The following is a 115,343-nucleotide window of genomic DNA, read 5'->3' as shown; positions in this document are numbered from 1 at the left end:
GCCCGTCGATCACGGGCGCTTCCCCGCGCTTCAGTGACAACCGATACGCGAGCAGCGCGATCGACAGACCGCCGAGGTCGCCGATGTTCTCGCCGACGGTGAACGCGCCGTTCACATGCGGAACGGGGCAGTGGCCGTTTCCTAATTGCCTTGGTACGTAGTCGTCGTACTGTTCGATGAGTTTCGTGGTGCGCGCACCGAACTCGGTGCGGTCCTCGTCGGTCCACCAGTCCACCAGGTTGCCGTCACCGTCGTACTTGGCGCCCTGATCGTCGAACCCGTGCCCGATCTCGTGTCCGATCACCGCCCCGATGCCGCCGTAGTTCGCCGCGTCATCGGCGTCGGCATCGAAGAACGGCGGCTGCAGAATCGCCGCGGGAAAGACGATCTCGTTCATCCCGGGGTTGTAGTAGGCGTTGACGGTCTGCGGCGTCATGAACCACTCGTCGCGGTCGACGGGGCCGCCCAGCTTGGCCAACTCGCGGTCGTATTCCACGCCATAGCCGCGCTGATAGTTTCCGTACAGATCCTCACGGGTGATCACCAGCGCCGAATAATCGCGCCACTTCTTCGGGTAGCCGATCTTCGGGGTGAACTTGTCGAGTTTGGCCAGCGCCTTCTCGCGGGTCTTCGGGGTCATCCAGTCCAGCGAGTTGATGCTGACCCGGTAGGCCTCGCGGATGTTGGCCACCAGCTCGTCCATTCGCTCCTTGGCGCGCGGCGGGAAATGCCGCTGCACGTAGAGCCTTCCGACCGCGTCGCCCATCAGGCTCTCGACCACCGACACCGCACGCTTCCACCGGTCGCGGATCTGCTCGGTGCCCGAGAGCAGCCGGCCGTAGAACGCGAAGTCCTCGGCGACCAGATCGTCGGTCAGCAGGAACGCGCGGGCGTGGATGATCCGCCACCGCAGCCAGTCCTTCCAGTCCTCGAGATCGCCTGCGGACCACTGCGCGGCGAATGCGGTGAGGTAATCGGGTTGGCGCACAACGACTTCAGCGGCCATCTTGGGGCTTGCACCCAGCGCCCCGACCCAGCCGGCCCAGTCGAATCCTTGCGCCTCGGCGGGCAGGTCGTCGAGCCGGCGCAGGTTGTAGGCCAGGTCGGCGTCGCGCCGCTTGACGACGTCCCAGTGCGCGGCGGCCAGTTTGGTCTCCAGCGCCACGATCCGCGCGGCGGTGTCGTCGTGGTCGCCGTCTCCGTAGACCAGCGCGAACATCGCGGCGATGTGCTCGGGGTAGGCGGCGAGAATCTCGGCGTGCTGTTCGTCGCGGTAATAGGACTCGTCGGGCAGGCCGAGCCCGGACTGGTTCAGATACACCAGGTAGCGGGTGGAGTCCTTGGCGTCGGTGTTGACGTAGGCGCCGACCCCGCCGCCCACGCCGGTGCGCTGCAGCGCGCCGAGCACCGCGGCCAGCGCCTCGGGGCTGTCGGCGGCATCGACCGCGCCCAGTTCCTCGAGCAGCGGCTGCACACCCCGCGCGGCGATCGTCGCCTCGTCCATGAAGCTCGCGTAGAGGTCGCCGATGCGCTGTTCGTCGGTGCCCTGGGCGGCCCGGGACGCGGCGGCTTCGGTGATCAGGTCACGCACGTGCTCCTCGGCCCGGTCGTACAGCGACCGAAAGGCGCCGTCGGTGGCGCGGTCGGCCGGCATCTCGTACTCGGCCAGCCAGCGGCCGTTCACATGGCCGAACAGGTCGTCTTGCGGGCGCGCGTCGGCGTCGACGTGGCTCAGGTCGATTCCGGAACGAATGGCTTCAACAGTCACCCCACCAGGGTGCCAGAACGCGCGCCCGGCACCGCCAGCCCTTCGAGGATCTCGGCGATGCGGTCGAGCGCGTCGACGCCGCGGATCTCGCGACGCAGCCTGCGCGCCGCGGTGCGATAGCAGCCGATGGTGAGCACCGCGTCGACCGCAGCCGCGAGGGCAGAGCGACCCGGGCGCGACGTGGCCAGGTTGATGCCGACCCCGGCGTGCGCGACGCGGGCTGCCACCTCCGGTTTGTCGGCGGTGCCGCCCGCGACCACCAACGGCACGCCGTGCGCCAGCGCCTGATGTACCCCGCCGTATCCGCCGTTGGTGACCATCACGTCGACGTGCGGCAGCAGCTCCGCGTACGGCAGGAAGTCGGTGACGTAGGCGTTGGCGGGCACGGGTCCCGGCAGCGCCGAACGGTCGGAGCGGCCAGTGGTGGCGACCACGAGCACGTCCTCGCGGTCGGCCAGCGCGTCGATGGTCGGGCGCAGCAGCGCGTCGAGGTCGTCGTTGTCCCAGGTGCCCTGGGTGACGTGCACGACGGAGCGCGGGTCGCCTGCCAGATCCCACGGCAGCCCGCGTGGCTGCGGCGCGGCCGGTGGCAGCACCGGCCCGGTGAACGCGACGGTGGACGGCAGATCGCTACGGGCGTACTCCAGCGACGGCACCGTGAACTGCAGCACCCGGTCGGCCAGCAGCGGCCAGTCGGTGAGGAACACCGGCGACGGCGGCGCTCCGACCGATGCCAGTGCGTCGTTGAGACCGGTGCGCACGTCGGCGAACAGCAGCCGGTGCGTCACCCACGTCATCGCCTCGTAGTTCACGTCAACGCGCGGGGTGAACGCCGCCCCGAACGGCGGGGTGTCGGCGCTGGACACCGTCAACGGGCCGACACCGCCCACCGCGATCCACGGGCGCGGGCCGTGACCGGTCAGCAGCGGCAGCGCGCCGGTGAACGCCACGTCGCACAGCACCGCGTCGAACATGTTGGCGCGCAGTGCTTTCCGCAGCGCCCGGTACTGCGCGGGCAGCGGGTCGATGAACACCGACCGCATCTCGGAGCGGCCGCGGTACCAGCGGTCGAGCAGCGGCGGAAGCGCGCGCAGCCCGCCGCCGTCGCGCCGCGGATGCGCCCGCGACGGCAGCCTCAGATACGCCAGCCCGCGCGACGTCACGTCGGCGCGGTGTTCGGCGCCGGTGAGCACGGTGACGCGGTGCCCGCGCGCACGCAGGTCGGCGCCGACGTGCAGCAGCGGTAACACATGGCCGGGGATCGGGCTGGCCGCAATCAGATAGTCGCCCACAGCCCCCAGGGATACCCACCCGGGCGGCGAACCCCGTGTGAGATTGACCGCTCCACGCCCCGGTCGCCCAGCCCGGTAGCCTCACGCCCATGCCCGACGACGCCGCCCCGCCGGACCCCGATGACCAGGACGGTCCCGTCTTCAGCAGCTACGGCATCGCCTCGACGGTTCTCGGCGTCATCGCGGTGGTCGCCGTCGCGCTGGCCGCGCTGATCTGGACACAGCACCGCGAGGACGTCGGGGAGCTGCAGTACCGCACCCGCGTGCTGGCCGCCGCCGCCGACTGGACCACCACGCTGATCAACATGAACAAGGACACCGTGGAAGCCAGCATGGTCAAGCTGCACGAAGGCACCGTGGGCCAGCTCAACGCCGACTTCGATGCGGCCGTCAAGCCCTACCGCGAGCTGGTGCAGACGCTGCAGTCCAACACCCGCGGCCAGGTCGACTCGGTGGCGGTCGAGTCGATCCACCGGCCCGGGGCCGGGGCCACCAACGCGCCGCCGCCGCGGCCGCAACCCGAGCTCAGCGAGTTCGCGGAGCGCACCGACACCGTGATGGTGGTGGCGACGTCGGTCAGCGAGAACGCCGGTGACGACAAGCCGCGCACCGTGCGCTGGACGCTGCGCCTGGACGTCGCCGACGTCGACGGCGACCTGCTGATCTCGCGGCTGGAACCAATCCGATGAGAAACGCTTGGCGCGTCGCGGCGTTCGACATCGCCGCACCCGTCGCGGCGATCGCGGCGCTGGTCTACATCGGGGTCGCGCTGGCCTGGCCGCTGTGGTGGGTGGCGGTCTGCTCGGTGCTGTGCGTGCTGATCGTCGAGGGCGTCGCCGTCAACGTGGTGCTGGCGCGCCGCGACGGGGTGACCGTGGGCACCGACGACGACGGGCCCGCGCTGCGGTTGGCGGTGGCCACCGTCGCCGCCGCGGCCGTGGTGGCGACGGTGGCCGTCGGCTACGTCCAGTGGACGGTGCCCGACCGCACCCTGCACGACGACACCAACGAAGTGGTGGGCATCGCCACCAGCATCGCCGAGGCCTCCGCGACGTTCACCCCGCAGAACCCGAGCGCGTCGATCGACCGCGCCGCGGCGATGATGTCCGCCCAGAGCGCCGAAGCGCTCAAGAACCAGTTCGCCACCGTGGCAAAGCAACTGACCAGCAAGAACATCTCCGCGCAGGCCAGCACCATCTCCGCGGGCGTCGAGGCGATCGGCCCGAGCGCGGCGAGCGTGGCGGTGATCCTGCGCGGCACCCAGAACGCGCCGGGCAAGCCGCCGGAGAACGCGATCCTGGCGTTGCGGGTTCAACTGACCAAACACGACGGCCGTTGGCTGGTCGACGACCTGAGCCCGATCCACTCCCGCTGACCCCAGGCGATTTGTGTGCGTTCTGTTGCGGTCAGCGCGCTATAACGCACACAAGTCGCTAGCCCAGCAGCCGGGCGTGGTCGACCTTCAGGCAGCGGTCCATCACCACCTGCAGGCCGGCCGCCGCACCGTCGCGGGCCACCTGCTCATCGCGCAGACCCAGCTGCAGCCACAGCACCTTGGCGCCGACCGCGATGGTCTCCTCGAGCACCGCAGGCAGATGCTCGCGGCGGCGGAACACGTCGACGAGATCGGGCACCACGGGCAGCTCGGCCAGCGACGGATAAACCGGCGTGCCGTCGACTTCACTGACCGTCGGGTTGACCAGATACAGCTCGTAGTCGCTGACCGACTTCAGGTACGTCCACACTTCGTGGCTGGCCCTTGCGGGGTTGGCCGAGGCGCCGACGATCGCCACCGTGCGGGTGTCCCGCAGGATCTGCTCAAGATCCATCGGGCCGCGCCGACCGCATCTTGGCGAACCGCTCTGCGAGCTTGCTCATCCGCACCATCAGCGACGCCGCCGGGCTGGCTTCCCCGGTCAGATAGGTGTTGAAATCGGCGTTGCGGACACCGATGCGCGACGCGAACTCCTGCTGCCCCAGACCGGACTTCTCCAGCAGTGCGCGGATGTGGCGGGCCACCTCGGCGCGCTCGTTGGCCTCCATGTGCTCGCGGGTGCGGCTGAGCACCTCGGCGAGCGCCTTGGACACCCCGTAGGGCCGAGCGGTTTCCAGCACCTCCTCGACCTGGCGCGCGGTGCGGCCGAAGGGATCACGTTTGATCGCGGCGACGATGCGCTGCCAGACCGCGAGGTCATCGGTCTCCAGGGCAGCGCGGATCGCGGCGGTGGGCCAGAACTCCACCGGCCGGTCGTCGAACACCGGGCGCTGCGGACCGTCGGAGACGGACTCGCGGCTGTCATCCCGGATCTCGGAAGTCACTGTCACCTCGCCTCCTCCAGCATCGCCACGGCCACCGACAGGCAGCGCTGCCGGACCCTGGCCCAATCCGTCTCCGCCTCAGGACCCGACATCCGGGTGTCGTGCTCATCCGACGGCTGCGGGTCGGCCAGTCGGCGCACCAACTGGGTGGCCACCCATTGTTGCCTTGCCTGCTCTCCAGCGTAGTACCGGTCCATCCCGCCCAGCACCAGCGCGGCCGTCCGAGTCTCAAGGCCGTCGACCAACTCGGCGAACTCCGCGAAGTCCCGTGCGCTGTTGCGGCACATGATCAGGTAGCCCTTCAACCGCAATGTCTCAGCGCAGGTGGGGATCTGGAGACGGTCACCGGTGGGCAGTTGGACGTTGGTGGTCTCCACCGGGCTGCACCGCTTGAGCACCGCGCTCTCGTAGTCCGACGCCGCCTCGAGCGCGTCGAGCGCCACCGCGAGCCGGCCGCGCCACAGCGTCACCGGATGCACCGGCAACGCCGTACCGGTCATGGTCTTGGTGCCCGCGCCGTTTCGATGGCCGCCGTTGAGCACATCGGCGGTGCGCAACGTGGTGGTGACGGGTTCGCAGCCGCTGAGCGCCAGCGGATCGGACACGGTAACCGCGTGGGGAGCAAGGGTTTTCAGCCGGGCCGCGGACTTGACCACGGTGCGCAGGTCCGAGCCGGAGGGGCCGAGCGAGGAGATGTCGTCGGGGATGATCACCAGATCGGGCGTATCCACCTTGGGTAGCGGCTTCTCGAAGTCCACCGACGGCAGGATGCGGTCCAGCCAACGCGGCAGCCACCAGTTCCACTCGTCGAACATCGCCATCAGCGCGGGCACCAGCACCAGCCGCACCACCGTCGCGTCGACGGCGATGGCCACCGCGCACGCCACGCCGAGCTGGGCCACCAGCGGCATACCGGCGAACGCGAACCCGATGAACACCGCGATCATGATCAGCGCGGCGCTGGTGATGGTGCGGGCGCTGGTGCTCACCCCGTACGCGACGGCGTCGCGGGTGTTGTGGGTCTGCAGATACCGCTCGCGGATACGGGTCAGCAGGAAGATCTCGTAGTCCATGGAGAGGCCGAACGCGATCGCCAGCACCAGCGGCGGAATCGTGCTGTCCAGCGACGAGATCGGCGCGAAGCCGAGCACCTCCAGCCAGCCCCACTGGAACACCGCGACCAGGCTGCCGTAGGCCGCCGCCACCGACAGCACCGTCATCAGCACGCCCTTGGCGGCCAGCACCGGGGAGCGGATCGCCACCAGCAGCATCACGAACGCGATCAGCGCCACGAACACGAACACCAGCGGTTGGGTCGCCGCCACCCGGTCGTCGAAGTCCTTGATCAGCGCGGTCGGCCCGCCGACGTCGATGCGGGCGCCGTCGAGTCCCGGGGTGTTCGGTAGCTCCGCGCGCATCCAGTTGACCGCGTCGCGGGCGGCCATGTCCTCGGGATCCACCGACAACACCGCCGAAAGCAAGGCGTGCCGGTAGTCCTCCCCGAACACCGGCGGTGTCACCGATATGACGTTGGGGCCCTGGGCCATTCGCTGCCGGATCGATTCCAGCACCGGTTCCTTCGACGGCGCCGATGCCGCATTGCCGTCGGGGAAGCTCACCAGCACCCGAACCGGGCCGAGCGCGCCGGGGCCCAACGCCTCAGCCGCCGCGTTGACGCCGCCGCGGATCTCGTGCGTCGGCTCGAACTGGCGTTGCATGCTGTTGCCCAGCACCATTGAAAATGCCGGGAACGCCAAAATCAGCAGCAGCGCCGACGCCGTCAGCGCCGACAGCCACGGGCGGCGCATCACCTGACCGGTCCAGCGGGTCCAGAACCGTGACTGGGTGGTCTCCGGCCTGCGGGACCAGTGCAGGTACGACGACCGTTTGGCCGCCCGCCGCCCGAACGTGGCCAGCACGGCAGGCGTCAGCGTCGTCGATGTCAGCACGGCCACCGCGACCGCGAGGATCGCGCCGGTGGCCATCGACTCCAGCACCGGGGTCGCGATCAGATAGATGCCGGTCACCGACGCGATCACCGTCACGCCGGAGAGCACCACGGCCAGCCCGGAGGTGGCCATCGCGGCGTCGGCGGCCTGGTCGGCGTCGCGGCCGGCGCGCAGTTCTTCGCGGAACCGCATGAGGATGAACAGCGAGTAGTCGATGGCCACGGCGATGCCGAACATGGACACCGTCGACGTGACGAACACCGACATCGTGGTGACCATCGACAGCAGGTAGACCAGGCCCATCGTCACCACTACCGTGCAGATGCCCAGCAGCAGCGGCATCGCCGCGGCCGCCAGCGAGCCGAACACCGCGAGCAATATGATCAGGACGATCGGAAGGTTCCACCGCTCGGCCTGAGCGATGTCGTGTTTGGTGGCCTGCGACGCGGCCGCGCCCAGTGCGCCCTGGCCGATGACATACAGCTTGACCTTGCCGTTGGCGATCTCGCCGGGGTCCTCGCCGTCGACGCCGACCTTCTCGCGCAGCTGTTTGGCGACATCGACGGCGCCGGTGTTGTCGAAGTCCAGCTCAAGCGTGACGACGTAGGGCCGGTCCGGTTGCGGCGGCGGCTGGCGCGGGGTGGGCACCGCCTTGACGCTGGGCACCTCGGCGGCCACCCGTTCCAGGTGCGCGACGGCGACGTTCATGTCCTCATACGACGCGTCGGCGCGCGGGGCGGCGACCAGCGCCAACGGGGACGCACCCTGGTCGGGGAAGTGCTCTTCGAGCTCGCGCTGCACGCGCAGCGACTGGGAGCCTTCCACCTCGAACCCGCCGCCGGTCAGCTGGCCGCCGTGGCCCAGCCCGAGATAGATCGACGGCACCAGAAGTAGCAGCCAAACCGCGAACACCGCCCAGCGATATCTGCGCAGGGTGCTGCTCAAGCGCATCATGAACTGCTGGATGGTGAACTCCCCATTTCTGCACGGCGTTTCGTAGCGTGAGCGTACAACAGGCTGTGGTATTGCGCGGTCGGGCGAACAACCTGCCAGCAACGCTTTAAGCACTTCTAATCCTGCCCTGTGGATAGCGTCGGCGCCGGTGTGGGCTGGCTGCGGGTTTCCTGTCCGACGCCGGTGGATGGGCCTGCGGAATTCGCGGGTCCGGCGCAGCAGATGGCAATATGTGCGCTGGCAGGTTCGCCGCGCTTTTCGTCGGCCTTGTCGTCGGGGACACCGCTGCCGCCGATCGCATGTTTTGCGAGGCAGCGCAAACGTCCGCCAGCCGTTAGGAGTGCCCATGCAACCGACCACCCGTGCCCTGCGACGCGGCCTCACCGCCGTGTTCGCCGCTACCGCCGCCGCAGGCGCAGTGGTGGCCGGGCTGACCATGCCGACGGGCCCCTTGACCCCGTCGGCGACGGCCGCCGCCGACCCGTGCGCGGCCAGCGAGGTCGCCAAGACGATCGGTTCGGTCGCCACGTCGATCGGCGACTATCTCGACGAGCATCCGCAGACCAACCAGGCGTTGACGACGATCTCGCAGCAGCAGGCCGGGCCGCAGTCGCTGGGTGCGCTCAAGGCCTACTTCGACGCGAACCCGAAGGCGGCCAAGGAGCTGCAACAGCTGCAGCAGCCGCTGGCTTCGCTGTCCAGCCGGTGCAAGCTGCCGCTCACCCTGCCCCAGCTGATGGGTCTGATGCAGCAGGCGCAGCAGTCCGTGCAGCAGCCGCCCGCGAGTTTGCCAGGGACGCTGCCGTCGGCGCAGAACGTGGGATTGCCCGATACGTCGGCCGCGGTGCAGTCGCCCGCGCGGTCGACGGTTTCGCCCGGCCCGGGCCGGTTGCCGGGGCCGGCCATCACAGGCTTGCCGTAGCCGCAGGCGACGCGAGCACCCGTGCAGGTGGGGGCCTGAACTGCGGTTTCGGACTTTCTTGCGGCCGGTTCATCGCAAGACAGGAAAGTCGGCGGACATTCTGCTTAGCTTTTCAGGGTTGGTCCCAGTTGGTTTATGTCGGTAACCGCCCACGGTTACGGCCACTCCACTTTCGACGAAGGAGCTTGTCCATGTTGCTCTCGGCCCGTTCTGCGCGACGTGCAGTAGCTGGCGCGGTCGGCACCGGCGCGATTGCCGGTGCGATGTTGTTTGGTGCTGCGACCGTGGCGCCGTCGGCCCTGGCCGACGCGCCACCGAACTGCACCGCGGCCGATCTGGCCGGTGTGGCATCCGGCGTCTCGGCTGCGACGTCGGCGTACCTGTTCACGCACCCCGATGTGAACTGGTTCTTCACCAGCCTCGAGGGTCTCGAGCGTGAGGACGTCCAGCCCAAGGTCAAGGAGTACCTGAACAACAATCCTCAGGTGCGTGCCGAGCTGACGAACATCCGTCAGCCGCTGGTCGACCTGAAGAACCGCTGCGGCGACACCAACGGTGACGGTCTCGCCGATCCCATCTGATAATCCGCGTGCCGGCTGGGCCGCCCGCGCAGCAGGACAGCGCGGGCCGCACCGTGCTGATGGTCGACGACGACCCGGATGTCCGGACGTCGGTGGCGCGCGGACTGCGCCATTCCGGGTTCGACGTCCGGGTCGCGGCCAGCGGTAAAGAGGCGCTGCGGCTGCTGTCCACGGAAACGCACGACGCGCTGGTGCTCGACGTGCAGATGCCGGAGCTCGACGGCGTCGCGGTGGTGACCGCGCTGCGCGCGTTGGGAAACGACATCCCGATCTGCGTGCTGTCGGCGCGTGACACCGTCAACGACCGCATCGCCGGGCTGGAAGCCGGCGCCGACGACTACCTGACCAAACCGTTCGACCTGGGGGAGTTGGTGGCCCGGCTGAACGCGCTGCTGCGCCGGTCGAGCCACTCCGACCAGTCGTCACACCCGATGACCGTGGGCCCGTTGACGATCGACACCGCACGCCGGTTGGTGTTCGTCGAAGGGGAGCGCGTCGATCTGACCAAGCGCGAGTTCGACCTGCTGGCCGTGCTGGCCGAGAACGCGGGCGTGGTGCTGAGCCGCCAACGGCTGCTGGAACTGGTCTGGGGCTACGACTTCGACGTCGACACCAACGTCGCCGACGTGTTCATCTCCTATCTGCGGCGCAAGCTCGAACGCGATGGGCTGCCGCGGGTCATCCACACGGTTCGCGGGATCGGGTACGTGCTGCGAGACGAGTCGTGAGCCACCACCGGCCCGACGAGGCCTGACGGGTGCGCGCACCGCGGTTCCTGCGCTCGGCGTCGCTGCGCACCCGGGTGGCGGTGGCCGCAGCGGTGGCCGCGGCCGCCGTCGTCGCCGCATTCACCGTGTTGACCTCGGTGGTGTTGGCGAACAACGATGACGAGCAACTGGATCGGCGCCTCGACGCGATCATCGCCGCGAGCATGCGGCCCAGCCAACTCGACGACCCACGCCAGGGCGTGCTGACAACAGGCCGGTCGGTGTCCGACGGCCAGGTGGTGTTCCAGCGCGGCTTCCAGCTGCCGCGGCTCGCACCGGGCACCGACACCGTGGAGGTCAACGGCGTGGAGTACCGGGTCCGCACCATCACCGTCGAGCAGCAGGGCGGGCTGCTGATGTCGGTCGGCATCCGCGCCGACAGCATCCTGTTGAGCCCGTCGCGGATCCCGGCCTACACCGCGGTCGGGGTGGTGACGGTGTTGATCGCCGGCGGGCTGGGATGGCTGCTCGCCGGCCCGGCGATCCGCCCGCTGCGCAACCTGACCGAGCACACCAAGCGGCTCGGCAAGGACACCGAGAAGCTGCCTGCGGTGCACGGGGTGCGTGAAGCCGAGGAGCTGTCCGAGGCGATGACCGAGATGCTGCGCCGGCTGGCCGCCGCCCAGCAGTCCACCACCAACTCGTTGCAGGCCGCTCAGGATTTCGCCGCCACCGCCGCCCACGAACTGCGCACCCCGTTGACCGCGATGCGCGCCGATCTGGACACGCTGCGGATCCACGACCTACCCGCCGATGAACGTTCGGAGGTGGTGGCCGACCTGGCCCGCGCGCAGCGCCGGGTGGAGGCGATCATCACCGCGCTCGGTCAGCTGGCGTCGGGTCAGCTCGCGCAGCCCAAGGACCGCGAGCTCATCGACGTCACCGACCTGCTCGACCGCGTCGCACGGGAGAACAGCCGGCCGGGCAGCCCTGCGCAGATCGTGGTGGACGCCGACGACCGCCTCGGCTCCATCTGGGGCTGGCCCAGCGGGCTGCGGCTGGCGGTGGACAACCTGGTGCGCAACGCGATTCACCACGGTCAGGCGACGCGGATCGTGCTCACCGCGCAGCGCCACGACACTGTGGTGACGATCGTCGTCGACGACAACGGCCGCGGCCTTCCGGTCGCCGAGCACCGATCGGTGCTGGGCCGGTTCGCCCGCGGCAGCACCGCCGCACCGGGCGGTTCCGGGCTCGGGCTGGCGCTGGTCGCCCAGCAGGCCACCCTGCACGGTGGCGACATCGAGTTGTCCGACGGTCCGCTCGGCGGGTTACGCGCCACGCTGACCGTGTCGTCCTCAGCGGCGGCTCACCATGACCGCGACGACGACGCGCCAGCCCAGTAGCAGCACCGCGGTCGAAATCGACGCCACCACAACGAAACTCGGCGCCACACCGGCTGAGGTCAGCTTGCGCAGCAGCATCCCCACCACGATCGTGCACACCCACACCAGCACGCCGGTCGGCACCACCGCGACCGGCCGGCGCCAACCGCGCGACACCAGCCAGCCGAGCGCGGCCCCGGACAGAAACGGCCACGCCGTCTCGGCGATGCCAGCCAGGTCGAGGCCTTCGGCGTGGCTGCGCCTGCCGACGGTACAGAACACGACGACGCAGACGAGGTCGGTGGCCAGCGCGGTCAGCGCAGGGCGGGTCTGCTCGTCGACGAGGGGCGGCATGCGGGCTCCAATCACGCCTGGGTGGCGTCGGCAATTGCGTCGGGGTCTATCTCCGACTCGGTACGGAACATGAAGAAGAACACCACCCAGCCGATGGCCGCGATGAACACCCAGCTGATCAGCCGGTAGATGAGCATCGCCGAGATCGCCGAAGCCAGCGTCATCCCGCTCGACACCAGACCGGGCACCAGCACCGCCTCCACCATCAGCAGCCCGCCGGGCATCAGCGGTATCGAGCCGACCGCGCGGGCGGCCACGTAGGCCACCACCACCCCGAGCAGCGAGGGCCGCTCCCCGGCCGCGTAGCAGGAGAACAGCAGCGTGGCCACGCCGGTAACCAGCGTGAACATCGACCACACGAACGCGACGCCCAGCTGCGGGCGTGACAGCTTCACCGACTCGAGCTGCGCGAGCGTCTCGCGCCACTTCGTCACACCGTTGTCCGCCGGTTTGGTGCGCAGATAGTTCACCCACGACAGCACCCGCACCCCGATGCCGTCGAGCAGTTCGGGCCGCGACGCGACCGCCTGGGCCAGCACGATCAGCAGAAGGAACCCGGCGAGCGTGAAGACCAGCGAGAAGGGGTTCTGCCGCGCGCCCAGAAAGAACGCGCTGCCGAGCCCGAGCAGGGTCAGGCTGATGACCTGCAGCGCGCCCGACATCACCAACTGCCACGACGCCACGACCGGTGTCGCACCCCAGATGCGTTGCTGCCGGTAGATGAACGTCGCCGACAGCACTGGGCCGCCGGGCAGCGTGGTGCTCAGCGAGTTGCCTGCGTAGAACGCCGCCTGAGATCGCCACTGCCGCACCGGAACCCCGGCGGACCGCAGCAGCTTGCGCTGGATGTCGCCGAAGAAGTGCATCGAGGCCAGCGCGGTGCCCACCGCGGCCAGCGCCCAGGCCCAGTTGGCGGTGTAGAGGCTGTGCCAGGCCTTGGCGAGCTGATCCCACACCAACCCGAGTTCGACGGCGAGGACGACGACCACGACGGCGATGACCACCCATCGCAGCCACCAGTACTTACCGCGGGCGGGGCGCCCTTGGCTGCGGGCCTCGCTCGCCGGCGCGTCGTGAGACACGACCTACAGGGTAGAGCGTGGCGGGCCCGATTCTGGGACCCATACGCAGTTCGGCCGATGCAGGCCTGCGGCCGTTACGCTAGCGGGATGCCCGCGGGTCTATCTGTGGATGACGAGGCGGTCAGCCCGCTCGTCCGGAAAGCCGCGGCGTGGTCGTGGCGACTGTTGGTGATCATGGCTGCCGTCGTGACCCTGCTCTGGGTGGTCAAACAGCTCGAGATCATCGTCGTCCCGGTTGCGCTGGCGACGATCCTGGCCGCGCTTCTGATGCCCGCCGTCGACTTCCTGCACCGTCGCGGTGCGCCGCGCGGCGGTGCGGTGGCGCTGATGCTGCTCGGCGGGTTCGCGGTCGTCGGCGGAATCATGACGTTCGTCGTCAGCCAGTTCATCGAGGGCGCACCGGCGCTCGTCGAACAGGTGACCCACAGCATCGACGGCGTCGGGAACTGGCTGACCGACGGCCCGCTGCGGGTCAGCGACCAGCAGATCGACCAACTGCAGAAGGCGGCGGTCGATGCGCTGCGCAACAACCAGGAGCGGTTGACCAGCGGCGCACTCTCCACGGCGACGACGGTGACCGAGATCGTCACCGGCGCGCTGCTGGTGCTGTTCACGTTGATTTTCCTGTTGCACGGCGGGCGCAACATATTCGCGTTCGTCACCCAGGTGTTTCCCGACCACGTGCGCGACCGGGTGCGCGACGCCGGCAAGGCCGGGTTCCGCTCGCTGATCGGCTATGTCCGTGCGACGTTCCTGGTCGCGCTGGTCGACGCGGTGGGTATCGGCACCGGTCTGGCCATCATGGGGGTGCCGCTGGCGCTGCCGTTGGCGTCGCTGGTGTTTCTCGGCGCGTTCATCCCGCTGGTCGGCGCCGTGATCACCGGGTTCCTTGCGGTGATCGTCGCGCTGATCGCCAAGGGCTGGATCTACGCGCTGATCACGCTGGGCTTGATCATCGCCGTGCAGCAGTTGGAGGGCCATGTCCTGCAACCGCTGGTGATGGGACGCGCGGTGTCCATCCATCCGCTGGCCATCGTGCTGGCGATCGCGGCGGGCGGGGTGATGGCCGGCATCATCGGGGCGTTGCTGGCGGTGCCGGTGATGGCGTTCCTCAACAGCGCGGTGCGGGTGTTGATGGCGCGGGACCCGGTGGCTGAGGAAGCCGCGCTGGCGGCCCAGGACGGCGGGCGGGTCGAGGCCGAACCCGACGAGGTGCCGTCGCCCTCAGCGGACTAACCCGACGCCGAGAGCCCGATCCGCACGCCGAGATTGACGAAATGGCGCAATCTTCCGGCACTTTCGCGCCGGTATGTCCCTTTGGGCGTTAGAGACGGCCTTCGCGCCGCAGCAGGTCCTGCGCGCTCACCCCGCCGCCGCGCCGCTTGGGCTCCTCGCCCTCACGGGTGTCGATCTTCTCCGTGGCCTCGGGATCGCCGCTGCTTTGCGGCGCGTTCCCCTTTTGCCGTACCGCGCGGAACGCCGTCGTGGCGTCGTCGTCCTGCGCGGCGTTGGTTGCCCTGCCCTCGGGCGGGTTGCCCAGCGTCGGAAGCGCTGTCGTCGGCTCGTTGCCGGGCTCGGGGCGCGGTGAGCGCGGCATCGCGCGGGTGGCCTCGGCCGACGGCCGTGCGGTTGGCGGTCCTTGTTTGACGGGCGGCGGCGGCCCGGGCGGTGTTGCGGTGCCGCGCAATTCGCCCAGCCACGACTCGATTTCACGGTCCTCGCGCGGCGCCTGCGGGGCAGGCGGAGCCGGCGGTTTGGCGGCCTGACGGGTCGCGGCGGCCGCACTGTTCACCGCATTGCGTACGGCGTTGCGGGCCATCGCGATCCGCGTGGTCGGCGGCTCCTCGGCCTTGGCTGCGCCCGGCATCCGCGTGGTGCCCGCGCCCGACGGCGCAGCGCCCGGCGTGGCGATCCGCGTCGTCGCACCGGAACGCGGCGGAGCCTCGGGCACCGGATGGGTCGGATCGTGCGGTGGCCGCGGCCGGCCCACCGGGCGCGGCGGGACCGGTGCGCCGGCACCCACCAACGCCTCCGGGCTTTCCGCGGTCTCCCGCACCGTCGGGCGCTTGCGTTCGTCGGGCAGTTCGGTTTCGCCCAGCCCCAGGCGCTCCTGGAGCCGCTTCATCCAGCGCGGCGCCCACCAGCAGTCGTCGCCGAGCAGCTTCATCACCGCGGGCACCAGGAACATCCTGACCACGGTGGCGTCCAGCAGCAGCGCGATCAGCAGGCCGAACGCCAGGTACTTCATCATCACCAGGTCGGAGAACACGAACGCGCCCGCGACGACGGCCAGCACCAGCGCGGCGCCGGTGATCAACCGGCCGGTGGTCGCGGTGCCGATCCGAATCGCCTCGGCGGTGGACATCCCGCGTTCGCGGGCCTCCACCATGCGGGACACCAGGAACACCTCGTAGTCGGTGGACAGCCCCCAGATCACCGCGATGATCAGGCCGATCATCGGCGCCATCAACGGTTGCGGGGTGTAGTTCATCACCCCGGAGCCGTGCCCGGTGACGAACATCCAGGTGAGCACGCCCATCGTCGAGCCAAGGGTCAGCGCGCTCATCACCGCGGCCTTGATCGGCAACACCACCGACCCGAACGCCAGGAACATCAGGATCGTCGTGGTGACGATCAGAAGCGTCACCATCAGCGGCAGCTTGTCGAACAGGCTGTGAATGCTGTCCTGCTCCAAAGCCGGTGTGCCACCGACGGATACCGTGATGCCCCGCGGCGGTGACAGGGCACGCAGCTCGTTGATCTTCTTGGCGGCGTCGTTGCGGTTCTCCAAACCGTTCTGGATCACCCGCACCGACGGATCCTTCGAGCCGCCCTCCTGAACGGCGCGCTCCTGCCACATCTTCGACGGGTCGTCCTCGGGTTCGATGAAGCCCGGCACCGTCATCGCCTTGTTGCGGATCTCGGCGACCTGCTGGTCGGTCACCGGCTCGCCGTCCTGGCGTTCCATCACGATCGTCAACGGTTCAGTGCGGAAGCCGGGGAAGTTCTTGTCGAACTCTTCCTGCGCCAGGCGCACCGAGTTGTCGGGCGGCAGATACTTTTCGCTGATGCCGCCCAGCGACAGCTGACCCAGCGGAATGATCAGCAGGATCATCACGATCACGATCGGCGCGGCGAACGCGATGGGACGCTTCATCACCCGATTGACCAGCTTGCCCCAGAAACCCTGCTCGACCTCGGCGCGGGTCTTGGTCTTCTGCGTCTTCTCCGCCAGCCACTCCAGGTAGACGCGCATCGGCTTCCAGTTACGGAAGAACGGCACCCGCAGCAGCGTGCGCACCCCGAGCGCGTCGACGTTGGGCCCGAGGATGGCCAGCGCGGCGGCCAGGACGGTGACCGACAGGATCGCCGCCAGCATCACCGAGGCGATGATCGCGTAGGTGATCGACTTGAGGAAGCCCTGCGGGAACAGCAGCAGCGGCACCGACGACGCCACCAGGATGACCGCCGAGAACATGACGGTACGACCCGACGTCATCACCGTGCGGCGCACCGCCGCCTCGGTGTCGTAGCCCTCGGCGATCTCCTCTCGGAACCGGCTGACCATGAACAGCCCGTAGTCGACCGCGATGCCCAGACCCATCAGCGTCACCACCGGCTGGGCGAAGAAGTGCACGGGCATGAACTCGGCGAGCAGGCGCATGATGCCCAGCGCGCCGGCGATCGTCAGACCGCCGATGAGCCCGGGCAGCGCGGCCGCCACCACCCCGCCGAACACGAAGAACAGCACCACACACACCAGCGGGATGGCCGCGATCTCCGCACGCCGCTGGTCCTCGCCGATGCTGCCGGTCAACTCGCTGGCCAGCGGGTTGAGCCCGGCCAGCTTGATGCGGCCGTCGTTGACCTGCTGCAGGTCGGGTTCGACGGCCTGATAGTTCTTCAGGATCTCGTCGTCGGTGTCGCCCTTGAGCGGGATGCTGATGAAGGTCTTGGACAGGTCGTCGGTCTTCATCTGCTGGACGGTCTCGCTGGCGGCGTCGGGCGCCTTCAGCCAGCCGACCCAGCCCACCACCTGATCCGGGTGATCCGCGACGAAACCGTCGAGCTCGCCGACGACGTCGCGCTGCCAGTCCGGGTTGTCGACCTTCTCCCCGTCGGGCGGGGTGAGGATGGCCACCACATGGCTGGTGCGGTCGCGGCCGTAGACCTCGTCACCGACCACCGACGCGTGCACGGACTCGCTGCCCTCGTCGTAGAAGCCGCTTTGGGTGACGTGGTCGCCCAGGCTGATGCCGAACACACCGCCACCAAGGCACAGTGCGACCATGATGCCGATGACGATGTATCGAAACCGGTACACCGTTCGACCCCACCAGGCGAACACGTAAGCTCCTTACGTTGACAAAGTCTTGTTGACGACGCTGCGCATTTCAGTTGTTGACGCGCGAGGTCAGTAGCGAGGACAGCGGCCGGAATGGCTGCAGCCATGCCCCCTGCTCGGGCAGCGAATCAAGGCCGATTCGCGGTAGCGGCTCCCGGAACACACCAGGTATGTCCTCCAGGTCGACGAACTCCAAGGTATCCGACGCTAGCGCCCAGCTGGCATGTTCGCGAAATCCGAGCACCGCCACCGGTATGCCGTCTCGGGCGATCTCCTCCAACGGTTGTTTGAACGCCTGCCCGTCGGCGGACGCCACCAGAACACCGGCCAGTCCCTCGCTGCGGCGCAACGCGATGTGGCTCAGCATGTCGGTGTCGACGTCACTGTCCTCGTCGATCTTCGGTTTGGCGAAGACCGCGAAACCAACGTTACGCAACGCTTCCACCCACGGTCGCACGACGTCGGCGCTGCCTGGGGCGATGTTGGTGAACACGGTGGCTTCCGGTTCCAGCGAGACAGCTCGGGCGGTGCCCTCGAGCTGGGCGGCCAGCTCGGCCGTGCGGGCCAGCAGCCAGCGCCCGAGCGCGTCGAAGCGGGGCCGGTGCGCGGCCGTCGGCCTCCCACCGAGGATCGACCCGAGACCCATGTCCAGGTTGGGGGCGTCCCAGACCAGCAGCACCCGCAACGTGGCCTCCGCCGGCGGCGATGCGTCGGGCGGCGGGTCCGCCCCGATCTGCCGTAGGTCTTCGGTGAGGCTCATGACCGCTTCTCCCAGAGCAGTTCGGCGACGGCGCTGCCGGCACGTTGCGCCTTGTTCTCGTACTTGGTGACCGGGCGTTCGACGGAGATCGGCAGGTCGTCGGTGTCGGTGACCCGGCGCAGCCGGGGTTCGGCGTCGCCCACCTCGGCGATGTGTTCGGCGTAACCGGCGTGGTCGGTGGCGACGTGCAGCACACCGCCGGGCCGTAGCCGGTCGGCGATCAGCGCGACGGTCGACGGCTGCAGCAGCCGACGCTTGTGGTGGCGCGCCTTGGGCCAGGGGTCGGGAAAGTAGACACGCACACCGGTCAGCGAATCCGGGCCGAACATATGGGCCAGCACGTCGACGCCGTCACCGCGCACCAGTCGGATGTTGGACACCCCGTCGCGGTCGATTCCCGACAGCAACTGTGCCAACCCGCGCCGGTAGACCTCCACGGCCACAATGTCCAGGTCGGGCTCGGCCTTGGCCATCGCCAACGTCGAAATCCCCGCACCGCAGCCGATCTCCACGACCACCGGCGCCCTGCGTTTGAACCACGCCTCGGTGTCCAGCCGCGGGGCGGGTCCGTCCGCGTCGCGCGCATGGGTGCCGATCTCCGGCCAGAGCCGGTCCCAGGTCGCCTGTTGAGCTGCCGAGAGCGTCGTGCGCCGGGTCCGGAAGCTGGTGACCCGGGGATAGCGATGCTGCCCGTCGGCGACGTCGGGCGCGGGAGCCGACCCGTCGGCGACGTCGGGCGCGGGAGCCGACCCGTCGGCGACGTCGGGCGCGGGAGCCGACCCGTCGGCGACGTCGGGCGCGGGAGCCGACCCGTCGGCGACGTCGGGCGCGGGAGCCGACCCGTCGGCGACATCGGGCAGATGCATCCGTCCATGGTCGCTCATGTGCGCTCCGGTACCCGCATCGTGGTACAGATTGATACCCAACAGTTGCCTTTTACTGGTATGTGGCGGGCTATCCCCAGCAACGACAACTGCCGCTCACCTCATGAGGGTGGCAGTGTCACCATCGTCAGTGGGGAAGGGGCGCTCGATGCGGCGCCTGCCGACCAGGATAGGGAAGGCCGCCAGATTTTCGTCGACGCGCTGACACAGCTGGCCACCGACAGCCGCAATCCGCGGCTGAGGTCGATCATCAGGCGGTTGACCGCGCCGCTGCGCGTCGCCGTGCGCGGTCGCCGCGGTGCCGGCTGCACGACGGTGCGCGCCGCGCTGACGGCCGCAGGCGTCCCCGTCACACCTGACGTGGCCGTCGCCGACGTCGACGTCGTGGTGATCGCCGAGGTGCTCAAGCCCGAGGACGCCACGCTGATCGGCGCGTCTGAGCGCCCGACCGTGGTGGTGCTCAACAAAGCCGACCTGGCCGGGTTCGGCGCGGGCGGACCGTTGGCGCCCGCGCATCGCCGCGCCGCGCGTTACCGCGCGCTGACCGGTGCGCCGACCGTGCCGATGGTCGGGCTGCTCGGCGCGGTCGTACTCGACGACGCGATGCTCACCGCACTGACGGCGCTGGTGGGTCAGCCCGCCGACCTGACGTCGACCGACGCGTTCGTGCAGTGCGCGCACCCGGTGCCGGTGCCGGTGCGACGACGCCTGCTCGACGCGCTGGACCGGTTCGGCATCGCGCATGCGGTGCTCGCGCTCGGCGACGGCACCGAACCCGCCGCGCTGCCCGCGCTGCTGCGCAGGCACAGCCTGCTCGACCGGGTCGTCGCGCACGTCGACGCCGCCGGCGCCCCGCTTCGGTACCAGCGCATCCGGTCGGCGATCACCGAATTGCGGGGGCTGGCCGCACAATCCGGCGACGATCGGTTGACCCGGTTCCTGGCGGGCGACGACGCGGTCGTCGGGGTGATGGCCGCCGCCGTCGACGTGGTGCAGGCCGCGGGTGTGCACGTCGACGCGGGCGACGATCCTGCCGCGCACCTGCGCCGCGCCGTGCAGTGGCGCCGGTACGGCAACGGCCCGGTCGGCGCACTGCACCGCGAGTGCGCCGCCGACATCACCAGGGGCTCGCTGCGGCTGCTCGGGCGGTCACGATGAGCGACCCGATCGCCTCCGCCGACGCCGTGGTTGTCTCGGCCGAACCCGACTTGAGCCCGCCCGCGGTGCGCCGCCGCGACGCGGTGCTGGTGACCGGGCCGTGGCTGGCGGGCGTCACCAGCGTGGTCGCGGCGCTGCAGGCGCGGATGCCCGAGCACACGTTCGTCGAGGCCGACGAGTTACGGCAGGCCGACGCGCCGACCGCCGTGGTGGTCGTGGTGTCGGCGGTGGCGCCGTTGACCGAATCCGACGGCGCGCTGATCGATCGGGCGAGCCGCCATACCGACCTGGTGGTGGGCGCGGTGGCCAAGATCGATGCGCACCGCAACTGGCGCGACGTGCTGGCCGCCGACCGCGCCGCGCTTGCCGACCGGGCACCGCGATACACCGACATGGCCTGGGTCGGGGTGGCCGCGGCGCCCGACCTGGGTGACCCCCGTCTCGACGCGTTGGTGGACGTACTGCGCGACCGGCTCGCCGATCCCGATCTGGAGCGACGAAACCGGTTGCGCGCGTGGGAGACCCGGCTGCAGGCCGAGATCGACCGCTACCGCGCCGACGGCGACGGCCTGGACCGCCAGGCCCGCGTGGAGGCGCTGCGCACCGGGCGTGAGGAAGTCGTGCGCGGTCGGCGGCTGGCGAAGTCCGAGCACACGATCGCGCTGCGCAGCCAACTGCAGCAGGCCCGTCTGCAGCTCACCTACTTCGCGCGCAACCGCTGCACGTCGGTGCGTGCCGAACTGGCCGAGGACGCGTCGCAGACGGGCCGGCGCCGGTTCGGCGACTTCGAGTCCTACGTGCGCAGGCGGGCCGGCGACGTCGTCGCCGAGGTCGACGAAGGGGTCACCGCCCACCTTCGCGACATGGCCTCCGGGCTGGGCCTGCCCGCGCCGCCGCTGCCCGCGCCGCCGTCGGTCCCCGACATCCCGGCGCCGGCGCTGAAGTCGCGACGGCTGGAGACGCAGCTGATGACGATCCTCGGCGCCGGTTTCGGGCTCGGCGTGGCGCTGATGGTGACCCGACTGTTCGCCGGGCTGGCGCCGGGGTTGACGGTCGCCGGCCTGTTGGTGGGCGGATTGGTGGGGCTGATGGTGACGGTGTGGGTGGTGGGGATCCGCGGGCTGTTGCAGGACCGCGCGGTGCTGGACCGCTGGGTCACCGACGTCACCGGCACGCTGCGCTCGGCGGTCGAGGAACGGGTCGGCAGCCGCGTGCTGGCCGCCGAAACCGCGCTCACGTCCGAGCTGAGCGCCCGCGAGCAAAGTGACAGCGCCTGCGCCGAGGACCGCATCGCCCAGATCAACGCCGAACTGCGCGAGCACGCGATGCAGACCGCGCGTGCGGCCGCACTGCGCGACCAGCGGTTGCCGTCGCTGCAGAGCGCGCTGGAGGCCGTGCGGGCCGAATTGAGGGAAAAGCGCGCCGACTGAATCGATAAACCGCCGAAAAGCCTTTTCTGAATCGTTCCTGTGAGTGAACGGACATAGTCCCGCATTACCACGGCTACGTCACGGACGATAACCTCGTATATAGGGACGACCGATTTCCCGGCCTTTCCTGTCGGGCCGGCGCACTCGGTGCCTGGGTCCTGGCAGAAACCGTACACAGGAGATTTTGATGACCGCAGCGACTATTCCGGGTCTGGATACCGCACCGACGAAGCACAAAGGGCTGCTCGCCTGGGTCCAGGAGGTCGCGGAGTTAACACAGCCCGATCGGGTGGTCTTCACCGACGGCTCCGACGAGGAGAACGCGCGGCTGTGCCAGCAACTCGAAGCGGCTGGCACCTTCACTCGCCTCAACGACGAAAAGAAGCCCAACTCCTACCTCGCGCTGTCTGATCCCTCGGATGTGGCGCGCGTGGAATCGCGCACCTTTATCTGTACCGAGCGGGAAATCGACGCCGGACCCACCAACAACTGGAAAGACCCCGCCGAGATGCGCGGGATCATGACCGAGCTGTACCGCGGCTGCATGCGGGGCCGCACCATGTATGTGGTGCCGTTCTGCATGGGCCCGCTGGGCGCCGATGATCCCAAGCTGGGTGTGGAGATCACCGACTCCGAATACGTCGTGGTGTCGATGCGCACGATGACCCGGATGGGCAAGGCCGCGCTGGACAAGATGGGCACCGACGGCTTCTTCGTCAAGGCGCTGCACTCGATCGGCGCGCCGCTGGTTGCGGCCGACGGCTCGCAAAAAGATGACGTGCCGTGGCCGTGCAACGACACCAAGTACATCAGCCACTTCCCGGAGACCCGTGAGATCTGGAGCTACGGCTCGGGTTACGGCGGCAACGCGCTGCTTGGCAAGAAGTGCTATGCGCTGCGCATCGCGTCGGCGATCGCCCACGACGAGGGCTGGCTCGCCGAGCACATGCTGATCCTCAAGCTGATCTCCCCGGAGAACAAGTCCTACTTCGTCGCCGCGGCGTTCCCGTCGGCGTGCGGCAAGACCAACCTCGCGATGCTGCAGCCCACCCTGCCGGGCTGGCGGGCCGAGACCGTCGGTGACGACATCGCCTGGATGCGGTTCGGCAAGGACGGCCGGCTCTACGCCGTCAACCCCGAGTTCGGCTTCTTCGGCGTCGCGCCCGGCACCAACTGGTCGTCGAACCCGAACGCGATGAAGACCATCGAGGCCGGCAACACCGTGTTCACCAACGTCGCGCTGACCGACGACAAGGACGTGTGGTGGGAAGGCCTCGAGGGCGACCCGCAGCACCTCATCGACTGGAAGGGCCGGGACTGGACGCCGGGCTCCGACGAGAAGGCCGCGCATCCGAACTCGCGCTACACCACCCCGATCTCGCAGTGCCCGACGCTGGCGCCCGAGTGGGACGACCCGCAGGGTGTGCCGATCTCGGCGATCCTGTTCGGCGGCCGGCGCAAGACCACGGTTCCGCTGGTCACCCAGGCCCGCGACTGGCAGCACGGGGTGTTCATCGGCGCCACGCTGGGTTCCGAGCAGACCGCGGCCGCCGAGGGCAAGGTCGGCACCGTGCGCCGCGACCCGATGGCGATGCTGCCGTTCCTCGGCTACAACGTCGGCGACTACTTCGCGCACTGGATCAACATCGGCAAGCAGTCCGACGAGTCCAAGATGCCGAAGATCTTCTTCGTCAACTGGTTCCGCCGCGGCGACGACGGCCGGTTCCTGTGGCCCGGGTTCGGTGAGAACAGCCGTGTGATGAAGTGGATCGTCGACCGCATCGAGCAGCGCGCCGGCGGCCGCACCACCCCGATCGGCATCGTGCCGACCGCCGAGGACCTGGACCTGTCCGGCCTCGACGTCGACCCCGCCGACGTCGACGCCGCGCTTGCGGTCAACGTCGAGGAGTGGCGCGATGAGCTTCCGCTGATCGAGGAGTGGTTCGAGTTCGTCGGCGAGAAGCTGCCGACAGGCATCAAGGACGAGTTCGACGCCCTCAAGCACCGCCTGACCGAAGGCGAGTAACCAACCCTCGCCGGCCCGGACCCTGGGGTCAGCCGCCGTCGAGGATGAACTCGGCGGCGCGCCCGGCCCAGGCCATCGTCGGGCCCATCAGGTTGCCCGAGATCATCGTGGGCTGGCTGGCGCAGTCCACGATGCGCAGCCCGTCGATCCCGCGCACCCGGCAGCGGTCGTCGACGACGTCGTCGTCGTCGGGTCCCATCGCACAGGTGGCGACCGCATGGCTGCCGGTGGCGCCGGTCGCGGTGATGCCTGCCAGGATCTCGTCGTCGGACTGCACGTCGGGCCCCGGGCGGCTCTCGGTCGCGACCTTCTCGGCGATGGGTGACTGCTCGAACCACTGCCGCATCCGGCGCAGCAACGCGATGCTGGTCTTGCGGTCGTAGTCGGTCGCGAGGTAGTTCGCGTCGACGGTCAACGGTGCGTCCGGGTCGGCCGAGGTGATCCACACGCTGCCCTCTGACGTCGAGCGCAGCACCTCACCCATGCACGACACCCCGCCGACGTCCTCGACGCCCGCGGGCGCGTCGGGACGTACCGAACCCACCGACATCATCCGCACCAGCACCTGCGCGTCCACCCGCGCCACCTCGGGTGTGGTCTTGAAGATCGCCATCACATCGCCGGTGGGCGTGGCCAGCGGCCCCTTGCGGTTGGCGAGGTACTTCAGCGCCGTCAGGCCCTTGGCCCTGGTGTTGCGCAGCAACCGGTTGTAGCCGATGTCCTCGGCCAGTCGATAGGTGTTGATGACGCAGAAGTGCTCGAGCATCCGGCGCCCGACGTTGGTCCGCTCGAGGTACACCGGAACGCCGGCGGCGTCGAGCACGTCGCGCGGCCCGATTCCGGAGAGCTGCAACAGCTTCGGTGATTCCAGCGCACCCAGCGCCATGATCAGCTCGCGGCGCGGCCGCAGCTGGCTGGTGTTGCCTTGGGTGCGGACCTCGACACCGGCCGCGCGGCCGTTTTCGAACACCAGCCGGAGCGCCTTGGTGTTGAGCGCCAGATGCAGGTTGGGCCGCTTGAGTGCGGGCCGCAGAAACGCCTTGGCGGCGGTGATGCGTCGTCCGCGCTGAATCGTGGCCATCGCCGGGCCGACGCGCTCGCCGTCGAACTCGTTGTAGTCGGCCACGCTGCGCAGCCCGAGCTTCACCCCGGCGTCGATCAGGTCGAACACCAACTGGTCGGGATCGCGCGGGGTGGTGACCGCGAGCTCGCCACCCGCGCCGCGCGTCGGCGACGCCCCGAACTGGTTGTCCTCGAAGGCCTTGTAGACGGGCAGGATGTCCTGCCAGCCCCAGCCGGAGTTGCCGCGGCGCACCAACTCGTCGTAGTCCTCGCGGTCGCCGCGGTTGTAGACCAGGCCGTTGATCGCGGTCGACCCGCCGAGGACTTTGCCGCGCGGCCAGATCTCGGTGCGGTTCTCGGGCCCGAACGGCTGCAGCCGGTAGCTCCACGAGTACGCGTCGTTGCCGAAAAGGGCGGCGCTGATCATCGGCACGTGGATGTAGGGGTTGCGGTCGCGGCCACCCGCTTCGACCAGCAACACCTCGTTGTTGGGGTCCGCGGACAGCCGATTCGCCAGCACGCAGCCCGCCGCGCCCGCTCCGAGGATGACGTAGTCGTACTCGGCCATGGGGGTGGCTGTCCTTTCGTCGTTTGCTGCGCGCGCCGGTCGACCGCCGTGTTCGCCAGCAAACAGGTTACGGGAGCTTGGCCGCCGCCGACCTCCGAGACCCTCTTGACACCCGTCAAGTTCGTTCGTCGTAAAGTCTCTACATGCAGATTCGCGAACATGCCGAGGCCACGCCCGACAAGCCCGCCGTCATCATGCATCCGAGCGGCACGGTGGTGACGTTCGGCGAGTTGGAGGCACGCGCCAACCGACTGGCCCACCATTTCCGCCAGGCCGGGTTGGTCGAAGGCGACACGGTCGCGGTGCTGATGGAGAACAACGAGCACCTGCACGCGGTGATGTGGGCGGCCCGGCGCAGCGGTCTGTACTACGCGGTGATCAACACACATCTCACCGCCGCCGAGGCGGCCTACATCGTCGACAACAGCGGCGCCAAGGCGATCGTCGGCTCACAGGCGTTGCGCACCCTCTGCGAGGAGTTGGCAGATCACCTGCCCGCCGGTCTGCCGGATCTGCTGATGATCGCCGACGACGATCTCGACGGCTGGCAGCGTTACCCCGAATGTGTGGCCCACCAACCCAGCACGCCGATCGATGACGAGATCGAAGGCGACCTTCTTCAGTACTCGTCGGGAACCACCGGTCGGCCCAAGGGAATCCGGCGTGAACTACCCCACGTGCACCCCTCCGAATCGGCCAACCTGCTGTCGGCGCTGCTGATGGCGATCCAAATGGACAGCGAATCGGTGTATTTGAGCCCGGCGCCGCTGTACCACACCGCGCCGTGTCTGTGGACGATGGCCGCCCAGGCGATGGGTGTGACCACGGTCGTGATGTCCAAGTTCGAGCCCGAGTCCGCACTGCAGGCCATCGAGAAATACCGGGTCACCAGCGGGCAGTTCGTGCCGGCGATGTTCGTTCGGATGCTCAAACTCCCTGAGTCGGTTCGCAATTCCTACGACGTGTCCAGCATCAAGCGGGTGGTGCACGCGGCCGCGCCGTGTCCGGTGGACATCAAGATGCAGATGATCGACTGGTGGGGCCCGGTCATCGACGAGTACTACTCGTCGTCTGAAGGTGCCGGCATCACGTTCATCACCGCCGAGGAGTGGCTCAAGCGGCCGGGTTCGGTCGGCAAACCGTTGCTGGGCGAGGCGCACGTGCTCGACGAGAACGGCGACGAGGTGCCGCGTGGGCAGGAAGGCCAGATCTACTTCGCCATGGCCGGCATGGAATTCGTCTACCACAAGGATCCGGAGAAGACGGCCGAGTCCCGGGACCGGCGCGGCTGGGTGACCGTCGGCGACGTCGGCTATCTCGACGAGGACGGCTACATGTTCCTCACCGACCGCCGCCACCACATGATCATCTCGGGCGGGGTGAACATCTATCCGCAGGAGGCCGAGAACCTCCTGGTCACCCATCCCAAGGTGATGGACGCCGCGGTGTTCGGCGTTCCCGACGACGAGATGGGACAACGGGTCCACGGCGTGGTGCAGACCGTCGACCCGGCCGACGCCACCCCGGAATTCGCCGAGGAGTTGCTCGAGTGGCTGCGCGAACGGTTGGCGCACTACAAGTGCCCGCGGGCCATCTCGTTTGAAACGCAGCTGCCGCGCACGGAGACCGGCAAGATGGTCAAGCGAGAGCTGGCCGAAAAGTACTCGTGACCGCCAAGAGCGCAGTCGAGCTCGCCGGGGGCATCCTCGTAGCCGTCGAAACACCCAGTGACGGAGCCACATTCACGTTGTCCGAGCACGACACCGAGGACCGTCGGGTCGTCACCGTGTCGTCGGTGCCCGACGCGCTCGGCGAGTTACGCGAGCGTTGCGCGCGGTGGCCGCAGGCCGCGGCCGTGTGTGACGACGTGCTTCGTGCCGTCGACCCCGCCGCACCGGCGTTCGGCGGCGTCATCACCGAGTCGCTGGCCTACTCGACGCTGCAGGCCGGCGGTGAGTTCGCGCGCTGGCTGGCCGAACGTGGACCCGCCGCGCCGGTGGACATCCCCGAGCCGGTGCAGGCCGACCGCGTCGAGGACACCCTGTACGTCCGGTTCAACCGACCGCAGCGGCACAACGCCTTTTCCACCGACGCCCGCGCCGCGCTGCTCGAGGCGCTCGAGGTCGCCCGGCTCGACCCGTCGGTGCGCGAGGTGGTGCTCTCCGGCAACGGCCGATCATTCTGCAGCGGAGGCGATCTCGCCGAGTTCGGCACCTTCGCCGACCCGGCCAGCGCGCATCTGGCCCGTACCCGCCACAGCCCTGCGCTGGCGCTGGCCGAGCTGACCGGGCGCCTCGGGCGTCGCTGCCGTGCGGAGGTGCACGGTCAGGTGCTGGGCAGCGGGCTGGAGATGGCGGCGTTCTGCGGCTGGGTGCAGGCCCGCGGCGACGCCGTCTTCGGGCTGCCCGAGCTGCGGCTCGGGCTGATCCCCGGGGCCGGCGGCACGGTGAGCATCACCGGACGCATCGGCCGGTGGCGCACCGCGTATCTGGTGCTCTCGGGTCAGACGATCGACCCGCCGACGGCGCTGCGGTGGGGTCTGATCGACGCCATCGAGTGATTTCGGTGTAGTTCGTCAACCCAGGCGTGACAAAGCGAAATCGCAGGGCTAGCCCGAGCGGCGCAGCGTGACGCGGTAGGTGTACTGCTCGGGCAGGAAGTGGCTCACCGACAACTCCACGGGTCTGCCGCGGGCATCGGAGTACAGCCGGTCCACCCGCAGCATCGGATGCCCGACCGCGCATCCCACCGCGTCGGCCACCGCGTCATCGGCGGCTGCCACCGTGATCCATTGCGCCGCTTCGGTGATGGGCTCGGCCAGATGCGGCTCGAGCAGCCCGATGACGGTCTGGGTGCCCACCGCTCCGTAGGCCAACTCGGGCGCCGACGACACCGCGGCCGCGACCGACGGCACCAGGTGCACGGTCGTCGACACGAACGGCACACCGGGATCGGCCCCCGGCTCGGCAGCATGCAACCGGCGAAACACCACCGAGAACACCACGTCGTCGTCGAGGCGCAACCGGCTGGCCGCGTCCACATCCACCCGCCTGCGCAGCCCGGACAGCACTTCCATGGTGGTGTCGTCGGACAGGCTCATCAGGTCCTCGACCGACCCGAGCTGGCGCAGGTAGCGGCGGTCCGGATCGCTGGCGTAGGTGCCGCGACCGGGCACCCGGTACACCACGCCTTCGGCCACCAGGTCCTGAAACGCCCGTCGCACTGTCTGCCTCGACAAGCCGTGCGCGACAACCAGTTCCGACTCGGTAGGCAGGCGGGTTCCGTCCCGGTAGCGGCCCGCGGCGATCTCGTCGCGCAGCTGTTCGCGCAGCGTCTGGTACGCGGGAAGCGCCTTCACCTATATCCCGCCCCTGGCGACGAGCTGCGCGGCGATCACGTTGCGCTGGATCTCGTTGGTGCCCTCGCCGACGATCATCAGCGGTGCATCGCGGAAGTACCGCTCGACGTCGAACTCGGTGGAATAGCCGTAACCGCCGTGGATCCGGACCGCGTTCAGCGCGATCTCCATGGCGACCTCGGAGGCGAACAGCTTGGCCATACCCGCCTCCATATCGCAGCGTTCCCCGCTGTCGTAGCGCTGCGCGGCGTACAGGGTGAGCTGGCGCGCGGCGGTCAGCTTGGTCGCCATGTCGGCCAGGTAGTTACCGACGGACTGGTGCTTCCAGATCGGCTGGCCGAAGCTCTCGCGCTCCTGTGCGTAGCGCAGCGCATCCTCCAGCGCCGCGGTCGCCACCCCGAGCGCGCGCGACGCCACCTGAATCCGGCCTGTCTCAAGGCCTTTCATCATCTGGGCGAAACCCTTACCCGGCTCTGCACCGAGAATCGCCGACGCGGGCACCCGGCAGTCCTCGAACGTCAGCTCGCACGACTCCACGCCCTTGTAGCCGAGCTTGGGCAGATCGCGCGAGACGATCAGGCCCGTCGTACCCGATTCGACCAGCACGACCGAGATGCCCTTGTGTTTCGGCGTGGCCGCGGGATCGGTCTTGCACAGCAGGGCGATCAAGCCCGACCGGCGCGCGTTGCTGATCCACGTCTTGGAGCCGTTGATCGTCAAACCCTCGCCGGGGGAGGGCAGCGCCGTGGTCTTCATGTTCTGCAGATCGCTGCCACCGCCGGGTTCGGTCAACGCCATCGTCGCCCGCAGCTCACCGGTGGCCATCGGCGGCAGATACCGCTGCTTTTGCTCCTCGGTGCCGAACAGGTCGAGCAGCTTGGCCACCACGGTGTGCCCACCCATGGCGCCGGCCAGGCTCATCCACCCGCGCGAGAGTTCCTGCGTCACCTCGACATAGCACGGCATCGACACCGGTGAACCGCCGTAGGACTCGGGGATCGCCAGCCCGTAGATGCCGATGCGTTTCATCTGCTCGATCCACGCCTCGGGATAGGCGTTGGCGTGCTCGACCTCGCGGACCTGGGGTTTGACGTCACGGTCGATGAATGTCCGCACAGTCTCGACCAGCATCGTTTCTTCGGCGTTCATGTACGGCCATATTGACACTTTGTGCGGCCTAATGCCAGCATGGGCAGGTGTGAGCGGCCCCTATTTTGACGACCTCCACGTCGGACAGGTATTCGACACCGCACCGTCGATGACGTTGACCCCCGGCGCGGCCGCTGTTCACCAGGCGATCATCGGCGACCGCCTGCGCCTGGCCCTGGACAGCGAGCTGACGCGCGCGGTCACCGGTGCGTCGCGTCCACTGGCGCATCCCGCCCTGGTGTGCGACGTGGCGATCGGCCAGACGACCCTGGTCACCCAGCGCGTGAAGGCCAACCTGTTCTACCGCGGCCTGACGTTTCACCGGTTTCCGGTTATCGGCGACACGCTGTTCACCCGCACCGAGGTGGTCGGGCTCAAACAGAACTCCGCCAAACCCGGCCGCGCCCGCACGGGGCTGGCGGCCCTGCGGATGACGACGGTGGACGACGTCGGGCGCCTCATCCTCGACTTCTACCGCTGCCCGATGCTGCCGCTGCGCGACGGGGCGCCCGACACCGGCCACGCCGACGACCTGTCGACCATCGGCACGCCCGAACCCGACCTGCCCGACCCGACGGCGGACTGGGACGCCGACGCATACCGGGCCAAAGTGCCCGGCGCCCACTTCGACGCCGGCCTCGCGGGCACCGTGCTGCACAGTTCGGCCGACCTGGTCAGCAGCGCACCCGAACTGGCCCGGCTGACGCTGAACATCGCTGCCACCCATCACGATTCCCGCGTGGCCGGCCAACGGCTGGTGTACGGCGGGCACACCATCGGCCTGGCACTCGCGCAGGCCAGCAGGCTGCTGCCCAACCTGGTGACGGTGCTCGGCTGGCAGTCGTGTGACCACACCGGACCGGTGCGCGAGGGCGACACCCTCTACAGCGAACTGCACGTCGACGGCGCCGAACCACTGCCCGACGGCCGGGGCGGGGTGCTGAAACTGCGGTCGCTGGTGTACGCGGTCGGTGAACCCGACCGGCAGGTGCTCGACTGGCGGTTCACCGCGCTGCAGTTCTGACGCTGACGGGACCCCTTGCCGAAGGCGCATCAGCCGCAACCACAATGGGGGCATGGCCTCCTTGGTCGTCCCGCACGCCGTGCTGGTTTCGGCACGGCGGGTCGCCGGGGCGTTCGGCCAGCTCACCGGCGTCGAGGTGGACGCCGACGAACTCCTCGCCGGCCGGGCCACGATGCTCGGGCTGTCGCCGAAGGGCCGCGTCTCCGCGGGCGGCGCCACCCACCTGATGCTCAGCCGCGACGGATGGTGCGCACTGACCCTGTCGCGTGCTGAGGACGTCGAGGCAGTTCCGGCGTTGCTGTCATGCGACACCGTCGGCGACGATCCGTGGCCGGCGGTGCACCGATGGGCGGCCGAGAACGACTCCGCCGACGTCACCGAACGCGCACGCCTGCTGGGTCTGCCCGCCGCGGCCCTCGGGGAGACGCCTGCCGGGCCGCCGCGGCGTTATCCGTTCGGCGCGGCCACCATCCCGCGTGACCCGGCCGGTCTGCTGGTGGCCGATCTGTCGTCGATGTGGGCCGGGCCGCTGTGCGGACAGTTGTTGGCCCGTGCCGGGGCCACCGTGGTCAAGGTCGAAAGCGCCGCCCGGCCCGACGGTGCGCGCTCGGGCCCGGCCGCGTTCTTCAACTGGATGAACGCCGGAAAGCTGTCCTACGCCGCCGATTTCGATGAACCCGCCGGGCTGAAGGCATTGTTGTCGGCCGCCGACATCGTGATCGAGTCGTCGCGTCCGGCCGCACTGGCCCGTCGCGGGCTCGGCCCCACCGACGTGGCGCCGCGCGACGGCCGGATCTGGCTGCGGATCACCGGACACGGCACCGACGGCGAGCGCGCGAACTGGGTCGCGTTCGGCGACGACGCCGCGGCGTCGGGGTGTCTGATCGGCGGATCCGTCGAAAGCCCGACGTTCTGCGGGGACGCCATCGCCGACCCGCTGACCGGGCTGCAGGCCGCGCTGACGGTGGCCGAATCGCTGCGCGACGGCGGCGGTGAGCTGATCGAGATGTCCATGTCCGCCGTCGCCGCCACCTACGCCGAACTGCCGTACCTCGGCGAAACCGATTGCGCGGCAATGCCACAGCTCGACGCGCCCGCGGCCGCCCTTGGCGCGGACAACGCGGCCGTCGAGCAGCTGCTGGGCCTGGCGTCGTGCTGATCGCGCGCGCCGCGCTGCTCGATGGAACAGCCGCCGACATCCGCGTCGCCGACCACATCGTGGCCATCGCCGATCGGCTGCCCCCCGAACCGGGCGAACCGGTGTACGACGCCGCGGGCGCGACCGTCATCCCGGGACTGCACGACCATCACGTTCATCTGCGGTCTGCGGCCGCGGCGCTGACGTCCGTCCGCGTCGGACCCGGTGAGGCGCCCAGCCGCGCGGATCTGGCCCGGGTGCTGGCCACGGCCGAGGTCGGTGAGGACGGGTGGATCAGGGCGGTCGGCTACCACGAGGCGGTCGCCGGGCCACTGGACCGTGCCGTGCTCGACGAGCTGTGCCCACCGGTGCCGGTCCGCATCCAACACCGCAGCGGGGTGCTGTGGACGTTGAACTCGGCGGGGTTGGCCCGCGTCGGGCTGCCTGACCACCCCGACGGCAGGTTACCCAGCTCGGATTCGTCGTGGTCGGAACGGCTGCAGCGCAACGAATCCGGGCTGGCGCAGGTCAGCCGTCGGCTGTGCGCCTACGGCGTCACGGGCGTCACCGACGCCACGCCCGATCTCGGCGTCGACGACGTGGTGAAGCTGATGGTCGCGCACCGCCGCGGCGAGGTACGCCAGCGGGTGCACTGTCTGGCGCCGGGCAAGCGAATCCTGCACGACACCGATCTCGACCTCGAGGAGCTCACCGCCTGGATCACCGCACGGCACGCCGCCGGAGTGGCGGTCGCCGTGCACTGCGTGACCGCGGCCCAGCTGGTCATCACACTGTCGGCGCTGCAGACGGCGGGCACGCATCCGCAAGACCGCATCGAGCACGCGGCGGTGGTGCCCGAGGACACCCTGGCGCAGCTCGCCGAATGCGGTGTCACGGTGGTCACCCAGCCGAACTTCGTCTTCGAGCGCGGCGAGCAGTACCTCACCGACGTGCCGGCCGCCGAACATCACGAGCTGTGGCGGCTCGCCAAGCTGCGGGATGCCGGCGTGCCGGTGGCGCTTTCCACCGACCTGCCGTACGGTGACGCCGACCCGTGGCTGGCGATACGCGCCGCGGTGCACCGCACGACGGTCAGCGGCACGGTGCTGGGCGCCGACGAACGCGTCACGGCGGGCGCGGCGTTGAGCATGTTCTTCGGCACGCCCGAGCGTCCCGAGGTCCGAAGGACCGTCGACGTCGGCCAACCGGCCGACCTGGTGGTGCTGTCGGCGCCGCCGGCCGACGTGTTGGGCGAACTCGACGCGGCCATGGTGGCCGCCACGCTGATCGCCGGCGAGGTGGTCTATGAACGCGGCTGAGGTCAGGCCGCCGCGGGGGCCAGCGCCTGTCGCAGCATCGCGCACTGGCTGTTGAAGAACGCTTGGGACACAGCGGCTTTGGGTGCGATCCCGTCGAAGCCGTGAAACGCGCCGTCGACGACCTCGACCTCGCACGGCACGCCTGCGGCCGTCAGCCGTTCGGCATAGGCCAGGTCCTCATCGTGAAAGAGGTCCAGTGTCCCGACGCCGATCCAGGCAGGCGGCAGCCCGCTGAGATCCTCGCGGCGCGCGGGCACCGCGACGTCGGGGTCGGCGTCACCGAGGTAGGCCGACCAACCGAACCTGTTGCTCGACTGGGTCCACAGCCGATGACCCGGATTGTCCAGCTCGCGGCGTTCGGAGCTGCGGTCGTCGAGCATCGGATACACGAGCAACTGCGCCGCCACCGGCACCTCGCCGCGGTCGCGGGCCAATAACGCCAACGCCGCAGCCAACCCGCCGCCCGCGCTGGCCCCACCGATCGCCACCCGCGCGGGATCCACCGACGGCAGAGCCGCCAGCCAGGTCAACGCCGAATAGCAGTCCTCCAGCGAGGCGGGATACGGATGCTCGGGCGCCAACCGGTAGTCGACCGACACGACCGTGACCCCGAGTTCGCGGGCGAAACGGCGGCACAACACATCGTCCTGGGCCGGATGGCCGATGACGTATCCGCCGCCGTGGATCCACAACAGCGCAGGCTCCGTACCCGACCCGCCGCCCGGCCGGAACAACCGCACCCCGACCCCCGACGGCAGGGTCAGCGCCTCGACGTCGCGCGGTACCCGCCGCCACAGCGCTCGCGTCGCCATCCGGACCATGGGCAACGTGACCGGCGTGATGACCTGCTTGGGCATGAACCGCGCGGCGCGGCGCAGGTCGGGATGGAAGTTCGGGTGGGCACGGCGGGACGCTCGGTTACGTGGCACCCGACCAGTAAAGCCGCGACGTCAGTGGGTCGGCCGGAGATCATCGAAATCGATGGGTGCCAGGACGCGTGAAACATCTGTTGGCGTACCGGCGCGTGGCTCGTTCGGGCAGCCTCAACGTTTGCTCAGTGACAGAATTGCCGGATGCCGATTGACGTGGTCGGCCGTTCGGCCGAGCTCGCGACGATAGCCGCGTTCTGCTCGGCGGTGGACAGTTGGCCTGCCGGGCTACTTCTGGACGGCGAGGCCGGGATCGGCAAGACCACGTTGTGGTTGACCGCGCTGCAAGAGGCGCGCACCAACGGTTATCACGTGCTCTCCGCGCGGGCCTGGCAGGCGGAGTCCGTCCTGGCGTACGGCGCGGTGGCGGATCTGCTTTCGGGCATCGACCCCGCGCTGCTGTCGGCGTTGCCGGACGTCCAGCGCGTCGCGGTCGACCGCGTGCTGTTCCGCGGCAGCGGCGTCGGGCCGGATACCGATCAGCACGTCGCGGCGGCGGCGCTGCTGTCGGCAATCGCCGCGCTCGCCGCCCAGGCACCCGTCATCATCGGCATCGACGACCTGCAGTGGCTCGACTCGTCGAGTCGGGCGGTCATCGCCTTTGTGGCACGGCGGCTGCGCGGCCGGGTCGCCCTGATCGCAACCGAACGCACGACCTCCGAGTCCGCCGGCACGGTTCCGTGGCTGCACCTTCCGCGACCCGAGGCCCTCACCGTGGTCCGGATGCGCCCGTTGAGCCTGGGTGGTCTGCATCAGTTGGTGAGCAGCCGCCTGGGCCGGTCGCTGCCCCGCCCGACCATGGTGCGGCTCGCCGATGTCTCCGGAGGAAACCCCTTCTACGCCTTGGAAATGGCCCGCGGCCTCGATACCGGAACAGACCTGCCCGGAACGCTCGCCGATGTCGTGCGGTTGCGGCTCGCCGACCTCGACGAGGAAACCCGCGACGCGCTGCTGGCCGCGGCGAGCACCGCTGATCCGACCGTGGACCTGCTCGCACGGGCCACCGGCACGACGGCCGATCAGATGTTGGTGCAGTTGGAGGAAGCCGAAAGCCGCGGGATCGTCGACATCGTCGGTAACCGGGTGCGTTACACCCATCCGCTGCTGGCTCGCGGCGTGTACGCCGACGCGAAACCGGCCCGGCGCAGGCGGATCCACCGCGCGCTTGCCGACGTGGTCGAGCACCTCGAACTGAAGGCGCGGCATCTGGCCCTGGCATCCTCCCGCCACGATCCGGAGATCCTGCAGGCGCTCGACGCGGCTGCGGACGCGGCACGGGCCAGGGGCGCCCCAGCGACGGCGGCCGAATTATTGGACATGGCCATAAAACTCGGCGGTGATGCCCCGATTCGGCGGCTTCGGTCGGCTGAGCACCACCTCCGGGCGGGCGATGCCGACCAGGCGCTCGCAGTGCTCGAACCGGCGATCGACAAGCTGCGTCCGGGGATGGTGCGGGCGCTCGCACTGAACCTTCTCGCCGGGATCTGGGTCTACCGACGCGGTTTCACCGCGGCCGCCGAGGTGCTGGTCAAAGCCGTGCACGACGCCGAAGACACCCCGCCGGTGCTGGCGCAGACGCTGCTCCTGCTGTCGTTCGCGCAGGCCAACTCGGGCAACTACGGCGAGGCGCTGCGCAACGCCGAGAAGTCGGTCGAATATGCCGAGGAACTCGGCATCGGCGTTTTGACCAGCCAGGCGCTGGCCGACCAACAGCTGCTGAGCGCGCTGACCGGAAACGGGTTCGACGAATCGGTTCTGCGCCGCGCGCTCGAGCTGGCAGATCCCGATGTCGACGTGCCGATTCCGTTCCGAGCGAGTTCCGCTGCAGCCCAGCTGCTCTCGTGGGCGGGCCGGCCCGACGAGGCGTACGAACACATCGAGGCGTTGTGGCGCCGCTGCACCGATACCGGGGCGGACAGCGACATGTTGTTCATCTCCGTTTGGGGCACGCTGATCAACGTGTGGCGGGGAGACTTCGTCAAGGGAGCCGAAACAGCCGACATCGCGATGGTGTGCGCGGAACAGATGGGCGGCGACCACGGTCTGGTCATCGCGCTGACCGTGCGGGGTCTGTTGTCGGCGTACACGGGTCGGGTCGAACAGGCGCGAGCCGACGCGCATGCGGCCATCGAGGCCGCCGAGCGTTTCGAGGCGCCGCTGCTCGCCGACTGGCCGATGACGACGCTGGGCTTCCTGGCGGTGTCGCTGGGCGATCCTGAGCAGGCGCTGAAGGACCTGCAGCCGTTGATCTCCGGATTCGACCAACTCCTCTGTACCGAGATCATCAAGGCGGCGTTCGTGCCGGATGTCGTCGAGGCGATGGTCGCGTTGGGTCGGCAGCGGGACGCCGAGCACATAGTCGAGGCGTTGGAACGCGACGGTGCCCGCCTGGACCGGCCCTGGATGCTGGCGATCGGGGGTAGGTGCCGGGCGATGGTGCTCGGCGCGGACGGCGACGTCGAGGCCGCCGAACGGGTGGCGTTGTCGGCGATGAAGCAGCACGACCGCCTCGCGATGCCGTTCGAACGGGCGCGCACCCAGCTGCTGCTGGGCCAACTCCAGCGCCGTCGACGGCAGAAGCGCACAGCTGCAACGACTCTCGGGGATGCGCTGGCAGCGTTCGAGGCGCTCGGTGCCCCGTTGTGGGTCGAACGGGCCCGTGTTGAGTTGGCGCGCACCAACGTCGGCGCCAACCGCACCGTCGACCTGACGCCCGCCGAACAACGTGTGGCCGAGTTGGCGGCGTCGGGCATGTCCAACCGTGACATCGCCGCCAAGCTGTTCATCAGCGTCAAGACGGTCGAGGCGAACCTGACCCAGATCTACCGCAAGCTCGGCGTCCGGTCGCGCGCCGCGCTCGGCCGGTCGCTGGCTCCCCCGCCGTGATCGGCGGCTATTTCAGCAGGGGATCACGCGGCAGACCCAGGATGCGTTCGGCAATCGTGTTGCGGGTGATCTCGGAGGTGCCGCCCGCGATCGTCATCGCCCGGTTGCCCAGGTAGGCCAGCGTCAGTACCGGCGCCTGCCCGACGACCGGCGCGGGGCCCGCCAGTTCCATCGCCAACTCGGTCATCCGCTGGCCGGACTCGGCGACCAGCAGTTTGGTGACGTTGCCCTCGGGCCCGGGTTCGGAGCCTGCGATCGCGCGGGTGACCCGACGCAGGTTCAGCAGCCGCAGCGTGTGGATCTCGGCGATGACCTCTCCGGCATTGCGCACGTAGTGCGCCGCGGTCTCGGCAGGCGCGTCGTCGAGCAGCTTGACGAGATCCTCGACGGTGAAACCGGTTGTGCCGCCGGAGCCTCCGCCGATCGAGATGCGTTCGTTGCCCAGGGTTGCGCGCGCTACCAGCCAGCCCTTGTTGATGTCGCCCACCACGTCGGCGTCCGGTACGAAGACGTCGTCGAAGAAGACCTCGTTGAAGTGCGAGTGACCGGTGAGACCCTTCAGCGGATTGACCGTCACGCCCGGCGCGTTCATGTCGATCGCCATCATCGTCACCCCGGCGTGCTTGGGTGCGTCGGGATCGGTGCGCACGGTGGCCAGCCCCCACTGGCACAGATGCGCCAGGCTGGTCCAAACCTTCTGCCCGGTGACGCGCCAACCGCCGTCGACCTTCTTGGCCGACGTCCGCACCGCGGCGGCGTCGGAGCCCGCATTCGGTTCGGAGAACAGCTGACACCACATCACCTGGCCACGCAGCACCGGCTCCACCCAGCGTTCACGCTGGTCGTCGGTGCCGGCCTGGGCGATGGTCAACGTCACCCAGCCGGTGATTCCCATGTCGGGGCGTTCGATGCCGCCGAACTCCTCTTCGATCACCAACTGCTCGAGCACATCGGCACCGCGACCCCACGGCGTGGGCCAGTGCGGCACAAGGTATCCCGAGTCGACGAGGTAGTCGCGCTGCTGCTCGGCGGGTAACGACTGCAACGTCTTGACCGCCTCGCGGGCCTGTTCGCGGTACTTCTCCGCCTCGGCGGGCAGGGTGAACGAGGCACCCTGCGCCTGGCCACTGCGCTGGGCGTCCACGATCTCCAGCAGCGGATCGCCAGCCTCGGCCATCAGCGCGGCGAGGGTGCGGGCCCGACGCAGGTACAGATGCGCGTCGTGCTCCCACGTGAAGCCGATGCCGCCGTGCAGCTGAATATTGTTCTGCGCGTTGAATATCTGGGTGCGGATGGCGTGTGAGGCGGCTACCGCAGCGGCGAACCAGGCGCCGTCGAGGTTCTCGGCGCGGGCCGCATCCCAGGTGGCTGCGGTGGTGACCTCGGCGTTCACCAGCATGTTGGCGGCGTGGTGTTTGACGGCCTGAAAGGTGCCGATGGTGCGACCGAACTGTTCGCGGACCTTGGCGTATTCGACGGCCATTTCCAGGCTTGCCCAACTGACGCCGACCGCTTCGGCCGACGCCAGGGTGCGAAACACGGTGCGCGCCTTGCGGGCCGCGCCGCGCAGTACCCGGTCCTCGGGTACGGTGACACCGCGCAGGGCGACGACGCCGACACTGCGGGTGGTGTCCAGGGACTCCAGCGCCGTGACGCTCACCCCGTCTGCGCTCGCGTCGACCACGACGACGTCCTCACCTGCGACGATGACGAGCACGTCGGCGTCGGGAGCACCCAGCACCGCGCGGCACTCACCGGTGAGCGCCAGGTCCGCGCCGACCGCCACGTTCCCCGATGCCGCCAGCGCACCGACAGCCGATCCGTCGGCGAGACCCGGAAGCAGTTGAGCACGAACGGAATCCGGTGCGCAGCGGTCGATCACCACCGCTGCAGCCACGCTCGGCAGAAACGGGCCCGGGCACAGTTCGTGGCCCTGGGCCTCCAGCACCACGGCCAACTCGGCCAGACCGAACCCGGAGCCGCCGTGTTCCTCGGCGATCGCCAACCCGGTCCAACCGTTGCCGGTCACCGCCGACCAGACGTCCGGCGGGTGCGACGCGCCGTCCTCCAGCGTGGCGCGCGCGGCGGATCGGCTGTTCAGCCTGCTGAGCTGGCCAAACGCCGAGTCGGCCAGGGCGGTGTGTTCCTCGGTGATGGCAAGGGCTGACTTACTCACGGTAGAAGTCCTCGATGGTTTCGGCTTAACAGTTGACGCTCGGTGAGTAACGCTAACCCCTTTGCACAGCTCAACGTGTGCGTGATGCGGATCACACCCGATCGTGACCGAGCCGGGCGCCGCACATCTTCGCGATGTGACCGTTTACGAAACGGGCTGCGGGGTACAGTTCCGCAATGGCGGTACGGCCGGAGACCCGGTATCCCGGAGCGACGATGTGGACACGTGCCAGGTGGTTTCTGAACGCCGGACCGTCGGATTATCTGTTGGCGATGAGCGTGGCGTCGGCGTCGCTGCCCGTGATCGGGAAACACCTTGAGCCGCTTGGCGCTGCCACCGCGATGGGGGTGTGGGGCTCACGTCATCTCCCGGATTTTTTCGGCGCGACGGCCAAGTCCTTGCTCGGCTCCGGGAATGCCGAGCTGAAACGGTCGGAACGGGAAAGCACGAACGCCGTCTCCGCCGCCGCGCTGCGTGACGTCGTCAACCCCAACGACCTCGACATCGACTGGCCGGCGCCGCAGCGTATGCCGCCGCTGTGGAACCTGCTCGAGCATCGCCGCAGCGTCTACCGCACCTCGGTGCGGTACGGCCCGCGGCCGTCGCAGTTGCTCGATGTGTGGCGGCCCAAGGAGTTGCCGACTCAACCGGCGCCGGTGTTGATCTTCGTGCCGGGCGGAGCCTGGGTGCACGGCAGCCGGATACTGCAGGGCTATGCGCTGATGTCACATCTGGCCGAGAAGGGCTGGGTGTGCCTGTCCATCGACTACCGGGTGGCGCCGCACCATCGCTGGCCGGCGCACATCACCGACGTCAAGACCGCGATTGCGTGGGCGCGCGCCAACGTCGACAAGTTCGGTGGCGACCGCAACTTCGTGACGATCGCGGGCACCTCGGCCGGCGGGCACCTGGCCGCGCTGGCCGGTCTGACCGAGAACGACGCCGAGATGCAGGACGAACTGCCCGAAGGTTCGGACACGTCGGTGGATGCCGTGATCGGCATCTACGGTCGCTACGACTGGGAGGACAAGTCGACCGCCGAGCGGGCGCGGTTCGTCGACTTCCTGGAGCGCGTGGTCGTCAAACGCAAGATCGCCAAGCATCCGGAGATCTTCCGGAAGGCATCCCCGATCGCGCGGGTACATCCCGACGCGCCGCCGTTCATGGTGATCCACGGAACCGGTGACACGGTGATACCGGTGGCGCAGGCACAGGAGTTCGTCGAACAGCTGCGCACGGTGTCGCGCTCCCCGGTGAGTTATCTGGAGCTGCCGGGGGCAGGGCACGGGTTCGACATGACCGACGGCGCGCGAACACGTTCGACGGCCACGGCAATCTCGCTGTTCCTCAACCATATTCACCGAAATCGATCGCTGATCGGTGCCAAAGAAGTCATCTAGGATGATGCTGCTCCGGAGAGGGGGTGGCTTATGAAGAGGCTGAGTGGCTGGGACGCGGTACTGCTGTACAGCGAAACACCGGCGGTGCACATGCACACCCTCAAGCTGGCGGTGATCGACCTTTCGGAGCTCAAGGGCCGCACGTTCGGTATCGAGGACTTCCGCAAGGTCATCCACGGCCGGCTCTACAAGCTCGACCCCTTCCGCTACGAGCTCATCGACATCCCGTTCAAGTTCCACCACCCGATGTGGCGGGAGAACTGCGAGGTCGACCTGGAATACCACGTGCGGCCCTACCGGGTGAACAGCCCCGGCGGCCGACGCGAACTCGACGAGGCCATCGGCAGGATCGCCAGCACACCGCTGGATCGCAGCAGACCCCTGTGGGAGATGTACTTCATCGAGGGGCTGGCCAACGGCCGGATCGCCGTGCTGGGCAAGATCCACCACGCCCTGGCCGACGGTGTGGCATCGGCCAACCTGCTCGCGCGGGGGATGGACCTGCAGACAGGACCACCGCAGGACCGCGACTCGTATGCGACCGACCCCGCACCCACCCGGGCCGAACTGGTGCGCACCGCGTTCGGCGACCACATGCGCCAGATCGGCCGGCTGCCTGCGGTGCTGCGCTACACCGCGCAGGGAATGCGCCGGGTCCGTAAGAGCACCTACAAGCTGTCGCCGGAGCTGACGCGCCCGTTCACGCCGCCGCCGTCGTTCATGAACCACCGGGTCGACGCGCAGCGCCGGTTCGCCACCGCCACGCTGTCGCTGGCCGACGTCAAGCAGACCGGCAAGCAACTGGGCGTCACGATCAACGACATGGTCCTGGCGATCGCGTCCGGCGCCCTGCGCAACCTGGCGCTCAAGTACGACGGGCACGCCGATCACCCGCTGTTAGCCTCCGTCCCAGTCAGTTTCGACTTCTCCAGGGAACGCATCTCCGGCAACTACTTCACCGGCGTCATGATGACCGTGCCGATCCAACTGTCCGATCCGCTCGAACGGGTGCAGGCCGTGCACGACGCCGCGGTGAGCGCCAAAGAAACCCATCACCTGCTGGGCCCCGAACTGGTCAGCAGGTGGTCGGCCTACCTGCCGCCGGCACCCGCCGAGCGGTTGTTCCACTGGCTGGCCGAAAAGGACGGGCAGAACAAGGTGCTCAACATCCCGATCTCAAACGTGCCGGGCCCGCGTGAGCACGGCCGGGTCGGCGGCGCGCTGGTGACCGAGATCTACTCCGTCGGGCCGTTGACCACCGGCAGCGGTCTGAACATCACGGTGTGGAGCTACGTCGACCAACTCAACATCTCGGTGCTCTCCGACGGCGCGACGCTGTCCGACCCGCATGAACTCACCGACGCGATGGTCGAAGCCTTTATCGAGATCCGCCGCGCTGCAGGGCTTTCCGAGGAGCTGACCGTCATCGACTCCGTGCTGGCGTGACTGCCGAGTCGGCCTTGCCGTGTTTGACGTGCACCCAGGACAGGAACTTCTCGACCGCCTGCGCGGTGTAGTGCCCCCGCGGTGAACCGTAGTAGAAATCGAACGCGTGCTGAGCGTGCGGGATCTCGGCGTAGGTGACCGTGGATGTCGACACCTTACGCAGAGCGTCGGCGAACTCACGCCCCTCCTGCACCGGAATGATCGAATCGTCCTGGCCGTGCAGGATGAAAAACGGTGGCGCGTCGGGCCGTACCCGCATGATCGACGAGGCGTCGACGTACGTCTGCTTGTGCTCGACGATGCGCTTTTTGACCACGAACTTCTGCAGGAACGCGATGAACTCCTTGCGGCCCGACCCTCGCGCGGATACCCAGTCGTAGCGGCCGTAGATCGGCACCGCCGCCACCACCGAGGTGTCGGCGTCCTCGAAACCCGGTTGCCACTGCGGCTCGTTGGGCGTCAGCGCGGCCAGCGACGACAGGTGGCCGCCCGCCGATCCGCCGGTGATCGCCACGAAATCCGGGTCACCGCCGTAGGCGGCGATGTTCTCCTTGATCCACGCCAGCGCGCGCTTGACGTCGACGATGTGGTCCGGCCAGGTGTGGCGCGGGCTGACGCGGTAGTCGATCGACACGCAGACCCAGCCGCGTTCGGCCAGATGGCTCAGCAGCGGGTAGGCCTGCGGACGGCGCATACCGATCGCCCACGCGCCACCGGGCACCTGCAGCAGCACCGGCGCCTTCCCGTCGCGCGGCAGGTCGGCGCGCCGCCAGATGTCGGCGCGGTTGACCCGCGGATGCGGGCCGTACTGCACGGTGCTCGCCTTGTGCACGTACCGGCGCCGAACCGATTCGTTGGGCCATACGCCGATCATCCGCCTGCGCGTCGCCGGCTGCGACCGTGCGCCGACCGCTTCGTAGTCGTCGCCCAACTCTTTGCGTAGCGGCTCTTCGAAATACGGCTGCGCGTTGAGGTTCCGATATGAGATGAGGCCCAGCAGCGCCCACGCGATCGCGGTGAGCAACAAGGCGATCCGACCCCTGGCGCCGCGGAAGTCCCCCCGCAGGCCACGGCGCAGCGCGTCGAGCACCGACACGAAAAAGTAGAGCGGGGACATCTCGGTGGTCGGCCACCCGAATGCGAACACCGGCAGGGTGATGTATCCCTCCCGTCCCAGTGGGCGCACGCCGTTGGCGGCGTTGACGAGTTCGGCGACCGCGCGCAGCAGCGGGTAGCGGCGCCTAGCCACGGTCGGCGAGGCCTTGCAGGTCGCGGCGCGCGATCTTTCCGGTGTTATTGCGGGGAAGTTCAGGCAAGATCGTAATCTCCCGGGGCACTTTGTAATTCGCCAGGTTATCCCGGACGTGCTGCTTCAGTGAGTCCGGGGTAGCCGAAGCGCCCGGTTTCAAAACCACGAACGCGGCCAGCCGCTGGCCGAACTGTTCGTCGGTCACCCCGAGCACCGCGGCTTCTGCCACCTCGGGGTGCGCAGTCAGGGTCTTCTCCACCTCGATCGGGTAGACGTTCTCGCCGCCCGAGACGATCATCTCGTCGTCACGGCCGACCACGAACAGCCGGCCCGCGTCGTCGAGGTACCCGACGTCGCCCGACGCCATGAACCCGTCGTGAAAATCCTTGGTGGCACCCGAGGTGTAGCCGTCGAACTGGGTCGAGTTGCGCACGTAGATCCCGCCGACCTCGCCGGTGGGGACCTCACGCAGTTCGCTGTCCAGGATCCGGACCTCGGTACCTTCGGCGGGCCGGCCCGCCGTGTCGGGGGCGGCGCGCAGGTCTTGCGGCGTCGCGGTGGCGATCATGCCGGCCTCGGTGGCGTTGTAGTTGTTGTAGATGACGTCGCCGAACTGGTCCATGAAGGCGGTGACGACGTCGGGGCGCATCCGGGAACCCGACGCCGCGGCGAACCGCAGCGAACGGCCGCTGTAGCGGGCCCTGACCTCGTCCGGCAGTTCCATGATCCGGTCGAACATCACCGGCACCACGCACAGCCCCGTCGCCCGGTGGCGGTCGACCAGTTCCAGCGTCGCCTCGGGGTCGAATTTGCGGCGGGTGACGATCGTGCACGCCATCGACGCGGCGAACGCCAGCTGCGAGAAACCCCACGCGTGAAACATCGGCGCCACGATCACGACGGGTTCCTCGGCGCGCCACGGGGTGCGGTCGAGGATCGCCTTGAGGATCTCGGGCCCACCACCGGAATGCTTGGCGCCCTTGGGTGTTCCGGTGGTGCCGGACGTCAGCAGGATGACCTTGCTCTTGGTGCCCGGCCGGTCGGGATGACGCCCGGCGTGGGTTTTCACGAGACCGTCGACGGTGAGGCCGTCGACCGGGCCGTCGGACCACGCGACGATGCGGGTGGTGTCGGGTCGGCCGGTCAGTGCCCGATCGACGGTGGCGGTGAACTCCTCGTCGTAAATGATCGCGTCGACCTGTTCGCGCTGCACCACCTCGGCCAGCGCGGGACCGGCGAACGAGGTGTTGAGCAGCAGCACGTCGGCGCTGATCCGGTTCGCCGCGATCAACGACTCGACGAAGCCGCGGTGGTTGCGCGCCATGATGCCGATGACCTTCGGGTTCGCGACCGCCTGCAGCCCTGCGGCGAGGGCGTCGGCGCGCTCGTCGATTTCCCGCCACGTCAGGGTGCCGACTTCGTCGACCAGGCCCGGGCGGTCCGGGCAGCGTTGCGCGGCGCTGGCGAAACCCGAAGTGATGCTCATGTTTTCGCGCTGCATGGCGGCGGCGATGCGCAGGTACTTGTCGGGGCGCAACGGGGCGATGAGCCGGGCCCTGCGCATCGTGGTGATCAGGCCCAGCGTGTCAGAGAGCCGGTCGGTGATGGCCATCGTCGCGCTAGCCCAACACCGGAAGTCGACGTTCTGCGGCCAGTTCGTCCAGCGCCCGTTGCATCACCCGGCGCACATGGGCGTCGACCTCGTCGATGTCTGGATCCTGGCCGAACTCGGCCTCGATGTCGATCGGTGGCAGCACCTGCATGACGATCTTGGCGGGCAGCGGGATGTTGGGCGGCACCACCAGCGACAGCCCGAACGGGAAGCCGAACGAAATCGGCACGATCTTGGTGCGGGCCAGGCGTGCGATCGGGCCGAGTCGCTTGGCCAGCCACGTGCCCCGGGACAGAAAGATCTGCGTCTGCTGGCCGCCGATGCCCACCGTCGGCACGATCGGCACGCCCGCGTTCAGCGCCGCCTTCACGTAGCCGGTGCGGCCGCCGAAGTCGATGACGTTCTCCGACAACGTCGGCCGATACACGTCGTAGTCACCGCCGGGGAACACCACGACCAGGCCACCCGAACGCAGTGCCTCATCGGCGTTTTCCCGGTTGGCGCTGATGAACCCGATCCGCCGGAAGAAATCGCCCGTCGGCCCCGTCATCAACATGTCGTGGCTCAGCGTGTACAGCGGCCGGTGGTAGCCGTGCTGGCCGTAGAAGTCGGCCGCCAGGATCGGCACGTCCATCGGGAACAGGCCGCCGGAGTGGTTGCTGACCAGCAGCGCGCCCCCGCCGGGGATGTTGTCGAGGCCACGCACCTGCGAGCGGAAGTAGCGCTTGAGAAAGGGACGGGTCAGGCCCATGACCCGTTCGGTCAACCCGGGGTCCCATTTGGCGAGCTCAGACGGCTTGGTCTCGGTCGCGGCCATGCGGCCCCCTTCGATGGAAACTGGAACGTGTTCTAGTTTAGCTTGGCCGCCGCGGTGCGCCTAAATGTCGAGTCCGGCGGCCGCTACGATCACCCGCGTGAGCGACGAAACCAGTGGAACCAAAGAAGCAGTACTGGTCGAGCAGCGGGACCGGATCCTGATTATCACGATCAACCGCCCCGAGGCGAAGAACGCGGTGAACGCCGATGTCAGCCGCGGCCTGGCCGACGCGATGGACCGCCTCGACCTCGACAAGGGCTTGTCGGTCGCGGTGCTGACCGGCGCGGGCGGCTCGTTCTGCGCCGGAATGGACCTCAAGGCCTTCGCCCGCGGCGAGAACGTCGCGATTCAGGGCCGCGGGCTGGGTTTCACTGAGCGGCCGCCGGTCAAACCGCTGATCGCGGCGGTGGAAGGTTTCGCCCTGGCAGGCGGCACCGAGTTGGCGCTGGCCACGGACCTCATCGTGGCGTCGAAGGAGTCGGCGTTCGGCATTCCGGAGGTCAAGCGGGGGCTGGTCGCCGGCGGCGGCGGGCTGTTGCGGTTGCCGCAGCGCATTCCGTACGCGATCGCCATGGAACTCGCGCTGACGGGGGAGAACCTGCCCGCGGTGCGCGCGCACGAACTCGGATTGGTCAACGCGCTGGCCGAACCGGGGCAGGCGCTGGAGGCGGCGATCGCGCTGGCCGAGAAGATCACCGCGAACGGACCCTTGGCCGTGGCGGCCACCAAGCGGATCATCGTCGAGTCGCGCAACTGGAGCCCCGACGAGATGTGGCGCAAGCAGATGAAGATCCTCGGGCCCGTCTTCGGGTCGAACGACGCCAAAGAGGGTGCGATCGCCTTCGCCGAGAAGCGCGCGCCGAACTGGACCGGCACCTGACGGTTTTCCGTCGCGCCGCGGCGGGCAACCGTCGGGTATGGACCTCCCGCTGACGGACTACGACCAACTACCCATCACCGAGTTGCGCCACCGCATCCGCGCGCTGGACGAGCCGCAACTGCGCACGCTGTTCGAGCACGAAACCGAGCACGGCAACCGCATCCCGGTGCTCGACGTTCTGCACGCGCGGCTGCGGGAGCTGACCCACGGCGCCGAGCCGTCCGCCGGTGACCCGGACAAGGCGCCGGGTGTCAGCGGAACGGCGGGCGGCTCACCGGTGCAGGAGTCGACCGCGGCCGAGCCCGGAACTCCGCTGCGGCACGGGGTGGCCTCGCAGACCCCATCGCGCGGCAAGCCGTAGACGCTGACGGCCGCGTCGGTGTCAGATCGGCGGTATATCGCGTGCGGCATCGCCCTTGTTGAGTTCGCGTTCGGCGTTGATGCGTGCTTGGTTGTCGGCGGCGCGGCTGCGGCGTCGTCGCGGCATCTTCAGGGCGCGTTGCGCCGAAGGTGGGGGTGCGTTGGCCCGTGGGGGTAAGTCGGCGGTGGTGGTGTCCCAGTTCGGAAACAGCACCCGGCTAAACGGATAGGTGCGGTAGGTGTGTCCGCTAGGGGCCGTCCACACGACGGTGCCGTCGGGATACTGCTCGTCGCGCCAGCCGCAAAAAGTTTTCAGCAAATGATGAAAACGACACAGGCACTTGTTGTTTGACGGATGGGTGGGCCCGCCGGGGTAGGGCGTGGTGTGGTCGATGTCGCAGTTTCGGGCGGGGCGGTCGCAGCCGGGGAACCGACACGTCATATCGCGCATGTGCACGAAGCGCTCACAGGCCCGCGAAGGCCGATAGCCCGGATCGGCGACGCCGTAGGGCCGATACACCGGGCCCACGGTGGCCCCGTTGTCGATCAACTCAGCCAACAACGCCGGCGGAATCACCCCGCCCCCGACGATCAACGCCATCGGCGGTTGCGCGTCGGGCTTGGGCGCCGATGATTCGGCGTTGGTGTTGGTGGGGCGCGACAAAGTGGCCTTGGCCTTCGTCGGGGTGGGGGTGGTGTCGGTGATGGCGTGGATGACGAAGGCCGCTGCGCGGGGGTCAGCCGCCCCGGCCCGCGGGCACTGCGCGCCCCCGCAGTGGCAGGCCAGCCGATCAGCCCCGGCCGCCATCGCCCCCAGGGCCGCAGCGCCGCGTTGGCCTTCGGTGCGCGGATCGCCCTCACACACCCCTGCGATCATCTCGGCGATGCGCTTGTCGAGCAGTTCGGCATCGACGGCCGATAACCGCCCCCACAACGACGCGGTGCCGGTGTCGTCATCGGGCTTGCCCAGCCGCACATCACAGCCATGTTCGGCGTCATGAAAGCGCCGCCGGGCACCGGGGTCGTGGGTTTCCACGATCGCGTCGATGGCCAACTCCAGGCGTTTCTCTGACAACGCCCCCAGGCCACGGCGCGTTCGGCGACCGCTTCATCGATGCGCGCCATCAGCTCGGCATCGATCACCAGGTGGGTGCGCCAGGTGATCGCTGAGACCAGCTTGGCGCTGATCTCACCGGCACTGAACCGGGCGGCCAGCTTGGGCAGGCGCTCGCGCGGCGCCAACGCGATCCTCATCTGCCCGGAGGCTTTGCGCTGGCTGATACCCATCGCCGCGGCCACCTCCGCGGCCGCACACGCCCACAGATCCACCGCCCACTGCTGGCGCTCATCAAGCCCGGGCGCGTCGGCGCGCGCGGCCAGCTCCCCGATCGCGGCGAACCGTCGCGCCGCCGTCACCGCCTCAGCACGCGTGCACGCTTGAATCTCGGCGACCAGCGCGGCCTCATCGGCCGACCGAAACTCCGAGGCGAACATACGTTCGATACTGCCAGAGGCCCACGACAAAAATTGACCTCAACTGTGGTTGAGCCCGGAGGATGTGGTCATGACTGCCGATGTAATCCCCGGGCTCGACCTGGCTGCCTACTTCGACCGGATCAGCTACACCGGCTCAACCGCAGCGACCGTCGACACACTGCACGGGCTGGTCGCCGCGCACCTCCGAGCCATCCCGTTCGAAAACCTCGATCCGCTGACGGGGGTGCCGGTCGCCGATTTGAGCGCAGCAGCCCTCACCGCCAAGCTCGTTCAGCGCCGCCGGGGCGGCTACTGCTTCGAGCAGAACGGCTTGATGGGCTACGTGCTCGCGGAACTCGGGTACGGGGTGGACCGGCTCGGTGGCCGGGTGGTGTGGATGTGCGACTCCGACGAGTTGCCCGCGCAAACGCACGAGGCGCTGTCGGTGACTGTGCCCGGCGACGACGGCCGTTGGCTCGTCGACGTCGGCTTCGGCGGTCAGACGCTGCCCTCGCCGATCCGGCTGGAAGCCGGCCCAACCCAGCAGACCCGCCTTGAGCCCTACCGCCTGCGCGAACACGAAGACGGCTACCTTCTCGATGCGCGGGTCCGCGACCAGTGGCAACCGCTCTACATGTTCGGCATTCAGCCGCAGCCGCGCATCGACCGGGAGGTCGCAAGCTGGTACGTCTCAACACATCCCGAGTCCAAGTTCGTTACCGGCCTGTCCGCCGCGTTGGTGACCGACGACGCACGCTGGAACCTGCGTGGCCGCAACCTCGCCATCCACAGCGCAGGCGGCACAGAACGGGTTAGCTTCGAGGATGCGTCCGACGTGCTGACCGCGTTGACCGATCGCTTCGGTATCGACCTGACAGGGCTGGGTGACGTCGAGGCGCGCGTCAACGAGGTACTCGACGCCTGAGCGGCGGGAGGGCAGAGCAGGAATTGTCATGTCCATGCCGCCGGCGCGCGACCATACTCGATCAACGTGAGCGACGGATCACGCCGGGACCGGCTCCGCGAACTGCTCGACGCGGTCGTCGACGCCGACAACACCGCCGTCGGCCACATGGCGCGCAGCAGCTACGCCTCCGAATTCCACTTCTCCCGTGAGGTGCGCCGGCTGACGGGGGAGTCGCCGGCCGCGCTGCGGCGGCGCATCATGCTCGAGCGGGCGGCGTGGCGGTTGCACCGCGGCGAAAGCGTCTCGGCCGTCGCCACCGACGAAGGGTGGTCGTCGGCCGAGGTGTTCTCGCGCGCCTTTCGGCGCACCTTCGGGGTGCCGCCGTCGCGGGCCGCCGAACTGCCGTTTCGCGTTCCGGCGCCCAACGGCCTGCACTTCCATCCGCCCCAGTCGCTGTGGCTGGACAGCGACGGTGACACCACGGAGCCCGATATTTCTCAGCTGATGGTCGCCCACGACGTCGCCGATACGTCGTATCTGATCGACCAGGCCGCTCAACTGTCCAACGACCAATGGTGCGAACCGATTTCGCCGGCACAGGTGGTTCTGGAATGGGACGGCCCGGAGCCAAGCATCGGCGCGGTGCTCGGCGCCATCGTGTGGACCAAACAGGTGTGGCTGGCCACGATCGAGGGCCGTGACTTCCCGGACCGCACGGTGACGCGACCCGAATCGACCACACCGGCACAGTTGGCGGTCCACCACGATGGTATTGGCAAGCGTTGGACTGCAATGGTTTCCGAATACACCACGGAAGGCAGGCTGCGCGACACCATCATCGACGCGCTGTGCGACCCGCCGGAATCCTTCCAGCTCTACGGCATCGTGGCCCATGTGTTGACCTATTCCGCGCACCGCCGCCAACTCGCACGCGCGATGCTGGCTCGCCAAGGCGTGCGCACCGGCCACGGCGATCCGCTCGAATGGATGAGGAGCAGCTGACATGGTGACCGTGTACTACACCGCGTCCAGCCTCGACGGCTACATCGTCGATGACGCCGACAGCCTGGACTGGTTGACGTCGCGTGACATCGACCAGGTCGGGCCGTTCGGCTACGAGACGTTCATCGGGTCCGTCGGCGCGATCGTGATGGGATCGGCGACCTACGAGTGGATTGTGAAAAACCAACCGGGCCAATGGATGTACGAGCAGCCGGCCTGGGTACTGACCAGCAGGCCCCACATCATCGCCGACGGGCATCCCGTGCACACGTACGACGGCGATGTGACCGAGTTGCATCCCATGCTGGTGTCCGCCGCGGAGGGCAAGGACGTCTGGGTGGTCGGCGGTGGGGACGTCGCCGCGCAGTTCGTCGCGGCGGGTCTGGTTGACGAGATGGTGGTCAGCTACGCCCCGTGCTCGCTCGGCGCCGGTTCGCGCGTGTTGCCGATCCGATCGGAATGGGTGCTGACGGAGTCCGCAGTCAACGGGGAGTTCGTCTGCGCGCGATGGCGTAAGGCCTAGCGGTGGTCCGGCACGCCGTGACGGCGGATGAATTCCCTTGACCTGATCAGGAATTCGACCTGCTGAGCGACGTCTTGCAAAGGATCGACGCTGCGGGTGGACCGACACAGCACCACCGCACCCTCCAGCGACGCGATGCACATGATCGCCAGCGAGGCGGACTCGGACTCGTCGAACCCGTCGGAAACGAACGCCCGGGTCAGCGCATCGCGCCAGTGGCCGAAGATGCCGCCGGCAACCGAGGTCAGCGCAGGTTCGTCGTCGGCAGCCCCGATCGTCGCGGCGACAACCGGGCAGCCCGCGGTGAACTCGCTGTTGACGAGCAGTTGCTCCCAGAACTCGACGGACTGGCGCACCAAATACATCCCGCCGTGGCCGGCGGCTTCGTCCATCACCTCGGTGATCACATCCCCGGCGTACTGCAGCGCCTCGGTCAGGATCTGGTTACGCCCCCCGGGGAAGTGGTAGTAGACCGAACCCCGGGGCGCACCGCTGCGGGCCAGCACTTCGTCGATCGTGACACCGGCGACCCCGCGCTCGCGCAGCATCTCGGCGGCGCTGATCAGCATGTTGGTCCGCGTCGAACCGCGCTTGTTCCGGTTCTTGGGCGGGGTGGCAGACAGCAGTAACCTCCAGTGCGGTCAGGCCGCGCGCGTCTGCCGCGTCTGCGACGGACGCCAACCGAAGCCGCGGGCGCCCAATCCAAAGATCGATCGACGGCGATCAGGCACACGACGTGTGAACCGACGGCCGGCGAAGTTGACCTCAACGATCCACATCGAGCGCCTCCCTTAGTATGACGAGCAGCATAAAATGCACAACACATAAGTGCAATTTATGTATTCCCGGTCACATCAATTCCCAGGAAATGCGCTCTTCAAAGCTCGGAGGGCCGCCACGCACAACGCCGGATTATGGGAGACGTCATAGAAATGGCAGCAGGTCACCGGCGTACGTCGCGGGGAGGTCAGTCCTCCGGGGTGTAGCCGAACGGCAGCAGCACGCTCTTGGGCTCGACGTATGCCTCGATGCCTTCCGGCCCGTTCTCGCGTCCGACGCCGGAGTTCTTGTATCCGCCGAACGGAGCGCCGGGATCGAAGGCGTACATGTTCACCGCGTAGGTACCGGTGCGGATCTTCGAGGCGATCTCGAGCGCCTTCTTGTTGTCGGTGGTCCACACGCTGCCCGCCAGGCCGTACACCGAATCGTTGGCGATGCGCACGGCGTCCTCTTCGGTGTCGTAGGGGATCACCGCCAGCACCGGTCCGAAGATCTCCTCCTGGGCGATCGTCATCGAGTTGTCCACGTCGGCGAACACCGTCGGCTCGACGAACCAGCCGTTGTCCAGGCCCTCGGGGCGGCCACCGCCGGTGACGATGCGCGCACCCTCCTCGACGCCCTTCTTGATGTAGCCCTCGACCCGCTCCCGCTGCTTTTCCGAGATCAGCGGCCCGATCGCCGCGTTGGGATCGTCGGGCAACCCGACCGGCATCGCGGAGACGAAGTTGGCGACCTTCTCGACGACTTCGTCGTACCGTGACCGGGGCGCCAGGATGCGGGTCTGCGCGACGCACGCCTGACCGCTGTTCATCACACCCGAGAACCCGAGCATCGGCAGCGTCGCGTCGAGGTCGGCGTCCTCGAGGATGATCGCGGCCGACTTGCCGCCCAACTCGAGCGTGCACGGCTTGAGCTTCTCGGCGGCGATCTTGGCGATCTCCTTGCCGACCGCGGAGCTGCCGGTGAAGGTGAACTTGTCCAGTTCGGGGTTGGCCGTCAGCGCGCGGCCGGTCTCCGGACCGCCCGGCACGATCGACAGCACACCCTCGGGCAGCCCCGCCTCGGCGAACATCTCCGCCATCGCGAACACCGACAGCGGGGTCTCGGCGGCGGGCTTGAGCACCACGGTGCAGCCGGCCAGCAGCGCCGGGCCGAGCTTGTTGGCGGCCAGGAAGAACGGGACGTTCCATGCGGTGACGGCGCCGACGACACCGATCGGCTCACGCACCACCAGCGTCTGCCCGTAGACGCCGTCGCGGATCTCTTTCCAGTGGAACTTGTCGGCTGCGCCCGCGTAGTACTGGAACGCCGACATCGCGGCGCCGTACTGCATCATGTCGACGATCGTCTGCGGCTGTCCGGTCTCGGCGGCCAGCAGGAACTTCAGCTCGTCGCCGCGCTCCTCCATCAGCTTGACCGCGGCGCCCAGCACCGCGGCCCGCTCCTCGGGCGACTTGTGCGGCCACGGACCCTCGTCGAACGCCTTGCGGGCGGCGGCGCAGGCGGCGTTGACGTCGGCCTCCACCGCCATCGGCACCTTGCCGACCAGCTCACCGGTGGCGGGCGAGTGAACTTCGATGACCTCCGAGGACGCGGGTTCGACCCACTTGCCACCGATGAAAAGCTTGTCCCAGTCGGTCCTGAACGCGGTGCTCTGTGTCATGCCCGTCACACTACCTACCGACCCGCGAAAGTAGAACCTGTTGCAGTCGGCGGCATGAGCACGAGCACCAAGTTGCTCACCAGGAACTCCCGCAGCACCGGCACCCGTGTCATCCACCAGCTCCATCGCGGGTGGTAGCGGGGGAATGCGGCGAGCAGCGCGCCGGTGCTGGCGGCCCATTGCAGTCCGGCGCCCGCCGACACCGCGAACAATGACGAGCCGTAGTTGTTCTTCGGCGCGTGGCCGTGTTTGCGGGTGTAGCGGGCGGCCGCGCGGGCACCGCCCAGGTAGTGCCACAGCCCGGTCTCGTGGCCGCCGAACGGGCCCAGCCACACCGTGTAGGACAGCACCACCAGCCCGCCGGGGCGGGTGACGCGCAGCATCTCCCGGCCCAGCCGCCACGGATCGCGCACATGCTCGGCGACGTTGGATGACAGGCAGATGTCGACGCTGGCGTCGGCGAACGGCAACGCGGTGCCCGAGGCGCGCACGTACGTGGCCGCACCGGTCGCCGCCGGCGCTGCGGGCACCGCGTGGATTTCGCCGGGGTCGGGTTCCACCCCGATGTAGTGCACCCCGGCGTCGGCGAACGCGGCCGCGAAGTATCCGGGCCCGCCGCCGACGTCGAGCAGCGTGCAACCGGCCGGCGAGGTGCCGTGCACCCCGCGCCACAGGTCGGCAACCATCGCGGCAGTGTCGGCGGCCAGCGCCCCGTAGAACCGCGCGGGATCGCGCTGCTCGAACCGGAACTCGCTGAGCAGCTTGATCGACCGGGTCAGCGTGGCCCGGCGGGCCAGCACATCGCAGACATCGGTGACGGCCATCCGACCGACCATATCCAGCCGCTACGCTGGCACGGATGTCCGACCGTCGCGTTCGCTCCGTGTTGCTGCTGTGTTGGCGCGACACCGGTCACCCCCAGGGCGGCGGCAGCGAGGCCTACCTGCAGCGCATCGGGGCGCAACTGGCTGAGTCCGGCGTCGCGGTGACGCTGCGCACGGCGCGCTATCCCGGTGCCCCGCGCCGCGAGACGGTCGACGGCGTGCAGGTCAGCCGCGGCGGCGGCCGCCACAGCGTGTACATCTGGGCCGGGCTGGCGATGGTGCTGGCCCGCATCGGGCTCGGACCGCTGCGCACGGTCAGGCCCGACGTGGTCATCGACACCCAAAACGGCATCCCGTTCCTGGCGCGCCTGGCCTACGGTAGGCGCGTCGCGGTGCTCGTGCACCACTGCCACCGTGAGCAGTGGCCGGTGGCCGGTCCGGTGATGGGCCGGGTCGGCTGGTTCGTCGAATCCAAGCTCTCGCCGAAGGCGCACCGCCGCAACCAGTACGTCACCGTCTCGCTGCCGTCGGCGCGGGACCTGACCCGTCTCGGTGTGAACCCCGACCGGATCGCGGTGGTGCGCAACGGCCTTGACGAGGCACCTCCGCACACCATGGATGTGCCGCGGTCCGAAACGCCTCGGGTGGCGGTGCTGTCGCGGCTGGTGCCGCACAAGCAGATCGAGGACGCGTTGGATGCGATCGCCGAACTGCGCAAACGCATCCCGGACGTGCACATGGATGTTCTCGGCGGCGGCTGGTGGAGACAGCGCCTCGTCGACCACGCTGCGCTGCTGGGCATCACCGACGCGGTTACGTTTCACGGCCACGTCGACGACGAGACGAAACATCGTGTGCTACAACGCTGTTGGGTACACGTGCTCCCTTCGCGCAAGGAAGGTTGGGGGTTGGCGGTCACCGAAGCGGGCCAGCACGCGGTGCCCACGGTCGGCTACCGCTCCTCAGGCGGCCTGACGGATTCGATCATCGACGGCGTCACCGGTCTGCTCGTCGACGACCATGACGAACTGGTCGACGGAATCGAACAGCTCCTGTCCGACGAGGTGTTGTGCGAACAGTTGGGGGCCAAGGCCCAGACCCGCAGTGGTGAGTTCTCCTGGCGGCAAAGCGCCGACGCGATGCGCACCGTGCTCGATGCGGTGCACGCGCGCCGTTACGTCAGCGGCGTGGTGTAGCCGCGCGGTCGGTGGGCTCGGCGAAGCCGCGCGACGACCATCCCCGTCAACCCTGCGAACAACGCTGCCAGCCACGCCAGGTGCGCCGCCAGCACCAGACCGCGACCCGACGCCTGCTGTCTGTCCCCGCCTACCCGGTAAAGGGTGAGGCTCGAGTCCTGGTAGGCGACCGGCAGTTCCAAAGACGCTGCGGGCGGGCCGGATTCGACGACCACCCAGCCGACGCCCGCCTGCGCCAACTCGTCGCGGGACGCGCCGCGCAGCAGCATGTCCTGCACCTTCCGCGCACGTTCACCTTCACCGGGCACCGTCTGGCCACCGATGTTCAGGTCCCCGGTGGACAACACGTCGGCGCGCACCCAGCGCGGCAGCGGGTCGAGCACCGGCGCGTCACCGGCCCACCCGAACCGGCGCATGCTTTCGGCGGGCAGCACCGCGACCGGCCGCGGGTCGGCGTTGACGAGCGCCGCGACGCTTGCCCAGCCCGGCGGGTACTGCACCGCGACAACCTTGCCGCCGACCCCCCACGCCAGGTCCGGCAGCGTGGCGATCAGCGCCACACAGCACAGCACGGCCGCCGCGGCCGCGGGAAGCCAGCGGCGCAACGTGAGCACCGCGGCGGCCGCTGCGAGCGCGTAGCCGGGCATCGCCAACGCCACCCACTTCTGCGCGTCGCGCACCACTCCGAGGCCGGGCAGCGTGCGGATCGTGGCCTCCACCAGCGCCAACCCGGGACCGGTGGCCATCGCGGCGGGTACCACCACCGCGACGATGGCCAGGACCAGCAGCGGCACCGCGGCCGGGTGGCGGATCAGCACCGGAAGCCCCAGCGCGACGACGGCCAGCAGCACCACCGTTGCCACAACGGCGAAAACCGTTGTACGCGTAGTAGGTACCGCCTCACCGTTCCAGATGCCGCCGAGGCCGGCGAGGCTGAACAGGGTGCCAAGACCGGGCTCGGCGCGGGCAGCGAACGCGTCTGCCCCCGCCGCCTGTGACGACGACAGCGAACCGGCGACCGCCGCCGCCACCAGCCACGGCAGCGCCACCAGCACCGCGATGCCCATGCTGAGCGTCGCGCACACCCAGCGCGCCCGCCCCGCGCCGGGGGCGAAGACGCAGGCCAGCGCGACCGTCGCCGCCAGCAGCAGCCCGGTCGGGGTGAGCCCGGCCAACGCCATCCAGAACAACAGCGCCCACATGGGCGCCGACCCGGCCGAACCGCGCAGCCGCAGCATGGCCGCCGCCACCCACGGCAGGCACCCGTAGCCCACCAGCAGGCTCCAGTGGCCCTGCAGAAGACGTTCGGCGACATACGGATTCCACACCGCGACCGTCACCGCGAGACACTGGCCGGCCGGCCCGCAGCCGAGTACGTCGGCCGCCAGCCGCGCCGCGCCGGCGCCGGCCGCCCACAGCCCGGCCACCAACAACACCTTGACGACCACGCCGCCGTCGACCACCGCCGACACGACCGCGACGAAGAAATCCTGCGGCAGCGCACGCGGGGCGGCCTCCGTCAGGCCCAGCGCGGCATCGGACAGATACGAGCGTGGTGTGGACACCGCGTCGCGCAGCAGCAGGTAGCCCGGTGCGAACAACGGTGCGGTCACCGCGATGGCCAGTGCCAGCGCGTACGCCGGGGCCGTCAGCGCCCGCGCGGGCGCACCGAACCGCGCGGTCAGACCGGTCTGTCCGGTGGCAGATCGGACGGCCGGGGCGCGGGCAGCTTCTCGGTCTGGGCTTCTGCGCCGGGCACGGGTTCACCAGACGGACCGCGCTGCCCGAAGAAGCGGTGATCGGACTCGTCGAGACCGGGGTCGATCAGCGCGGACTCGGCCCGCAGGCTGAACGAGCCCAGCAGCGCGCCGCCGACCAGGAACACCAACCCCATCGCGGTGAACGTGATCGGCAGGATGCGGCCCCACAGCGCCACCCGGTCGCGTTCGTCACGGGCGCTGGCGACCTGGGCTTCGACCGTCTCCTCGTTGAACGAGACCTTGTAGTCGACGAACGTCACCTCGGGCTTGAGCGGCTCACGCGCGTAGTAGTGGTAGCCGTGCTCTTCGCGCTTGACGATGGTGCCAGACACCGGGTCCACCCAGAACGTGCGCTGGGCGGCGTAGTAACGCGCCATCGTGATCGACTCGTCCGGTTCGCCGGGCACCCCCCACATCGCCGCGGTCGCGGTGACGTCGGCGTCGGCCTCGTCGTCGAACAGCGACGCGTACCTGACCGGTTCGACGAGCTTGCCGTCCGCGTCGTAGCCGACGTTCTGGCTGAACCGGTAGGTGGTCAGCCCGTTGACGTCTTCCTCACCGTCGTAGTTGGCGTCGAACGCCTTCTGCGCGATCGGGTCGAACACCGGGTAGGTCTTCTTCTCGGTGTCGAACGGGAACCGGTAGGCCAGCCCCTCATGGGGCAGCGCGATGTTGGTCGGCGGCTGATCGTCGTCGATGGAACGCGGTTTCTGCACGGCGCCACCGGGGTTGCTCTCGCTGGACACGGCCGCCGCGGTGTGCCGGTTGACCGTGACGGTGTCGACCATCGCGAGTAGCAGGCCGTTGTCTTGCTGTTTGTCGGTGCGGCGCAGCGTGGTGCCGACCTGAAGGGTGACGACGTCGGCGTTGGACGGCGATTCCACCGTCATCTGCTGCTGCTGCACCAACGGCACGTCACGGTCGATGACGAACGTCTGCTCGTTGAGCGAGGCCGGGTCGAAGGCCGTTCCGGTGCCGTCGCTGACCAGGGTCGCGTCCAGATCGAGCGGAATCTTCGCGATCTTGCCCTCGGTGTAGGTCGACAGCAACAGCGCGGCGATCAGCAGGGCAGCGCCGAGCCCCATGATCCCGCATGCCGCGATTCGCAGCGCCACTGCGCGGTTCAAACCGTGCCTCCTTCACCTGCGGCCACCCGCAAACCCGTTCGACACTAACAGCCCGGTTTAAAGTCGTCGCTTACTACGACCGCATCAGACGACCGGCGTGTGACGACCCATTTTCGACCAATTCTCACCTGCGCGGCACACTGGTCGCCGTGACGGAATCCTCCGGGGTCGGCGGGACACGCAGCTTCCTGCCCGCGGTCGAGGGCATGAGGGCCTGCGCCGCAATGGGTGTGGTGGTCACCCACGTCGCGTTTCAGACCGGTCACAACAGCGGTGTGGCCGGGCGGTTGTTCGGCCGCTTCGACCTCGCGGTCGCGGTGTTCTTCGCGCTCTCGGGCTTCCTGCTGTGGCGCGGACACGCCGCGGCGGCCCGCGGACTGCGGCCGAGTCCGCCGACCGGGCACTACCTGCGGTCACGGGTCGTGCGCATCATGCCGGGCTATCTGGTGGCCGTGGTGGTCATCCTCCTACTGCTACCCGACGCCAAGGCCGACCTGACGGTATGGCTGGCGAACCTCACGCTCACCCAGATCTACGTGCCGTTGACGCTGACCGCCGGTCTCACCCAGATGTGGAGCCTGTCGGTGGAGGTGGCGTTCTACCTGGTGCTGCCGCTGCTGGCGCTGGGGGTGCGGTGGGTGCCGGTGCGCGCCCGGGTGACGGTGATCGCGACGGCGGCAGTGGCCAGCCTGGCCTGGGGGCTGATCCCGTTTGACACCCCGTACGGGGTCAACGCGCTGAACTGGCCGCCGGCCTTCTTCTCGTGGTTCGCCGCCGGCATGCTGCTGGCCGAGTTGACCGTGTCCCCGGTCGGCTGGGCGCACCGGCTGGCGCGCCGCCGGGTGTTGATGGCCGTCATCGCGGTGGCGGCGTTTCTGGTCGCGGCCTCCCCGGTGGCCGGCCCCGAGGGGCTCACCCCCGGCACCCTGGACCAGTTCATCGTGAAGACGGCGATGGGTGCGGTGGTGGCCGGCGCGCTGGTCGCGCCGCTGGTGCTGGACCGGCCCGACACCCCGCACCGGCTGCTGGGCAGCCAGACGATGGTGACCCTGGGCCGATGGTCCTACGGGCTGTTCATCTGGCACCTGGCCGCGCTGGCGATGGTGTTTCCTGTCATCGGTGAGTTCGCGTTCAACGGGCACATGCCGGTGGTGCTGGTGCTCACGCTGGTGTTCGGCTGGGCGATCGCCGCGGTCAGCTACGCGCTTGTCGAGTCCCCCTGCCGGGAAGCGTTGCGACGCTGGGAATTCCGGCGGCAACGTCCGGTGCCGCCGCTGGATTCCTCGGTCAGCAGCGTTGCGGAGCCGATCGCGCGCTAGCTGCCCGTCGTCGCGCGCCGGGCGAGCACCTCGTCGCGCACCGCCGAACGCCTGGCCTTGCCCGCGTCGTCGCGCAATGGCGTGTCGGTGAACTCGACGCTGCGGGGCACCTTGTAGCGCTCGATGCGTTCGGTCAGGAAGTCGACGACGGCGGCTTCGTCGAGGTCGCCGTCGGCATGCACGATCGCGTGCGGGACCTGGCCGAGATCACCGGCGTCGTCGGGGATTCCGACCACCAAGCACGACAGCACCCTCGGGTGCGCCGACAATGCCGACTCGATCTCCGCGGGGTACACGTTGCGCCCGCCGACGGTGAACATGTCCACCCGACGGTCGTTGAGGTACAGGAAACCGTCTTCGTCGAAGTAGCCGAGGTCGCCGAGAGAGTCCCAGCCGTCGCGGCTCTTGGCCTTCGCGCCGACGTAGCGGTACGTGGGTGCGCTGCCGGGGGCAGGCCGCATGTAGACCTCGCCGACCACGCCGGGCGGGCATTCGTTGCCGTCGTCGTCGAGCACCTTCATCTCGCCTGCGACGACGACCCCGACCGAACCGGGATGCGCCAACCACTGCTCACCGGAGATGAACGTCAACGCCTGCAGTTCGGTGCCCCCGTACAACTCCCAGACCACCTCGGGCCTAAGCAGGTCGATCCACGCCTGCTTGACGGCGGGCGGGCACGCCGCACCCACATGCCAGAACCGCCGGATCGACGACAGGTCGTAGGCGTCGGGGTCGGCCCGGTACACCGGCAGCAGCCGCTGCATGATCGTGGGCACGGTGGCCAGATACGTCACGCGGTACTCGGTCACCAGGCGGAGGAACTCGTGGGGATCGAACCGCGGCATCAACACGTTGTGATGTCCCTGCACCAGGCCGATGGCGAACGTGGTGAACCCGGTGTTGTGGCTCAACGGAACCGAGAACAAATTGACATCGTCGTCCTGCGTGCCCATCGCATAGCCGACCAGGGCCGGAAAGCGGCTATCACCGCCCGCCTCGATCAACTTCGGGCGCCCGGTGCTGCCGCCGGACGCCATGGCCTTCAGCACCGGCGACACCGCCTCGGGCAGCGGCTCGTCCGACAGTCCGGGGTCAGCGGCGAAATCTGCTGGGACGCTGAGGATCTTGCCGTCCGGGTCGGCGCGGCCCACGATCAGCGCCCGCGGCCGCAGGGCGAGCAGCCCGGTCAGCTCCGCGTCGGGCAGGTGCGGGGACAGCGGCTGCGGAACCGCGCCGAGCTTCCACGTCGCCAGCACCGCCTGAGCCCACTGGATCGAGTTGGGCAGCACGATGGTCACGTAGTCGCCTTGGCGCACACCGAGTTCGGCGTAGGCGCGGGCCAGCCGGTTGGTCGAGGCGTCCAGCTCACCGCGGGTGATGGTGCGGTCCTCGCAGGTGACGGCCGGGGCGTCCGGCGCCTGTTGGGCCAGCGCGGACACCTGGGTGTTGATCGGTGGAGTCTGGTCTGCCATCTCAGTAACCGCCCGTGGCGTCGAATATCCTGCGCGGATTGTCGACGAGCATCGTGGTGAGCTGCTCGTCGCTGACACCGCGTTGTTTCAGCGCCGGTATGACGTCGTGGTGGATGTGTAGGTAATGCCAGTTGGGCATGGCAACGGGCACAACCTCTTCGGGCAGCCAGTCGATGAAGCATGCCGCGTCGTGCGACAGCACCATCTTGTCGGCGTGCCCGCGCTCGCACATCTGGGCGACGGTGTTCACCCGGTCCTCGAACGACAAAAAGACGTCGACGCCGAACCTGTCCATCCCGATGTAGGAGCCGTTGCCGATCAGCTCCTCCAGATAGCCCAGGTCGGTGGTGTCGCCGCAATGGCCGATGACGACGCGCGACAGGTCGACGCCCTCCTCGGCGAAGATCTGCTGCTGGTCAAGGCCGCGACGGGTCGCGGCGTGGGTGTGCGTCGAGATCGGCGCCCCGGTCTGCCGGTGCGCCTTGGCCACCGCCCGCAGCACGCGTTCGACACCCGGCGTCACACCGGGCTCGTCGGTGGCGCACTTGAGGATCGCGGCCTTGACCTCGGTGTCGGCGATGCCGACCTCGATGTCGCGGACGAACATCTCGACCATGGGTTCGACGTCGCCGAGCATGCCGCCGGGCGCAGTGAAGTGGAAGTACATCGGGACGTCGTTGTAGGTGTACACGCCCGTGGCGACCACGATGTTGAGTTCGGTGGCCGCGGCGACGCGCGCGATGCGCGGAATGTAGCGGCCCATCCCGATCACGGTGAGGTCGACGATGGTGTCGACGCCGTTGGCTTTCAGCTCGTTGAGCCGGGCGATCGCGTCGGCTTCCCGGTCGGCTTCGTCGCCCCACACCTCCGGGTAGTTGGCGGTGATGTCGGGGGACAAAACGAAAACGTGCTCATGCATGAGGGTCACGCCCAGGTCGTCGGTGTCGACGGGTCCCCGGACGGTGTTCAGCGCCGCCACCCAGCCGATGCTAGGTCGTTTCCCTGCCGAACGTTCGGTACCCCTCGAAAATCCGCGCCAGTTTCGAGCGGTACCCAACGTTCGGCGGCGCGACGGGCGACGCCGCGACGGCTGACGCCGCGACCATCGCTAGCGAGGTGAGCGCGAGGAACTGCACGCCCGCGGAGTGGCCGACATATCCGTCGACAGAGCGCCACGGGTTCTGGCTGAGGACGGCGCCCGCCAGGATCAGACCCCCAGCCGACACCCCGACGGTGACTGCCTCGCAAAGCCGTTCACGGTTGCGCAGCAGGTGCCGGATCCCCAGCGCGGTGCCGACCACGACGACGCCGACCGCCCCGGACACCACCGCGCCGACGGTCAGTACCGCCACGCTGGTCACCGCCCGGCCCGGACGCCACACCCGGGCCGGCTCCTCGGGCTCGGGTCGTCTGCGCACCGGCAGGAACGCGAGCAACGCCAGGACGGGCAACAACGCCAGCCCGCCGATCAGGCCGGCGCGGTAGAGCGAGTTGGAGTCGAACGTGAGCGTGACGGGGCCCGCCGTCTGCGCAGGCAGCACCCAGCCCTGTTGCCAGCCGTTGACGGTCACCGGTGTCAGCACGGTGCCGTCGGCGCTGCGCGCGGTCCAGCCCGGGTTGACGCTTTCGGGCACCACCAGCACCTGCGACTGCGGCGCCGACGTCACGGTCACCTCGCGGTGGTCGGGGCTCCACCGGCCGGTCTGCGCGCGAACCGCGTCGGCCGAGCGCACGTCGGCAGCCAGCGGACCGGCCAACTGCGCGCCGTCGACGACGAACGCGGCACCCGGGCTGATCACCAACTCCTGCTGTCCCGCAGGCAGGTCGATGGGCCCGTCGCGGCAGGGTCGTGCGGGCACCGGCTCGTCGTCGAGCAGCGCACCGACCGTCGTGGTGACCGAGGTCTGCACGAACTGTCCGGCCACACCGATGATCGGCCCACTGCCGCAAGGTAATTCGATGCTACGGGCCCGGTTGGCGGCCGCGTCGGCCGCACCGATCGGTGTTCCGTCGGTTTCGAGCGCGACGACCTCGGCCAGGCCGGGCGGCTTGAGTTGATCGAACCCGAGCGCGGTGCGGTCGATGATGTCGTCCCAGTCCAGGATCGACAACGTGACCTTATCGGTGACGCGGGGGGTGAGGTCGAGCGTTTGCGCGCCGGCGTCGCCGGCCACCCGACGCACCTGCGGCCCGTCACCGAGATCGACGGCGACCAGCCTCGGCGTCGCGGGCAGCACAGACGAACTCGGCGTGATCTGAAGCGCACCCACCTCGCTGGGCTGCGGCAGCTTCAGCGTCAGCGTCGGTGGCGTCCGGTGCTGCACGACGCGTTGCGGCGCCGTCCACGCGGTCTCAGGGTCACCGTCGGTGGCGGCGTAAGCCGAACCGAGCACGTCGAGCACGTCCGCGTCGCCCATCGCGCGGGTGCTGCCTGGCTCGCTGATCAGATCCGCCAGATTGGGGCCCTGCCGGGGCCGCACCCACACCGTCGGGGTCACCGAGATCGGTTCGGGCACAGTCAGTGTCCTGCTCAGACTCACCGATTCCTCTGGAGCCAGCGACATACTCGCCGCGCACCTCACCCCGGTCGGGCTTCGCGCACAGCCCGGTCTGCCCAACAGCTCTGCACCCAGATCCCATTGCGCCACAGCCGAACCCGCGGGCGGCCCGGGCACCTCCACGGTGTGCCGGAGGGGCACGGGATGGGCAAAACCGTTGGCGTCGTACTGGGTAACCGCGAAGTCGGTGATACCGAACTGCACACCGGGCGAGCCGTCCTCGGTGCCTACCGCGGTGATGCGCACCCACGGCGCCTCGCCGTAAGGCAGCGCCGCTGACAGCGGCTTGCCGGGTTCATCGACCCGCAGGGTGCTGGTGCCGTTGACGGTGGACACCTCGATGCGGCCGATCTGGGCGCCGACGGCGTTGGCACTGGGCGTGATCGTGATGGTGGCGTTGGTGACCGGGTGGTCGAAGTCGACCTGCAACCATTGGCCGATCGCCGACTGCAACGCGTTGGACACCCAGGCCGTCGACGAGTCCGCGTCGATCGCGGCGGCCGGCCCGGTCCCGGGTGCGACGTGGGGCAGCGCGGTGGAATCGGCCGCCGAACTCGACACCGAGATCTGCCCGCCGTTCCACTTCCCGTAGGCCAGGTCGGCGCCGGGCGCGGGATAGTCCATCACCCGGTTGAACGTGCGCCGGGGATCGTCGCGGGTGCGGATCGCCGAGGAATGGTCGTCGACGCGGCCATAGTCGGTTTCGCGGGCCAGCGGCGTGCCGGTGACCGTGACGACCGGAACGGGCACGCCCGCCCGTTCGGCATCCCCGGTCAGCAGCATCGGGCCCAGCGGCGGTTGGCCGAGTGCCCGGCGGCGCTCATCGAGGCGCAGCAGCGCCTCGGGAGCACCGTCGACGCGGGCCATCGCGTCGGTGTCGACGAGGTAGGGCACGACGGGCATGGTGGCCTCGACCCGGTAGATCTCCACAGCCGGATACCGCGGACGTAACCCGCTGTCGGTGACGAACCCGGCCAGTGTGCCCGGACCGACCGGATCGCCGAACTGGGCGACCTTGGTCAGCCCGGGCGAACCCTCGATGGCCCGGTGCACCAGCACCGGACGCGCCGACCGCGACATCTCCGGATCCAGGTCGTTGCGTACCACCACATACGAAATACCCTGGCGGGCAAGGGTATCGGTGAGCCCAGCCGATGGCCGACCCGCGGCGAACAGCCGCTGCACCGAGTCCAGCGCGCGGATCGTCTGCGGCGGGGTCAACGGGATCGAGTCGCGCACACCCCATGGGCTTTCGCCAAGGACCTGCAGCGGCTCGTCGTGGCTGTTGCCCCACACCTGGGTGGCGAACGGCGCACCCGGTGCCACCAGCACCCGGCCCTCGGTGTTGTGTTCGTCGAGCCACGCCGCGGTCTCGTGCCAGTACGGCGGGATCGCGTCGAAGGCGCCCGGCGGGGCCAGCCGCCCGGTCCAGGCCAGCGACGTAGCGGCCGCCAACGCAGTGAGGACCACGACGCCGACCGCGACGCGTTTGTCGCGTTCGGGATGGGCCAGCGCGGCCGTCCACTGCTGCCGCGGCGCGCTGCCGGGCAACGGGACGCGGCCGAGCAGATGCGCCAGTCCCAGCGCCAACGGCAGGCGCAGCAGCGGCTCGAGCTTGTGCAGGTTGCGCAGCGGCGTCCCGGCGTCGTCGAGGAACGCCTGAACGTAGTGCGCCACCGGCGATCCCAGCCCGCCGGAGTACCCGGCCGCCAGCAGCACGACGCCGAACAACAGGATGGTGACGAGCCGTCCGCGCGCGGGCATCGACCGCATCGCCAGGCCGGCCAGACCCGCCGCGGCCACCAACGTCGTCGCCAACACCGCGACCGAACCCGTCACCAACGACGCACCCGCCGTCGCGTTCGGCGCGACGAACGGCGTCCACACGTCGGTGCCGCGCAGCATCTCCGTCAATGACAGCCATCGGGTCGTCACACCCGAGGACTCGATGTAGTCCAAGAACGGCGGGCTGATCCGGCCCAGCAGCAGCAGCGCCACCACCCACCACGACACCGCAAGCGCGATGCACAGCGCCCACCACGCGGTGAAGCGGCACCACAGCTTGTTGGGCCGGTGACAGGCCAGCCAGATCACCGCCGCCAGGCATCCGGTCAACGTCGCGACGGCGTTGACGGCGCCCATCAACGCGATCGCCACCGCCGACCGGGCGGCCAGCACCCGGATCCGCGGATCGCCCTTTAAAGCCAGGATCACCGGCAGCAGCACCCACGGCGCCAGCATCATCGGCAGCGTCTCCGAGGAGATCGCGCCCAGCGTGGTGAGCACCCGCGGGGAGAGCGCGAACGCCACCGCGGCGATCACCCGCGAGGTTCGGCTGCCGATGCCGAGCGCCTCGGCGACCCGCAGCAGCCCCCAGAACCCGGCGACCAGCAGCAGCGACCACCACAGCCGCTGGGTCACCCACCCCGGTATGCCGAGCAGATCACCGGCCAGAAAGAAGGTGCCGTGCGGAAAGAGGTAGCCGTAGGCCTGGTTCTGCGCCTGCCCGAACGGCAGCTCGCTGTTCCACAGGTTGAACGCCCTGGCGAGAAACCGCAGCGGGTTGGCGGTCAGGTCCAGCTTGGTGTCGGGCGAGATCTGACCGGGGGACTGGGCGAACGTCAGGATCAGCGCCGTCGCAGCGGCCACCCACAGCCAGCGCCGCGACAGCGGCGTGACCCTAGCTTCTGTCGCCGTACTCAACCCGGTTGAGCACCGACGACGCCGGATCGCCCGCCTGCAGCGGAGGCTTTGTGTCCTGCTGCACCATCAGCGTCACCCCGAATACGGCAGCCGCGCCGAGCAGCAGGCCGACGACAATGCTGGCGCCGGCAGGCACGAGGAACCGATCCATGCGGCCAAAACTAGCACGGCACACCCCGTGGCTACGTGCGCTGCTGATGCCGGCCGCCGTCGTCCGCTAATGTCGAGGCCCATGGCCTTGCCCCGCGCGCTGTGCGCCGCTGTGACGATGTCCGGGCTCGTGCTGGCCTGCTCGCCCGCCGAACCGCCCGCCCCACCGCCGAACGCAGGCCCGTCGAGTGCGGTCACCCATCAGCGCGGGGATGTGCCGGCCGCGCCTGCGCCCCCGGCCTGCGGTGATCCGCAGGCGATGCTGGCCGCGATGTCGACGCGCGACAAGCTCGCGCAGCTGCTGATGGTCGGTGTCTCCGACGCCGCCGATGCGCGGGCCGTCGTCGACAACCACCACGTCGGCGGCATCATGATCGGCAGCTGGACCGACCTGTCCATGCTGACCAACGGGTCGCTGGCTGAGATCGCCGGATCCGCGGGCCCGCTGCCGCTGGCGGTCAGCGTCGACGAGGAAGGCGGCCGGGTGTCCCGGCTGGCCCCTTTGATCGGCACACAGCCGTCCGCGCGGGTGCTGGCGCAGACGCAGACCCCCGAGCAGGTGTACGAGATCGCCCGCACGCGCGGTCAGGCCATGCGCAACCTGGGCATCACCGTCGACTTCGCGCCGGTGGTCGACGTCTCCGACGCCCCCGACAACACCGTGATCGGCGACCGGTCCTTTGGGTCCGACCCGGCCGCCGTCACCGACTACGCCGGGGCGTACGCCAGGGGGCTGCGCGACGCGGGCGTGCTGCCGGTGCTCAAGCACTTCCCCGGCCACGGCCACGGCTCGGGTGATTCGCACACCGGCAGCGTCACCACACCCCCGATCGCCGAACTGCAGAACGTCGACCTGGTGCCGTATCGCACCCTGACCGGTCAGGCGCCGGTCGGCGTCATGGTGGGCCACGTGCAGGTGCCCGGGCTGACCGGAAGCGACCCGGCGAGCCTGAGCCCGGCCGTCTACGGGCTGCTGCGTTCCGGCGGCTACGGCGGACCGCCGTTCAACGGGCCGGTGTTCACCGACGACATCTCGTCCATGCAGGCGATCTCCGACCGGTTCGGTGTCGCCGAGGCCGCACTGCGGGGTCTGCAGGCTGGTGCGGACACCGCGCTGTGGGTGACCACCGGCGAGGTGCCCGCCGTGCTGGACCGGCTGGAGAAGGCGCTGGACGCAGGCGAGCTGACGATGGGCAACGTGGACGCGTCGGTGCTGCGCATCGCCGGGTTCAAGGGCCCGAATCCGCGCTGCTAGTTCCCGCCCACCACCCGCTGCTAGTTCCCGCCCACCACCCGCTGCTCACAGCCGCGCGGCGGTCGTTGCTTACTCTTGAGTAATGGCCGGAGGCACCAAACGTCTACCTCGCGCAGTGCGCGAACAGCAGATGCTGGATGCTGCCGTGGAGATTTTCTCGGTGAACGGCTACCACGAGACCTCGATGGACGCCATCGCCGCCCAGGCGCAGATCTCCAAACCGATGCTGTACCTGTACTACGGCTCCAAGGAAGAACTGTTCGGCGCATGCCTGGACCGCGAGCTGTCCCGGTTCGTCGACGAGGTCCGCAGCCAGATCGACTTCACCCAGAGCCCCAAGGACATGCTGCGCAACGCCGTGCTGGCGTTTCTGACCTACATCGACTCCAACCGGGCGTCGTGGATGGTGCTCTACAACCAGGCGACCAGCAGCCAGGCCTTCGCCCACACCGTGCGCGAGGGCCGCGAACGCATCATCGACCTGGTTGGCCGCCTGCTCACCTCGGGCACCCGCAACCCCGATCCCGACACTGACTTCGACATGATGGCCGTCGCGCTGGTGGGCGCCGGTGAGGCGGTGGCCAGCCGCGTCAGTACCGGCGACGCCGACGTCAACGAGGCCGCCGAGCTGATGATCAACCTGTTCTGGCGTGGCCTGAAGGGCACCCCGTCCGATCATCCAACCGAGCACGGACCGCCGTCACCAGCCGTCGAGACTGCTGCTGGATCGCAGAACTAGGTCAAATCGCGATCTGTGCGCAGTCTCGGATCGACGACGCGGCGACAGCGGTATGTCGATGATCGAATACTCGTTGGCATGCATGACATTTACAGCAGATGTAGCGTCACACGCCTGGCGCTCCACTCAGAAGTCGCATGAGCTCCTGATTTGCCCACTCGATGAACCCTGCTGCTCGGCTCTTCTCTCGCCAGGAGCGTCAGCGTGGTAGTACCACCTCGGGGAGTTGTCATCGGCGAGCTCGTTGGACAGGCGGGTGATGCCGTCGACCCTGCTCGGGGTGACCGTCAGACCTTCGGTGCTGCCGTCGGTGCTGGGTGATGGTGCCCAGCTCGGTCAGCCAGCTCACAGGCCGGATCCTCGTCCCAGATAGGGAAGGTCATCGAGATCTTGTTGTCTTGACGACCCTCGAAACGTGCAGAGCAACCGACTCCGCTTGGAGCGCGGTGTTCGGCAGTTTGACGAAGTCGTGCGGGTTGAATGCGTAATCGGTGCTCGAATGCTGCATTGCCATGCGCTTCTCCTAGACCAGTCAAGGCCCAACACAGTTGAGCCTTGGGCCTTGAGATGAATGGGCAGATCGCTGCCGGGAGACCGACAGGATGTCGTGGTCGACCTCGAGGCCGACACTGTCTACCGAGTGGCCCGCGACCTTACGAGGTCTAGTCGGAGAGTGAGGCAACTTCACTTAAATGAATCAACTGATGTGGTGGATAACTCGCCGTGGATATCTTCTGACGAATGGCAGCGGCTTGGAATAAGCCGAGCCGGCTGTTCGGGCTCATCCCGAGCATCGGAGGTGTGGTGCTGTGAGTCTCCTCAATCGCGGAACTCGAGACCATGGCCGTCTTCACCGAAAGGTCATCACCGGCTCAGACGGGAACACGTTCACTCGACCCTCAGCGATCGGACTCGTGTGCCGTGCGGTCGTCCAACCAATGGGTTCGACCGAGAGCGCTGAGGGCGGTTTCAACACCGAGAGCCGCTACCGGCTCCGGTTGATCAACTACCCCGTCGTCCTTGGCGCTCAGTCACAGATCGAATGGAACAACAAGCGGCACACCATCGTTGGGGACGCGACTATCGTCAACGGAAGCCGTCGAACGGCGCAAGTCGACTACCCCGTAGCGCGCCATTGAGTTGTGACGATAATTCGTTCTATGAAGGTATTCATCTCGCACGCATCGGCTGATAAGCCGACGGTAAGGGCGATAACCCAGGCACTGAAAGACTCGGGGGTGAATGTCTGGCTGGACGAGGCCGATATAAGAGTCGGCGAGTCCATAACGGAAGGCGTTACGTCAGGCCTTGTTAGCAGCGATCTCCTGCTACTAGCGTTCTCGCATCAAGCCCTGCAATCGCGATGGGTCAAACGAGAGTTGAATGCTTTCTTCATGACCGCGATGGCGAATGATAAACCCATAGTCCCTTGCCGACTCGATGACTCAGACCCTCCCGCGCTGCTAGCAGACATCAAGTACGCCGATTTCCGCGATGACTTCGCCGCCGGCATGTCAGCGGTGCTTGGAGTGTCGCCCGCCAGGGTGATGGGACCGGTTTGACCTGGGTTTAGCCACGGTCATGGGACCACCTGATTGCCAGTTATGGGACCACCGGCGTGTCGCGTCGGGGGCCGCTCGATAACTGGATCGGATCGCTTCACATCGAAGTCATGTGAAGGGGTCCGCGGATGTTTCGGGAGGTTTCTGTGGTCGAGATTCGTGAAGTGCTTCGGACGTGGCTGGCTGGCCACGGACTGCGGGTGGCGGCCAGCCAGGCTGGGGTGGATCGCAAAACTGCACGGCGCTATGTCGAGGCCGCGGTGGCTGCTGGCTTGGACCGGGCCGGTGGGGTCGATCAGCTCGATGACGCGTTGATCGGCGCGGTGGTCACCGTGGTGCGCCCGGACCGGCCGCAAGGGCACGGATCAGCGTGGGAAGTGCTGTGCACCAACCATAGTCAGATCAACCAGTGGGTCGACAAGGGCCTGACGGTGGTCAAGATCGGTGACCTGCTGGCCCGCCAGGGCGTGATCGTTCCGCAGCGCACGTTGCACCGCTACTGCCAGGAACACACCAAGTATCAGGGCCGGCGCCGCGGTGGGACGGTGCCGGTCGTCGACGGCGAACCCGGGATGGAATGCCAGATCGACTTCGCCCGGATGGGCATGCTGTTTGACACTGCGACGGGCAGGCGTCGGGTGGTGCATGCGCTGATCTTCACCGCGGTGTATTCCCGGCACATGTTCGTATGGCTGACGTTTTCCCAAACCCTGACCGCGGTCATCGACGGCTGCGAAGCAGCCTGGGATTTCTTCGGCGGTGTCTTCAAAGTCCTCATTCCCGACAACATGGGAACGGTTGTTGCCCATGCAGATTCAGTGAACCCCAGGTTCACCGTGGGGTGGCTGGAATACTCCCAGGCCCGCGGCTTCGCCACCGACCCGGCTCGGGTGGCCCACCCACAAGACAAACCGCGTGTGGAGCGGATGGTGCAGTACGTGCGCAACAACTTCTTCGCCGGCGAAGAGTTCAGCGACCTCGCTGACGCCCAACACCGCGCCCAGCTGTGGTGCGCCCAGAAAGCGGGTCTGCGTATCCATGGCACCACCTGCGCCCAGCCGGCGGTGGTGTTCGCCGACCGGGAGGCACCGGCACTGTTGGCTGCTCCGACGCTGCGGTATGTGGTGCCGGTATATGCCGAGGTCAAAGTGGCCCGCGACTATCACGTCCAGCTGGCCAAGGCGTTGTATTCGATCCCGCACCACCTGCGCGGCCAGACGCTATCGGCGCGGGCCGATGGCGAGTTGGCCAAGTTCTACCATCGCGGACAGCTGGTGAAGACTCACCCACGTCAACCCGCCGGGACCCGCTCTACTGACCCCGCTGATCTGCCCGCAGATAAGACCGGATACGCGATGCGCGATCTGCACCGGCTCATCGCCACCGCAGCCGGTCACGGCCCGAATATCGGCATCTACGCCGAACGCCTGCTCGATCACGATCTGCCCTGGACCAGGATGCGTCAGGTGTATCGGCTGCTCGGGCTGGTCAAACGCTACGGCCCCGCCCCGGTGGACACCGCCTGCGCGCGCGCCCTGGATCTCGATGTCGTCTCGATGACCAAGATCACCGCCATGCTGGAGCAGGCCATCGAGAACAGCCCCGTCCCGCCGCCGCGGGCTGCCTCCGGGTTGGCTGCAGCCCGGTTCGCCCGCGATCCCCGCGACTACCGCCCCACACCGCGGCCGGAATGGTTGCAGGTCATCGACGGCGGCACCACCGACGATCAGAAGGGGCTGTGATGACCAAGCCTGCCAAAGAGGTTGTCACTGATCCGATCTCACCCGACTTGAAGAAGGCGATGCGCCAACTCAAACTCTCACCGATACTCGACACCCTGCCCGACCGACTCGCCCTGGCCCGCCAACAGCACCTCTCCCACGCCGCGTTCCTCGAACTGGTCCTCGCCGACGAAGCCACCCGCCGCGACACCAGCTCCGCCGCGCGGCGAGCCCGCATCGCCGGCCTCGATCCCACCATGCGTCTAGACACCTGGGACGAAGATGCTGCGGTGCGCTACGACCGGACCCTGTGGACCGACCTGACCAGTCTGCGGTTCCTCGACGCCGCCCACGGTGCGGTGGTCCTCGGGGCGGTCGGCGTCGGCAAAACTCACCTCGCGACCGCGCTGGGCCACATTGCGGTGCGTCGACGAGTCCCGACACTGATGCTGCGTGCTGATGCAATGTTCAAGCGGCTCAGAGCTTCTCGACTCGACAACAGCACCGAAGCCGAGATACGGCGACTCGCGCAAGTGCGCTTGCTGATTATCGATGACTTCGCACTGCAACCGCTCGACGCTACAGCCACCGCCGACTTCTACGAACTGGTTGTCGCCAGACATCAACGCAGCGCGACCATTGTGACCTCAAATCGTGGACCCGATGAATGGTTGTCGGTCATGACCGACGCGATGCTCGCCGAATCCGCCGTCGACCGACTTACCTCCACCGCGCACGAACTCATCATCGAGGGGCCGTCCTACCGGCAACGCCAGAAGCCCTCAGTTGACAGCTCGCCGTCAACCACAGATCATCCCCGTTGAGCCAAACAGGTGGTCCCTACCTCGTGGCTAAACGGTGGTCCCATCACCCTGGCGAATGACACTTGGAGCAGTCGGCATCGCAGAAGAGATCGCAGCTGCGCGTGCTGCGGTGGAAATGGCCGAATCTGTTGGATCTATCCTCACCGCTAACGAGCGTCACCGGTGTTACAGGACTTGGATAAAGCAAGAGCTCAGCCCCGAGTGGATTTTATCCGTCGACATGATGGAGCGCTTCGGGGACAGCAAGCCGCGACGCATCACCGACCTGCTCATAAATTCCGGTTTGATTGAGGCGCTGAAACGGAAGCGCGACCCGGTGCCAGGCAGTGATCTGCCTCCAATGCCCATTCCTATAGTCACCTACGCCGCTACCCCGATGGGGCTACGGGTTTTCATGCGGTGGGGTGCAGAATTCGGTGTTTCTACCTGAGATTGATCGCGGTGCGGTCGTCGCTTATTTGATGCCGTCTCGCTGCTGCCTGACCGACTCCACCACGGGGCTATGTTCTTTGGGTCAGGCATGCCTGCTTTGTCGACAAAGTAGAGCTCTGTCGTGGAGCTCCAGCCGGGTTAAGCAGCGCATGGGACATCCCGGTGTTGTGGAATACCACGCGAATAGAGACGGCCATTCGTTTCGACGCGCTGGAGTGCCCCCATCGAACACCTGGTTCGCCCGCGCCGGGCACCCCAGGTGCTCTTCGAAGAGCGCTAGAAGCCCTTCGCGGGTGCCCTGTTCTGCCATGTCACATGCCTATGCAGGCGCTGGCACGCTGCCCCTTCGACTCCTTTCGCTATACGTGTCTACAACTACCGAATACTCAAAGCCGATATCGCAAGAGGCGCATCGACATTGCGCAGCGCTGCCAATGACGATCGGGCAACGATCACGCTTCCACGTGCGCACTTCTCGCAAAACCAGCACCTACAGCGCGTGGACCGTCCCCATCAGATGCGGATCGCCCTTCTTCAGGTGACGCAACGTCAGATCCCAGCCGTCGGTCACCCGGTCGACATAGAGACCCGCGGCCGCGGGCAGCACCACCGGCTTTGCAAAGCGCACCGAATACTTCACCGCGTCCGGTAACTGGCCCTCGATGTTCGCCAGAACCGCCGCGGCGGTGAACATTCCATGCGCGATCACCGTGAGAAAGCCGAACAGCTTGGCCGCGATCGCGTTGGTGTGGATCGGGTTGTGGTCCCCGCTGACCGACGCGTACTGGCGGATCTGGCCGGGCGTGATCCGCAGTACCGCATTCGGGGGGCCCAGCTTCGGCTGCTTCTGCGGTGGCGGCTTCGGCTCGTCGGACAGGCTGGTGCGCTGCTGGTGCAGGAACGTCGTCACTTGATGCCATGCCCGCTCGTTGCCGACGTTCACGTCCGTGACGATGTCGACCAGCAGCCCGCGCCGGTGCTCGCGCAGGTTCTCGGCGTGCACCCGCACCGACACCGTGTCGGTGACCGCGATCGGCCGGTACTGCGTGATGTGGTTCTCGATGTGCACCGAACCCATTGCGGCGAAAGGGAAATCGAAGCTGGTGACCAACGCCATCACGGTGGGAAACGTCAACGCGAACGGATACGTCAGCGGCACAGCGTCACCGAACCGCAACCCGGTGACGTTGGCGTACGCCGCGACGTTCGCGGGGTCGATGCTCACGTCCTCGACGGTCAGCGTGCGCTCGGGCAGCTTGTCGTCGCGCGGCACGAATGGCAGCGCGCCCGCCGCCGCGCGCACCAGGTTCAACAGCCCAGACGGTTGCGTCACCTCAAGCCCCCAGCCACGCTTGTCCGCACACCCGAATCGTGTTGCCCGTGACGGCATTTGACGCCGGGCTGGCGAAATAGGCGATGGCCTCGGCGACGTCGACCGGCTTGCCGCCCTGATACAGCGAGTTCAGCCGGCGGCCGACCTCCCGGGTGGCCACCGGAATCGCCTCGGTCATCTTGGTCTCGATGAAACCGGGTGCGACGGCGTTGACCGTGACCGCCCTGTCGGCGTACTCCTCGGCCAGCGCGTCGGTCAGCCCGATCATGCCCGCCTTGGTGGCCGCGTAGTTGGTCTGGCCCCGGTTGCCCGCGATCCCGGCCATCGACGACAGGCCGACCACCCGGCCGCCGTCGCCGATCGTGCCGTTACGCACCAGGCCCTCGGTAAGCCGAAGCGGCGCAAGCAGGTTCACCGCGACGACGGAGTCCCAGCGGGCCTCGTCCATGTTGGCCAGCAACTTGTCGCGGGTGATCCCCGCGTTGTTGACGAGGATGTCGGCGCGGCCGTCGTAGTTCTCCCGCAGGTGCTCGGTGATCTTGTCGACGGCGTCGTCGGCGGTGACGTCGAGCGTCAGCGCGGTGCCGCCGACCTTGGTCGCCGTCACGCCGAGCGGCTCGGCGGCGGCCTCCACATCGATGCACAGCACCCGCGCCCCGTCGCGGCTGAACACCTCGGCGATCGTCGCGCCGATACCGCGCGCCGCGCCGGTGACGATGGCGACCTTGCCGTCCAGCGGCTTGTCCCAGTCCGCGGGCGGCGACGAATCCGCCGCACCCACCGAGAACACCTGCCCGTCGACGTAGGCCGACTTGCCCGAAAGGACAAACCGCAGCGTCGACTCCAGGCCGGTGGCGGCCGGTTTGGCCGCCGGGGAGAGGTACACCAGGTTCACCGTCGCGCCGCGCCGCATCTCCTTGCCGAGCGAGCGGGTGAAGCCCTCCAGCGCGCGCTGCGCGATGCGCTCGTGGGCGCTGCCCGCCTCCTCGGGCGTGGTGCCGATGACGACGATGCGCCCCGACGACCCGACGTTGCGCAGCACCGGGGTGAAGAACTCGTACAGCTCCTTGAGCCCGGACGGATCGGTGATGCCGGTCGCGTCGAACACCAGACCCCCGAACGAGTCGGCCCAGCGTCCGCCGATGTTGTTCGACACCACCTCGTAGTCCTCGGCCAGCGCGGTGCGCAGCGGCTCGACGACGCGGCCGTTCCCGCCGATGAGCACCGAGCCCGCCAGCGGCGGCTGACCCGGCTTATACCGGCGCAACGTCTCGGGCTGCGGGACGCCGAGCTGCTTGGCGAGGAACGATCCGGGCGCCGAATGGACGATTTGCGAATACAGATCGGTAGCCATGAAAACGAACTTACTCCAGAGTAAGAAGAGTGGGTACTATGGGTTCATGGCTAGTAATACCCACCGACGGGTCGCCATCCTCGGCGGCAACCGAATTCCCTTCGCCCGATCGGATGGCGCGTATGCAAACGCCTCCAACCAGGACATGTTCACCGCGGCGCTGGGCGGGCTGATCGACCGGTTCAACCTCGACGGCGAGAAGCTCGGGGCCGTGATCGGCGGCGCCGTGCTCAAGCACAGCCGCGACTTCAACCTGACGCGCGAATGCGTGCTCGGCAGCGCGCTGTCGTCCTACACCCCCGCCTTCGACCTGCAGCAGGCGTGCGGCACCGGGCTGCAGGCCGCGATCGCGGCCGCCGACGGTATCGCCGCCGGGCGCTACGACGTGGCCGCGGCCGGCGGCGTGGACACCACCTCCGACGCCCCGATCGCGTTCGGCAACGACCTGCGGCGGGTGCTGCTCGGGCTGCGCCGGTCCAAATCCAACCTCGAACGGCTCAAGCTGGTCGGCAAGCTGCCCGCCTCCCTCGGCGTGGAGATCCCCGTCAACAGCGAACCGCGCACCGGCATGTCGATGGGCGAGCACGCCGCGCTCACCGCCAAGGAGATGGGGATCAAGCGCACCGACCAGGACGAGCTCGCCGCGGCCAGCCACCGCAACATGGCCGCCGCATACGACCGCGGCTTCTTCGACGACCTGGTCACCCCGTTCCTCGGGCTGTACCGCGACAACAACCTGCGCCCGGACTCGTCGGCGGAGAAGCTGGCCAAGCTCAAGCCGGTGTTCGGGGCGAAACAAGGTGACGCGACGATGACCGCGGGCAACTCGACGCCGCTGACTGACGGCGCGTCGGTCGCGCTGCTCGCCACCCCGGAGTGGGCCGCCGAGCGTGGCATCGAACCGCTGGCCTACTGGGTCGACGGGGAGACCGCGGCGGTCGACTACGTCAACGGCCGCGACGGCCTGTTGATGGCGCCGACGTACGCGGTGCCGCGGCTGCTGGCCCGAAACGGCTTGGCGCTGCAGGACTTCGACTTCTACGAGATCCACGAGGCGTTCGCGTCGGTGGTGCTCGCGCACCTGCAGGCGTGGGAGTCCGACGAGTACTGCAAGGAACGGCTGGGCCTGGACAAGGCCCTGGGCAGCATCGACCGCTCCAAGCTCAACGTCAACGGCTCCTCGATCGCGGCGGGGCACCCCTTCGCGGCCACCGGCGGGCGCATCGTCGCGCAGATGGCCAAGCAGTTGAGCGAGAAGAAAAAGGAGACCGGGCAGCCCGTACGCGGCCTGATCTCGATCTGCGCCGCCGGTGGGCAGGGCGTCGCCGCGATCCTCGAGGCGTAAAAAAACTAGATCGAAAGTTTTTTTCGCGGGGTTGTAACGCTGCGGTGAGGTGGGTCGATAGTCCTGGTAGCTCCGTACTGCCGTCTGACCCCCCGACCCGATGGCAGTACGGGGCTCTTAAGTTTTACCGGTCCTGGCCCGGCGGGGCGTCCTTTTTCGCCTTGATCGGCCCGGCCCCCGCCGGTGCGAACAACGCGCCGCCGAGGCTGCCGCGGGTGGTCAGGACGGCGACCAGCGCCCAGGTGCCCAGCAACCCGACGTAGGCGACGACGGCGGCCACCGCGAACGCGGGCAGGCCGGTGTGGTTGGCCAGCTGGGTGGTCCCGGTGACGAAGGTGCCGACCGGGAAGGTCAGGCTCCACCACGTCAACGCGAACGGCATCCCGCGTCGCAGCGTGCGCACGGTCAGTTCGGTGGCCAGCACGATCCACAGCACCGCAAACCCCCAGACCGGGACGCCGAACAGCACCGCGAACACGTTCATCGCGTCGGCCAACTCGGTTGGCACTGCCGCGCTGGCGTGGGCGCCGAGCAGGCCCGCCGCGGTGATGCCCTGCCCCAGCGGGCCCAGCACGATCCACAATGTGGGCACTCGCGCGGTGCCCGACGTCCCGTACAGCGCAAGCCTGCTCCAGATCATCGTGATGATGATCAGCGCCGCGAACAACGACAGCCCGAACATCGCGTAACAGCCGTACAGCATGGTCGCGCGCCCTGTCCCCGGAGCCATATGCGGAATCAGCAGCGCACCGGAGGCCGCCGACACCATCGGCGGCACCACCGGCATCAGCCAGCCGCCGAACGCGGCGTCGGGTTCGACGTTGAGTTGGGTGAACATCAGGAACGGGATGGTCGCCGCGGTGAACAGCCCGCCGACGGTGCCTGCCGTCCACAGCACCCATGCCAGGTCGACGGCTACCCGCTCGCCGATCAGGTCCTTGCCGATCAGCAGCGCACCCGCGCCGACGGTCAGCAACGCCATCGGCGCGGCGCCGTAGAAGTGGGTCATCTGCGGGTTGCGCACGTAACCTCGCGCCGCCACCGGATGGCGGATCCGCTGCGCGCCCACCGCGACGACGAGCACCACCAGCAGCACGGCCGCCGCCACCCACACCACCTCGGAGAACACGTGCAGCCCGGGCAGCCGCACCGGCAGCGTGGCGCCCGCCGTCGCGACGATTCCGGTGCCCATCACCGATGCGAACCAGTTCGGCCCGAGGTGCTGTAGCCGCGCCAACTCACTTGTCATGCCAGAAGTATGTTCTGGCCGTGCTTCGATGGTGGGATGCAGACCAGCGTCGCTCTCACCGGACTTCTCCCCGACGCCGACGCGCGCAACCCGGTCGACGCCACCGTGCAGCGGCTGGCGTCGTTGCGCGACGAGGGATTTCGCAGGGTGTGGATGGCTCAGCTGCCCTACGACCCCGACCTCCTGACCGTCTTGGCGGTCGCGTTCCGCGAGATCGACACCCTCGAGATCGCGTCGGGCGTCATCCCGATCCAGATCCAGCACCCCACCCAGTTGGCGCAGCGGGCGCTGACGCTCAACACCATTGCCGAGGGCCGCTTTCTCCTCGGGATCGGGTTGAGCCACCGGATGGTGACCGAAGGGGTGTGGGGCATTTCGTATGACCGGCCGGTGCGCCAGATGCGCGAGTATCTCGACGCGCTGCTGCCGCTGCTGGCCGGTGAGCCCGCGGACGCCTCCGGGGAGTTCTGGACGACGCGCGGTTCGCTGCAGGTGCCGGGGGCGCCGACGCCGCCGGTGTACCTCGCCGCGCTCGGGCCGCAGATGCTGCGGCTGGCAGGGCGGCGCAGCGCGGGCACGATGACGTGGATGACCGGACCCAAGACGTTGGCCGGCCACGTTGTGCCGACCCTGCGCACCGCGGCCGCCGAAGCCGGGCGCGACGAGTCATCGGTGCGGGTGGTGGCCTCGCTGCCGGTCACCGTCACCGACGACGTGGCGCGCGCCAGGGCCCGCGCCGCCGAGGAGTTCGCGATCTACGGGCAGCTGCCGTCCTACCGCGCGATGCTCGACCGGGAGGGTTACGCCGGACCCGAGGACGCGGCGATCATCGGCGACGAGAAAACCGTGTCCGACCGCCTCGCCGAGCTGAGCGCAGCCGGCGTCGACGAGTTCGTCGCCAGCGTTTTCGACGCGGACCCCGAGGCGCGTGCGCGCACCCGCGCACTGCTGCGATCAACGGATCGGTAGGGCGAAAAAGACCTCTGGCGCGCCGCCGGACACCGGCGTACGATCGACCGCACGACGGGTTCGGGAGTGACTGATCCGAAGAACCGGTAAGGGTTGAAAGCCGGTCGCGCGATACTAACGTGACGCACCTGAGTGTCCTCCCGAACCCGCCCTTTTGTCTCGGCAGCCCGGTGCCAGTGCGCGCTATTCGGTGTCGCGCACGCCGCCGCTGCGGCCGTTTCCGAACTTCACCCGCGGTGTCGACGTGTCGCTTCTGGTGATGCCCGTTGCGCGGCCGCTGCTGCCGGTGTGCACGCCGCCAGGCTCGCTCGCCGAGCGTGTGCCCGTCGGGGACGAACCCGTCCCGCCGGTCGGTGCGCCGGCACCGGTTCTGCCGGCGTTCCGTTCCGCCCACGTTTCGGTGCGGATCGCATCGGGCTCCGATTGTGTGTCGCCGGAACGGCTTTGGCCCGGATCGGGGTTGGTCGCCCGGGCCACCGAGCGGGTGCTGCCGAGCGGGCGTATCGGCCCGGTGATCGGCGGCAGGTATACCGGGGGAACGCCGGTGGCATACGCGTCGGCCCACCCCAGCACGTTCTGCGTGTAGGCCATTGAGTTGTTGTAGCGCAACACCGCGGTGATCAGCTGGGCGCGATCGTGAAGGTTGAGCCCTCCGCTGCACAGGTAGCGGGCAGCAGCCAGGGTGGCGTCGAAGAGGTTCTGCGCGTCGGCATGCCCGTCGCTGTCACCGTCGGCCGCGTAGTGCGTCCAGGTGCTGGGCAGAAACTGCATCGGCCCCATCGCCCTGGCGTAGACCGTGCGCCCGCTGGTGCGGCCGGCGACGATGATTTCGTTGCCGGGCAGTGAGCCGTCGAGCGTCGGGCCGAAGATGGGCTCCACGGCCGTGCCCCGGTCGTCGGTCCTGCCGCCGAAGGCGTGCCGGGATTCGATCTGCCCGATCCCGGCCAGCATGTTCCAGCTGACCCCGCAGCCCGGTTCGATGCGCGCCATCAGGCCGTCGGCGTTGCGATACGCCGTCAGGGCGATGGCGGGGATGTTCAAGACGCCGGCTGCGCTGACCGCGGCCGGCGGCGGTGGACCGACGACGTGCGACACGGTCGTCGGGTCCATCACGGCAGGCGTCGCGGCCAGGGGGCCGTCCGGAAAGGTCGGCCGCGGCGCGACGGCTGCCGTCGGTTGAATGTCCGGCGCGTGGTGCAGCGCCACGATCAGGCTCGGCGCGGTGGCGACCGCGCTGGTCAACACCAGCCGGGCGACCACCTCGGCCCCGGCGGCCGGGGTGCGTGCGGCCCGGCTGAGACCGCGACGAACCCGCGCCATGGCTGTCCGGGCCCGGGCGTCGCCCCCTGTCTGCACTGGCTCGTCCTCGTCGTCGCACCCTTGGGCCGACCGAGCGGGCCGGCGGCCTCATCATAGGTTCTGACGATCAGCCGACGGGCCGCCCGGCACCCGGCGCGATGCAAAACGCCCCCGGGAAGAGACCGGGGGCGTTTTGTCGCGAGGCGGTCTTAGAAGGACGCCTCGTCGAGTTCCATCACATCGTTGTCGAGGTTTTCGACGACCTGACGGGTGCTGGTCAGCATCGGCAGGAAGTTCTTCGCGAAGAACGACGCGACCGCGACCTTGCCCTCGTAGAAGGCCTGGTCGTCGGCTGTCAAACCTGCACTGACGCCGGCGTCGAGCTTGTCGATCGCCACCGCCGCGTGCTGCTGCAGCAGCCAGCCGATGACCAGGTCACCGACGCTCATCAGGAAGCGCACCGAGCCCAAGCCGACCTTGTAGAGCTCGGCCGGATTGTCCTGCGCCGCCATCAGATAACCGGTCAACGAGGCGGCCATGGCCTGGACATCCTCCAGCGCGGTCGCCAGCAGCTTGCGCTCGGCCTTCAACCGGCCGTTACCGGACTCGTTCTTGACGAACTGCTCGATCTGACCGGCCACGTGCGCCAGCGCCACACCCTTGTCGCGGACGATCTTGCGGAAGAAGAAGTCCTGCGCCTGGATCGCGGTGGTGCCCTCGTACAGCGAGTCGATCTTGGCGTCGCGGATGTACTGCTCGATCGGGTAGTCCTGCAGGAAGCCCGAACCACCGAAGGTCTGCAGCGATTCGGTCAGCTTGGCGTAGGCCTGCTCCGAGCCGACACCCTTGACGATCGGCAGCATCAGGTCGTTGACCCGAACTGCCAGGTCCGGCTCGACGTCGTGCAGCGCCTTGGCCACCGCCGAGTCCTGGTAGGTGGCGGTGTAGAGGTACAGCGCGCGCAGACCCTCGGCGTAGGCCTTCTGGGTCATCAGCGACCGGCGCACGTCCGGGTGGTGCGTGATCGTCACGCGCGGCGCGGTCTTGTCCGTCATCTGCGTCATGTCGGCGCCCTGCACCCGCTCCTTGGCGTACTCGAGCGCGTTGAGGTAACCGGTCGACAGCGTCGCGATGGCCTTGGTGCCGACCATCATTCGCGCCTGCTCGATGACCTCGAACATCTGCGCGATGCCGTCGTGCACCTCGCCGACCAGCCAGCCGGTGGCGGGCACGCCGTGCTGGCCGAACGTCAACTCACAGGTGGCCGAAACCTTCAGGCCCATCTTGTGCTCGACGTTGGTCACGAACACGCCGTTGCGCTCGCCGAGCTCACCGGTCTCCGGATCGAAGTGGAACTTCGGGACGAAGAACAGCGACAGCCCCTTGGTGCCCGGACCTGCGCCCTCGGGGCGGGCCAGCACCAGGTGCATGATGTTCTCGAACAGATCGTCGGAGTCAGCGGAGGTGATGAACCGCTTGACACCGTCGATGTGCCAGGTGCCGTCGGGCTGCTGGACGGCCTTGGTGCGGCCGGCGCCGACGTCGGAGCCGGCATCGGGCTCGGTGAGCACCATGGTGGCGCCCCAGTTGTGCTCGGCGGCCAGCTGAGCCCACTTCTTCTGCTCTTCGGTGCCCAGGTTGTAGAAGATCTGCGCCATGCCCGGGCCCATCGCGTACATGTACGCGGCGGGGTTCGCGCCGAGAATGTGCTCGATCAGTGCCCACTGCAGGGCGCGGGGCATCGGCATACCGCCGAGCTCCTCGCCGACCCCGGCCTTGTCCCAGCCGGCGTCGAACAGCGCACGCATCGACTTCTTGAACGACTCCGGCAGCGTCACCGTATGGGTCTCCGGATCGAACACCGGCGGATTGCGGTCACCGTCGGCGAACGACTCCGCGATCGGCCCCTCGGCCAACCGCGCCACCTCAGCCAGCATGTCGCGGGCGGTCTCGAGATCCAGGTCGGCGTAGTCGCCCTCACCGAACGCCTTGTCTACGCCATATACCTCGAACAGGTTGAAAACCTGGTCGCGGACGTTGCTCTTATAGTGGCTCACGGTTCCTCCTCGTCGAGATGGCCACATACGGTTGGGTACTCACTCCGTAAGTTACCCACCAGTAACTGGCCGAAACTATACCGCTCGGTAACTTCAACACCAAGCAGCTGTGAGCTATTTCAATGGGCTAGCCATTACGGGCTTGGCGGCGTACCCCAAACGCCCAGTTGGCACGTGTTTCACCTGGGCTTTCCCGGTTATGTGACGATCGTCACGGACGGCCCGTTAGGGTGTGCGGGTGCAGCGTGTCGCGGTGTGGGGAACGGGCAACATGGGGTCGGCGGCGATCCGGTCGACGGTGGCGTTTCCGGGGTTGCAACTATCCGGCGTCATCACGTCGTCGCCGGACAAGGCCGGTCGCGACGCCGCCACCTTCGCGAACCTGGATAGCCCGACGGGCGTCACCGCCACCACCGATATAGACGCAGCGCTGGGCGCCGCCGACGCGGTGGCCTACATGGCGTCCGGTGACATCCGGCCCGACGAGGCCGTCGCCGACATCGAGCGCTGCCTGCGCGCGGGTAAGCATGTGGTGACGCCGTCGCTGTACTCGCTTTACGATCCGCGTTCGGCCCCGCCGGAGTGGGTCGAGCGGTTGACCGACGCCGCTGTAGAAGGTGGCTCCACCCTGTTGGTCAGCGGTGTCGACCCGGGCTGGGGCAACGACGCCCTGGCCGTGCTCGCCGCTGGGCTGTGCACCCGGATCCGCACGATCCGCTGCCAGGAGATCTTCGACTACTCGACGTACGACCAGCCGCACGCGGTGAAGGTGCTCTGTGGTTTCGGCGGCCCGATGGACCAGGTGCCGATGATGCTGCTGCCCTCGATCCCGACGATGGTGTGGGGCGGAAACCTTCGGCTGATCGGCCGTGGCCTGGGTATGGAGATCGACGAGATCGCCGCGGACGTCGAACGCCGGCCACTCGAGCAGACCGTCGACACCGTGATGGGCCGATTCGATCAGGGCACCCAGGGTGCGTTCTGGCTGAAGGTGATCGGAAAGTCGCGCGGGCGCGAACGCATCGTCATCGACCACATCACCCGCATCCATCCCTCGTGCGCACCGGACTGGCCCCAACCCGACGAAGGGGCGGGCGATCACCGCGTGATCATCGACGGTGACCCGCAGCTGACGATCGTCAGCCGCGCCGACGTGCCGGGCGGCACCCGCGCCGACGGCGGCAACACCACCGCGGCCAACCGTCTGCTCGGTGCGCTGGGCTGGCTGGCCGGGCAGAAGCCCGGTATCTACGACGGCCTCGACGTGCCGATGCAGTCTGCCCTGCCGCCCGAGGTGGAAGCCCAGCGCTGGGCCGAGTGAGTCACCCGCCGGTCGGCGGCTTCATATCGGGCATCTGGGCGACCAGGTACTCGGCGAGCGACCCGATCGTCGGATAGTCGAACACCGCGGTCACATCGATCGTGAACGCGTCGCCGAACTGACTGTGCAACCGGTTGCGCAGTTCGATGGCCATCAACGAATCCGTACCGAGGTCGAGGAACCGACTGGTCGGCGCAGGCGGCTGGGCCAGGCGCAGGAAGTTCTGCACCTCGCGTTGAAGGAACTCGGTCACGAAGCCGGCCCGTTGAGGCGCGGGTATCTCGATCAGCTGGTGAAGCAACTGGCTGTCCCCGGCGGCGTCGTCGCCCGCTCTGGGCAGCACCAGGTCAAGAATCGGCGGGCGCGTGGCGCCCAACATCTTCGCCGCGCGTTGCCAGTTGGCGTTGATGATCGCGGCCTGCGCGGTGCCGTTCGCGACGACCTCGGCCATCGCGCTCAGCGCGGACGACGGCTCCAACGGAACCAGGCCCTGCGCCCGGACATTGGCGCCTGCGGCGTCCGACGACGCCATGCCGCCCTTGGCCCACGGGCCGAAGTTGATCGCGGTGGCGGGCAGGCCCTGCGCCTTGCGGTGGGCGACCAGACCGTCGAGCAGCGCGTTGGCCGTCGCGTAGTTGGACTGACCGGGCGATCCGAGCACGCTGGACACCGACGAGGACACGATGAAGAAGTCGAGGTCGTCATCCCGGGTCAAGCGGTCCAGATGCCAGGCGCCGAATGCCTTGGGCGCCAACGTCGTCTGGAACCGCTGCATGTTCTGCGCCGACAGCAGCGCATCATCGAGCACGCCCGCGAGGTGGGCCACGCCGGCCAGCGGCGGCAACTCCGCGCGGATGCGCTCGAGCAGTCCGGTCACCTCGGACTCGTCGCCGACATCGGCGGTCCGGACGTGGATGCGGCACTTGTAGCGCTCGGTGAGCTCGGCGATCGCCTGCTGCGCCTGCGTGTCGGGTCCGCGCCTGCTGGTCAACACGATGTCGCCCGCGCCTCGTTGGGCGAGGTGGGAGGCGGTGTGCAGCCCGATCGCGCCGAGTCCACCGGTGATCAGATAGCTGCGGTCCGGACGGGGCTGCAACGGGGTGGGTATCTGTAGCACGATCTTGCCGATATGCCGCGCCTGCTGCATGCGGCGAAACGCGGCCCTGGCCTCCGTGAGCGGGTACACCTCGGCGGGCAGCGGCGCCCACTCGCCCTTGCCCAGCCCTTCCGACACCTGGCCCAGCAGGCCCCGAATACGCACCGGGTCCTCGAACGTCACGGTGTCCAGCGCGACGATCTCGTAGGCGATGTCGGGGCGGGCCGCGGCCATCTGCTCGGGTGTCCAGATGTCACGCTTGGCGATCTCGGCGAAGCGGCCGTTCTTGGCGGTGGCGCGCACGGTCGCTTCGATGAACCCGTCGTTCGTCAGGCTGTTGAGCACCACGTCCACGCCCGCGCCGTCGGTGTCGGCCAGGATCTGATCGGCGAAATCGGTACTGCGCGAGTCGTATACATATTCCACCCCCATCTGGCGCAGCGTCGCGCGTTTGAAGGTGCTTGCGGTCGCGAAGACCGTGGCGCCGTGCGCCCGGGCCATCTGGATGGCCGCCATGCCGACGCCGCCGCTGGCGGCGTGGATGAGCACCCGGTCACCGGGTCGCAGCTGCGCCCAATCGAACGCCAGGCGGGCCGTCAACGCCGCGGCGGGAACCGTGGCGGCCTCGACCGCGCCCACGCCGTCGGGTATCGGTGCGAGCAACTGTTCGGGCACATTGAACCGGCTGCAGAACGCGCCCTGCATGCAGCCGAACACCCGCTGACCCACCTCGAGTCCGGTGACACCGTCACCCAACTGGGTGACGACGCCTGCGAAGTCGCCGCCGATCGGGCCGGGGTCGCCCGGATAGAGGCCGAGCACGTTGAGCACATCCCGGAAGTTGAGGCCCGCGGCCTCCACCCGGACCTGCACGCAGCCAGGCGCGGGTGGCGGCACATCGGCCTCGCTCAGCCGCAGGTTGTCGATCGCGCCGCGTTCGGTGGGCGCCAGCACGTAATCATCGGCCCGCGGCACCGTGAGATGCCCGCCCCGCGCCCACGGCAGCAACCGCGACGCCAGCAGCTTTCCTTGTCGCACTGCGAGTTCCGGTTCGTCGACCGGCGCGGCCACCAGGTCGGCCAACACCTGCACGGCGTCCGGTGATCCGTCACAATCGACGAGCCTGCACCGCAGGGCGGGTTCCTCGTTGATCGCCGTGCGCCCGAAACCCCACATCGCCGCCTGCACGGGGTCGACCGGTTCGCCCGAGTCGGTGGCCACCGCGCGCTCCGTGATGATCCACAGTCCGCCAGGCAGTTTCACCTCTCCGCGTTGCACCGCGTGCACGGCGCTGAGCAGGTTGGCGATCTCGTTCTCGATCCGCGCGGTGGCCTCGGCGCTCGACTCCTCGGCCGGCGGGGCGGCGCAACGCCACACGACGCCGGAGAAGGCCTCGCCGCGCTCGTGAGCCTGCGTCAGTACCTGTCCCAACGGCCGCGTTTCGGCGTCGCGGTCCAACGGGATACAGCCCGGCAGCAGGGCCGCCAGATCGTTTAAGCCGGCGACCAGCCAGGTTCCGTTGATCGCCGCGGCGCCCTCGCCTGACGCCGGCGTCGGCACCTCGTGCCAACCGAGCGTGTACAGCATCCGGGTGCTATCACCGCTCAATCCGCGCAGCAGCACTTCGCGGGGCGCGCGTTTGACGGTGAACTCGCGGATGCCGCCCAGCCTGCGGCCCTCTCGATCGAAGAAATCCAGGTCGAAGAGCTGCGTTTCGGCGTCGACGTCGCTGGGATGCCACTTCGTGTGACAGTAGAACCGGCGAGGCATCTTTTCCTGCACCGTCAGCTGGCCGTACCGCAACGGCAGAAGCAGATCGTCCACGCCCTGGTCCATCGCCTGGCGCGTCGGAAACGCCGGAAACGTGAGCCCGGTGCACAAGTCCAATAACACCGGGTGCATCGGTTCGGTGCCGAGATGTTGGGCCAGTTCCTCGCCGACGAGGATGTCACCGATCGCCTCGGCCTCGCCGACCCACAGCGACTTCAGGGAGCCCGACCAGGTCGGTCCCCATTCCAGCTCGGCGTCGGCGACGAGTTCGAACAGCTCTTGCGGGCGCGAACGCGTGCACCGCTCGACGATTTCGTTGATCGAATTCGCTTGCGGCGACGCCGGATCGTCGGGGAAGCCGGCGTCGTCGCGCACGACGGTGCCGTCGGCGTTCAACGACCATTCGGCACCGCGCGCCCCGTACGGACGGCTGTGGACCTGGAACCTCCACTCGGCCGCGTTCTCCCCCGCGTTGTCCAGCGGGTGCAACGTGAGTTGCACCTCCCGGGAACTCTTCTCAGGCAAGATGATCGGCTCGTAGAAGAAGATGTTCGATACACGGGCAGGTGGACCCGCCGCGGCCAACGCCATCGTCACGTACGTCGCCCCGGGGACGACGACGGTGCCGTAGATGACGTGGTCGGACACCCATGGCAACGATTTCACCGACAACCTGCTGGTGTAGACGGTGTCCCCGGATGCGAGTTCCTTTGCGCTGCCCAGTATTCCAGAAACCGGTGCGCCATCGAAGGCGATGTTGGAGGTCTGCGGCCAGAACCGGCGGCGCTGGAACGGATAGGTTGGCAGTTCCAGCCGGCGACCCGGGCGCCGCTGCAGTGCGGCGAAATCGGGGTGGTGCCCGCCGGCATAGGCCGAAGCCAGCGCGTCAGCGATCTGGCGCCGGTCGCCGACGCCCTTACGCAACGACGCGATCGCCCTTGGCGCCGCCAGGTGCTCGGGCCACACCTGCACCGCCGCACCGGTCAGCACAGGCTGCGGACCGATCTCCATCAGAATCGAGCATCCCAGCGCCGCCACGGTGCGCACGCTCTCGGCGAACTGCACGGGCTGGCGGGAATGCCGGCGCCAGTAGGACGCGTCGAGCGGGGTCTGCGCGGTGAGCACGGCGCCGGTGCGGTTGCAGACCAGCGGCAACGTGGGGGTGGCGAATTCGAATTGTGCGGCATAGGACTCGAACTCGTCGAGCACCGGATCGAGCAGTTCGGAGTGGAAGGCGTGGCTGGTCGCCAGCCAGGTGCAGCGGATGCCCTCGTCGGCGAACCTGCTGACGATCTGCTCCAGGTCGTGGCCCGGACCCGACAGCACGGTGTTGGGCCCGTTGTAGGCAGCGACCGACACCCGGGCGAACTCGCCCGCGACGTCTTCGACGTGCTTGGCGTCGGTGAACACCGCCACCATGCGTCCGCCTTCGGCCAGGCTGCCGAACATCCGGCCGCGTTCGGCCATCAGCCGTGCGCCGTCTTCGACGCTGAACACCCCGGCCACACACGCCGCCGCGTACTGGCCGACGCTGTGCCCCAGCACCACGTCGGGTTCGACGCCCCACGACTGCCACAGCCGGGCCAGCCCCATCTCGAGCGCGAACAACGCCGGCTGCGCATACGACGTGTGCTGCAGCCGGGCCCCGGTCTCCCGGTCGGCGGCGAACAGCACCTCCAGCAGCGGCTGCGGCAACATGTCCTTGACCGCCTCCGCGCACCGTGTCACCGTCTCGGCGAAAACCGGTTCGGCGTCGAACAATTCACGCGCCATCCCGGGATACTGGCTGCCCTGTCCGGTGAAGAACCAGGCCGTCGTCGGGGGATGGGTGTGCTCGCCGCGCACCACGCCGGGTCGGGTGCGGTTCTCGACGATGTCGGCCAGACCCTGGCGGGCCGTGTCGACGGAGTCGACGACCAGTGCGGCGCGATGCTCGAAATGTGAACGGCCCGTTCCGGCCGTGAAGCACACGTCGGCGAGGTCGACATCCTGGTGTGTGCCCAACCAGGTCTCGTAGCGCCGCGCCAACGCCACCAGCGATTCCGGTGACCGTGCAGACAACGGGAGTACGTGCACGGACGTGTCGCGAGGATCGTGCTGTTCGGGCTCACCGACCGGTGTGGACGGCGCCTCCTCGATCAACACGTGCGCGTTGGTTCCGGTGAACCCGAACGAGCTCACCCCGGCACGCCGCGGCCTGCCGTTGGTCTGCCACGGAACCGATTCGTCGACCACCTGCACCGGCAGTGTGTCCCAAGGGATATGCGGTGACGGGTCATCGAAGTGCAGGCTTTGCGGCAGCAGGCCATGCTGCAGCGACAATACGACTTTGATCAGCCCCGCAGCGCCGGAGGCGGATTCGAGGTGGCCGATGTTGGTCTTCACCGAACCCATCAGCAAGGGCCGATCCGCGTCGCGGGCCACGCCATAGGCCGCCGCGGCCGCCTGCACCTCGATCGGATCACCCAGCGGGGTGCCCGTCCCGTGCGCCTCGAGGTAGTCCACCTCGCCACCGGAGAGGCCGGCACGGCTCAGCGTCGCCTCGATAAGGCGTTGCTGGGCACCACCGTTGGGCACCGTCAACCCGCTCGAGGCGCCGTCCTGATTGACCGAGCTACCCACGATGACGGCGGCGATTCGGTCTCCGTCGCGCACTGCGTCGCTCATCCGCTTGAGGACGAGAACCCCGCAGCCTTCGCTGCGCACATACCCGTCGGCGGAGGCGTCGAAGGTTTTACACCGTCCGCCGGGGGACAGCATTCTGGCCCGGGAAGCGGCCACCGTTGACACCGGGCTCAGCAAGACGTTCACGCCGCCGGCCACGGCCAGATCGCAGTCACCTGACTGCAGCGCCTGACGTGCTTGATGGACGGCCACCAACGAGGAGCTGCACGCGGTGTCGACCGCGACCGCTGGTCCCTCGAGTCCCAGCGCGAAGGAGACCCGGCCGGAGACGGCGTTGAGCGCGTTGCCGGTGATGAAATGCGGCTCGATCTTGTCGATCGACTGGGTGGACAGCAGGTGCGCGTACTCGTTGGCCGCCACGCCCGTGAAGATTCCGGTCCGACTGCCGCGCAAGGCGGCCGGCGCGTACCCGGCCCTTTCCAGACCCTCCCACACCGTTTCGAGCATCAGCCGCTGCTGCGGTTCGATCCAGACCGCTTCGCGCGGGGAGATGCCGAAGAACTCGGGATCGAATTCGTCGATGGCGTCGAGGAATCCACCGAAGCGGGTGTAGGTCTTGCCGGCAGCTTCGGGATCCGGGTCGTAGAACTCGTCGATGTCGAATCGATCTTCCGGAACTTCGCGGATCGCGTCGACTCCTCCGGACAGCAGCTCCCAGAACGCCTCCGGATCGGCGGCGCCGGGGAACCGGCACGACACCGCGATGATCGCGATCGGTTCGTCGGTGCGCGTCGGCTCCACAGCCGCGGATACCGGATCTGCTTTGGCCGGCGTCTGGACCGCCAGCCCGAGCACGTCGCCGAGCAGGTAGTCCGCCGCGTCGGACACCCGCGGATGATCCATAACCAGCGTGACGGGGATCTCCTTGCCCACCGCCTGTTCGAGGCGGCGGCGAAGCTCGACAGCCATCAACGAATCCATGCCGAGGTCGAAAAAGCCGGTGTCCTCGCGGATTTCCGCCGCATCCACCCGCGTCACCTCGGCCACCGCGTCGCGCAGGTAGGTGGTGACAAGCTTCTTGCGTTGTTGCACCGGAGCGTTGGTGAGCCTCTCGACCAGCTCTGTCTTGCCCGACGCCAGCACATCGGCCGGGGTTGTCGGCGCAGTGGGCACCTCACGCTCGAGCGCGGTGAGGAATGCCCGCCGCCCGGCCTGCTGGTACAGCGGAAGGAAACGCGACCAGTCGATCCGGGCCACCACGGCCTGTGCCGGGCCGGCCGTGGACGTCGCGACGGCGTCGGCCAGACCGGTCAATGCGTCAGCAGGTGACATCGTCTTGACGCCGCGCTGATCCAGGCGTGCACGAGATTCCACATCGGCCATGCCCGCCGACCACGGCCCGAAGTTGACGCTGATGCCCGCGATGCCCTGCTCCCGCAGCCGCCACCCCAGCGCGTCGAGGAACGCGTTAGCCGCGCCGTAGGCCGTCTGACCGAATCCGCCCCACACCGAGGCGATCGAGGAGGTGCTGACGAAGAAGTCGAGCTTCAAGTCCGGCGCCGCCTCGCTCAGATGCCAGGCGCCCCAGACCTTTCCGGCGAAGACCCGGTCGATTTCAGCGTCGTCGAGGTCGCTCAGTGGGGTGGTGCCGATCTCGCCCGCGGCGTGCACGATGCCCGCCAACGGCGGTAGCTCGTCGGCCACGCGTGCCAACAGCCGCGCGACGTCGTGGGCATCTGCGACGTCGGCGGTGATCACGCGGAGTTCGCAGCCGTGCTGTTCGCTCAGCGCGTCCAGGCGTTGGCGGACGGCCTCGGTGGGCGGACGCCGGCCGGTCAGCACCAGTTGCCTGGCACCGTGGCCGGCCAGGTAACCGGCGATCTCCATACCAAGGGAACCCAGCCCGCCGGTCACCAGATACGTTGCGTCAGCGCGGAGTTGCAGGGGGGTGAGGCCGGGCGGTGAAACCCGCCGGACCAGGCGCGGCGCGTAGACGGCGTGGTGGCGAAGCGCGACCTGGTCTTCGATGATGCCGGCGTCGCGCGGTGCGGCGATCCGGTCGATGAGCCGGGACCATTCGTCGGCGGTTCCCTGCGCCAGATCGGCCAGTCCGCCCCACACCTGCGGAAGCTCCAGCGACGCGGCGCGCCCGAAACCCCACAGGCAACCCTGATCGGGCGCCACGGTGTCGGCGTCGGTGACACGTTGCGCGTTCCGGGTCACCAACCAGATCGGCACCCGCTGGCCGGCGGCGTTCACCGCGCGGAAGAGTCGCCGTGTTCCGGCGAGGATCCGGTGTTGCATCCGCAGCAGCGACCGCATCGAGAATGCGGCCGGGCGGCCCGGATCCGCGTCGAGGGCCGCGACATGCACGATTCGCAGATCGGCCGACGCCGCGTCGCGCAGCGTGTCGGACAGCTGCGCCTCGTCGGCATCGGAACCCGGCAGCCCGACGATCCGATGTCGGTGGCCCCGTGCGGTCAACGCGTCGACCAGCGGTGCGACGGCGGGGGTGATCTCACCGACGAGGATCCAGGTGGGCCCCTCGCCGGTAGGAGCTCCCGCAGCGCCCGAAGTCACTTCTTCCCAGCAGATTTCGTAGCGATCGTCTGCGATGGACCGGGTCGTCAGCTGCCGGTTGTGCTGCGCCGCAAACTTGGTCAGCACGTCAAGGGTCTGCTGATCGCTGCCGGATCCGTCGAGAAGGGCGGCGAGTTCCTCGATGCGGCCGTCCTCGAGCAGGCCCAGGGCTTCGGTCCGTGCGGTCGGAGGCCGCGAGGCGTCGTCAGGGTGGTCTTCCGGCCGATTGTCGGTGAACCAGTACTGCTGGTGCTCGAACGGATAGGTCGGAAGGTCGACCTTACGAGGGCGTCCGCGCCTGAGGGTGCTGAACTCCGGCAGGTGGCCGAGGGTGTAGGCGTCGGCGAGGGCTTCGACGATCTGCCGGTGGTCGGCGGTGTTCTGCCGCAGCGAGGCCACCGCCCGTGGCGCGGTGGCCGGATCGGGCCAGGCGCCCATGGCCGCGGCGGTCAGCACGGGGCGCGGACCGATCTCGACGAGCAGTTTGCAGTTCATCTCGGCGAGGGTGCGCACGCTCTTGGCGAACTCCACCGGTTGCCGTGCGTGCCTGCGCCAGTACGCCCCGTCTAGGGTCGTGCCCCAGCCGAGTGCGCTGCCGGTGCGGTTGTCGATCAAAACCAGTTGCGGTGCACCGAAGTTGAAACGATTCGCATACGACTCGAACTCGTCGAGGATCGGGTCGAGCAGCGCCGAGTGGAATGCGTGGCTGGTGTCCAGCCAGTCGCACCGGACACCGTCAGCCTCCAGCGCCGCCACGGCTTTTTCCAAATCCGTTGCCGGTCCGGACAATACGGTGTTGGTGCCGTTGTACGCGGCGACCGAAAGGGTCGGAAACTCGTCAGCGACGTTCTCGACGCGCTCGGCCGCGGTGAAGACCGCGACCATTCGACCGCCGGCGGACAAACTGGCGAAGAGCCGGCCACGCTCGGCCATCAGCAACGCGCCGTCTTCGAGGGTGCAGATCCCTGCGACGCAGGCCGCCGCGTACTGGCCGACACTATGGCCGAGCACCACGTCGGGTTCGAAACCCCATGACTGCCAAAGCCGGGCCAGGCCCATCTCCACCGCGAACAGGGCCGGTTGGGCATAGGAGGTCTGCCGAAGCGTCTCTTCGCAGTCGGGGCTGTCCACGTCGAAGACCACGTCGAGCAACGGCTTGTCGAGAACGTCGGCGACCGCCTCGGCGCACCGCCGCATCGTCTCGGCGAACACCGGTTCGGTGTCGAACAACTCCCGCGCCATGCCGGGGTACTGGCTGCCCTGCCCGGTGAACAGCCACGCCGTCTTCGGGGGGTCCTGCGAGTCGCCGCGGACCAGTCCCGTAGCCGGCCGGTCGTCGGCGAGCGCGCCGAGCAGTTCGATGGCCGAGTCCCTCGTGTTGACGACCAACGCCGCCCGGTGCTCCAGATGTGCACGGCCCACGCCGGCGGTGAAGCACACGTCGGCCAAGGTGGCGTCGGAATTCTTCGTCAGCCAGCCGCGGTACAGATCGGCGAGCGCAATCAGGGCACCGGGGGTGCGCGCCGACAGCGGAAGGATGCTGAACGGCTGAGCCTCGTCGGCCTCGTCGGGCTCGTCGACCGGACCAGGGTCCGCCGGCTGGCGCGCTGCCGGGGCCTCTTCGAGGATCACGTGCGCGTTGGTGCCGGCGAACCCGAACGAGCTCACCCCGGCGATACGGGGACCGCCGTCGCGTTCCCACGGGATGGTCTCCTTCACCACCTCGATCGGCAGCCGGTCCCACGGGATGTGCGGCGACGGGTTCTCGAAGTTGAGGTGCTTGGGCAGCGTCGTGTGCTCGAGCGCCAGGATGACCTTGATGACGCCCGCGATGCCCGCGGCCGCCTCCAGGTGCCCGATGTTCGTCTTCGCCGACCCGATCAACAGCGGACGGTCGGCGTCGCGTCCCGCGCCGAACACCTCGCCGGCGGCCTTGGCCTCGATCGGGTCGCCCAGCGATGTCCCGGTGCCGTGCGCCTCGAGGTATCCGACGGCGCTGGGGTCGACGCCGGCGCGGTTGAGCGCATCGGTGATAACGCGTTTCTGGGCAACACCGTTGGGCACCGTCAACCCGCCAGACGCGCCGTCCTGGTTGACCGCGCTGCCCCGGATCACGGCACGGATCCGGTCACCGTCGCGGATCGCGTCGTCGAGACGCTTGAGGACGATGACACCGCAACCCTCGCCCCGCACGTAGCCGTCCGCGGCCGCGTCGAAGGTCTTGCAGCGGCCGTCGGGTGCGAGCATGCGAGCCAGGGAGAAGGTGACCATGGTGGCTGGCGAGAGCAGCGAATTGGCGCCGCCCGCCAGCGCGAGATCGCATTCGTTTAAGCGAAGTGCTTGACACGCCTGGTGGATTGCCACCAGCGACGAGCTGCAGGCGGTGTCGACGGCGACTGCGGGACCCTGCAGCCCCAGCCGGTAGCTGATCCTGCCCGCCGCTGCGGCGTTGGAGGATCCGATGGACGTGTAGGGCTCGATCTCGTGATAGTTCAGCCCGTCGGAGACCATGCCCAGGTAGTCGTGGGTGGACAGGCCGACGAACACGCCGGTGGTGGTTTCGGCTAATGCGGAGGGCGCGATGGCCGAGTGCTCCACCGCGCGCCACGCCGTCTCCAACAGGAGCCGGTGCTGCGGGTCGACCTGTCTGGCCTCACGGGTGGAGATCCCGAAGAACGGCGCGTCGAACCCGGTGGGGTCGTCGAGAAAGCCGCCGCGGCGGGTCACGATCTTGCCCGGCGTCCCCGGTTCCGGATCGAAGAAATCATCGACCTTCCAGCGGTCTTGGGGCACCTCGGAGATCGCGTCGCGGCCGTCGTGCAGCAGGTTCCAGAAGTCGTCGACGTCCTCGGCACCTGGAAACCGCGCTGCGTAGCCCACGATTGCGATGCGAGTATCCGGCTCGTTGACACGTCCCGCGGATACCATGCCGTTGCTGTCCTCCCTTGAAAATCGGTGGCCAGAACACGCCCCCCGGCAAATGTCGCGCCCTCTCAACAGAGCGTGGCCCCCCGCAGACTATGGCATGACCGCGTGCGGCATGCTTGGATCCGCTACGAACCGAGATTCGGTAGGCGCCGGGCGGCTACGGAAGTATGTTGATGCGGCAATGACCTGATGCCGGATAGGCAATCGGCAGAAGCAGTATGGATTGGGGGCCGAGTTTGCAGATCGGCAAAATCACGGTTGGCGCACTGGATGATTGGACGCTGAAACCGGGCCTGCTCACCTCCTGGCATCCGACCCCCGCGGCCGTCGAAAAGGCCCGCAGCGCGCCGCAAAGTTCGGCGCCGGTCAGCTACATGCAGGGCCAGCATCTGCGCAACTACTACGAACGCACCGCCGCCGGGCTGAATTTCTCCCGTCAGATGATCACCAGCTGCGACGTGACCGGGCAGTGCGATATCGCGGCGATGGATCAGGCCGTCAACGCATACCTGCGCCGCCACGACACCTTCCGCAGCTGGTTCGCACCCGCCGGTGACGGTGAGTTCATCCGCCACTCCATCCAAGATCCGGCCGACATCGAATTCGTGCCGGTTCACCACGGCGCACTGACGGTCGACGAGATACGCGCACATGTGGTGGACATACCGACGCCATTGGAGTGGGGCTGCTTTACTTTCGGAATCGTCCAGAACGAGGACCACTTCACCTTTTTCGCCGCCATGGATCACGTCCACGGGGATGCGACATTGATCGGCACCACAATGCTTGAAGCCAACGGAATGTATTCGGCATTCAGCGGCGGCGGTGCGGCCCTCACCCTTCCCGACGCGGGCAGCTATGACGAGTTCTGCCTGCGTGAACGCGAACGTACTTCGCCGATGACCGTGGATTCGCCCGAAGTCCGGGCGTGGATTGATTTCGCCGACGCCAATGGTGGTGGCTTTCCTGAATTCCCGCTGCCGCTTGGTAATCCGCTGGAGACGACGAGCAGCGACATCACCACAGAAGTCCTGATGAACCCCGCCCAGACCGAACGTTTCGAAGCGGCTTGCGCGACCGCCGGTGCGCGCTTCGTCGGAGGCTTGTTCGCCTGCCTGGCCCAGGTCGAGCACGAGCTGACCGGTGCGCTGACCTATTACGGGCTCACCCCGCGCGACTCCCGCTCAGCCACGGATAACTTCATGACCCAAGGCTGGTTCACCGGCCTGATTCCGATCACCGTGCCGATAGGCGCCGCGTCATTCGGCGATGCCGCCTGGACCGCACAGAATTCCTTCGACTCGAACCTGAATATGGCAAAGGTGCCGTACTACCGCGTTCTGGAGTTGGCGCCGTGGCTGAGTTGGCCGCAGCCGAATTTCCCCGTTTCCAATTTTTTCCACGCCGGCGCCGCCCCGCTCAACGCGGTTCTGGCGGCCGCCGATATGGGTCTTGCGGACAATATCGGGGTCTATTCGGATGACCGGTTCTCATACCAGCTCACCATTTACATATTTCGTTATGGCGAGGGCACAGTCATGGCCATCATGCATCCCGCCAATGCGGTCGCCGAGAAATCGATCGCACGGTATATGGCGACAATGAGGTCGGTGTGCGAACTGGTCGCCGACCGCGGGCACTGGGGGCGTGTCGCATAGCGTGGATCGACTCGGTGGCCGTGCGGTGGTGAGGGCGTTATGCAGCGGCTAGCGGCCCTGGTGGTGCGGTGGCCCTGGGCGGTGATCGGGGTCTGGGTCGCCATGGCGATCGCGCTCCCGCTGACGTTCCCGTCGCTGGGTGAGATGGCGCAGAAGCATCCGCTCAGCATCCTGCCCAGCGATGCGCCGTCCAGCGTCACGGCCGCGAAGATGGCCGAGGCCTTTCCCGAGCCGGGTTCGGACAACCTCCTGGTCATCGCGTTCATCAACGAAACCGGGCTCACACCCGCCGACGAAGCCACCTACCGCGACGTGGTGGACGCGCTGCGCGACGACATCACCGACGTGGTGTCCGTGCAGGACTTCGTCAGCACCCCGCAACTGCGGCCGTTCCTGACCAGCGACGACAAGTCGACCTGGGTGCTGCCGGTGGGCCTCGAGGGCGAGTTGGGCACCCCGCGGGCCTTCGAATCGTTCAACCGGGTCGCCGAGATCGTCCGGCACGAAATTCCCGACGGTCCGCTCGCTGTGCACCTCACCGGCCCGGCCGCCACCGTCGCGGACCTCACCGTCGCGGGGGAACAGGACCGCCTGCCGATCGAGATCGCCATCGCCGTGTTGGTGCTCGGGGTGTTGTTGGTGGTGTACCGCAACGTGGTGACGATGCTGCTGCCGCTGGTGACGATCGGGTCGTCGCTGCTGATCGCACAGTCCGTGGTGGCGGGGCTGTCGGAACTGACCGGCGCGGGCGTCTCCAACCAGTCGATCGTGTTTCTGAGCGCGATCATGGCCGGGGCCGGAACGGATTACGCGGTGTTTCTCATCAGCCGCTACCACGACTATCTGCGATCGGGCGACGATTACGACCACGCCGTCAAGGCGGCGATGAGCTCGATCGGCAAGGTGATCGCCGCATCGGCCGCCACGGTGGGGCTCACGTTCTTGCTGTTGAACTTCGCGCAGATGGGGGTGTTCAAGACCGTCGGCGCGTCGGCGTCGATCGGGATCGGTGTCGCGTTCCTGGCCGCGGTGACGCTGCTGCCGGCGATCCTGGTGCTCGCCGGACCGCGCGGCTGGATTCAGCCGCGACGCGAACTGACTGCCCGGTTCTGGAGGCGTTCGGGCATCCGGATCGTGCGCCGGCCGGTGACCCACCTGGTCGTCAGCGTGCTCGTGTTGGCCCTTCTGGGCGGCATCTCGGTGATGGCCCGATACAACTACGACGACCGCAAGGTGCTCCCCGCCTCGGCGTCGAGTTCGGTCGGGTATGCCGCGCTGGAACGCCACTTCCCGGTCAGCCAGTCCGTTCCCGAATACGTTCTGGTCCAGTCGCCGCATGACCTGCGCACACCGCGGGCGCTGGCGGACCTGGAGCAGATGGCGTCGCGCATCGCGCAGATACCGGGCGTCGGGCTGGTCAGCGGCATCACCCGGCCCCTCGGTGAGGTGCCCGCCGAATTTCGGGCCACCTACCAGGCGGGCCTCGTCGGTGACCGGCTGGCCGACGGCTCCGATCAGATCAGCGAACGCGCAGGGGACTTCAATCGACTGACGAACGGGGCCAACACGCTGGCCGACAGCCTCGCCGACGTCCGCGGTCAGATCAACGCGATCGCGCCCAGCCTCCAGGACCTGATCACGACGTTCTCCGCGGTGCGCACCGAATACGGCGGCGACCGGTTGGTGCGCGACGTGGAGATCGCGGCCAAGCTCGTCGCCAGCGTCAACGCGCTCGGCAACTCCATGGGCTTCAACTTCGCCGCCGTCAAGGACATGTTCGCCTGGATCGGTCCGGTTCTGGCCGCGCTGCAGGGCAACGCGATCTGCGACGCGAACCCGTCCTGCCGAGACACCCGCATGCAGTTTGAGCGGCTCGTCGCTGCGCGTGAAGACGGCGGTCTCGACGAGATCAACACCCTGGCGCATCAGTTGCAGGATGTCGACGACAGAAAAACCCTCAACGAGGCGGTCAACAAGCTCAACGCCGCGATGGCCAACGTCGCCAAGGCGGTCAACGCCATCGGGCTGGACCAGCCCGGCGGCGCCGAAGCCGGGCTGACCGAACTGCAGCGGGGCGCCAACCGGCTCGCCACTGGAAGCCGGGAAGTCGCGGGTGGGGTCGACGAACTCGTCAAGCAGGTCAAGGTGATCGCGGCCGGGCTCAACGAGGCGTCGACGTTTCTGCTCACGCTGCGCAACAACGCCGCCGACCCGGCCCAGGCCGGGTTCAACATCCCGGCCGAGGTGCTGAACCTGCCGAACTTCCAGGACGCCGCCAAGGCCTACATCTCACCCGATGGCCGCTCGGTGCAGTACCTGATCCAAACCGAGCTCAACCCGTACACCCCCGAGGCGATGGATCAGGTCAACGAGATCCACGACGTCGCCACCGGCGCGCAGCCCAACACCATGCTGGCCGACGCCACGATATCGATGGGTGGTTTTCCCGTCGCGCTGCGCGACACCCGTGACTACTACCAACAGGACATCCGGTTCATCATCGCCGCGACCCTCATCGTGGTCATGTTGACGTTGATGGTGTTGCTGCGCGCGATGATCGCCCCGCTGTACCTCGTCGGTTCCGTCGTGGTCTCCTACTTCGCGGCGATCGGCATCGGCGTGCTGACGTTCCAAGTCGTGTTGGGGCAGGAATTGCATTGGAGTGTCCCGCCATTGGCTTTCGTGGTGCTGGTGGCCGTCGGCGCCGACTACAACATGCTGTTCGTGTCACGGCTGCGCGACGAATCACCGCACAGCGTGCGGTTCGGCGTCATCCGGACGCTGGGTTCCACGGGCGGTGTGATCACCGCGGCGGGTTTGATCTTCGCCGCATCGATGGCCGGTCTGCTGTTCTCCAGCATCGGCATAGTGGTGCAAGGCGGTTTCGTGATCGGCGTCGGGATCCTGTTGGATACCTTCGTGGTGCGCACCATCACGGTTCCCGCCATCGCGACTCTGGTCGGGCGCGCGAACTGGTGGCCGTCGCGGGTCGGGCCGCGCCAGACCGAGCATCTCCAACCGAGCTCGACGAGCTGATACGGACACGAGGGTGACAACAACAACGTCTGAGTCGACAACGTCTGAGTCGTCGATCCTGTCGATACTGCACGGTCGGGCCAGCATGCGTCCCGACGACATCGGGTTCACGTTCACCGATTACAGCCGCGACCCGGCCGGCCGCGCCGAGAGCTTGACGTGGTCCCAGCTGGCGCGTCGCACCATGAACCTGGCCCGCGAGCTCCAGCGGCACGGTTCACCCGGTGACCGAGCGGTGATACTGGCCCCGCAGGGCCTGGACTATGTCGTGGGCTTCTTGGGAGCCATGCAGGCCGGGCTCGTGGCGGTGCCGCTTCCGTTGCCGCATCCGGGGGCCGGCCACGACCGGGTGACCGCGGTCCTTGCCGATACAGCGCCCGCGGTTGCGCTCACGACGTCGGCGGCCGCCGACGGTGTCGGCGAGCTCGTCGCCGTCCCGGGTTCGGACAAGACGCCGACGATCGTCGAGGTCGATTCGTTGAACCTGGACACCCTCGACACCGCCGCCGGGCCCGGGTTTACGCCCGCGCAGTGGCCGAGCATCGCGTACCTGCAGTACAGCTCGGGGTCGACCCGGGTGCCGGCCGGGGTGATGATTTCGCACCGCAACCTCACGGTGAATTTCGAGCAGCTGATGCGGGGCTTTTTCGCCCAATCCCCGCTCCCGCCGGACGCCGCGCTTGTCTCGTGGCTGCCGTTCTACCACGACATGGGTTTGATGCTCGGGATCTGCGCACCCATCATGACCGGCCGTCGCGCCGTGCTGATGAGCCCTGCGGCGTTCCTGGAGAGGCCGGCCCGGTGGATGCGGGCGCTGGCCGAGAACATCCACGCGTTCTCCTCGGCCCCGAACTTCGCGTTCGACTTGGCCGCCCGCAGGACAACCGACGAGGATCTGGACGGGCTCGACCTCGGCGCGATGACGGGCATCGCCAGCGGCGCCGAACGCGTCGAACCGGCCACGCTGCACCGCTTCGTCGACCGGTTCGCGCACTTCAATGTGCGCGACCACATGATGCGCCCGGCGTATGGGTTGGCCGAGGCGACGGTCTTCGTGGCGGCGGGGACCTGGAACGAGTCCTCGCCGGCCGGGCAGTTCGATACCGCAGAACTCGGCGCAGGGCGGGTGCGAACCGCCGTGGCAGGCAGCGGCACGGCGCTCGTCGCCTACCGGGTGCCGCAGTCCCCGACGCTGCGCATCGTCGACGGTGAGACGCACCGCGAATGCGCCCAGGACGAGATCGGCGAAATCTGGCTGCACGGCGAGAACGTCTCGCAGGGATACTGGCGCAAGCCGGCCGAGGCGCAGACCAGCTTCGGCGCAACGCTTGTCGAGCCCTCAGCTGGGACACCGCACGGGCCGTGGTTGCGAACCGGCGACCTCGGCTTCATCTACGAGGGACAGCTGTTCATCGTCGGGCGGATCAAGGATCTGTTGATCGTGCGGGGACGCAACCACTATCCCGAAGACATCGAGGCAACGGTGCACGAGGTCACCCGCGGTCGGGTCGCGGCGATCGCGGTTCCGGTGAACGGCACCGAGAAACTGGTCACCATCATCGAACTCAAGATGCCAACCACGCCCGGCGAGGACGCGATGCGCCGCTTCAGTGCGGTCAAAGGCGATGTCACCGCGGCGATATCCAACACCCACGGCCTGAGCGTGGAAGATCTCGTGCTGGTCCCGGCCGGTTCGATTCCCACCACGACGAGCGGCAAGGTGCGGCGCACCGCATGCGTCGAGCAGTATCAGCAGAACGGGTTCGCGCGACTGGACGCGGCAAACGGGTTCGGCGACGGCGGCGCGGAGTAGGGTTCGGTAGCGTGCACCCGAGTAGCGCGGGGAGGTCTGCGAAGGGCATGAAGCGACGTCTCGCATACGGCACCGCGCTGATAACTTTCGGCGCCACAGGCTGTTTCGGTTTCGGTGTCGCGTCGGCCGACGAAGCGCCTGCCCCGCCGCCTGGCCCGACATCCTCTGACGCCCCGCCGGCGTTGGGCACCCCGGGCCGGGCGTACGCGCTGGGCGGCGCCCACGTGCTGGGCATTCCCTACGACGAATACATCATGCGCACCGGCGCCGACTGGTTCCCCGAACTGGACCGGCAGATCGTCGACTATCCCGCCGGGCAGGTCCAGGGGCACACCCTGGAACGCCTCTTTCCCGGCATCAGCCGACTGGATGACTCCTTTCCCGGCCTGGGCATCGACGGTCCGAGCGTCGGTGAATCAGTCGACGTCGGCACTCCCAACGTCATCAACGCCGTCCGGGCGGGCGGACAAGGCACCGTGATCGGCTTGTCGGAGGGCGCGATGGTGCTCAACGACGTGCAGGCGAAGCTCGCCTACGACCCGGCCGCGCCGCCACCGGACCAGTTGAGCTTCGCGATGTACGGGGACCCGGTGGCCCGGCACGCGTTCGGCGAGAGTTTCCTGACCCAGATGTTCCCGGTCGGCAGCGTCGTGCCCTCACTGGACTACCGGGTACCGCCGCCGGTGGAAAGCCAGTACGACACGTATCAGTTCGTCTCGGCCTACGACAGCATCGCCGACTGGCCGGACCGACCGGACAACTGGATTTCGGTCGCCAACGCGATCGTCGGCCTCGCCACCGGGCACACCGCGGTCGCGTTCACCAAACCGAGCATGGTGCCGCCGCAAAACATCCGGACCACCGTCAACTCCAGGGGCGCGAAAACGACGACGTTCATGATCCCCGAGGAGCATCTGCCGCTGGTGATGCCGTTCAAGTACCTCGGGGTGCCGCAGGAAACGCTGATCAAGCTCGACGCGGTGCTCAAGCCCTACGTGGACGCGGGCTATTCCCGCAACGACAATCCGTTGACGGCTCCGATCACCGTCGACCCGGTCAACGGCTACGACCCCGCAGAGGTCACCGCACCGGCCACTCAGGCGGCGTTCGGCGGCGCGGCAGATCCGCTGTCGCAGCTGCTGTCCGGACTTCAGTACGTGCTGAACAACCAGCCCCAGCCCGGCTCACAACCCGGCCCAACCCACCCCGAGCAGCACGCATCCGACCACGGCCAGTAGCACCGCCACCCCGCGCCGGCCCTGCGCCCGCACCCAGTCGTACAGCGCCTGCAGCGTCGCGCGGGTGCGGTCCGGGGCCACCAGGTAGCACACCAGCGGGATCTCCACGAGCGTGAACGCCACCAGGTTGAACAGCAGCAGCGCGCCGAACTGCACTGCCGTCGCAGCACCAGAGGCGGCGATGAGCGCGAGCGCCGCGAGATAGTCGACGGAAGGCAGCGCGATGCCCAGCCCCGCGACACCCGCCGTCCACAGCGATCGGCCGCTGAGCAGTTGCCGGCCACGGCTCGTCACCGTCGCCAACGCGCGGTCGAACAGGCCCATCGGCCCGTCGGGGTCGCGCCTACCGCCCAGCACACCGGTGGCGACCAGCGCCGCGTTGGCCAGCACCACCGCACCGACCGCGATCTGCACCCGGGGCAGCGTGAAATGGGCGGACCCCACGGCGGGCCGCAGCAGAAACAGCACGATCACGCCCACGGTCGTGCCCATCGCATAACCACCGGTGAGGAAGGCGGCCAGTTGCAGCACCGGCCGGGGCCGGTTGATCATCAGCACCGTCATGCCGATCCGGAAGGGCTCGAGGCTGACGGCAATGGCCATCGCCAGGAGCGGTATCCACATGACGAGCGTCAGGTTACCCCCGACGCGACTGCCCGGGCGTGGCCAGTCGCCAGGCGGCATGTGAAGATAGTGCCGATGAGTTCCACCAACCTCAGCCCATCCACCCTGCGCGAAGCGTTCGGGCACTTTCCGTCGGGCGTCATCGCGATCGCCGCCGAGGTCGACGGCACCCGGGTGGGCCTCGCCGCAAGCACGTTCGTCCCGGTGTCGCTGGAGCCGCCGCTGGTGTCGTTCTGCGTGCAGAACACCTCGACCACCTGGCCCACGCTCAAAGACCTGCCGTCACTGGGCATCAGTGTGCTGGGCGAGTCGCATGACGAGGCGGCGCGCACGCTGGCCGCCAAGACCGGAGACCGGTTCGCCGGTCTGCAGACCGTGTCGCGGGAGTCCGGTGCGGTCTTCATCGACGGGACCAGCGTCTGGTTGGAGAGCTCGATCGAACAGCTGATCCCCGCGGGTGATCACACCATCGTGATTCTGCGGGTCAGCGACATCATCGTGCACGCCGACGTGGCGCCGATCGTGTTTCACCGCAGCACATTTCGCCGCCTAGGCACATAGTCGGATCGGCGAGCCCGATTCGCCCAACCGTCCCGCGAGCTCAGGGCCGCGTGGCGAGCTCCTCGCGGTAGGACTGGATCCGCTGGTCGATCTCCTCGGCGTCGGCGATGCGGCCCTGCTTGCGAGCCAGGGTGGCCCGCCTGCTGAGTTCGCGGATCGCCGTGCGAATCTCGGTGATGCTGTGACGCTCTCGTAAGGGCATAGCGCTGCCTTTCGCCGTTGATTGGCCGCTTTGCCCCGAGGCTACCCCTTAACGCGGTGTAATCAAGCCGGTCAGGCAGCGTCTGCCCATCCGCTGCCGGCGTCGCGATCAGAGCTCGCTGCGGGTAGGGTGCAGCGATCGAGTGCCATCAGAGGCCCATCGACTTCGCAATGATGGTCTTCATGATTTCGCTTGAGCCCCCATAGATTCGGCTTACTCGCGCATCGGCGTACATCTTCGCAATCGGATATTCCAGCATGTAGCCGTATCCACCGAACAGTTGCAGGCAGCTATCCACCGCGCGCGCCTGCATCTCCGAGCAGAATAGCTTCACCCTGGCCGCGTCGGCTCCGGACAGTTCTCCCGCGTCGAGTTCGGCAACCGCACGTTGGAGCAACGAGTCGGCGGCCTCGATTTCAGCCGATACCGCCGCCAACACGAATTTGGTGTTCTGGAACTGGGAGAGTTGACGGCCGAAAACCTCGCGTTGGCGGACGTACTCGATGGTGTCACGCAGCGCGGTTTTGGCCATCGCCACCGAACCCGCCGCCACGCTGATACGTTCCTGCGCGAGGTTGCTTGTCAGGTACTCGAATGCCCGACCCTCTTCACCCAACATGTCGTCGGCATTCACCACCACGTCGGCGAAACTCAGCTCCGCAGTATCGGCGTAGTGCATTCCGAGCTTGTTCAGATTGCGTGTCTTGGTATAGCCGAGCGTGCCGTCCTGTACGACGAAAAGCGAAAGGCCGTTACGGCGGTCCTCAGAGAGCGACGTTCGCGCGACGACGATAACCAGACCGGCGTTGATCCCGCCGGTGATGAACGTCTTCGCACCGTTGATAACAAAGTTTTCGCCGTCGCGTCGCGCCGTGGTTTTGATACCACCTATGTCGGACCCTGCTTCCGGCTCGGACATCGCGATGGACGCCATAGTGTCCCCGCTTGCCAGGCTGCCCAACCATCGGTCCTTCTGGCGCGGCGCGGCATAGCTGAGGAAGTAGGGAATGACGACATCAATGTGGACCCGAATCGGCGATAACGCCAGGTGCGCGGCAATCATCTCTTCGGCCACGACAAGGTTGTAGGTGAAGCTGGTCTGACCACCGCCTCCGTATGCCTCGGGAACTTGCAGTCCGAGGATGCCGAGTTCTCCTGCCTTGCGGTAGAAGTCGATGTCGACCCGGCGCTGGTCCTCCCACCTCGCTACATTCGGCACTGCCTCCCGTTGGATGAACGCGCGGACGGTGGCGCGGAACTGCTCGTGTTCCTGGCCGTAGAGCGAAGTGCGCATAGTGGTGATCCAATCTGTGGGTGGTGTCGAGCGTTCAGGCCAGGGCGCCGAGTATTTCGGCAGCTACGACATTTTGGTGTGCGGCCGAGGTTCCCCACGCAGTGCTCAGCGCCCACACCCTCTTCATCCACAGGTGCAGATCGTGTTCCCAGGTGTAGCCGATGGCGCCATGGCATTGCAGGGCGGTCCTTGCCGCCTGAACTGCTGCGCGGGTTGCGTAGATCTTCGCGAAGCTAATTGCAAGATCGGGATCAGCCGCCTTGGCGGCCATCACCCATCCGGCGCGGTAAACGACCGGCCGTGCGTGCTCGAGGCTGACGAGTGTCGCCGCGAGCAAATGCTTGACGGACTGTTGGGTACCCACCGGAACCCCGAACTGGCACCGCACCTTCACGTACTCGGCGGTCATCGTGATCATGGTGTCGGCCAGACCGAGTAGCTGAGCAGCCACCGCCAAAGTGGCCCGGCGTTGGGCCAATACAGCGTCAGACCCCAGCAGAGAACGAGCCCGCATCGGGGTGGCGATCCCCGAGGTGATCGAATGATCGACGGACGGCCGTTCTAGGGAGATGTTTAGGTCAGAACGCGCGGTCGCTTTCAGCGCGTGTCGGCCGGGGTGGACGAGTAGATCCGCTGTCGTGATCCAGCGCACGCGGTCGGAGTTCGGCTCCTGGACCGCCACCACCAGGCCACCAGTGACGGCGGCGTTCGCTTCTGGTGCTGCACCGGTCGCCAGCGCGGGTACGGCTGCCGCGATGTGCTCGCCGAGCGGACCCGGAACCGCGAACTTGCCGCATTCCTCCAGTAACAGCACGAGTTCGACCTCGGATGCATTCATCCCGCCGACCTCGGCTGGCGCGAGCAATCCGAGCAACCCCATTGCGCCAAGCTGCTTCCACAGCTCGCGAACGGGACTCGACGATTCCGACCAGGCGCTACGTACCACTGTTGGTGGGCACGCGTCTACAAGAAGGTCATGAAGACCGTCCCGTAGCTGGATCTGGCCGGCGGTAAACGCGAAGTACATGGTTATCGCCTCGGTATCCCCAACAGTCGTTCAGCGACGATATTGCGCTGAATTTCGTTGGTGCCGGCGTAGATCGGGCCGGACAGGGCAAACTGGAACCCCTTGATCCAATGGTCATCGAGGTCAGCGTCGCTGCCTTGCAAGACCAATCCCGCTTGGTGAAGTTCGATATCCAACTCAGACCAGAACAGCTTGCTCAGGCTGGCCTCTGCGCCCAGCGGAACTCCGTCCAGCAGCCGGGTCACCGCCCAGTCCGTCGCCAGTTTGTAGGCTTGCGCCCCCATCCAAGCGTCCGCAACGGCGGCCCGGTGACGCGCATCGGCACGTACTGTTTCCGGTGCAGCGCGGAACTGTTCGATCAACCTGTCGGCAGTCGCGAGAAATCGACCAGGGCTCCGCAGCGTCAGGCTGCGCTCTGACCCGGTGGTCGCCATCGCGACCTGCCAACCGTTGCCGACCCCGCCAAGCACATCGGAGTCAGCAACGAAGGCGCCGTCGAAATAGACATCAGCGAACCCCTCTGTTCCGTCGAACTTGTTGACCGGTTGGACAGTTACGCTCGGTTGATCGAGATCGATCAGGAAGTAGGTGAGCCCGTGGTGGCGTTGGGCCAGCTCGCCAGTGCGAAAGATGCCGAACATGTGGGTGCTGATTGCCGCCCGCGTGGTCCAGCACTTCTGCCCTTCCAGACGCCAACCGCCACCCTTTTCGTCACGCAAGGCGCGCGACCGCAGGGAGGCAAGGTCGCTGCCCGCATCGGGTTCTGACCAGCCCTGGCACCAGATGTCTGCAACCGACGCGATCCGTCGGAGAAAGCGCTCTTGTTGATCGTTGGTACCGAACTCCAAAAGTGATGGCGCGAGCAGGAAGATCCCGTTCTGCGCCACGCGTTGCGGCAGGCCCGCCCGGTAGTACTCCTCCTCGAAGATCAACCAGTGCCACAGGTCCAGGTCGCGGCCTCCGAATCGCTGGGGCCAGCTGACGACGGCCAGTCGGGCGTTGTAAAGCTTTCTTTCCCAAGCGAGATGCGCAGGCGCGCCATCGATTGTGTCGCCCGACGGCAGCGGCAGTGCAGGCTTATTCGCGGCAAGCCAGTCACGTACTTCGCCACGAAATGCTTCATGCTGGGCGGTCGGTTTCAGATCCATTCGGGCTCCCGCGAGTCGCACCGGACTGGCCGGCGGCATCTGTATCCAGGATGCGTTACCCTAGATTTTCCGACTCGGCCGTGTCAAACGTCTACGTGGCGCGGCGGCGTCGTTCTCAGGCCGGCGCTATCCGGGTTCCCGCGGTCGTACGCATTGTGAACTGGAAGGACATGCCTCAGGGTTCCTTGCCCTACCTTGCCGCCCAACCGTTCCGGCCTAAACTTGCCGGAAAGCCTTTTCGCCCATGATGTTCCAGTCGAAGTTACGTGGGCCGAAGGCGGGGCAGGAGGCTGAATGAATGACCTGGCGCTGCGTTGACTTCACCGGCGGAAGCATATAGATTCAGATGAATCCTGGATACAGCGCATCGCGGCATCGCCGCCAGAGGCATAGGAGGCCAGCGTGGCGGAGGAGTTTGTTCCCCACCTTCTGATCGACGGACGTCTGGTGGCGGCTCGCTCTGGAAAGACCTTTGCGAACATCGATCCGTACTTCGAAACCGAGATCGGGCAGACCCCCGACGCCGGAATCGAGGATGTGGACGCGGCGGCCATCGCGGCACACCAAGCGTTTGAAAACACTTCGTGGTCCAAGGACCACGCGTTCCGGTCACGTTGTATCGGCCAGCTTAGAGAGGCGATGCAGCGCCACCTCGAGGAGTTACGCGAGATACTCGTTGCCGAGGTGGGCTGCCCGATCTTCATGACCAAGCAATTTCAGCTCGATGATCCAGTCGACGAACTCACAGACTGGATGGAGCTGGCCGAAAACTACGCATTCGAGCGCAACCTTCCGCCACACCCGGCGATGGTGTCGCCGAATGAGCGCTTGCTGATCAAGGAGCCGTGGGGCGTCACGGCGCTGATCACGCCATACAACTACCCAATCCAACAGCTCTGCTACAAGGTTGGACCGGCACTGGCGGCGGGCAATACCGTCGTTGTCAAGCCTTCACCGCTCACTCCGTGGACCGCTAATTTCGTCGGCAAGTTGGTGGTCGAGGAGACCGACATCCCGCCGGGCGTCTTCAACGTCATCACAAGTTCGGAAACCGACGTCAGTGAGGCGCTGGTGGCGCACCCGTGCGTCGAGATGATCAGCTTCACCGGTTCCACGGCGGTCGGGAAGCAGATCATGGCGACCGCAGCGGAACGGGTGAAGAAGGTCGCCTTGGAACTCGGTGGAAAGTCGGCCACCATCGCGCTCGACGATGCCGACGTCGAGTCCGTGGTCCGGTTCAACGTGCCACGGATGTCGCGGCATTCTGGGCAAGGATGTACGAACCTGACTCGCTTGCTACTGCCCAGGGTGAAGTACGAGCTCGGCCTGGAACTGGCGGCAGAGATTGCCTCGCAGGTGATTTGGGGTAACCCCCGCGACTTCGACACGCACATGGGACCGCAGATCAGCCGCACGAATCAGCAGCGGGTCCTACAGCACATCGAGAAGGCTCGCGCCGAAGGGGGTCGTATCGTCGCCGGAGGCGGGATACCGGAGGGTGCAGAGACCGGTTACTTCGTCGAGGCCACCGTGATTGCCGACGTGGAACCGAACTCGACGATTGCTCAGGAGGAAACGTTTGGGCCGGTGCTTGCGGTGATTCCGTACGACACGGAGGAAGAAGCCGTGGCTATTGCCAACAATTCGCCATTCGGCCTGTCGGGCGCGGTTTATGCGGCGACCGATGAGCGTGCGCTTGCTGTCGCCAAGCAGGTCCGCACAGGCACGATGGATGTCAACGGAGCGACCTGGTTCGCCCGCGACACTCCGTTTGGCGGAATGAAGCAGAGTGGGTTGGGCCGCGAGTGGGGAATGGCCGGTTTTGAAGAGTTCCTCGATACTCGGGTCATCGGCTACCCGACCGCAAAGTCATGACGGTGCAATTTCGTTCGCCGTCGGTTCTGGCGATCGGCACGTACCGATGAAGGTGTTCGAGGGGGTGCGCGTAGTCGAGCTGGCCTCGTACCTGTTCGTTCCGGCGGCCGGAGCCATCTTGGCGGACTGGGGGGCCGATGTCGTCAAGATCGAGCATCCCGAGCGGCCGGACCCGCAGCGAAACTTCGTGATCGCGGATATGAGCGTCGGTGATGCGCCGTTCGAGCCGCTCATGCAACAGACGAACCGCGGTAAGCGAAGCCTCGGTCTCGACGTCGGTACGGCCGATGGCTATCGGCTACTCACCCGGCTCGTCGCTACCGCCGATGTGTTCCTGACGAACTTGCTACCGGCCAGCCGTAGACGACTCCGATTGGAGGTCGACGACGTCCGCGTGATGAATCCGAACGTCGTGTACGTAAGGGGAACTGGTTACGGCCCTGTGGGCGAAGATCGCAACATGCCCGGCTTCGATGGGACGACATTCTGGGCCCGCGGTGGGGCGGCGGACAACCTGACCCCGGCGGGGGCCGAGGAGCCGACGCCGATGCCGCCGGCGCTCGGTGACCTACCCGGGTCCACGTCGGTCGCCGGCGCCATCGCGGCCGGGCTGTTTCACCGGGCACGCACGGGTGAGCCGCCGGTGGTTGATGTCTCGTTGCTGGGCGTTGCCGTTTGGGGTAACTCACCGGCCATCATCGCGTCCGCTCTGCGTGGTGAACCAATCCGCAAAACACCCCGTGAGGAGAACTTCAATCCGGCGTCGTTGGCGTACCGTACCCGCGACGGCCGGTTCATCAAACTGTCGTTGTTTCAGTCGGATCGCTATTTTGGCCGGCTCTGCGAATGCCTGGGTGTCCCAGGCCTTGCGTCCGATGCTCGGTTCGTCGATTCGGCGTCGCGCGCGGCGAACAACAGAGAATGCATCGCCGCTCTGGATGGGGCTTTCGCCCAATTCGATCTCGCTGAAGTCACCGAACGGCTGGCCGGCCTGGGTGGTCCGTGGTCTGTCGTACAGACAACGTATGAGGTGAGCCAGGACCCGCAGGTTCTGGCGAATCGCTACCTGGCGGACCTCGACGTCGACGGCCAGAAAGTAACCGTCGCCGCGTCGCCTTGGCAGTTCGGCGAGACACGCTATCCGCTGCGGGCCGCACCCGGGCACGGCGCCGATACCGATGAAATTCTGTTCGAACTCGGACTCAACCAGGACGAAATAATCGAACACAAGGTGTCGGGCACCGTCCTGTGAGAGGTCGCTCCCGGGTAACCGGACCGAAAGACTTAGGGACAGGCGTATTGCCTGAATAGCGGGGTATCCTGGATCCGTGTCTGCGGGGGAGCGTGCGAGCGCACGAAACAAGGGCAAGCCGGCGGCTAGACAACGCATTGTCGGTGGCCGGCTCGTTGACGGGATCACGACGCAGCTACGAGAGATGATCCTCGACCACACGATCGCGCCAGGAACGGTTCTGCTCCAGAATGAATGGGCGGAGCGGCTACAAGTCAGCCGCACGCCGTTGCGTGAGGCCTTTCGGATTCTCGAACGGGAGGGTTTGGTTCGCGTGTCGAACGGCAACCGTACCGTCGAGGTCGTGCACTTCGCCAGCCTTGAGCACGAATTGCGAGGGTTGTACGAAGTACGGGAGGTGCTCGACGGCTTGGCTGCCCGACTCCTTGCACGTGCGGGCCTGGACGATCAAACCGCGGTGGAGCTTGACTCGCTTCTGAACGAGATGGACGACGCAGCACAGCCATTCGACTCGTCCCGCTGGTTCTCGGCGCACATGGCTTTCCACGTCCGCATCGCCGAATCGTGTGGCAATAGCCGGTTGCGTCAGCAACTGGATTTGATCAGGATGACGAGCCTTTCGTTACACGCCTACCTCGGCGAACTGTCGGCAACCGGCGGCCGCCTGACCGAAGTGCTCACCACAGCTGCGAAGCAGCATCGCGCCATCGTCGCCGCGATTCAAAGCGGTAATGGCGATCTGGCAGAGATGGCCGCGTGCCAGCACATCCGTACTGTGCTCGACTCGGACTTGATCGAGGGAGCGGCCGGTTTGCCCAGAGTCACAACAGACTAAAGCCGAGACCGATCGCCGGGTTCTCGGTCACTTGTTGACCATTCCCGCGTCGACGGGCAGCGCGATGCCGGTGACATAGCGCGCTTCATCGGACACCAGCCAGGCGATCGCGTTGCTGACATCACGGGCGTCGATCAACGAGACGGGCAATGGGTTACCCAATCCAGCGGAAAGCGCAGGGTCGGCGGCGGCGGCCGATTCGTGGAAGCCGGTAAGCATCGGGGTGTCGACACCGGTAGGGTGCACCGTGTTAACTCGGATACTTTGCGGTGCAAGGTAGTTAGCGTACATACGCATCAAACCGACTACTCCATGCTTGGCTGCCGCATAACCGAAGTTACCGCCGTTCGTTCCTGCAACCATTCCTTTCAAACCGTTCACCGAGCTGGTGATCACTATGGATCCGCCACGCTTTTGACGCTCGAGCGTCGGCAGCGCCGCCTGGATCGTGTTCCACACGCCGATGAGCATCACCTCGATGGCGTCCCGGAACGCTTCGTCATCGCGCCCCTCGCCGAGACCTTGGAACATGATGCCCGCGTTGGCAAGCACAATGTCCAATCGGCCGAGCGCAGCCACCCCATCGTTGACCGCATTCTTGAGCGCCGCCGCATCGCGGACGTCGACAACGAAGGACTCCATGCGTCGGCCGAGCTTCTCCACGAGGGCAACGGTCTCGGCGAGATCCTCGGCGGTCGGCATCGGATAGGACACGGTTCCGATCTGTTCACAGATGTCGACGCCGACGATGTCGGCGCCCTCTTCGGCCAGCCGTATCGCGTGTGCGCGACCTTGCCCGCGGGCCGCCCCGGTGATCAGCGCAACCTTGCCCTCAAGTTTTCCCATCGAGATTCCTCGCCTTCTTCTGGTGCCCGGGAGTTGCTTCCGCGGACCGAGCAGGTTCCCACTGTGGCAGGGTCACGCCCGGTTCGATGTCCTCGAAACGCACGCGCATCGGCATGCCCACGGACAACTCAGCCACACCGGCCAACTGGCCGACGAAGCGGATCGTCGGGTCGTCGTCGAGCTGAACCAGCACGATGGTGCACGGTGCTGGAAATGCCTCATGAATTGTGTGATGGAGAACAGTCCAGGAATAAACTGAGCCGGTAGGCCGCACGTCCTGCCAGCCGACCTCCCACGACCCACAATGATGGCAGTACGACTTTGGTAGGTGAAGTTTGGCGCCACAGAGCAAGCAAGCGCGCACGACCAGTCGATGTTCGACCGCAGCCTGCCAGAACCCGCCGGTTTCTTCGTCATCGACGACCGGTAGGGGCCGTTGAGCTGTGTTCGACATCAGCCCGCCCGCAGCATCATCGCACTGGTCATCACCGGGGCACCCGAGGTCACCAGGCACGTTTGCGCACCAGGCACTTGCGATGTCGAGTGGCCTCGCAGCTGCCGGACGCCCTCGAGGATGTGGTTCATACCATGGATATAAGCCTCCGAGAGATTGCCGCCTGCGGTGTTGATCGGGATGGTGCCGGGTAGGTCGATGGCGCCGCTGGACGCGAAAGCTCCGCCTTCGCCAGGCGCACAGAAGCCATAGTCTTCGAGCTGCAAGAGCACCGTGATCGTGAAGCAGTCGTAAAACTGGGCAACGTCCACCTCGGCGGGACCCAAACCGGCCCGCCGATAAAGTTCGCGGGCGGCGGACCTGGACGGGGTCATCAACAGATCAGGCCTCATCAAGGCGGGAAACACTTTGCCGCCCTGCACTTCCGGAACGGTGCCCTGGGTAACCGCGCGAACCAGGACAGTGGGCTGTGGTGAGTCGGCGGCGCGTTCTGCGGTGGTGACCACGACTGCGCATGCCCCGTCGGATTCGAGGCAGTAGTCGAATAGCCGGAGCGGTTCGGAGATCATTCGCGACTGGAGGTAATCGGTGATCGACATGGTCCGGTTGCTCATCATGGCGGCCGGATTGGCGTTGGCGCGTCTGCGTACTACCATAGCGATGCTCGCGAGATCTTCCGCGGTGGTCCCATATTCGAGCATGTGGCGACGAGCATAGAGCGCATAGAGCTGCCCCGGCGCCATCAGGCCATAGGGTAGAAAAAATTCATCGAGTGAGCCGCGACCACCCACCCGCTGCACTCCCTTGGCACGCTGAATTGCGGTGCCCTTACCGAATCTCAAGTCCGACCTACCATTGAGCGCACGGTAAACCAGTACGTTGTTGGCCTGTCCGGAGAGGATCGCGGCGACCGCTTGGCCGACCATGCCGCAAGGTGACGCGCCGCCCGTGCCAGCGGCGCCCCAGTACGTCAAGTTGGCCAGACCGAGCCAGTGGCCGATATCGCTGTGGTGAACGGTGTCGTAGTCGGATCGGACGACGCCATCGATGTCTGTGCACGTCAGCCCCGCGTCAGCGATCGCGGCAAGACCGGCCTCGGCGGCCAAAGCCGCGACGCTACGGCCAGACCTCTTGGAGAACTCGGTAGCGCCGATACCGGTGATCGCGCACCTGTCCCGGTGGTTGAATCCGTCGTCCTTCACCCGGCGACTCCCGAGTTCGCCGGCGCGTAAAGCGGCGCGGTCCTAACCTTGATCGGACTCGTCGGCGCGCACAATGGTCGCTTTCCCCTCGTATTCCTTTGCTTCGCGCCACTTCGCAAGAAGCTCCTGGTATTCGAACGTGCCGCCGCCGTAGGCATCGACCCAGACCGGCCGGCCATGTTCGAAGTTTCCTGTCGAAGCGTCGAAATCGCCCTCGTTGTTGAAATAGCCCGGGGTACAAGCTTGGACCGCCTCGGCGTTGAACACCTGACCGACCTTCTCGTCCATCACGTCACACCACTCCTGGACAGCAGACTCGGAGATGTCGATTTTGACCACCCGGTCCTGGTAAAGCTGCTTGATGGTCTTGGCGATGTGCCGGGCTTGGTAGGTGAACGCATACGTATTGTTCACCGTCACTGCGGTTTGCCGGAGTCCGCCGACGATGTACATGTTTGGGAAGCCGTGGGTTTGGATGCCGTGCACGGATCGCACCCGCTGCTTCCAGGCCTGTGCGAGGGCCACGCCGTTGCAACCGATGACGTCGAAGCCGCCAGAGCGGTCCGGTGTAACCACCGCCTCAAAACCGGTGGCGTAGACGATGATATCGACCTCGTACTCTTTTCCGTCGACCACGATCCCGTTCTCGGTAATCGCCTCGGGTCCTCGCCCGTCCGTATTGAGCAGATGCACGTTCGGCCTGTTGAAAGCTTGCAGGTACTCGTCGTTGAAACCCGGACGTTTGCAGTGCGTCGCATACCAGGGTTTGAGCGACTCAGCCAGCACGGGGTCCTTGACCACTTCGTCGACGCGCGCTCTGACCCGCTCCATCTGTGCAATGTCGTTTTCTTCGACTCTGCGCAGATAAGCGTCCATGTCTGGAGTCGTGCCGTCGGTGGGGGTCTCCAGTGGTGGGACGCCCCATACCCGGGTCCACTCGTCTTCGACGATCTTTTCCTCGACCGCGATGCCGAGCATCTGGGCCTCGAAGTTCGCCCAACGCCTTTCCTGCCAACCCGGTTGCTGGTTGACAAACCACTCTTCGTCCGTCGGTGCATTATCACGAGGCA

Annotated in this window: 84 protein-coding genes and 1 pseudogene (2 of these 85 running past the window's edge); 42 read left to right on the top strand and 43 right to left on the bottom strand. The window is 67.8% G+C overall.

Annotated features, from left to right (window positions below; genetic code table 11):
- Positions 1 to 1,768 carry the 5' portion of a M13 family metallopeptidase gene (locus tag K3U96_RS25595; protein WP_220691513.1) on the bottom strand. Its footprint begins 224 nt before the window's first position, so only the first 1,768 of its 1,992 coding nucleotides appear in the window; the start codon lies at positions 1,766 to 1,768; the stop codon falls past the left edge of the window.
- On the bottom strand, positions 1,765 to 3,060 hold the full coding sequence (locus tag K3U96_RS25590) for a glycosyltransferase (protein ID WP_220691512.1): 1,296 nt from the start codon (positions 3,058 to 3,060) through the stop codon (positions 1,765 to 1,767). Before K3U96_RS25590 ends, K3U96_RS25595 begins: the two co-directional genes overlap by 4 nt.
- An 89-nt stretch (positions 3,061 to 3,149) precedes the next feature.
- On the opposite strand from K3U96_RS25590, the gene K3U96_RS25585 reads away from it, so the two are divergent.
- Positions 3,150 to 3,749 (top strand): hypothetical protein, encoded by a 600-nt coding sequence (locus K3U96_RS25585; protein ID WP_220691511.1) that lies wholly within the window; start codon positions 3,150 to 3,152, stop codon positions 3,747 to 3,749.
- Positions 3,746 to 4,435: a hypothetical protein gene (locus K3U96_RS25580; protein ID WP_220691510.1), complete on the top strand. Its 690-nt coding sequence runs from the start codon at positions 3,746 to 3,748 to the stop codon at positions 4,433 to 4,435. Before K3U96_RS25585 ends, K3U96_RS25580 begins: the two co-directional genes overlap by 4 nt.
- A 58-nt stretch (positions 4,436 to 4,493) precedes the next feature.
- Here K3U96_RS25580 and K3U96_RS25575 read toward each other — a convergent pair whose 3' ends face one another.
- From K3U96_RS25575 to K3U96_RS25565, 3 genes are read right to left on the bottom strand one after another with little or no spacing between them, the layout of a single operon-like run.
- Complete coding sequence (locus K3U96_RS25575; RefSeq protein WP_220691509.1) at positions 4,494 to 4,889, bottom strand: CoA-binding protein; 396 nt, start codon at positions 4,887 to 4,889, stop codon at positions 4,494 to 4,496.
- Entirely contained in the window at positions 4,879 to 5,385 is a 507-nt protein-coding gene (locus K3U96_RS25570) for a helix-turn-helix domain-containing protein (protein WP_110917370.1), read from the bottom strand. The genes K3U96_RS25575 and K3U96_RS25570 overlap by 11 nt, the downstream gene beginning before the upstream one ends.
- On the bottom strand, positions 5,382 to 8,282 hold the full coding sequence (locus tag K3U96_RS25565; RefSeq protein ID WP_220691508.1) for an MMPL family transporter: 2,901 nt from the start codon (positions 8,280 to 8,282) through the stop codon (positions 5,382 to 5,384). Before K3U96_RS25565 ends, K3U96_RS25570 begins: the two co-directional genes overlap by 4 nt.
- A gap of 346 nt (positions 8,283 to 8,628) precedes the next feature.
- Here K3U96_RS25565 and K3U96_RS25560 point away from each other — a divergent pair, with 346 nt between their 5' ends.
- The 4 genes from K3U96_RS25560 (at position 8,629) to K3U96_RS25545 (ending at position 11,898) form a co-directional block, all read left to right on the top strand.
- Positions 8,629 to 9,204 carry a hemophore gene (locus K3U96_RS25560; protein WP_220691507.1) on the top strand — a complete coding sequence of 192 codons (576 nt, stop codon included), beginning with the start codon at positions 8,629 to 8,631 and terminating at the stop codon, positions 9,202 to 9,204.
- Between the two features lie 191 nt (positions 9,205 to 9,395).
- Positions 9,396 to 9,785, top strand: a complete 390-nt coding sequence (locus K3U96_RS25555) for a heme-binding protein (RefSeq protein WP_069403814.1) — start codon at positions 9,396 to 9,398, stop codon at positions 9,783 to 9,785.
- A gap of 59 nt (positions 9,786 to 9,844) precedes the next feature.
- A complete protein-coding gene (locus tag K3U96_RS25550; RefSeq protein WP_205870944.1) occupies positions 9,845 to 10,513 on the top strand; it encodes a response regulator transcription factor in 669 nt (222 codons plus the stop codon).
- Between the two features lie 29 nt (positions 10,514 to 10,542).
- A complete protein-coding gene (locus K3U96_RS25545; RefSeq protein WP_220691506.1) occupies positions 10,543 to 11,898 on the top strand; it encodes a sensor histidine kinase in 1,356 nt (451 codons plus the stop codon).
- On the opposite strand, the gene K3U96_RS25540 is transcribed toward K3U96_RS25545, so the two are convergent.
- Together K3U96_RS25540 and K3U96_RS25535 are read right to left on the bottom strand one after the other, a co-directional pair.
- Entirely contained in the window at positions 11,851 to 12,231 is a 381-nt protein-coding gene (locus K3U96_RS25540) for a DUF3054 domain-containing protein (RefSeq protein ID WP_069403817.1), read from the bottom strand. The two genes, K3U96_RS25545 and K3U96_RS25540, sit on opposite strands and share 48 nt — an antisense overlap.
- An 11-nt stretch (positions 12,232 to 12,242) precedes the next feature.
- Positions 12,243 to 13,313 carry a lysylphosphatidylglycerol synthase transmembrane domain-containing protein gene (locus K3U96_RS25535; protein WP_069403818.1) on the bottom strand — a complete coding sequence of 357 codons (1,071 nt, stop codon included), beginning with the start codon at positions 13,311 to 13,313 and terminating at the stop codon, positions 12,243 to 12,245.
- A gap of 87 nt (positions 13,314 to 13,400) precedes the next feature.
- On the opposite strand from K3U96_RS25535, the gene K3U96_RS25530 reads away from it, so the two are divergent.
- Entirely contained in the window at positions 13,401 to 14,549 is a 1,149-nt protein-coding gene (locus K3U96_RS25530) for an AI-2E family transporter (protein WP_069403819.1), read from the top strand.
- A gap of 88 nt (positions 14,550 to 14,637) precedes the next feature.
- Here the strand turns inward: K3U96_RS25530 and mmpL3 are convergent, their stop codons facing one another.
- The 3 genes from mmpL3 to trmB are packed head-to-tail and all read right to left on the bottom strand — an operon-like array spanning position 14,638 to position 19,302.
- On the bottom strand, positions 14,638 to 17,661 hold the full coding sequence (mmpL3, locus tag K3U96_RS25525) for a trehalose monomycolate exporter MmpL3 (RefSeq protein ID WP_069403820.1): 3,024 nt from the start codon (positions 17,659 to 17,661) through the stop codon (positions 14,638 to 14,640).
- Positions 17,662 to 17,707: 46 nt separating this feature from the next.
- Positions 17,708 to 18,418, bottom strand: coding sequence for an NYN domain-containing protein (locus K3U96_RS25520; protein WP_069403821.1), 711 nt, complete (start codon positions 18,416 to 18,418; stop codon positions 17,708 to 17,710).
- Positions 18,415 to 19,302 carry a tRNA (guanosine(46)-N7)-methyltransferase TrmB gene (trmB, locus tag K3U96_RS25515; RefSeq protein ID WP_069403822.1) on the bottom strand — a complete coding sequence of 296 codons (888 nt, stop codon included), beginning with the start codon at positions 19,300 to 19,302 and terminating at the stop codon, positions 18,415 to 18,417. Before trmB ends, K3U96_RS25520 begins: the two co-directional genes overlap by 4 nt.
- A 60-nt stretch (positions 19,303 to 19,362) precedes the next feature.
- On the opposite strand from trmB, the gene K3U96_RS25510 reads away from it, so the two are divergent.
- The 3 genes from K3U96_RS25510 to K3U96_RS25500 all read left to right on the top strand — a co-directional run bounded on the left by K3U96_RS25510 (position 19,363) and on the right by K3U96_RS25500 (position 23,916).
- Positions 19,363 to 20,460, top strand: a complete 1,098-nt coding sequence (locus tag K3U96_RS25510) for a hypothetical protein (protein WP_230982292.1) — start codon at positions 19,363 to 19,365, stop codon at positions 20,458 to 20,460.
- Complete coding sequence (locus tag K3U96_RS25505; protein ID WP_220691505.1) at positions 20,457 to 21,890, top strand: hypothetical protein; 1,434 nt, start codon at positions 20,457 to 20,459, stop codon at positions 21,888 to 21,890. Before K3U96_RS25510 ends, K3U96_RS25505 begins: the two co-directional genes overlap by 4 nt.
- A gap of 187 nt (positions 21,891 to 22,077) precedes the next feature.
- Complete coding sequence (locus K3U96_RS25500; protein ID WP_069403824.1) at positions 22,078 to 23,916, top strand: phosphoenolpyruvate carboxykinase (GTP); 1,839 nt, start codon at positions 22,078 to 22,080, stop codon at positions 23,914 to 23,916.
- 28 nt (positions 23,917 to 23,944) lie between these two features.
- Here K3U96_RS25500 and K3U96_RS25495 read toward each other — a convergent pair whose 3' ends face one another.
- A complete protein-coding gene (locus K3U96_RS25495) occupies positions 23,945 to 25,546 on the bottom strand; it encodes a GMC family oxidoreductase (RefSeq protein WP_220691504.1) in 1,602 nt (533 codons plus the stop codon).
- A gap of 143 nt (positions 25,547 to 25,689) precedes the next feature.
- On the opposite strand from K3U96_RS25495, the gene fadD4 reads away from it, so the two are divergent.
- Both fadD4 and K3U96_RS25485 read left to right on the top strand, forming a co-directional pair.
- Positions 25,690 to 27,216 carry a fatty-acid--CoA ligase FadD4 gene (fadD4, locus tag K3U96_RS25490; RefSeq protein ID WP_220691503.1) on the top strand — a complete coding sequence of 509 codons (1,527 nt, stop codon included), beginning with the start codon at positions 25,690 to 25,692 and terminating at the stop codon, positions 27,214 to 27,216.
- Positions 27,213 to 28,106: an enoyl-CoA hydratase/isomerase family protein gene (locus K3U96_RS25485; protein WP_220691502.1), complete on the top strand. Its 894-nt coding sequence runs from the start codon at positions 27,213 to 27,215 to the stop codon at positions 28,104 to 28,106. The genes fadD4 and K3U96_RS25485 overlap by 4 nt, the downstream gene beginning before the upstream one ends.
- A gap of 48 nt (positions 28,107 to 28,154) precedes the next feature.
- Here K3U96_RS25485 and K3U96_RS25480 read toward each other — a convergent pair whose 3' ends face one another.
- The gene (locus tag K3U96_RS25480; protein WP_220691501.1) at positions 28,155 to 28,904 is read right to left on the bottom strand and encodes a GntR family transcriptional regulator; all 750 of its coding nucleotides are present in this window, start codon (positions 28,902 to 28,904) and stop codon (positions 28,155 to 28,157) included.
- On the bottom strand, positions 28,905 to 30,053 hold the full coding sequence (locus K3U96_RS25475; protein WP_220691500.1) for an acyl-CoA dehydrogenase family protein: 1,149 nt from the start codon (positions 30,051 to 30,053) through the stop codon (positions 28,905 to 28,907).
- A gap of 31 nt (positions 30,054 to 30,084) precedes the next feature.
- Here K3U96_RS25475 and K3U96_RS25470 point away from each other — a divergent pair, with 31 nt between their 5' ends.
- Genes K3U96_RS25470 through K3U96_RS25460 form a run of 3 tightly spaced genes read left to right on the top strand, consistent with a single transcriptional unit; the run spans position 30,085 to position 33,534 of the window.
- Positions 30,085 to 31,077 (top strand): MaoC family dehydratase, encoded by a 993-nt coding sequence (locus K3U96_RS25470; protein ID WP_220691499.1) that lies wholly within the window; start codon positions 30,085 to 30,087, stop codon positions 31,075 to 31,077.
- A 52-nt stretch (positions 31,078 to 31,129) separates the two neighbouring features.
- Entirely contained in the window at positions 31,130 to 32,236 is a 1,107-nt protein-coding gene (locus K3U96_RS25465; RefSeq protein WP_220691498.1) for a CoA transferase, read from the top strand.
- On the top strand, positions 32,230 to 33,534 hold the full coding sequence (locus K3U96_RS25460; RefSeq protein WP_220691497.1) for an amidohydrolase family protein: 1,305 nt from the start codon (positions 32,230 to 32,232) through the stop codon (positions 33,532 to 33,534). The genes K3U96_RS25465 and K3U96_RS25460 overlap by 7 nt, the downstream gene beginning before the upstream one ends.
- A 2-nt stretch (positions 33,535 to 33,536) precedes the next feature.
- On the opposite strand, the gene K3U96_RS25455 is transcribed toward K3U96_RS25460, so the two are convergent.
- Positions 33,537 to 34,391 (bottom strand): alpha/beta hydrolase, encoded by an 855-nt coding sequence (locus tag K3U96_RS25455; RefSeq protein WP_220693696.1) that lies wholly within the window; start codon positions 34,389 to 34,391, stop codon positions 33,537 to 33,539.
- Positions 34,392 to 34,607: 216 nt separating this feature from the next.
- Between K3U96_RS25455 and K3U96_RS27110 the strand changes: the two genes are divergently transcribed.
- A complete protein-coding gene (locus K3U96_RS27110; RefSeq protein ID WP_220691496.1) occupies positions 34,608 to 37,349 on the top strand; it encodes a helix-turn-helix transcriptional regulator in 2,742 nt (913 codons plus the stop codon).
- A gap of 7 nt (positions 37,350 to 37,356) precedes the next feature.
- On the opposite strand, the gene K3U96_RS25445 is transcribed toward K3U96_RS27110, so the two are convergent.
- Complete coding sequence (locus tag K3U96_RS25445; RefSeq protein ID WP_220691495.1) at positions 37,357 to 39,525, bottom strand: acyl-CoA dehydrogenase family protein; 2,169 nt, start codon at positions 39,523 to 39,525, stop codon at positions 37,357 to 37,359.
- 176 nt (positions 39,526 to 39,701) lie between these two features.
- On the opposite strand from K3U96_RS25445, the gene K3U96_RS25440 reads away from it, so the two are divergent.
- Positions 39,702 to 40,925, top strand: a complete 1,224-nt coding sequence (locus K3U96_RS25440; RefSeq protein ID WP_220691494.1) for an alpha/beta hydrolase — start codon at positions 39,702 to 39,704, stop codon at positions 40,923 to 40,925.
- 30 nt (positions 40,926 to 40,955) lie between these two features.
- Positions 40,956 to 42,371 carry a WS/DGAT/MGAT family O-acyltransferase gene (locus K3U96_RS25435; protein ID WP_069403835.1) on the top strand — a complete coding sequence of 472 codons (1,416 nt, stop codon included), beginning with the start codon at positions 40,956 to 40,958 and terminating at the stop codon, positions 42,369 to 42,371.
- Here K3U96_RS25435 and K3U96_RS25430 read toward each other — a convergent pair.
- The 3 genes from K3U96_RS25430 to K3U96_RS25420 are packed head-to-tail and all read right to left on the bottom strand — an operon-like array spanning position 42,349 to position 46,049.
- Positions 42,349 to 43,620, bottom strand: coding sequence for an alpha/beta hydrolase (locus K3U96_RS25430; protein ID WP_220691493.1), 1,272 nt, complete (start codon positions 43,618 to 43,620; stop codon positions 42,349 to 42,351). The genes K3U96_RS25435 and K3U96_RS25430 overlap by 23 nt on opposite strands.
- The gene (gene fadD12 / locus K3U96_RS25425) at positions 43,613 to 45,232 is read right to left on the bottom strand and encodes an acyl-CoA ligase FadD12 (protein WP_220691492.1); all 1,620 of its coding nucleotides are present in this window, start codon (positions 45,230 to 45,232) and stop codon (positions 43,613 to 43,615) included. Before fadD12 ends, K3U96_RS25430 begins: the two co-directional genes overlap by 8 nt.
- Positions 45,233 to 45,239: 7 nt before the next feature.
- On the bottom strand, positions 45,240 to 46,049 hold the full coding sequence (locus K3U96_RS25420) for a lysophospholipid acyltransferase family protein (RefSeq protein WP_069403838.1): 810 nt from the start codon (positions 46,047 to 46,049) through the stop codon (positions 45,240 to 45,242).
- A 64-nt stretch (positions 46,050 to 46,113) separates the two neighbouring features.
- Here K3U96_RS25420 and K3U96_RS25415 point away from each other — a divergent pair, with 64 nt between their 5' ends.
- Together K3U96_RS25415 and K3U96_RS25410 are read left to right on the top strand one after the other, a co-directional pair.
- Positions 46,114 to 46,929: a crotonase/enoyl-CoA hydratase family protein gene (locus K3U96_RS25415; protein ID WP_275085683.1), complete on the top strand. Its 816-nt coding sequence runs from the start codon at positions 46,114 to 46,116 to the stop codon at positions 46,927 to 46,929.
- Positions 46,930 to 46,966: 37 nt separating this feature from the next.
- Positions 46,967 to 47,290, top strand: a complete 324-nt coding sequence (locus K3U96_RS25410; protein WP_220691490.1) for a DUF8129 domain-containing protein — start codon at positions 46,967 to 46,969, stop codon at positions 47,288 to 47,290.
- Between the two features lie 21 nt (positions 47,291 to 47,311).
- Here K3U96_RS25410 and K3U96_RS25405 read toward each other — a convergent pair.
- Positions 47,312 to 48,783 (bottom strand): annotated as a pseudogene (locus K3U96_RS25405) (HNH endonuclease signature motif containing protein).
- A 70-nt stretch (positions 48,784 to 48,853) separates the two neighbouring features.
- Between K3U96_RS25405 and K3U96_RS25400 the strand changes: the two are divergent.
- The 3 genes from K3U96_RS25400 to K3U96_RS25390 all read left to right on the top strand — a co-directional run bounded on the left by K3U96_RS25400 (position 48,854) and on the right by K3U96_RS25390 (position 51,197).
- Positions 48,854 to 49,690, top strand: coding sequence for an arylamine N-acetyltransferase family protein (locus K3U96_RS25400; protein WP_220691489.1), 837 nt, complete (start codon positions 48,854 to 48,856; stop codon positions 49,688 to 49,690).
- A gap of 66 nt (positions 49,691 to 49,756) precedes the next feature.
- On the top strand, positions 49,757 to 50,674 hold the full coding sequence (locus K3U96_RS25395) for a helix-turn-helix domain-containing protein (RefSeq protein ID WP_220691488.1): 918 nt from the start codon (positions 49,757 to 49,759) through the stop codon (positions 50,672 to 50,674).
- A 1-nt stretch (position 50,675) separates the two neighbouring features.
- Positions 50,676 to 51,197, top strand: a complete 522-nt coding sequence (locus tag K3U96_RS25390) for a dihydrofolate reductase family protein (protein WP_220691487.1) — start codon at positions 50,676 to 50,678, stop codon at positions 51,195 to 51,197.
- Here K3U96_RS25390 and K3U96_RS25385 read toward each other — a convergent pair.
- The 3 genes from K3U96_RS25385 to K3U96_RS25375 form a co-directional block, all read right to left on the bottom strand.
- Entirely contained in the window at positions 51,194 to 51,766 is a 573-nt protein-coding gene (locus K3U96_RS25385) for a TetR/AcrR family transcriptional regulator (RefSeq protein WP_220691486.1), read from the bottom strand. The genes K3U96_RS25390 and K3U96_RS25385 overlap by 4 nt on opposite strands.
- A gap of 398 nt (positions 51,767 to 52,164) precedes the next feature.
- Entirely contained in the window at positions 52,165 to 53,640 is a 1,476-nt protein-coding gene (locus K3U96_RS25380; protein ID WP_220691485.1) for an aldehyde dehydrogenase, read from the bottom strand.
- A 14-nt stretch (positions 53,641 to 53,654) separates the two neighbouring features.
- On the bottom strand, positions 53,655 to 54,464 hold the full coding sequence (locus K3U96_RS25375) for a class I SAM-dependent methyltransferase (RefSeq protein WP_220691484.1): 810 nt from the start codon (positions 54,462 to 54,464) through the stop codon (positions 53,655 to 53,657).
- Between the two features lie 35 nt (positions 54,465 to 54,499).
- Between K3U96_RS25375 and K3U96_RS25370 the strand changes: the two genes are divergently transcribed.
- Complete coding sequence (locus K3U96_RS25370; protein WP_220691483.1) at positions 54,500 to 55,660, top strand: glycosyltransferase family 4 protein; 1,161 nt, start codon at positions 54,500 to 54,502, stop codon at positions 55,658 to 55,660.
- Here K3U96_RS25370 and K3U96_RS25365 read toward each other — a convergent pair.
- Together K3U96_RS25365 and pgfA are read right to left on the bottom strand one after the other, a co-directional pair.
- Positions 55,639 to 57,345, bottom strand: coding sequence for an MmpA family trehalose lipid delivery protein (locus K3U96_RS25365; protein ID WP_220693695.1), 1,707 nt, complete (start codon positions 57,343 to 57,345; stop codon positions 55,639 to 55,641). The two genes, K3U96_RS25370 and K3U96_RS25365, sit on opposite strands and share 22 nt — an antisense overlap.
- On the bottom strand, positions 57,342 to 58,547 hold the full coding sequence (pgfA, locus tag K3U96_RS25360) for a cell envelope lipid trafficking protein PgfA (protein ID WP_069405279.1): 1,206 nt from the start codon (positions 58,545 to 58,547) through the stop codon (positions 57,342 to 57,344). The genes K3U96_RS25365 and pgfA overlap by 4 nt, the downstream gene beginning before the upstream one ends.
- Positions 58,548 to 58,753: 206 nt before the next feature.
- On the opposite strand from pgfA, the gene K3U96_RS25355 reads away from it, so the two are divergent.
- Entirely contained in the window at positions 58,754 to 59,866 is a 1,113-nt protein-coding gene (locus tag K3U96_RS25355; protein ID WP_275085801.1) for an acyltransferase family protein, read from the top strand.
- Here the strand turns inward: K3U96_RS25355 and K3U96_RS25350 are convergent.
- From K3U96_RS25350 to K3U96_RS25335, 4 genes are read right to left on the bottom strand one after another with little or no spacing between them, the layout of a single operon-like run.
- Entirely contained in the window at positions 59,863 to 61,338 is a 1,476-nt protein-coding gene (locus K3U96_RS25350) for an AMP-binding protein (RefSeq protein WP_220691482.1), read from the bottom strand. The two genes, K3U96_RS25355 and K3U96_RS25350, sit on opposite strands and share 4 nt — an antisense overlap.
- A 1-nt stretch (position 61,339) precedes the next feature.
- The gene (locus tag K3U96_RS25345; RefSeq protein ID WP_220691481.1) at positions 61,340 to 62,317 is read right to left on the bottom strand and encodes a phosphotriesterase family protein; all 978 of its coding nucleotides are present in this window, start codon (positions 62,315 to 62,317) and stop codon (positions 61,340 to 61,342) included.
- A 10-nt stretch (positions 62,318 to 62,327) separates the two neighbouring features.
- Entirely contained in the window at positions 62,328 to 66,566 is a 4,239-nt protein-coding gene (locus K3U96_RS25340; protein WP_220693694.1) for an alpha-(1->3)-arabinofuranosyltransferase, read from the bottom strand.
- 10 nt (positions 66,567 to 66,576) lie between these two features.
- On the bottom strand, positions 66,577 to 66,750 hold the full coding sequence (locus tag K3U96_RS25335) for a DUF2613 domain-containing protein (protein ID WP_064890250.1): 174 nt from the start codon (positions 66,748 to 66,750) through the stop codon (positions 66,577 to 66,579).
- 81 nt (positions 66,751 to 66,831) lie between these two features.
- Between K3U96_RS25335 and K3U96_RS25330 the strand changes: the two genes are divergently transcribed.
- The 6 genes from K3U96_RS25330 to K3U96_RS25305 all read left to right on the top strand — a co-directional run bounded on the left by K3U96_RS25330 (position 66,832) and on the right by K3U96_RS25305 (position 73,280).
- On the top strand, positions 66,832 to 68,004 hold the full coding sequence (locus K3U96_RS25330; protein ID WP_220691480.1) for a glycoside hydrolase family 3 N-terminal domain-containing protein: 1,173 nt from the start codon (positions 66,832 to 66,834) through the stop codon (positions 68,002 to 68,004).
- 82 nt (positions 68,005 to 68,086) lie between these two features.
- Complete coding sequence (locus K3U96_RS25325; protein ID WP_220691479.1) at positions 68,087 to 68,743, top strand: TetR/AcrR family transcriptional regulator; 657 nt, start codon at positions 68,087 to 68,089, stop codon at positions 68,741 to 68,743.
- 1,160 nt (positions 68,744 to 69,903) lie between these two features.
- The gene (locus K3U96_RS25320; protein WP_220691478.1) at positions 69,904 to 70,305 is read left to right on the top strand and encodes a toll/interleukin-1 receptor domain-containing protein; all 402 of its coding nucleotides are present in this window, start codon (positions 69,904 to 69,906) and stop codon (positions 70,303 to 70,305) included.
- Between the two features lie 128 nt (positions 70,306 to 70,433).
- The gene (istA, locus tag K3U96_RS25315) at positions 70,434 to 72,047 is read left to right on the top strand and encodes an IS21 family transposase (RefSeq protein WP_220691477.1); all 1,614 of its coding nucleotides are present in this window, start codon (positions 70,434 to 70,436) and stop codon (positions 72,045 to 72,047) included.
- The gene (locus tag K3U96_RS25310; protein WP_220691066.1) at positions 72,047 to 72,850 is read left to right on the top strand and encodes an ATP-binding protein; all 804 of its coding nucleotides are present in this window, start codon (positions 72,047 to 72,049) and stop codon (positions 72,848 to 72,850) included. Before istA ends, K3U96_RS25310 begins: the two co-directional genes overlap by 1 nt.
- A 55-nt stretch (positions 72,851 to 72,905) precedes the next feature.
- Entirely contained in the window at positions 72,906 to 73,280 is a 375-nt protein-coding gene (locus K3U96_RS25305) for a hypothetical protein (RefSeq protein ID WP_220691476.1), read from the top strand.
- A 492-nt stretch (positions 73,281 to 73,772) separates the two neighbouring features.
- Here the strand turns inward: K3U96_RS25305 and K3U96_RS25300 are convergent, their stop codons facing one another.
- Together K3U96_RS25300 and K3U96_RS25295 are read right to left on the bottom strand one after the other, a co-directional pair.
- Positions 73,773 to 74,672 carry a MaoC/PaaZ C-terminal domain-containing protein gene (locus K3U96_RS25300; RefSeq protein ID WP_275080529.1) on the bottom strand — a complete coding sequence of 300 codons (900 nt, stop codon included), beginning with the start codon at positions 74,670 to 74,672 and terminating at the stop codon, positions 73,773 to 73,775.
- Positions 74,617 to 75,969 (bottom strand): 3-oxoacyl-ACP reductase, encoded by a 1,353-nt coding sequence (locus tag K3U96_RS25295; RefSeq protein ID WP_220691474.1) that lies wholly within the window; start codon positions 75,967 to 75,969, stop codon positions 74,617 to 74,619. The genes K3U96_RS25300 and K3U96_RS25295 overlap by 56 nt, the downstream gene beginning before the upstream one ends.
- 46 nt (positions 75,970 to 76,015) lie before the next feature.
- On the opposite strand from K3U96_RS25295, the gene K3U96_RS25290 reads away from it, so the two are divergent.
- Positions 76,016 to 77,314, top strand: coding sequence for an acetyl-CoA C-acetyltransferase (locus K3U96_RS25290; RefSeq protein WP_069405292.1), 1,299 nt, complete (start codon positions 76,016 to 76,018; stop codon positions 77,312 to 77,314).
- Positions 77,315 to 77,438: 124 nt separating this feature from the next.
- Here K3U96_RS25290 and K3U96_RS25285 read toward each other — a convergent pair whose 3' ends face one another.
- On the bottom strand, positions 77,439 to 78,563 hold the full coding sequence (locus K3U96_RS25285; protein WP_220691473.1) for a TDT family transporter: 1,125 nt from the start codon (positions 78,561 to 78,563) through the stop codon (positions 77,439 to 77,441).
- A gap of 36 nt (positions 78,564 to 78,599) precedes the next feature.
- Here K3U96_RS25285 and K3U96_RS25280 point away from each other — a divergent pair, with 36 nt between their 5' ends.
- A complete protein-coding gene (locus K3U96_RS25280) occupies positions 78,600 to 79,532 on the top strand; it encodes a TIGR03564 family F420-dependent LLM class oxidoreductase (RefSeq protein WP_220691472.1) in 933 nt (310 codons plus the stop codon).
- A 183-nt stretch (positions 79,533 to 79,715) separates the two neighbouring features.
- On the opposite strand, the gene K3U96_RS25275 is transcribed toward K3U96_RS25280, so the two are convergent.
- Both K3U96_RS25275 and K3U96_RS25270 read right to left on the bottom strand, forming a co-directional pair.
- On the bottom strand, positions 79,716 to 80,888 hold the full coding sequence (locus K3U96_RS25275) for a lytic transglycosylase domain-containing protein (protein WP_372514919.1): 1,173 nt from the start codon (positions 80,886 to 80,888) through the stop codon (positions 79,716 to 79,718).
- A 152-nt stretch (positions 80,889 to 81,040) separates the two neighbouring features.
- On the bottom strand, positions 81,041 to 82,888 hold the full coding sequence (locus K3U96_RS25270; RefSeq protein WP_220691470.1) for an acyl-CoA dehydrogenase: 1,848 nt from the start codon (positions 82,886 to 82,888) through the stop codon (positions 81,041 to 81,043).
- A gap of 238 nt (positions 82,889 to 83,126) precedes the next feature.
- Here K3U96_RS25270 and K3U96_RS25265 point away from each other — a divergent pair, with 238 nt between their 5' ends.
- On the top strand, positions 83,127 to 84,209 hold the full coding sequence (locus K3U96_RS25265) for an NAD(P)H-dependent amine dehydrogenase family protein (protein ID WP_220691469.1): 1,083 nt from the start codon (positions 83,127 to 83,129) through the stop codon (positions 84,207 to 84,209).
- Position 84,210: 1 nt separating this feature from the next.
- Here K3U96_RS25265 and K3U96_RS25260 read toward each other — a convergent pair whose 3' ends face one another.
- On the bottom strand, positions 84,211 to 95,208 hold the full coding sequence (locus tag K3U96_RS25260; protein ID WP_220691468.1) for a type I polyketide synthase: 10,998 nt from the start codon (positions 95,206 to 95,208) through the stop codon (positions 84,211 to 84,213).
- A 236-nt stretch (positions 95,209 to 95,444) separates the two neighbouring features.
- Between K3U96_RS25260 and K3U96_RS25255 the strand changes: the two genes are divergently transcribed.
- Genes K3U96_RS25255 through pe form a run of 4 tightly spaced genes read left to right on the top strand, consistent with a single transcriptional unit; the run spans position 95,445 to position 102,953 of the window.
- On the top strand, positions 95,445 to 96,866 hold the full coding sequence (locus K3U96_RS25255) for a condensation domain-containing protein (RefSeq protein ID WP_069407674.1): 1,422 nt from the start codon (positions 95,445 to 95,447) through the stop codon (positions 96,864 to 96,866).
- Between the two features lie 39 nt (positions 96,867 to 96,905).
- Positions 96,906 to 99,902 (top strand): MMPL/RND family transporter, encoded by a 2,997-nt coding sequence (locus K3U96_RS25250; RefSeq protein ID WP_220691467.1) that lies wholly within the window; start codon positions 96,906 to 96,908, stop codon positions 99,900 to 99,902.
- A 13-nt stretch (positions 99,903 to 99,915) separates the two neighbouring features.
- Positions 99,916 to 101,715, top strand: coding sequence for an AMP-binding protein (locus tag K3U96_RS25245; protein WP_268928462.1), 1,800 nt, complete (start codon positions 99,916 to 99,918; stop codon positions 101,713 to 101,715).
- A 47-nt stretch (positions 101,716 to 101,762) separates the two neighbouring features.
- A complete protein-coding gene (gene pe, locus K3U96_RS25240; RefSeq protein WP_069407770.1) occupies positions 101,763 to 102,953 on the top strand; it encodes an acyltransferase PE in 1,191 nt (396 codons plus the stop codon).
- Here the strand turns inward: pe and K3U96_RS25235 are convergent.
- Positions 102,900 to 103,577 (bottom strand): GAP family protein, encoded by a 678-nt coding sequence (locus K3U96_RS25235; protein ID WP_069407771.1) that lies wholly within the window; start codon positions 103,575 to 103,577, stop codon positions 102,900 to 102,902. The genes pe and K3U96_RS25235 overlap by 54 nt on opposite strands.
- A 75-nt stretch (positions 103,578 to 103,652) precedes the next feature.
- On the opposite strand from K3U96_RS25235, the gene K3U96_RS25230 reads away from it, so the two are divergent.
- Positions 103,653 to 104,138 (top strand): flavin reductase family protein, encoded by a 486-nt coding sequence (locus K3U96_RS25230; RefSeq protein WP_069407772.1) that lies wholly within the window; start codon positions 103,653 to 103,655, stop codon positions 104,136 to 104,138.
- 40 nt (positions 104,139 to 104,178) lie between these two features.
- Here K3U96_RS25230 and K3U96_RS25225 read toward each other — a convergent pair whose 3' ends face one another.
- The 4 genes from K3U96_RS25225 to K3U96_RS25210 all read right to left on the bottom strand — a co-directional run bounded on the left by K3U96_RS25225 (position 104,179) and on the right by K3U96_RS25210 (position 107,809).
- Positions 104,179 to 104,340: a hypothetical protein gene (locus K3U96_RS25225; protein WP_165614199.1), complete on the bottom strand. Its 162-nt coding sequence runs from the start codon at positions 104,338 to 104,340 to the stop codon at positions 104,179 to 104,181.
- A 148-nt stretch (positions 104,341 to 104,488) separates the two neighbouring features.
- Positions 104,489 to 105,634: an acyl-CoA dehydrogenase family protein gene (locus K3U96_RS25220; RefSeq protein WP_220691466.1), complete on the bottom strand. Its 1,146-nt coding sequence runs from the start codon at positions 105,632 to 105,634 to the stop codon at positions 104,489 to 104,491.
- Positions 105,635 to 105,668: 34 nt separating this feature from the next.
- Positions 105,669 to 106,661: an acyl-CoA dehydrogenase family protein gene (locus tag K3U96_RS25215; RefSeq protein ID WP_220691465.1), complete on the bottom strand. Its 993-nt coding sequence runs from the start codon at positions 106,659 to 106,661 to the stop codon at positions 105,669 to 105,671.
- A 2-nt stretch (positions 106,662 to 106,663) separates the two neighbouring features.
- Positions 106,664 to 107,809, bottom strand: coding sequence for an acyl-CoA dehydrogenase family protein (locus K3U96_RS25210; RefSeq protein ID WP_220691464.1), 1,146 nt, complete (start codon positions 107,807 to 107,809; stop codon positions 106,664 to 106,666).
- A gap of 402 nt (positions 107,810 to 108,211) precedes the next feature.
- Between K3U96_RS25210 and K3U96_RS25205 the strand changes: the two genes are divergently transcribed.
- The 3 genes from K3U96_RS25205 (at position 108,212) to K3U96_RS25195 (ending at position 111,771) form a co-directional block, all read left to right on the top strand.
- Positions 108,212 to 109,684: an aldehyde dehydrogenase family protein gene (locus K3U96_RS25205; protein ID WP_220691463.1), complete on the top strand. Its 1,473-nt coding sequence runs from the start codon at positions 108,212 to 108,214 to the stop codon at positions 109,682 to 109,684.
- Positions 109,685 to 109,736: 52 nt separating this feature from the next.
- Positions 109,737 to 110,936 carry a CaiB/BaiF CoA transferase family protein gene (locus tag K3U96_RS25200; RefSeq protein ID WP_220691462.1) on the top strand — a complete coding sequence of 400 codons (1,200 nt, stop codon included), beginning with the start codon at positions 109,737 to 109,739 and terminating at the stop codon, positions 110,934 to 110,936.
- A gap of 76 nt (positions 110,937 to 111,012) precedes the next feature.
- Positions 111,013 to 111,771: a GntR family transcriptional regulator gene (locus K3U96_RS25195; RefSeq protein WP_220691461.1), complete on the top strand. Its 759-nt coding sequence runs from the start codon at positions 111,013 to 111,015 to the stop codon at positions 111,769 to 111,771.
- Positions 111,772 to 111,798: 27 nt separating this feature from the next.
- Here K3U96_RS25195 and K3U96_RS25190 read toward each other — a convergent pair whose 3' ends face one another.
- The 4 genes in view from K3U96_RS25190 to K3U96_RS25175 are tightly spaced (at most 42 nt apart) and all read right to left on the bottom strand, a layout consistent with a single transcriptional unit that may run on beyond the window.
- Entirely contained in the window at positions 111,799 to 112,617 is an 819-nt protein-coding gene (locus K3U96_RS25190) for a mycofactocin-coupled SDR family oxidoreductase (RefSeq protein ID WP_220691460.1), read from the bottom strand.
- Positions 112,604 to 113,071 (bottom strand): Zn-ribbon domain-containing OB-fold protein, encoded by a 468-nt coding sequence (locus K3U96_RS25185; RefSeq protein WP_220691459.1) that lies wholly within the window; start codon positions 113,069 to 113,071, stop codon positions 112,604 to 112,606. Before K3U96_RS25185 ends, K3U96_RS25190 begins: the two co-directional genes overlap by 14 nt.
- Positions 113,071 to 114,273 (bottom strand): thiolase C-terminal domain-containing protein, encoded by a 1,203-nt coding sequence (locus tag K3U96_RS25180; protein WP_220691458.1) that lies wholly within the window; start codon positions 114,271 to 114,273, stop codon positions 113,071 to 113,073. Before K3U96_RS25180 ends, K3U96_RS25185 begins: the two co-directional genes overlap by 1 nt.
- Before the next feature lie 42 nt (positions 114,274 to 114,315).
- Positions 114,316 to 115,343: the 3' portion of a flavin-containing monooxygenase gene (locus K3U96_RS25175; RefSeq protein ID WP_220691457.1), read on the bottom strand. It continues 802 nt past the right edge of the window; 1,028 of the gene's 1,830 nt are visible here — the last part of the coding sequence; its start codon lies beyond the right edge, outside the window; it ends in the stop codon at positions 114,316 to 114,318.

The sequence above is a fragment of the Mycolicibacterium holsaticum DSM 44478 = JCM 12374 genome, assembly GCF_019645835.1.
Classification (GTDB): Bacteria; Actinomycetota; Actinomycetes; order Mycobacteriales; family Mycobacteriaceae; genus Mycobacterium; species Mycobacterium holsaticum.
Note: the sequence above shows the minus strand (reverse complement) of the source record. Positions and strands in the feature narration are given on the sequence as shown.

What these genes read in the sequence shown, in the direction of transcription:
- K3U96_RS25585 (WP_220691511.1), top strand. Translation starts at nt 3,150, where the DNA reads ATGCCCGACGACGCCGCCCCGCCGGACCCCGATGACCAGGACGGTCCC.
- K3U96_RS25580 (WP_220691510.1), top strand. Translation starts at nt 3,746, where the DNA reads ATGAGAAACGCTTGGCGCGTCGCGGCGTTCGACATCGCCGCACCCGTC.
- K3U96_RS25575 (WP_220691509.1), bottom strand. Translation starts at nt 4,889, where the DNA reads ATGGATCTTGAGCAGATCCTGCGGGACACCCGCACGGTGGCGATCGTC.
- K3U96_RS25565 (WP_220691508.1), bottom strand. Translation starts at nt 8,282, where the DNA reads ATGATGCGCTTGAGCAGCACCCTGCGCAGATATCGCTGGGCGGTGTTC.
- K3U96_RS25560 (WP_220691507.1), top strand. Translation starts at nt 8,629, where the DNA reads ATGCAACCGACCACCCGTGCCCTGCGACGCGGCCTCACCGCCGTGTTC.
- K3U96_RS25555 (WP_069403814.1), top strand. Translation starts at nt 9,396, where the DNA reads ATGTTGCTCTCGGCCCGTTCTGCGCGACGTGCAGTAGCTGGCGCGGTC.
- K3U96_RS25550 (WP_205870944.1), top strand. Translation starts at nt 9,845, where the DNA reads ATGGTCGACGACGACCCGGATGTCCGGACGTCGGTGGCGCGCGGACTG.
- K3U96_RS25540 (WP_069403817.1), bottom strand. Translation starts at nt 12,231, where the DNA reads ATGCCGCCCCTCGTCGACGAGCAGACCCGCCCTGCGCTGACCGCGCTG.
- K3U96_RS25530 (WP_069403819.1), top strand. Translation starts at nt 13,401, where the DNA reads ATGCCCGCGGGTCTATCTGTGGATGACGAGGCGGTCAGCCCGCTCGTC.
- K3U96_RS25520 (WP_069403821.1), bottom strand. Translation starts at nt 18,418, where the DNA reads ATGAGCCTCACCGAAGACCTACGGCAGATCGGGGCGGACCCGCCGCCC.
- trmB (WP_069403822.1), bottom strand. Translation starts at nt 19,302, where the DNA reads ATGAGCGACCATGGACGGATGCATCTGCCCGATGTCGCCGACGGGTCG.
- K3U96_RS25510 (WP_230982292.1), top strand. Translation starts at nt 19,363, where the DNA reads ATGTGGCGGGCTATCCCCAGCAACGACAACTGCCGCTCACCTCATGAG.
- K3U96_RS25505 (WP_220691505.1), top strand. Translation starts at nt 20,457, where the DNA reads ATGAGCGACCCGATCGCCTCCGCCGACGCCGTGGTTGTCTCGGCCGAA.
- K3U96_RS25500 (WP_069403824.1), top strand. Translation starts at nt 22,078, where the DNA reads ATGACCGCAGCGACTATTCCGGGTCTGGATACCGCACCGACGAAGCAC.
- K3U96_RS25495 (WP_220691504.1), bottom strand. Translation starts at nt 25,546, where the DNA reads ATGGCCGAGTACGACTACGTCATCCTCGGAGCGGGCGCGGCGGGCTGC.
- fadD4 (WP_220691503.1), top strand. Translation starts at nt 25,690, where the DNA reads ATGCAGATTCGCGAACATGCCGAGGCCACGCCCGACAAGCCCGCCGTC.
- K3U96_RS25475 (WP_220691500.1), bottom strand. Translation starts at nt 30,053, where the DNA reads ATGAACGCCGAAGAAACGATGCTGGTCGAGACTGTGCGGACATTCATC.
- K3U96_RS25470 (WP_220691499.1), top strand. Translation starts at nt 30,085, where the DNA reads ATGCCAGCATGGGCAGGTGTGAGCGGCCCCTATTTTGACGACCTCCAC.
- K3U96_RS25465 (WP_220691498.1), top strand. Translation starts at nt 31,130, where the DNA reads ATGGCCTCCTTGGTCGTCCCGCACGCCGTGCTGGTTTCGGCACGGCGG.
- K3U96_RS25455 (WP_220693696.1), bottom strand. Translation starts at nt 34,391, where the DNA reads ATGCCCAAGCAGGTCATCACGCCGGTCACGTTGCCCATGGTCCGGATG.
- K3U96_RS27110 (WP_220691496.1), top strand. Translation starts at nt 34,608, where the DNA reads ATGCCGATTGACGTGGTCGGCCGTTCGGCCGAGCTCGCGACGATAGCC.
- K3U96_RS25440 (WP_220691494.1), top strand. Translation starts at nt 39,702, where the DNA reads ATGGCGGTACGGCCGGAGACCCGGTATCCCGGAGCGACGATGTGGACA.
- K3U96_RS25435 (WP_069403835.1), top strand. Translation starts at nt 40,956, where the DNA reads ATGAAGAGGCTGAGTGGCTGGGACGCGGTACTGCTGTACAGCGAAACA.
- fadD12 (WP_220691492.1), bottom strand. Translation starts at nt 45,232, where the DNA reads ATGGCCATCACCGACCGGCTCTCTGACACGCTGGGCCTGATCACCACG.
- K3U96_RS25420 (WP_069403838.1), bottom strand. Translation starts at nt 46,049, where the DNA reads ATGGCCGCGACCGAGACCAAGCCGTCTGAGCTCGCCAAATGGGACCCC.
- K3U96_RS25415 (WP_275085683.1), top strand. Translation starts at nt 46,114, where the DNA reads ATGTCGAGTCCGGCGGCCGCTACGATCACCCGCGTGAGCGACGAAACC.
- K3U96_RS25410 (WP_220691490.1), top strand. Translation starts at nt 46,967, where the DNA reads ATGGACCTCCCGCTGACGGACTACGACCAACTACCCATCACCGAGTTG.
- K3U96_RS25400 (WP_220691489.1), top strand. Translation starts at nt 48,854, where the DNA reads ATGACTGCCGATGTAATCCCCGGGCTCGACCTGGCTGCCTACTTCGAC.
- K3U96_RS25390 (WP_220691487.1), top strand. Translation starts at nt 50,676, where the DNA reads ATGGTGACCGTGTACTACACCGCGTCCAGCCTCGACGGCTACATCGTC.
- K3U96_RS25385 (WP_220691486.1), bottom strand. Translation starts at nt 51,766, where the DNA reads ATGCTGATCAGCGCCGCCGAGATGCTGCGCGAGCGCGGGGTCGCCGGT.
- K3U96_RS25380 (WP_220691485.1), bottom strand. Translation starts at nt 53,640, where the DNA reads ATGACACAGAGCACCGCGTTCAGGACCGACTGGGACAAGCTTTTCATC.
- K3U96_RS25375 (WP_220691484.1), bottom strand. Translation starts at nt 54,464, where the DNA reads ATGGCCGTCACCGATGTCTGCGATGTGCTGGCCCGCCGGGCCACGCTG.
- K3U96_RS25370 (WP_220691483.1), top strand. Translation starts at nt 54,500, where the DNA reads ATGTCCGACCGTCGCGTTCGCTCCGTGTTGCTGCTGTGTTGGCGCGAC.
- K3U96_RS25355 (WP_275085801.1), top strand. Translation starts at nt 58,754, where the DNA reads ATGAGGGCCTGCGCCGCAATGGGTGTGGTGGTCACCCACGTCGCGTTT.
- K3U96_RS25350 (WP_220691482.1), bottom strand. Translation starts at nt 61,338, where the DNA reads ATGGCAGACCAGACTCCACCGATCAACACCCAGGTGTCCGCGCTGGCC.
- K3U96_RS25335 (WP_064890250.1), bottom strand. Translation starts at nt 66,750, where the DNA reads ATGGATCGGTTCCTCGTGCCTGCCGGCGCCAGCATTGTCGTCGGCCTG.
- K3U96_RS25330 (WP_220691480.1), top strand. Translation starts at nt 66,832, where the DNA reads ATGGCCTTGCCCCGCGCGCTGTGCGCCGCTGTGACGATGTCCGGGCTC.
- K3U96_RS25325 (WP_220691479.1), top strand. Translation starts at nt 68,087, where the DNA reads ATGGCCGGAGGCACCAAACGTCTACCTCGCGCAGTGCGCGAACAGCAG.
- K3U96_RS25320 (WP_220691478.1), top strand. Translation starts at nt 69,904, where the DNA reads ATGAAGGTATTCATCTCGCACGCATCGGCTGATAAGCCGACGGTAAGG.
- istA (WP_220691477.1), top strand. Translation starts at nt 70,434, where the DNA reads ATGTTTCGGGAGGTTTCTGTGGTCGAGATTCGTGAAGTGCTTCGGACG.
- K3U96_RS25310 (WP_220691066.1), top strand. Translation starts at nt 72,047, where the DNA reads ATGACCAAGCCTGCCAAAGAGGTTGTCACTGATCCGATCTCACCCGAC.
- K3U96_RS25305 (WP_220691476.1), top strand. Translation starts at nt 72,906, where the DNA reads ATGACACTTGGAGCAGTCGGCATCGCAGAAGAGATCGCAGCTGCGCGT.
- K3U96_RS25300 (WP_275080529.1), bottom strand. Translation starts at nt 74,672, where the DNA reads ATGCCGTCACGGGCAACACGATTCGGGTGTGCGGACAAGCGTGGCTGG.
- K3U96_RS25295 (WP_220691474.1), bottom strand. Translation starts at nt 75,969, where the DNA reads ATGGCTACCGATCTGTATTCGCAAATCGTCCATTCGGCGCCCGGATCG.
- K3U96_RS25290 (WP_069405292.1), top strand. Translation starts at nt 76,016, where the DNA reads ATGGCTAGTAATACCCACCGACGGGTCGCCATCCTCGGCGGCAACCGA.
- K3U96_RS25285 (WP_220691473.1), bottom strand. Translation starts at nt 78,563, where the DNA reads ATGACAAGTGAGTTGGCGCGGCTACAGCACCTCGGGCCGAACTGGTTC.
- K3U96_RS25280 (WP_220691472.1), top strand. Translation starts at nt 78,600, where the DNA reads ATGCAGACCAGCGTCGCTCTCACCGGACTTCTCCCCGACGCCGACGCG.
- K3U96_RS25260 (WP_220691468.1), bottom strand. Translation starts at nt 95,208, where the DNA reads ATGGTATCCGCGGGACGTGTCAACGAGCCGGATACTCGCATCGCAATC.
- K3U96_RS25250 (WP_220691467.1), top strand. Translation starts at nt 96,906, where the DNA reads ATGCAGCGGCTAGCGGCCCTGGTGGTGCGGTGGCCCTGGGCGGTGATC.
- pe (WP_069407770.1), top strand. Translation starts at nt 101,763, where the DNA reads ATGAAGCGACGTCTCGCATACGGCACCGCGCTGATAACTTTCGGCGCC.
- K3U96_RS25235 (WP_069407771.1), bottom strand. Translation starts at nt 103,577, where the DNA reads ATGTGGATACCGCTCCTGGCGATGGCCATTGCCGTCAGCCTCGAGCCC.
- K3U96_RS25230 (WP_069407772.1), top strand. Translation starts at nt 103,653, where the DNA reads ATGAGTTCCACCAACCTCAGCCCATCCACCCTGCGCGAAGCGTTCGGG.
- K3U96_RS25225 (WP_165614199.1), bottom strand. Translation starts at nt 104,340, where the DNA reads ATGCCCTTACGAGAGCGTCACAGCATCACCGAGATTCGCACGGCGATC.
- K3U96_RS25220 (WP_220691466.1), bottom strand. Translation starts at nt 105,634, where the DNA reads ATGCGCACTTCGCTCTACGGCCAGGAACACGAGCAGTTCCGCGCCACC.
- K3U96_RS25215 (WP_220691465.1), bottom strand. Translation starts at nt 106,661, where the DNA reads ATGTACTTCGCGTTTACCGCCGGCCAGATCCAGCTACGGGACGGTCTT.
- K3U96_RS25210 (WP_220691464.1), bottom strand. Translation starts at nt 107,809, where the DNA reads ATGGATCTGAAACCGACCGCCCAGCATGAAGCATTTCGTGGCGAAGTA.
- K3U96_RS25190 (WP_220691460.1), bottom strand. Translation starts at nt 112,617, where the DNA reads ATGGGAAAACTTGAGGGCAAGGTTGCGCTGATCACCGGGGCGGCCCGC.
- K3U96_RS25185 (WP_220691459.1), bottom strand. Translation starts at nt 113,071, where the DNA reads ATGTCGAACACAGCTCAACGGCCCCTACCGGTCGTCGATGACGAAGAA.